The following is a 114,333-nucleotide window of genomic DNA, read 5'->3' on the forward strand; positions in this document are numbered from 1 at the left end:
GTTGATAGGCCAGATCTGGAAGCCCGGTAACGGGTGGAGGTGACTGGTACTAATAGGCCGAGGGCTTGTCCTCAGTTGCTCGCGTCCACTGTGTTGGTTCTGAAACCACGAACAACCCCACGTTTGTCACAGAGCGTGGTGCGGTTGACAGTTTCATAGTGTTTCGGTGGTCATAGCGTGAGGGAAACGCCCGGTTACATTCCGAACCCGGAAGCTAAGCCTCACAGCGCCGATGGTACTGCAGGGGGGACCCTGTGGGAGAGTAGGACGCCGCCGAACTATTTTTGAAGAAAACCCCCGTGACGGATGAGAATCCTGTTACGGGGGTTTTCTGCGTTTAAGGGGTTGGCCCCCTTTTCGGCCGGACCCTTTTCAGGGCCCGGCCGAATGCTGTGCGGAGGGGCGGTACGGTCAGGAATTCAGGCCGCGGAGGACGAGATCCGTGAGGGCCCTGAACTCCTCGTCGATGCCGGCCTTCTGCCACTCACCCGCGTACGCCGGATCGTGGAAGCGATTCGTCGCGTCGAATACCGCGCGGGCGGTCAGAGCGGGGTCGGGGTGAGGGAGGCTGAACTCCCCCCTGGCGATGCCGTCCTGAATGATGTGGTCGAGCTGCATGATCAGCTCACCGACGTGGAGTTCGACCACCCGGCTGTTCTCGCTGATCAGTACTTGGTAGGTGGCGAAAAGCTGCGGATCGTCGCCCGCCTTGCGGCGCTTGGCCGCGAACAGGGTCGCGAGCCATTGGCGCAGCATGGCGGGCGCCGTCAGCGAGCCGTTCGTCATGAGCAGTTGCAGTTCGTTCGTGGTGCGGTCGAGCCAGCGCTTCGTGACCGCCTCACGCAACTGTGCCTTCGTGCCGAAATGCCGGTAGACGCTGCCGTGACTGACGCCGAGCGCGCGGGCCACGTCGACGACGTTCGCCTTGGCGGGACCGTGCCGGCGCAGCACCTCCTCGGTCGCCTCGAGGATGCGCTCGGTGGTCAGGGTCTCGGTTGCCATGATGCCGACCGTACCGGGGCGCCGGTCAGCGCTCGCTGTCGAGGTGTGCCATCTGTGCCTCGGGATAGCGGTCACCCGCGGCGGCACCGGCCGGAACGGCCTCCTCGATGGCGGCGAGATCCGCCGAGTCCAGGATGACGTCGAGAGCGCCGAGCGCCTCCGTCAGCCGGTCCCTGCGACGGGCGCCGACCAGGGGCACGATGTCGTCGCCGCGGCTGAGGACCCAGGCGATGGCGACCTGCGCGACGCTGGCGCCCTTCTGCTCAGCGATCTTGCGCAGCGACTCGACGAGGTCCAGGTTGTGCTGCAGGTTCTCGCCCTGGAAGCGCGGGCTCATTCCGCGGAAGTCGTTCGCGGCGAGCTTGCGGTCCCGGCCGAAGTGCCCGGAGATCAGACCGCGCGAGAGGACTCCGTACGCCGTGACGCCGATGCCGAGCTCGCGGGCGACCGGCAGGATCGCGTCCTCGATGCCGCGGGAGATCAGCGAGTACTCGATCTGCAGATCGGAGATGGGGGCGGTGGCCGCGGCCCGCCGGATCGTGTCGGCGCCGACCTCGCTCAGGCCGATGTGCCTGACGTGTCCCTTCTCGACGAGCTCGGCGATGGCGCCGATGGTCTCCTCGATCGGTACGTCGGGGTCGACCCGGGCGATCCGGTACACGTCGATGTGGTCGACGTCGAGGCGCTGGAGCGAGTACGCCGCGAAGTTCTTCACTGCGGCCGGCCGGCCGTCGTAGCTGGACCAGCCACCGTCCGGGTCCCGGAGAGCGCCGAACTTCACGCTGGTCAGCGCCTTCTCGCGGTGGGCGGCGGGAGCGGTCCGCAGGGCCTCTCCGATGAGCATCTCGTTGTGCCCCATCGCGTAGAAATCCCCGGTGTCCAGCAAGGTGATGCCGGCGTCGAGGGCCGCGTGAATGGTGGCGATGGACTCGCCCCGGTCGGCCTCGCCGTAGAGCGCGGACATCCCCATGCAGCCGAGCCCGATGGCGGAGACCTGAGGGCCGGTGGAGCCTAGGGAGCGGGGGTTGAGGGTGGGGGAGGCGGGAGAGGTGGGGGGCATTGGGCGCTCCTTGGATCGGTGCTGTCAGTTCGACAGTTCGGTGTCTCCCTTTCAACGATGGCATGACAACTGACAGATTTCAATATCTGTCAGTTGTCATGCGTTACCTGATACCTGATACCTGATACCTGATACCTGTCCGCCGGGTGAGGCGTCATCTGCCATGCGAGGAGTGGGAGTGAGCGCCGGGTCGCGCTGGGTGCGCGGCCAGCTCCGGGCAGTGCTGCGCAGCCGCCTCAGCTCACCACTCGTGGCAGCCTCAGGCTCAGTGCCGTTGTCAGGGCGATGGCTGCCAGTTGTGCCAGCAGCGTCGTCACCAGTGCGTCTCGTGTGCCCAGGCTTGGGATCAGGGTGAGGAACAGGGAGCCGAGTGTGGCTACGCCGAGGGCCAGGGCTGACTGCTGGGTGGTGATCATGACGCCGCTTCCCACTCCCGCCCGCGACGCCGGTACCTCGGACAGGATGAGCCGGAACAGTATGGGGAGCTGGAGTGCTTGGCCCGCGCCCGCGAGTGCGGCGCCCGGCATCAGTTCCAGGACGCCTAGGTCGGGCCACGTTCGCCAGGCAGCGAGGGCGATCAGGGCGACGCCGGTCCCCTGGATGATGCCGCCCACGGTGACGATCCGGGTGCCGTAGCGGGCGATGAGGCGCGGGCCCGCGAGGGACACCGCGAAGAAGGCGACAGCCATGGGCGCGAGGGCCAGGCCCGCCGGTACGGGGCCGAGGTGTTCGCCCTGCTGGAGCGCCACCGCGATCACGAACATGAAGCCGCTGAACCCGATGGAGAACGGCACGATCATGATCAGGCCGCGGCGTAGTGAGACCAGCGCGAAGAGGCTGGGCGGGACCAGTGGGGTGCGGCCATGACGGTCCGCACGACGTTCCACCTGGTAGAAGGCGCACGCGAGGAAGGGGAAGGCCGCGAGCGAGAGCCACGTCCACAAGGGCCAGCCCGCCGCCCTGCCCTCGGTCAGGGGTGCGAGGAGCGTGAGCAGGGACGCGGCGAGGAGCACCGTGCCGGGGCCGTCGACCGGCTCGGGGCGCGGGGAGCGCGTCTCGGGGACGGCGCGGGCGGCCAGGAGGAGGCCGACGAGGACCACGGGAACGTTCACCAGGAACACCGACCGCCAGCCGGTCCCGAACACGTCCGCTGCGACGAGGACGCCGCCCAGGATCTGGCCGGCGACCATGGACAGGCCCGCCGTCGCCCCGTACAGGCCCATGGCCTTCGCCCGGCGCCGGCCCGTCGTCGTCGACTGGATGGTGGCGAGGACCTGCGGGAGCATCGCGGCCGATGCGGCGCCCTGCGCGACGCGCGCGGCCACGAGGGTCCAGGCGTCGGGGGCGAGGCCGCAGGCCAGCGAGGTCAGGCCGAAGGCGATCATGCCGCCGAGGAACAGCCTGCGCCGGCCGAAGAGGTCGCCGAGCCGTCCGCCGAGGACGAGCAGGACGGCGTACGCGAGTCCGTAGCCGGCGACGACGAGTTCGAGGAGCGCCTCGCCCGCGGCCAGGTCGTGGCCGATGGTGGGCAGGGCGACGTTCACGATGAAGAAGTCGATGAGAGGGAGCGCCGCGCCCAGGAGCACGGTGAAGAGCCCGAGTCCGCCGAGTGCCGGTGGGGCCGTGGCGGAGCGGGCTGTGGTGGCGACAGAGAGGGAACGGGTCCCGGTTCCGGTCATGGGTACCAGAGTCGTCCGGCGCTCAGACTGGTACCAGAGTGTCCTTATCCTGGTAGAAGGACTACCTGGCAACAGGCTCCGTGGCGCGGCAGGCTGGAGGCATGAACACGATGGCGCGGATCACTACGACGACTGCGGCAGAGGGACGGGCGCGGGCCGAGGCGGAGACGGAGGCCCCGGCTCGGGCGAAGGCCGGAGGGCCCGGGCAGGTGGCGTCCCCGATCGAGTCGCCCAAGCGCGAGTCCGAGATCCGGCGGCATGAGCTGGCCGACTTTCTGCGCAGCCGTCGCGCCCGCATCACCCCCGAGCAGGTCGGGCTGCCGCGCGGTCGGCGTCGGCGTACCCCCGGGCTGCGGCGTGAGGAGATCGCGCAGCTGTCCTCGGTCGGGGTCACCTGGTACACGTGGCTCGAGCAGGCGCGGGACATCCAGGTGTCGGTGCAGGTCCTGGACGCGCTGGCCCGCACGCTGCTCCTCGACGCGAGTGAGCGCGCGCATCTCTTCCAGCTCGCCGGGGCCGTCGATCCGTCGCCCGCGGCGATCTGTCAGACCGTCACGCCGGCGCTGCGGCTGATGCTGGAGAAGCTGGAGCCGCTTCCCGCGTGCGTCCAGAACAGCCGGTACGACATCCTCGCGTACAACCGCACGTACGGGCGGCTGTTGTGCGACCTGGACACGGTGGCGCCCGAGGACCGTAACTGCATGGTGCTGATCTGCACGAACGAGCAGTGGCGGAAGTCGTTCGTGTTCCTGGAGGACACCATCCGGCTGATGGCGGCCAAGTTCCGGGGGGCGATGGCCGGTCATCTGGGTGAGCCCGCCTGGGAGTTGCTGCTCAAGCGGCTGGAGGACGAGTCGCCGGAGTTCCGTGAGGCGTGGCAGCTGCACGAGGTGGTGGGCACGCGCAGCAAGACGAAGTACTTCCGCAACGCGCACGTCGGGCCGCTGTCCCTGGTCCACACCGATCTGTGGCTCGGCCCGGACCAGGGGGCCCGACTGGTGACGTACACGCCCGCCGACGAGGAGTCGCGGGAGCGGCTCGACCGGCTGCAGGAGCTGGCGCTCGCCGTGGCCTCCTGAGTGCTGTGGCCTCCTGAGTCTCCGGTTGTTCCGGCGAGGTGCCGGGCGGCCGGTGAGGAGGACGGCCTGGGAACGGGACCGCCGTGGCCGGTGGTGGTGGCTTCAGGAGCTGGCGCCCGCCGTGGCCTCCTGGATTTCCGGCTGCTCCAGGCAGCGGGCGGTGCGCTGTGCGGTGGCGCGGGCCCAGCGGCCGCTGGTGAGGAGGCCGATCAGGAGTACGGCGAGGCCGCAGCCCACGATGATCCACCAGCCGCCGCGGCTCGCGTCGACGAACGTGGCCGAGTACGCCGATGTGCCGACGGCCCCCGCGACGCCTGACGCGAGGACCGCGCCGATGACGGCGACGCCGAGGGTCTGGCCGATCTGCCGGCTGGTGGAGGCCACCGCGGCGGCGACGCCCGCCTGGGCGCGGGGCATGCCGGAGACGGCCGTGTTCGTGATGGGGGCGTTGACGAAGCCGAACCCGAGGCCGAACAGGACGTAGCCGATGAAGCGGGGCACGTTCGACGTCTCCGCCTCGAACGCGGCGAACAGGAGGCCGCTCGCCGTCATCGCGATGCCCGCGACGAGCAGCGGGATCCGCGGGCCGCGGTTTCCGACGATGCGGCCGGAGACCGGAGCGCACACCAGGGTCATGGCCGCCATCGGCAGCATCCACAGGCCGGCGTCCAGGGCGTTGAGGCCGCGTACGTTCTGCAGGTAGAGCGTCGACAGGAACAGGAAGCCGCCGAGCGAGGCGAACGCGCTGATCGCTATCACCGTGGCGCCGCTGAAGGGTGCCGAGCGGAAGAAGCGCAGGTCGATGAGGGGTTCGGTGCGGCGCGGCTCGTAGGCGATCAGTCCGACGAGGGCCGCGAGGGAGAGCAGCGCGAACGTCACGATGGTGGGAGACGTCAAGCCCGCTCCGGGGGCCTCGATGATCGCGTACGTGAGTGAGCCGAGGAGCACCATGACGAGGAGCTGCCCGATCGGGTCCGTGCGGCGCGGCTTGGGGGCACGGGACTCGGGGACGTAGCGCATGGTCAGCAGGAGGGCGGCGAGGCCCACCGGCAGGTTGATCCAGAAGATGGACCGCCAGCCGACCGAGTCGACGAGGACGCCGCCCACGATGGGGCCCGCGGCCATGGAGATGCCGACGACGCCGCCCCAGACGCCGATGGCCCGGGCGCGTTCGCGGGGCTCGGTGAAGGTGTTGGTGATGATCGACATGGCGACGGGGTTGAGCATCGAGCCGCCGACCGCCTGGACCATGCGGAACACGATGAGGGACTCCAGGTTCGGCGCCACCGAGCACAGCACCGAGCCCACGGTGAAGATCACCAGGCCGGCCTTGAAGACCCGGCGGCGCCCGATCCGGTCGGCCGTCGAGCCCGCCAGCATCAGGAGCGAAGCGAGGACCAGCGTGTACGCGTCGATGGTCCACTGCATGCCGGAGACGCTCGCGCCGAACTCCTTCTGCATGCTCGGCAGTGCGACGTTCAGGACGGTGTTGTCGAGGCTGACGATCAGCAGGCTCATGCAGCAGATCGCGAGGACGAGCATCCGCCGGCGGGGAGTCAGTGGGGCAGGCATGTATCCGACGGTAGCCCGACCGTGCGCGGGCGCGCCCGCCAGGTCGGGGACAACCCTGGGCGGGGGCGTCCGCCAGGTGGGGGACAACCCTGGGCGGGGCTGTCCGCCAGGTGGGGGACAATGGAGAACCGCCCCTGCCCACCGCCCCACGATTCCGGAGAGCCCGCCCGATGTCCCAGCAGCTCACCATCGGTCCGCACCTCGTGCAGCCGCCCGTGGTCCTCGCGCCCATGGCCGGGATCACGAACGCGCCTTTCCGTACCCTGTGCCGGGAGTACTCCGGCGGCAAGGGCCTCTTCGTGAGCGAGATGATCACGACGCGGGCGCTGGTCGAGCGCAACGAGAAGACCATGCAGCTGATTCGCTTCGACGCGAGTGAGCAGCCCCGGTCGATCCAGCTGTACGGCGTCGATCCGGCGACCGTCGGCAAGGCCGTCCGCATGATCGCCGAAGAGGATCTTGCCGATCACATCGACCTGAACTTCGGCTGCCCGGTCCCCAAGGTGACGCGCAAGGGCGGCGGCTCCGCGCTCCCGTACAAGCGGAATCTGCTGCGGGCCATCCTGAAGGAGGCCGTCAGCGGGGCCGGGGACCTGCCGGTCACGATGAAGATGCGCAAGGGCATCGACGACGACCACATCACCTTCCTCGACGCGGGCCGGATCGCCGTCGAGGAGGGCGTCACCGCGATCGCCCTGCACGGGCGGACCGCGGCGCAGCACTACGGCGGCACGGCCGACTGGGACGCCATCGCGCGCCTGAAGGAGCACGTCCCGGAGATTCCCGTCCTCGGCAACGGCGACATCTGGTGCGCCGACGACGCGGTGCGGATGATGCGCGAGACCGGCTGCGACGGTGTCGTGGTGGGGCGCGGCTGCCTGGGGCGGCCGTGGCTGTTCGGTGATCTCGTCGCCGCCTTCGAGGGCACGGGCGCGCCCGCCGCGCCCGACCTGCGCAAGGTCGCCGACGCGATGGTGCGGCACGCCGGGCTGCTCGGCGAGTGGATCGGCGACGAGGCACGCGGTGTCATCGACTTCCGTAAGCACGTGGCCTGGTATCTGAAGGGCTTCTCGGTCGGTTCCGAGATGCGCAAGCGGCTCGCCGTCACGTCGTCGCTCGACGAGCTGCGCGCGGGGCTCGACGAGCTGGACCTCGACCAGGCGTGGCCCGTGGGCGCGGACGGGCCTCGCGGCCGTACGTCCGGCAACAACCGGGTGGTGCTGCCGGACGGCTGGCTCAAGGACCCGTGGGACTGCGCGGGCGTCAGTGAGGACGCGGAGCTGGACACGTCCGGGGGGTGACCGGCGGCCGGGGGAGTTGTCGGACTCCCGGACTCCCGGGCTCCCGGTCGCTCAAGCGCCGCGACCGGCTGAAGGCCACGGCCCGCCGGCCGCCCCCGAGACCCCCGTCGCTAGAAGACCGCCGTGAGCAGCGCGAGCGGTGCCGCCGCCGACCGTGACTCGCGTTCGCACGCGTGCGGGTAGGGGACGGGCGCCGGGTACGACTCCCGCGCGTACCCGGCGAGCACCTCGGGCAACCGGTGGCCGGAGGCCGCTGCGGCCTCCACCAGCGCGTTCGCCACCGTCCGCGCCTCGTCGTGCAGCCCGTAGCGGGCGAGCCCGAGCGCGATCAGCGCGTTGTCGTGCGGCCACACCGAGCCCCGGTGGTACGAGAGCGGGTGGTAGGCGGCCTGACCGGCGGCGAGCGTGCGCACCCCCCAGCCGGAGAAGAAGTCGGGCTCCAGGAGACGCCGGCCGACCACTTCCCCGTACTCCTTGTCGAGCAGGCCCGACCACAGGAGGTGGCCCGCGTCGGACGCCAGCGCGTCGACGTGCCGCCCCTCGCCGTCCAGGGCGAGCGCGGGGAACGCGCGGTCCGCCATCCAGAAGTCCCGCTGGAACCGGTCCCGCAGATCCGTCGCCGCCTGCTCCAGAAGGTCCGCGTACACCGGGTCGTCCCAGGCCGTGCGAGCGAGCGCGGCCGTGCGGCGCAGCGCGTCGTACGCGTAGCCCTGGGCGCCCGCCGCCGTCACGGGTCCCGTGGGGCGGCTGCCGTCGGCCGAGCAGATGGCGCCCGGTGAGTCCTTCCAGTTCTGGTTGGCGAGGCCGCCGCGGTCGGCGCGGTAGACGAGGTAGCCGCGCGAGGTGAGTCCGCCGTGGTCGAGCATCCAGCTGACGGCGGCCCGCGCGTGCGGTTCGAGGCGGCGGGCCGTCGCCACGTCACCGGTCCGGTCCGTGTACGCGCCGAGCAGGACGAGGAAGAGGGGCGTCGCGTCGACAGAGCCGTAGTAGCGGGCGAAGGGGACCTGGCCGAAGTGCGCCAGCTCGCCGTGCCGCACCTCGTGGACGATCTTGCCGGGCTGGGCCACGGCGCCCTCGGTGGACTCCGTGGCCTGCGTCGCGGCGAGCACCGGCAGTGTCGCGGCGGCGAGCCCCGGCCGGTAAGGGAGGGCGAACAGGGAGGTCAGGAGCGCGTCACGGCCGAGGAGCGTGAGGAACCAGGGGACGCCCGCGCCCGGCACGCTCAGCCGCTCGCCGTCCGGGCCGGTGGCCGGGACCTGGAGCACGGCCAGGTCGGCCAGGCCCCTCGTGCACGCCGCGGCGAGTCCGGGCCAGGCGGCGGGCAGGGTGACGTCCCGGGTGAACTCCTCGGTGCGCGCGGCGAGTTCGGCCGCCGCGTCGGCGGGGGACGCGGGCACCGGGGTGTGGGGGGCGCCGTGCGGGCGGGCCGCGACGCGCAGGTTCAGGTCGGCCGTGCCGTGCCCGGCCAGTTCGAGGGACCAGACGAGGCGGCGGGCGCCGGTGCCGGTCTCCTCGACGGCGTCGGGCGCGGGCTCCGCGGTCACTGTGGTCGACGAGCGCCACTCGCCCCGCCGGTAGCCGAACCGGACGCCGTCCTCCAGGACCGACCGGGAGCGGACCGCGCCGGTCTTCGTGTAGGTGCGGTGGTCGGCGCGCAGCTCGAACTGGTCGGTGAAGTCGGCGTCGACGGTCAGCGCGAGCCGCACCGTCGTCGGCGCCGCGCGGTTGGAGACGACCTGCAGGGTCTCGACGAACGCGCCGTCCGCCACGGCCTGTTCGCGGAAGAGCGTGTACGCGGGCGGCTCCAGGCGGCCGCCGCGCGGCACCAGCGCGCAGCGTGCGACGCCCTCGACCGCGCCGGTTTGCCCGCCCGCGTTTCCGCCCGGCCGTCCGGCGGGCGTGAGCACCTCGGGTGCGGCGCCGTCCGCCGTGAGCTGCCAGCGGCTGAGGTGCCGGCCGTCGCGCACGAACAGGCCGTCGGGCGAGCCGGATCCGCGTACGCCGCTGATGTCGCCGCCGGGGCCGATCGCCGCGAACGTGGCTCCTCGCACGAGCAGTTGATGCTGTCGGTCCGTCATCCCCAGGTCCCTCCCTCGTGCCGCTCCCGCGGCTCCTGCAGCAGATCCAGGGCGAGCGCGGCGCTCCAGGCGAAGCCGCGCGCGCCGCAGCCGCGTCCCGTGTACGGATCCACGTATTCGGCGAAGGCCGTGTCGAGCGCCGTGCCGAGCAGCGCGGCGCGCAGGCGTTCGGCCTCCGCGTGCTCGCCGTGGAGGCGCAGGCCGCGCTCGATCAGCCAGTTCGTGTTGAACCAGGCCGGTCCGCGCCAGTAGCGGTGCGGGTCGAAGGCCGGTCCCGTCAGGTCGTAACTCGGCACGAGCCGCACCGCGGTGCCGAGGCCGAAGCGGGGGCCGCGGGCGATGCGCAGCAGTCCGGCGGTCACGTGCCGGGGGAGCGTCGGCAGGATGAGCGGGATCAGGCCCGAGACGCCGTACTCGGGGATCAGGGCGGGGGGTGCGGTCCGGGCGGCGGTTCGGGGTGTGCCGTGTCCCGGTGCGCGGGGCGCGTGCCGGCCGTCGGCCGTGCCGCGCAGGTCGCGGCAGAAGAACATGCCCGTCGCCGGGTCCCACAGGCGCTCGACCAGCGCTGCCGTGAGGCGTTCGGCGCGGTCGTGGCGGGCCGTGCCCGCGGCGCCGAGTTCGCAGGCGATGCGGGCGAGGGCGTGTTCGGAGGCGATCAGGAGGGCGTTGAAGGACGGGTCCTCCACGGCGAACTCGCCCTGTCCGTCGGCGTACTGGCCGTTCCGGTAGTCCGTCGCCAGGCGCACGTACCGGCCGTAGTCGAGGTCGGTGGGGCGGTCGTCGGGCGCGCCGTGCTCCAGGTCGGCGCGGTGGAACGCGCGCGCGGGCGCCGGGGCGATCCGGCCCAGCGGGGCGTCCCAGCACGGGCTGTTGTCCATGCCCTGCTCCCAGGGGTGGATCACGCTGGCGAGGCCGCCGCCGCCCAGGTCCCTGCGGTGCAGGAGATAGCGGTGCCAGGCCGCGAGCTTCGGATAGACGCGGGCCAGGAACGAGCGGGACCGGGACAGGCCCGGGTCGGCGCGGTGCACGAGCCAGGCCGCCAGCGCGTGCACCGGCGGCTGCACGATGCCGGAGGTCTGCACGGAGCGCGGCGCTCCCGCCGCCCGGCCCGAAGTGGAGGAGCGCCAGAAGTCGGGGCTGGGAAAGTAGGCGTCGAGAGGGACGGAGGGGTTGAACACGATGTGCGGCACCCGGCCGTCGCCCCACTGCGCGTCGAACAGCGTCTCCAGCTCCAACTGGGCGCGCAGCGGCGACACATGACGTGACCCGATGGCGACGAACGCGGAGTCCCATGACCACTGGTGCGGATAGAGGGTGCGGGAGGGGACCGTGGACGTGCCCGTCCAGTTCGTCTCCAGGACCCGTGCCGCCCGCTCGCGCAGCGCGGCCCGCTCGAGCGAGGGCGCGGCGACGGCGTCGGGGGCGCGGCGCACAGCCGCACCGGTCCGCCGGGTTGTGCGGTCCACACGAACTCCCACGGTCTGTCAGTTAAGCCGTATCCAGCATAGAGTTACGCCTACTTAACCAGCAAAACCCAATATGTAACGCGCAGTTGATGAACGCAAGGGGTGCGAATGGCCGGGGACCGGACGAGAGAGCGGCCGCGGAGCCAGGCGAGTGCCGGGGATCTGCTGCACCTCGTGCGCAGTGGCCGGGCGACCACGCGCGGTGCGCTCCAGGAGGCCACCGGGCTCTCCAGGGCCACCGTCGGCCAGCGCCTCGACCGGCTCTTCCGGGCGGGCTGGCTGCGGGAGGGCGCGGGCGGTCCCGCCGGGTCGCCGACGGGCGGGCGGCCCTCCCTGCGCCTGGAGTTCGACGACGCCCACGCGGTCGTGCTCGCCGTCTCCCTCGACACCCGGCACGCGCGCGCCGCCGTCCTCACCCTCACCGGCGAGCTGCTCGCCGAGCGCTCCGGCGCCCTGTCCGTCGACGAGGGGCCGGAGCGGGTGCTCGACGCACTCGGCGGCTGGTTCGCCGGGCTGCTGAAGGAGGCCGGGCGGACCGCGGACGCGGTGTGCGGCATCGGGCTCGGGGTCCCGGGTCCCGTGGACAGTGCCACGGGCCGCGTCGTGCAGCCGCCGATCATGCCGGGCTGGGACGGCTACGACATCAGGGGCCGCCTGGGCCGCGCCTTCGCCGAACAGACGGGCGGCGGTGGCGTGCGTGACGCGGGTGATGCAGACGGCGCAGGCGGCGTCCCCGTTCTCGTGGACAACGACGCCAACCTGATGGCCTACGGAGAGCAGCGCACCGGACACCCGGACTGCGCGGCCTTCGCCCTCGTCAAGGTGTCCACCGGCATCGGCGCCGGCGTCGTCGTCGGCGGCCGGATCTACCGGGGCATCGACGGGGGAGCGGGCGACATAGGGCACATCCGGGTGCCCGAGGGCGCGGGCGCGCTGTGCCGGTGCGGCTCGTACGGGTGCCTGGCCGCGGTGGCCAGCGGGCGCGCCGTTGCGCGCCGGCTCACCGAGGCCGGGGTGCCGGCGGAGTCGGGATCGGATGTGCGGGAGCTGCTCGCCGAGGGGCACCCCGAAGCGGTGCGTCTGGCACGGGAGGCCGGGCGCAGCGTGGGCGAGGTCCTGGCGACGGTGGTGACCCTGCTCAACCCGGGGGTCCTGATGATCGCCGGGGATCTGGCCGGAACTCCCTTCCTCACGGGCGTACGCGAACTGCTCTATCAGCGGGCCCTGCCGCGCTCCACCGCTCATCTGGACGTGGTGACCGCGCAGCTCGGTGAGCGGTCTGCCCTGGTGGGGGCGGGTGCGCTGGTCGTGGAGCACCTCTACGCGCCGGACCGGGCGGAGGAACGGCTCGCGGCGCTCGGCCTGTGAACGCCCGCCTCGCGTCCGGATACTGACATCGCGGGGCCCGGAAACGGCGTGATTCTCGCCACCCCTGATAGGGGTAGCGCTCAGATGAGCACCTTGAAGGCGACTGTACATTTCTAAGGCATGGCACTGAGTGCCATCGCTCGATCATTTACGACTTGAACTCACATGAGTGTTGAGCATGCTCACCTGAGCGATATTCGGGGTCTACGGGGGTTGTGTGTTCAAGAAATGAACGCAAGCTCTTGAGTGCCGCTATCCATTAGTTACTTTCGATCTAGCGGCGGACGGGTGGTTACGGCCGTATGACGCACAAGTGGACGTACCCAGATGCCTTCGATCTGGGTATGTTCCTCGCCGTCAGGGCAGCCACCGAGTCATCGAGGAGTCGAGACCCGTGTCGGAAAACAAGGATCCCCACGTAGTGAAGTTCGTTTACGACTTCACCGAGGGAAACAAGGACCTCAAGGACCTCCTGGGCGGGAAGGGCGCGAACCTCGCCGAGATGACCAATCTCGGTCTGCCGGTTCCTCCCGGCTTCGTCATCACCACGGAGGCCTGCAAGGTCTACCTCGACAGTGGCGAAGAGCCGGTGGCACTGCGTGACGAGGTGAGTGCGCACCTCGACGCCCTCGAGCAGAAGATGGGCAAGAAGCTCGGCCAGGCCGACAACCCCCTTCTGGTGTCGGTCCGTTCGGGCGCGAAGTTCTCCATGCCCGGCATGATGGACACCGTCCTCAACATCGGACTCTCCGACAAGTCCGTCCTCGGCCTCGTCAAGCAGTCCGGCGACGAGCGGTTCGCCTGGGACTCCTACCGGCGCCTCATCCAGATGTTCGGCAAGACCGTCCTGGACGTCGACGGAGAGCTCTTCGAGGACGCCCTCGACAAGGCCAAGGCCGCCAAGAAGGTCACGGTCGACACCGACCTCGACGCCTCCGACCTCAAGAAGCTGGTCACCCGCTTCAAGAAGATCGTGAAGACCGAGGCCGGCCGGGACTTCCCGCAGGACCCGCGCGAGCAGATGGACCTCGCCATCCACGCGGTCTTCGACTCCTGGAACACCGACCGCGCCAAGCTCTACCGCCGCCAGGAGCGCATCCCCGGCAACCTCGGCACCGCGGTCAACATCTGTTCCATGGTCTTCGGCAACCTCGGCCCCGACTCCGGCACCGGCGTCGCCTTCACCCGCGACCCCGCCTCCGGCCACCAGGGCGTGTACGGCGACTACCTCCAGAACGCGCAGGGCGAGGACGTCGTCGCGGGCATCCGCAACACCGTGCCGCTCGCCGAGCTCGAGTCGATCGACAAGAAGTCGTACGACCAGCTCATGGAGATCATGGAGACGCTCGAGACCCACTACCGGGATCTCTGCGACATCGAGTTCACGATCGAGCGCGGTCAGCTGTGGATGCTGCAGACCCGCGTCGGCAAGCGCACCGCCGGTGCCGCCTTCCGCATCGCGACGCAGCTCGTCGACCAGGGCCTCATCGACGAGGCCGAGGCGCTCCAGCGCGTCACGGGCGCCCAGCTCGCGCAGCTGATGTTCCCGCGCTTCGACGAGAACGCGAAGGTCCAGAAGATCGGCCGCGGCATCGCCGCTTCCCCGGGTGCCGCGGTCGGCAAGGCCGTCTTCGACTCGTACACCGCCGTCAAGTGGTCGCGTTCGGGCGAGAAGGTCATCCTGATCCGCCGCGAGACCAACCCCGACGACCTCGACGGCATGATCGCCGCCGAGGGCATCCTCACCTCGCGCGGCGGCAAGACGTCGCACGCCGCCGTCGTCGCCCGCGGCATGGGCAAGACCTGTGTCTGCGGCGCCGAGGACCTCGAGGTCGACACCAAGCGCCGCCGGATGACGGTCGGCGGGCAGGTCATCGAGGAGGGCGACGTCGTCTCCATCGACGGCTCCACGGGCAAGGTCTACCTCGGAGAGGTGCCGGTCGTCCCGTCCCCGGTCGTCGAGTACTTCGAGGGCCGCATGCACGCCGGCGCCGACGACGCCGACGAGCTCGTCGGCGCCGTGCACCGGATCATGGCGTACGCGGACCGCGTCCGCCGGCTGCGGGTGCGCGCCAACGCGGACAACGCCGAGGACGCGCTGCGCGCCCGCCGCTTCGGTGCGCAGGGCATCGGCCTGTGCCGCACCGAGCACATGTTCCTCGGTGAGCGCCGCGAGATGGTCGAGCACCTGATCCTCGCCGACACGGACGCGGAGCGCGAGGAGGCCCTGAAGGAGCTCCTTCCGCTCCAGAAGAAGGACTTCGTCGAGCTGTTCGAGGCGATGGACGGGCTTCCGGTGACGGTGCGCCTGCTCGACCCGCCGCTGCACGAGTTCCTGCCCGACATCACCGAGCTGTCGGTGCGCGTCGCGCTCGCCGAGTCCCGTCAGGACGCCAACGAGAACGACCTGCGCCTCCTGCAGGCCGTGCACCGCCTGCACGAGCAGAACCCGATGCTGGGCCTGCGCGGTGTCCGCCTCGGCCTCGTGATCCCGGGCCTGTTCGCCATGCAGGTACGGGCCATCGCCGAGGCCGCCGCGGAGCGCAAGAACGCCAAGGGCGACCCGCGCGCCGAGATCATGATTCCGCTCGTCGGCACCGTCCAGGAGCTGGAGATCGTCCGCGAGGAGGCCGAGCAGGTCATCGCCGAGGTGCAGGAGCAGACCGGCGTCGAGCTGAAGCTGGCGCTCGGCACGATGATCGAGCTGCCGCGCGCCGCGCTGACGGCCGGGCAGATCGCCGAGGCCGCGGAGTTCTTCTCCTTCGGCACGAACGACCTGACGCAGACCGTCTGGGGCTTCTCCCGCGACGACGTGGAGGCCTCTTTCTTCACGGCGTACCTGGAGAAGGGCATCTTCGGGGTCTCGCCGTTCGAGACCATCGACAAGGACGGCGTCGGCAGCCTCGTACGCAACGCCGTGGAGGCCGGCCGCGCCACGCGGCCCGACCTCAAGCTCGGCGTCTGCGGCGAGCACGGCGGTGACCCGGAGTCGGTCCACTTCTTCCACGAGGTCGGCCTGGACTACGTCTCCTGCTCGCCGTTCCGCATCCCGGTCGCCCGCCTCGAGGCCGGCCGTGCCGCGTCGACGTCGACGGGCAGCGACCACCGGTAGGAACCGGTCCGCAAAACTCCGGAGCCGTTGTCTGGGTGCCCGACCCTCACGAAAGGCGGCGGCTCCGGTGCACCGAAGGAGAGGGCGGTACCCCTTGTGCGGGGGGTGCCGCCCTTTCGTGCGGGCGGGAGCGGGAGCGGGCGCTCTTGGAAGCCGTGGGGGCGGGCGCTCTTGGGGGTTCTGTGATGTCCGTTCCCTTGTGAGGCCCGGAAGGCAAGTGGTGTAGTCCAATGCATGCCTCTGAGTAACGGTTCGACTTCACCGCGTCCGTCACGCCGCTCGTTCGTCATCGCCCTCGCGGTGACCTCGGCAGCCACCGCCCTGCCGCTCGGGCTCGGGTCCGCCGCCGCCCGGGCCGCCGGCGGGAACGCGGTCAACGAACGCCCCGTCGTCATCCCCGCCCTCCAGAACTGGGCCGGATCCACGGGCCGCTACCGGCTCGAAGCGGGCGTGCCGATCGTCGTGCAGGCCGCGAGAACGAGTGAACTCCACTCGCTCGCCCGGCAGTTCGCCGACGAGATCGAAGAGGTCGCCGGCATCAGGCCCGGCGCTCCCCGCGCCGGCCGCGGAGTGCGGGGCGGCCTGCGGCTCGTCCTCGACCCGGCCGACCGGCACGCGCCCGGCGGCGACCGGTACGCCGAGGAGGGTTACACCCTCACCGTCACCGCGGCCGCCGTCACGGTCACCGCACCGACCCGCACCGGCCTCTACTACGGCACCCGCTCGGTCCTGCAGATACTCCTGCGCTCCGACGAGCGCCGCGAACTGCCCACCGGTACCGCGCACGACTGGCCCGACTACCGGCTGCGCGGCTTCATGCTGGACGCGGGCCGCCGCTTCTTCACCCCGGGCTTCATCCGCGACCAGCTGCGTCTGATGGGCTGGTTCAAGCTCAACGACCTGCAACTGCATCTGAACGACAATGAGATCAGCCCGCCCGGCGGCGACTGGTCCAAGGCCTACGACGCGTTCCGGCTGCGCAGCGACAAGCCCGAATGGGCCGGGCTCGCCGCGCCCGACGGCTCGTACTCGCGGGAGGACTGGGACTCCTTCGAGGACACCGCGGCCGCCCACGGCGTCCAGCTCACCCCCGAGATCGACGCGCCCGCGCACGCCCGTTCCTTCGTGCGCTTTCGCCCCGAACTCGGCCTGAAGGGCGGCAACTCCGACCACCTCGACCTCGCCAAGCCGGAGGCGACGGCCTTCATGAAGAAGGTCTTCGACGAGTTCGCGCCCTGGTTCCGCAGCCCCGAGATCCACTACGGCGCCGACGAGTACACCGGCCCCGAGGAGCAGTACCGCGGCTACTTCAACGCGATGGCCGCCCACCTGCGCACCCTCGGCAAACACCCCCGCGCCTGGGGCAGCCTCTCCGAGATGGCGCCCTCCGGCACCTCCGGCTACGACCGCGACGTCACCATCCACAGCTGGAACAACGGCTGGTACGGGCCCAAGGCCGCCACCGCCGACGGCTACGAGATCGTCAACACGAACGACGGGCTCCTCTACATCGTCCCGTTCGCCACCTACTACCACCCGCGCGGACTCGACGGCCCCTACCTGTACGAGAGCTGGGCCCCGCACGTCTTCCCCGGCGACCAGAGCCTCCAGCCGTACGACCCGAAGCTGCGCGGCGCCATGTCCGCCGTGTGGAACGACCTCGTGCACGCCACGTACACCCAGCAGGCCGTCCACGGTCTGGTCGAGAAGACCTTCGGCACGCTCGCTCAGAAGATGTGGAGCGGATCCGGAGCGGGCCTGAGCTACCGCGACTTCACGGCCGAGCTGCGGCGTGGGATCGCCGGACCCGGGCTCACCACCATCACGCCCACCCTCGCCGAACCCGACCAGATCTCCCTGGACGCCCCCGCCACCGCCTCCTCCACGGCAGCGGGATCCCGCCCCGCGTACGCCACCGACGGCAGCCCGGTCACCCGGTGGACCAGCGGACCCGAGCGCGCTCCCTGGCTGGCCGTCGACCTCGGGCAGAGCCGGCCCGTACAGCGCGTGCGTGTCGAATGGGGGCAGGACCACGGCACCGCGTACGCCGTCGAGGTCTCCGACGACGGCGTCGCATGGCGCACCGTCGCCGAGCGCACCGGCCGCGACCGCGCGGGCCGGGACGAACTCGGCTTCCCGGCGACCACCGCGCGCCATGTGCGCCTGCGCGGCCGGGAGCGGGCGAGCGCGCGCTACTCGGTGTGGAGCCTCCAGGTGTACGACATCCCCGACCTGGCGCTCGGCCGCCCCACCACCGCGTCCTCCGCCGAGACGGCCACGCTCACCGCGCCCAACGCCACGGACGGAGACCCGGGCACCCGCTGGGCGTCGAAGTACACCGACGGCGAGTGGATCGAGGTGGACCTGGAGCAGACCCGGACGGTGCGGCGGATCGTCCTCGACTGGGAGACGGCCGCGGGACGGGACTACGACCTCCAGGTCTCCGCCGACGCCACCGGCTCGTCCTGGCGCACCGTCGCCGCGCGCCGCGACCGCACCACGCCCGGGGTGGACACGGTCGACCTCGACGCGGTGGAGGCGCGGCGGGTGCGGATGCTCGGGGTGAAGCGGCAGACGGCGTACGGGTACTCGCTCTACCGGTTCGAAGTGCGGGGCTGAGTACTCCGAGAGGGGAAACGGGGGTGCGGGGTTCCGCATCTACTGGCCGGTAAGTACAGTCGGCACCCCCGTATCCCCTCGTCCAGGGAGCACAGCCATGACCGGCTGGAACGCGAGCGACATCCCCGACCAGAGCGGCCGCACGGCCGTGGTGACCGGCGCCAACAGCGGCATCGGCTACATCACGGCACGCGAGCTGGCCCGCAAGGGCGCCCATGTCGTCCTCGCCTGCCGCAGCGAGGCGCGGGGCACGGCCGCCCTCGACCGGCTGCGCTCCGAAGTGCCGGGCGCACAGGCCGAGTTCGAGCAGCTCGACCTGGGTGACCTGTCGTCCGTGCGGAAGTTCGCCGGAGCGCACGGCAGCGGGGAGCGGCTCGACCTGCTGATCAACAACGCGGGCGTGATGGCGCTGCCCCTCGGGCGGACCGCCGACGGCTTCGAGACGCAGTTCGGCGTCAACCACCTCGGCCACTTCGCGCTGACCGGACTGCTCCTGCCCCGGCTCCTCGGCACACCCGAAGCCCGCGTCGTCAGCGTCTCCAGCATGGTCCATGCCCTCTCGGACATCGACATCGCGGACCTCAACAGCGAGCGCCGCTACCGGCGCTGGATCGCGTACGGCCGTTCCAAGACGGCGAACCTGCTGTTCGTCCACGAGCTGGCGCGCAAGCTGGCGGCGCGTGGGTCCGACGTCGTCGCGGCATCCGCGCACCCGGGGTACGCGTCCACGAACCTCGCGACGCAGGGCGTGCGCATGGAGGGCCGCAAGGCCGCCGAGCGGGTCGTCGAGCTGGGCAACCGGATCATCGCCCAGCCCGCCGAGGCAGGCGCACTGCCCACGCTGTACGCGGCGACGGCACCCGGTGTGCGCCCGGACTCGTTCACCGGGCCGTCCCTGATGATGTGGCGCGGGGCGCCCGCGAAGTCGTGGCGGGCCCGGCGGACCCTCGACGACGCGGCGGGGGAGCGGCTGTGGGCGGCGTCGGAACAGCTGACGGGCGTGACGTTCTAAAGGCGTTCCAGGGAGTGCTTCAAGCCACCGGAGCCTTCCGCCACAGGGCCTAGTCCAGCTCCGAGGCCTCGAACACCGCGCGGGCCGCGTCGCCGTCGATGCGGGCCGCGAGGCGGTCGACGACCGGGGAGCCGCAGCGGAGCAGCCCGTTCGCGCGGGCCCGGCGCACGCCCGTCTCCAGGCGGTGCCAGACGACGGGGTTGTCGGTGAGCACCTTCGGGTCCAGCTCGACACGCCCGCCGAGCGCGTCCCGCAGCACGAGCCGCGGCGTCACCCCTTCGCTGTGGCGCACCGACGTGAGCAGATCCGTGCAGACCCGCCGGGTGCCCCAGACGCCGCGCACGGCGAGCCAGCCGGGACCCGCGCTGACCAGCGGCGGATGCAGCACGGCGTGCAGCAGCGCCGAGAGCCCCGCCCACAGCCCGACCCGCGCCGCGCTGAGCGTGCCGTTGGCCGTGTCGATCACCAGGATCAGGCAGAACAGCGCGAGCGCGCAGAACACCGCCGCCCGCAGATCGGCGGCCCACCGCCGGTCCCGCACCACCGCGTCCTGCGAAGCCGGCGCCGCCGCCCGCCCGCGGGATCCCGCCCTCGTGTCTCGTCCCATGCAGCGCACCGTAAGCCCGTGTGGCGCCCCGGGTCAGCACTCTTGACGCGTCGCTGATCCGGCAGGCGCGCACGTTGACGCCGTGCTGACGGGAGGGCCGACATACGGCTGTAGTCCCTCTGTCGTAATCCGGCCGCATGGTTGATCGTTGGGCCGTCGGAATCCGTGGACGCCGATGGAAGCCGGCGTCCAAGAGCAGCGACATGCAGGGGGACGATCAATGACCATCAGCCGCAGGGGACTGCTCGGGACCGGCGCCGCGCTGGGGCTGCTCACCGCGTGCGGCTCCGACACCGGCCGGGACGACGGGGGCTCGGGCGGCGAGCCGGAGCTGGCGCAGTGGTACCACCAGTACGGCGAGCAGGGCACCGAGCAGGCCGTGAAGAAGTACGCCGCCGCGTACGGGAAGGCGCACGTCACCGTCCAGTGGCGGCCCGGCAACTACGACGAGCAGACCGCCGCCGCGCTCCTCACCGACTCGGGCCCCGACGTCTTCGAGGTCAACGGGCCCACCCTCGACCAGATCCAGGGCAAGCAGATCGCCGACCTCACCGGCCTGTTCGAGGGGGTCAAGGACGACTTCAACCCGTCGGTGCTCGCGCCGAAGACGTACGACGGCAGGATCTGGGCGATCCCGCAGGTCATCGACATGCAGATGCTCTACTACCGCAAGAGCCTGCTCGCCGACGCGGGCATCGAGCCGCCGAAGACGCTCGACGAGCTCGTGGACGCCGCGAGGAAACTCACCTCGAAGAAGACGAAGGGCCTCTTCCTCGGCAACGACGGCGGCGCGGGTGTCCTCGGCGGTACGCCTCTGTACGCGGCCGGCCTCGAACTCGTCACCGAGGACGGCAAGGTCGGCTTCGACGACCCGGCCGCCGCGCGAGCCCTAGGCAAGATCCACCAGCTGTACGCCGACAAGTCGCTGCTCCTGGGCGCGCCCTCCGACTGGTCCGACCCGTCGGCGTTCGTCCAGGGCCTGACCGCCATGCAGTGGTCGGGCCTGTGGGCGCTGCCCACCGTGCAGAAGGAACTCGGCGAAGACTTCGGCGTCCTGCCCTTCCCGAAGGACGGCGCGGGCAGGCCGTCGGTGCCGGTCGGCGCGTACGGCGCGGCGGTCTCCACCCGTGGCACGCACCAGCAGGCCGCGAAGGACTACCTCAGGTGGCTGTGGATCGACCGCACCGCATACCAGGAGGACTTCGCCCTCTCGTACGGCTTCCACATCCCGGCCCGTATCTCGCTGGCGAAGAAGGCCGCGAAGCTGCGGAAGGGCGCGGCGGCCGACGCCGTCCGCTTCACGACCGACCACGGCTACGCCCAGCCTCTGCGCTGGACACCCGCGTGCCAGGCCGCGTACCAGGACGCCCTCAGCCGCATCATCAAGGGCGGCGCGAGCCCGGACAGCGAGCTCAGGAGAGTCGTGCGGAAGGTGTCGGCCGAGCTCGACCGCGTGAAGAAGAAGTGAGCCTGCGGCAAGAGGGCCGCCGCCGGGCGATCCCTCGGCAGAGAGGCCGCGGGCAGGGCGGCACGGCACGGAGGTGGGCCGGCGTCCAGAACCGCACCCTCTGGTTCTGGATCTTCGTCGGGCCCTTCCTCCTCGGCCTCGGCGTCTTCACGTACATCCCGCTCGGCTGGAGCGTCTACCTCAGCTTCTTCGACGCGCACAACACCGTCACCCCGAGCGACTTCGTCGGCCTCGGCAACTACACGGCGATGCTGAAGAACGAGGCCTTCACCGACAGCCTGTGGACCTTCCTCGTCTTCTCGCTCTTCATCGTGCCCGCGACCTACGCGCTCTCGCTCGCCCTCGCCCTGATGGTGAACCGGCAGCGCCGCGCCCAGGCGTTCTTCCGCTCGGTCTTCTTCCTGCCCGCCGCCTGCTCCTATGTGGTGGCCGCCCTGATCTGGAAGATGTCGATCTTCAATGGGGTGCGGTTCGGGCTCGCCAACACCGTCCTCGGCTGGTTCGGCGGTGACCAGATCGCCTGGCTGTCGACGACCGACCCGCCCTGGTACTGGGCCGTCATCGTGACCGTACGGCTCTGGCTCCAGGCCGGCTTCTACATGGTGCTGTTCCTCGCGGGTCTCCAGCGCATCAGCCCCACCCTCTACGAGGCGGCGGCCGTCGACGGGGCCCGGCCCGGCTGGCAGGTCTTCCGGCACATCACGTTCCCGCAGCTGCGGGCCACCTCCGTGGCGGTCGTCCTGCTCCTCGTCATCAACGCCTTCCAGGCCTTCGACGAGTTCTACAACCTGCTCTCGGACGCCCGCGGCTACCCGCCGTACGCCAGGCCCCCGCTCGTCTACCTCTACTACACGGCGCTCGGCCAGGGGCAGAACCTCGGGCTCGGCAGCGCGGGCGCCGTGCTGCTCGCCCTGATCATCGCGGTGGTGACGGTAGGCCAGGCCAAGTGGTTCGGCCTGGGCCGGAAGGAGGCGCAGTGAGGGACGAATCCCGGGTCAGGGCGGGCCGCGCCGTGCGCCTCGCCCTGCTGATCGCGCTGGCGCTCCTGTTCCTGATCCCCTTCTACCTCCTGGTGCGCAACGGGCTTTCCGCCGAGAGCGACATCACCTCGCCCGAGTGGACGTTCTTCCCGTCCTCGCTGCGCTGGGGGAACGTGAGTGAACTCTTCGCCGACACGTCGGTCCCCTACGCCCGTTCCCTGCTCAACTCCGCGCTCATCGCCGTCGCGATGACGCTCGGCACTCTCCTCCTCGCCTCGCTCGCCGGCTACGGCCTGGCCCGCATCCCGTACCGGCACGCGAACAAGGTCTTCTACGCGATCCTCGGCACCCTGATGGTCCCGGCCGCGGTCACCTTCGTGCCGAGCTTCGTGCTCGTCTCGACACTGGGCTGGATCTCGACGCTGCGCGGCCTGATCGTCCCGACCCTGTTCTCCGCGTTCGCGTGCTTCGTCTTCCGCCAGTACTTCCTCGGTTTTCCGGGGGAGCTGGAGGACGCGGCACGCGTCGACGGGCTCGGTCACTGGCGTACGTACTGGCGGGTGGTCGTGCCCAACTCCCGGCCCGTCTTCGCGGCCGTCGGCACGATCGTCTTCATCGGCGCGTGGAACTCGTTCCTGTGGCCCCTGGTCATCGGCCAGGACCGCAACGCATGGACCGTCCAGGTGGCTCTCTCGTCCTTCACCACGTCCCAAGTGGTGCGGCTCCACGAGCTGTTCATCGCGGCGGCCGTGTCGATCGTGCCGCTGCTCGTGGTGTTCCTGTTCTTCCAGCGGTGGATCGTGGCGGGGGTGGAACGCTCGGGCATCGACGACTGACCCACCCCCGCCTCCCTCACGTCACGCCGACGCGCCGCCGTCGATCACCAGGTCGGCGCCGACCACGGACGGTCACGCGAGGCTCGGCGTCGTCTGTACGGCATAGGTGGCCACCGCGTACGTCTCGTCGTCGAGGCACGCGCCGCTCTCCAGGTCGAAGCGCTGCTTGAGCAGCGGTGACGCGACGAACGGGCGGCCCTGCGACGAGCCGATCAGGCCGCGGGAGAGGACCGCGGCGCCCGTGAACGGGTCACGGTTGCCGACCGCGTACAGGCGGCCCGAGCGGTCCAGGAACACGGCGGCCTGCCGGCCGTCGGGGAGCAGCGCCGCGACCCCGCGGCCCGGGGTCAGCCGGGCCAGCTCGCATACCGTGAACCAGGCGTCGCCCAGGTGGACTTGCACCATCACGGCGGTCTTCTCGGGAGCGACGGTCATGACGTCACCGATCCTTCCAGGGGGCGGGAGACGATGGAGAGCAGGGGCAGGTCGGGCTTGATCTGGCCGCGCTCCGGGACGAACCGCACCAGCGGGTCCGGGGCGTCGGGCGCGTTCACGAAGGACACGAAGCGCTCCAGGCGCTCCGGGTCGTCGAGGGTGTCGGCCCACTCGTCGCGGTAGTGCGCGACATGGTCGGCCATCAGGGCCTCCAGTTCGTCGCAGAGGCCGAGGGAGTCGTGCACGACGACGTCCCGCACGTGGTCGAGGCCGCCCTCGATCCGCTCCAGCCAGCCCGCCGTACGCTCCAGACGGTCGGCCGTGCGGATGTAGAACATCAGGAACCGGTCGATCAGCCGGATCAGCTCGGCGTCGGACAGGTCCTGCGCGAGGAGGTCCGCGTGGCGCGGGGTCGCGCCGCCGTTGCCGCCCACGTACAGGTTCCAGCCGTTGGCCGTGGCGATCACCCCGAAGTCCTTCGACTGGGCCTCCGCGCACTCGCGCCCGCAGCCCGACACCGCCGACTTCAGCTTGTGCGGCGCCCGCAGACCCCGGTAGCGCAGCTCCAGGTCGATCGCCATGCGCACGGAGTCCTGGACGCCGTAACGGCACCACGTCTGCCCCACGCACGACTTCACCGTCCGCAGCGCCTTGCCGTACGCGTGGCCCGACTCGAAGCCGGCGTCCACCAGTCGCGCCCAGATCAGTGGCAGTTGCTCGACCCGCGCGCCGAACAGGTCGATCCGCTGGCCCCCGGTGATCTTTGTGTAGAGGCCGAAGTCGCGCGCCACCTCACCGATCACGATCAGCTTCTCCGGGGTGACCTCGCCGCCGGGGATGCGGGGCACGACCGAATAGGAGCCGTTCTTCTGGAGGTTGGCGAGGAAGTGGTCGTTCGTGTCCTGGAGGGCCGCCTGCTCGCCGTCGAGGACATGGCCGTCGGCGCCGATCGTCGGGGCGAGCGAGGCGATGATCGAGCCGACCGCCGGCTTGCACACCTCGCACCCCTCGCCGCCGCGCGCGCCGTCCCGGCCGTGCGCGTCGAGCAGCTCCGCGTACGACGCGATCCGCCTGACCCGGACGATCTCGTACAGCTCGGCGCGGGTGTGCGGGAAGCAGCCGCACAGACCCTGGTCGCCGCTCTGCGGGAGGAGCTGGCCGATGAGCTTCACGCAACTGCCGCAGCCCGTACCGGCCTTGGTGCACTTCTTCACCTCGGGCAGCGTGGCGTGCGCCTGGATCGCTTCCTTGGTGACGTTGTGGCAGGAACAGATCACCGCGTCGCCGGGCAGCGCCTCCGGGCCGAGCGCCACCGGCGCCCCCGCCCCCGCGGGCAGCACCAGCTGCTCGGGCGCCACGGGCGGCACCGAACCGGTCAGCGCGCGCAGCGTCCCGTACGCCTCCGCGTCCCCGACCAGGATCCCGCCGAGCAGCTCCCCCTCCGGACCCACGACCAGCTTCTTGTACGTGCCCGAGCGCGAGTCCGAGTAGACGACGTCGAGGCAGCCGTCGGCCGTGCCGTGCGCGTCGCCGAACGACGCCACGTCCACGCCGAGCAGCTTCAGCTTCGTCGACAGGTCGGCACCGGTGAACCGCCCGTCCTCCGAGGCGATCGAGGCGGCCGCCGTCTGCGCCATCTCGTAGCCCGGCGCGACCAGGCCGTACACGCGGCCGTCCACGGCCTGCGCGCACTCGCCGATCGCGTACACCGCCGGGTCGCTGGTGCGGCAGCGCTCGTCGACGGTGATGCCGCCGCGCTCGCCGACCGTGAGGCCCATGTCGCGGGCGAGCTGGTCGCGCGGCCGTACGCCCGCCGAGAACACCACCAGGTCGGTCGCCAGTTCCGAGCCGTCCGACAGCTTCATGGCGCGCACCGCGCCGTCCTCGCCGCCGGTCACGATCTCCTGCGTGCCGACGCCCGTGTGGACGCTCAGGCCCATGCCCGTGATGGTGCGCAGGAGGGCCGCGCCGCCGCCCTCGTCGACCTGCACCGGCATCAGGCGCGGCGCGAACTCCACGACGTGCGTGTCCAGGCCGAGGCCGCGCAGGGCGCCCGCCGCCTCCAGGCCGAGCAGCCCGCCGCCCACCACGGCCCCGGTCGTGGCGTGCTTCTTCGCGTACTCCTCGATCGCGAGCAGGTCCTCGATCGTGCGGTACACGAAACAGCCCGTCGCGTCCTTGCCGGGCACGGGCGGCACGAACGGGTAGGAGCCGGTCGCGAGGACGAGGGCGTCGTACGTGACCTGGAGACCGGAGCGCGCCGTGACGGTCCGCGTACCGCGGTCGATGTGCTCGGCGGGGTCCCCGAGGTGCAGCTCGATGCCGTGCCGGGCGATGAACCCCGCGTCCGTGAGGGAGAGTTCGTCCGGGGTGCGGCCCGAGAAGTACGAGGTGAGCTGGACCCGGTCGTAGGCGGGGCGCGGCTCCTCGCACAGCACGACGACGCGGTGCGTGTCCGTGAGCCCGCGCTCGGCCAGGGCCTCCAGAAAGCGCTGGCCGACCATGCCGTGGCCGACGAGGACGAGTGTGGGCATGGTGGGCATCTCAGAGGCCTCCGTCGTGAGTGAGCAGGTGGAGCAGGGGTGCGCCGTCGTCGGGCAGCGGGTCGTCGGCCTCCCAGGCCCGGGCGAGCGCCCCGACCGTGCCGAGCTCGCCGACCAGCACCCCGCCGACGAGCCGGTCACCGCGGACGACGACCTTGCGGTACGTGCCGCGGGTCGCGTCGGCGAGCTGCACGACGTCGTCGCCGGGCAGCGCCTCGGGCTCCCCGAACGCGGCGAGGTCGAGCGGACCGGCCTCGTGCGGCAGGGTCAGCCGGGTGAGGGTGCGGGTGCCCGCGTAGGGGCGCCGCCGCCCGGAGAGCAGGTTCTCGGCGAGCGCGTCGGCCTGTTCGACGGCGGGGGTCGCGAGCCCGTAGACGCGGCCCGCGTGCTGGGCGCAGTCCCCGACCGCGCGGACGCGGGGGTCCGAGGTGCGCAGATCGTCGTCGACGACGATCCCTTCACGCACGTCGAGCCCCGCCGCCCGTGCGAGCCCCGTACGGGGACGCACCCCGCACGCGAGGACCGTCAGATCCGTGCCCAGTACATAGCCGTCGGCGAGCTCGACGCTGCGGACCGTCCCGTCGACGACGCCCACGCCCCGTACGCGGCACTGCGTGTGCACCTCGACGCCGAGCGCGGTGAGGTGCTCGTGCACGAGACGCGAGGACCGCGGGTCGAGCTGGCGCTCCATCAGGCGCTCGGACTGCTGCGTGAGCACCACCTGGGCGCCGCGCCGGGCGAGCGCACGGGCCGCGGACACCCCGAGGAGCCCGCCGCCGACGACGACCGCCCGCACCCCGGGGGCCACCGCCCGCGACAGGGCCAGGCAGTCGTCCATGGTGCGGAAGGCGTGCACCCCGCCCGGCAGCTCGGCCGCACCGGGCGCGAACAGGCCGCGCAGAGGAGGCAGGACCGGGTTCGACCCGGTGGCGAGCACGAGGGTGTCGTACGGGACGTCGGCGCCGTCCTCGCAGCGCACCACCTGCTCGTCGCGGTCGATACGGACGGCACGGGTCCGCAGGTGGGTTCCGGTGTGGCGGGGCAGCGCGATGACGTCGGCGCCGTAGCTGCCCGCGAGGACCTCGGCGAGCAGCACCCTGTTGTACGGGGCGTGCGCCTCCTCGCCGATGAGTACGGCGGCAGCGCCCAGGCGCCGGGCGAGCCGGGTACCGGCGAGGCCGGTGCCGATCACCACCACGCGCCCGGGGTCCGTCGAGAAGGTCATGCACGAAAGCCTGCGGGGCCGGTGTTACCCGGCCGCATCCCTCCCGTTTCCCACGGGGAACGCTGCGCTCAGCGCGCACGAGGGGGGAGTGTGAGGGCTCAGCTGCGGGGCGAGGGCTCAGCGGCTGCCCGTCAGATGCGCGAACACCACGACGTTCCCCCGGTAGCCGGTCTGCTTCGAGTAGCCGCCCCCGCAGGTGATGACGCGCAGCTCGGGCCGGTCGGCCGCGCCGTACACCTTCTTGTCGGGGAAGGCACGGGCGTCGTAGACCTCGACGGCGTCGACCGTGAACACGGCGACGGAACCGTCGCGGCGGTCGACCTCGATGGTGCGGCCCCTGGTCAGCGCGCCCAGGTCGTAGAAGACGGCGGGCCCCTCGGCGTTGTCGACGTGGCCGGCCACGACCGCTGTGCCGCGGACGCCGGGCGCGGTCCCGGCCTCGTACCAGCCGGCCAGGTTCTTCTGCTGCGGCGGCGGGACGTCCAGGCTGCCCTGCGGGGTCAGGTCGAGCCCCATGAGCGGTGCATCGACCCGTATCGAGGGGATGCGTATGCGGTCGGGGGGCGAGGAGGAGAGGGGGGCCGCGCCGGGCGGCTCGTGGCCGGTGCCGGGGAGCGTGGACCCGGCCTGCGCCGTGGACGGCTGCGGCGGTCCGTGTATCTCGGTGCCCTGGAGCAGCAGCCAGGCGCCCAGACACAGGGCGAGAGCGGTGACCGCGGCTATGAGTCCGCTGCTGACTCTGCGGCGGGGCGCCTGAGGCATCGGCTTCTCCAGGTAGAGATCGGTGGGGGGCCTTCCCCTCCCGGCCGCGCGAGGGGGGGAGCGGCCGGGAGGGGAGAGGACAAGCGGTACCAGGGAGCCGGAAGGGACAGCGGAGGTCGTCCGTCCGGCGTCCGTCAGATCCCTTCGCCTCTCGCCCGGCGATGCAGGAGCCAGGTACCGCCCGCGGCGGCGACGGCAAGCGCCGCCACTCCCGCCGCGGTCTTCACGGGGTCGGTGCCGAGCGCGCCGCCGACCCCCGTCTTCACATGGCCCTTCGGGGAGACCTGGTCCGTCGAGGAGGCGAGCGCGACCATCAGATCGCCCGTCACCTGCCCGCCGCCCGAGCACTTCGCGACGATCTCGTACGTCCCGGGCTGCGCCGACGGAGGCACCTGGAACCGCCCCACGGCGTCCTTCTCCTGCGAGCCCGGGGCGAGCATGAAGGTGCCCGCGCCGACCGCGCTCGCGTCCCCGGCGGCGACGCGGCTCGCGCCGCACGCGGTGGTGTTGACGGTGACCGTGGCGCCCGCGGTGGCGTTCGCCGGGTACACCTCGAGGCCGCCCGAGCCGACCTTGCCGGCGTACGAGGGCGCAGCGGTCAGTGCTGCGGCGGCCGCGGCGAGCGCGGCGGCGGTCAGCAGGCGGGATGTGCGCATCGTGCTCCTCCGAGGGGGCACGGCCCGCGGCACCCCCAAGTGCCGCTGCGTCGGTCACGCCCCTGCCCTACCGAGGTAAGTGGCACTCGCCCCGGAACGCCTCCTGATGCACCATCAGAAACTCGGTGAAAGGGCGTCATCTGACACCCCGGCAGGAACATTCCAGCAGGTCACCGGCGCGTCGAAGAAAAGAAGGCGAAGGGGGAGCGGACGCCGGTGAACGGGTGACCGGACCCGCGGGGCGCCCGCTTGACCTCAACCAAGCTTCAGGTATCAGGCTTGCGCCATGAACGCCACAGCGGTGCAGACCGCAGCCTCCGTCACCGTCCCCGTTTCCGCCCCCACCGAGGCACCCGTCCGGGTCGCCGTCGTCATCGGCAGCAACCGCGAGGGCCGCTTCGGCCCCGTCGTCGCCGACTGGCTCATGTCCCTGCTCGGGGAGCGCCCCGACCTCGCCGTCGACGTGATCGACGTAGCCGCCACCGACCTGCCCACCGCGCTCTCCCACGACCCGTCCGCCGAGGTACGGGCCGAGCTGGCCAAGGTCACCCCGAAGCTGGCCGCGGCCGACGCCTTCATCGTCCTCACCCCCGAGTACAACCACTCCTACCCGGCGTCCCTCAAGAGCGTCATCGACTGGCACCACGCCGAATGGCAGGCCAAGCCGGTCGGCTTCGTCTCCTACGGCGGCATCTCCGGCGGTCTGCGCGCGGTCGAGCACCTGCGCACCGTCTTCGCCGAGCTGCACGCCGTCACGGTCAGGGACACCGTCTCCTTCACCAACGCGGGCAGCCACTTCGACGCATCCGGCGCCCACCGTGACCCCGAGGCGCCCGCCGCAGCGGTGAAGGCGATGCTCGACCAGCTGGCGTGGTGGGCGAAGGCGCTGCGGGAGGCGAAGGAGGTACGTCCGTACGGCAGTTGAGACCGGGCAGCCGAAGGCCCCCGCAGCCGACGGCTGCGGGGGCCTTCCTCACTCCTGCGCGATGTCAGCCCACGGACACGGCGGACCAGGCCGCCGCCACGGCGGCGTACTCCGTGCTGCCGGCGCCGTACAGGTCCTTCGCCGCACTGAGGGTCGCCGTGCGGGCGCCCGCGTACTTCGTCGAGGACGTCATGTACACGGTCAGGGCCCGGTACCAGATCTTGCCGAGCTTGTCCTTGCCGATGCCGGTCGCCGTCGAGCCGTTGCACGTCGGGCTGTTGTGCTGGACGCCGCCGATGACCTTCGGCCCGCTGCCCTCGGCGAGCAGGTACGCGAAGTGGTTGGCGACCCCGGACGAGTAGTGCACGTCGAGGTTGCCGACCGACGAGCTCCAGCAGTCGGCGGAGTTGCCGTCCTTGCTGGGCTTGTCCATGAAGCGCAGCGCCGGCTGGCCGAAGCCGGGCTTCACGATCTTCTCGCCGATGAGCCAGTCGCCCGGGTCGGACGCGTTGTTCGCGTAGAACTCGACGAGCGTGCCGAAGATGTCGGACGTCGCCTCGTTCAGGCCGCCGGACTCGCCCGAGTAGGTGAGCCCCGCCGTCGACGACGTGACGCCGTGCGACATCTCGTGCCCGGCGACGTCGAGCGCCACGAGCGGCCCGAACGTCGAGCCGTCCCCGTCGCCGTACGTCATGCAGAAGCAGGTGTCGTCCCAGAAGGCGTTGTTGTAGTTGCTGCCGTAGTGGACGCGGTTGTACGAACCCTTGCCGTCGCCGCCGATGCCGTTACGACCGTGGACGTTCTTGTAGTAGTCCCAGGTCGTGTCGGTCCCGTACTGGGCGTCCACGGCGGCCGACGCGCGGTCGGAGTTCGCGCCGGTGCCCCAGTGGTTGTCGGCGTCGGTGAACAGCACCGCGGGGGCGCGGCTCCAGCAGATGCTCAGGATGCAGCTGTCGGTCTTGTTCTGCGCGTCACCCGAGTAGGTGCCGCCTCGCGTCGCGTCCTTGAGCTGGTACGTCGACCCGGACTGGGTCGTCTGCAGCGGGACCGTGCCGGAGTAGAGGGACTTCCCGTCGCCGGTCGCGGTCTCGATGCTGTCCCAGGCGTCGATCTGCTTGCCGGTGGTGGCGTCGGTGAGGACGACGCGGGCGACCGGGTTGCCGAGCGAGTCCTTGCCCGCGGTGTCCGTGCGCCACGCCAGCTTCGGCGCGCCGTGCAGCGCGTCCACGACGAGCGCGGGCTTGGCGACGACCTTGCGCAGGAGCTCGCCCGGATTGGCGGCGCGCAGCGCGGCGGTGGCGATGTCGGCGGCCTTCGGGGCGGGGAGCGCCGGCGTCACGCTCGGCACGGAGAGGTCGCCGAGGACCGCGCGGTTCGCGGAGCGGTAGCCGCCGTCACGGTTCAGATGGACGACGAAGTCACCGCCAAGAACGGGCAGGTGACGGTAGGTGCGGTTGTAGCGCACGTGCTGGGTGCCGTCGGAGTCGACGACGACGTCCCGCACGGAGGTGCCCTGCGCGCCGGTGATCCCGAGGCGGGAGGCCTCGGCGGTGAGCGCGGCCGTCGCGTGGCGTACGGCGTCGGCCCGGGTGGGTGGGGTGCGGTCGCCGGAGTCGGCACCCGCGGTGGGGGCGAGGGCGGCGGCCAGCAGGGTGGCGGCCGCCGTGGTTATCCCGGCGGTGGCGAGTCTCGATGTGGTCCGGGCAGGTCTCATCGGGCTCCTAGGGACGGGGCGCGAGCGCGCTGGAGGGGGGAACACACTGATGACGCCTCAGATTTAAGGGTCCATGACATGTCATGTCCATAGCGCCCCCGTGTTGGAGCTGTGAATAGGTGTTCACGGGCAGAATCAGGAGCGCACGGCCTGTGAAAGGAGCGGAGATGAACGCACTGGCTCTGACGGTCCTCACCACGACGGACGACGAAGGCAAGGCCCGCACCCTGGCGGCAGGCGCGGTCGAGGCCCGCCTCGCGGCCTGCGCACAGATCGCGGGCCCGGTCACGTCGGTCTACCGCTGGCAGGGCAACACGGCTACGGCCCAGGAGTGGCAGGTGCTCCTCAAGACCACGGCCGACGGCTACGAGGCCCTGGAGTCATGGCTGTTGGAGGCGCACGACTACGAGACGCCCGAGATCATCGCGACACCGGTGGTACGGGGGAGTGCCGGGTACCTGGCGTGGATCACAGGGGAGACGACCGGAGCCTGAGCGCGGGACCGAAGGGGCGCGTGGCCGGGATCCGGAAAAACCGACGGTCCGAGCGCTCCAGCACCCGGACCGTCACCCACTCACCGGTGCACGACGTCACCGATTCACGACCGACCTCACTTGCGCAGCACCAGCGTGATCCCCGCCACGACCAGACCGAGGGCCACGGCCGCGACCCCGTATCCGGGGCGGTGGGACCGAAGCCCCGGCAGAAAGCGGTCCAAGGCGATGCGCCCCGGGCCGGTCAGGGCGAGCGCCACCGCGCCGAGGGCGATCAGGAGCTCGTACTCGATGCCCTGCGGCGCGAAGAACCCGCCGCCCCACTTCACGGCGATGGCGTTGACCAGCGTGCCGGCCACGGCCGCGGCGGCCAGCGGGGTGAGCAGGCCGAGCACGAGGCCGAGCCCGCCGAGGGTCTCGCTGAGCCCGGCGACCACGGCGAGCGCCTTCGGCGACGGGTAGCCGGACGCGGCGAAGAACTGCCCGGTGCCGTCGATCCCGCCTCCGCCGAACCAGCCGAAGAGCTTCTGCGCACCATGTGCGGCCACGGTCAGGCCGAGGGCGAGGCGCAGTACGAGAAGTCCGAGGTCATAGGCGTGGGCGGGCGCGGCGGGGGCGGGGGTGCCGGGCGCGCGGAGCGGGCCGAGCTGGTTCGCGAGAGAGGTCACGTGGGGGTCTCCTGACTCGGAAATCGAGATGCTTGAACTTTCAAGCTACGACCCAAGCTAACCGCCCGCCCGCGATGTTTCAAACGTGAACGACACCGTCCGAGCGGTCACCGGAGCCGGAGGCGACACCGGCCGCCTCGACCCGTACCGCGCACACCTTGAACTCCGGCATCCGGGACGTCGGATCGAGAGCGGGGTTGGTCAGGCTATTGGCGCGCCCGGCGCCTGGCCAGTGAAACGGCATGAACACCGTGTCGGGCCGGATGCCCGCGGTGATCCGGGCGGGCGCCTCGGCCCGCCCGCGCCGGGAGACGACGGCGACCGGCTCGCCCTCCGCGACCCCGATCCGCGCGGCGAGCCGCGGATGCAGCTCCACGAAGGGGCCGGGCGCGGCGGCGTTGAGCTCGGCCACACGCCGGGTCTGCGCACCCGACTGGTACTGCGACACGACGCGCCCGGTCGTCAGATGGACCGGGAACTCGGCGTCCGGCTCCTCGGCGGCGGCCCGGTGCGAGACGGCGACGAACCGGGCCCGCCCGTCCTCGGTGGCGAACCGTTCCAGAAAGAGCCGGGGCGTCCCGGGATGTTCCTCTTCAGGACAGGGCCAGAACACCCCGTCCTCCTCGGCGAGCCGCCGGTAGGAGATCCCCGCATAGTCGGCAGGCCCCCCTCCCGACGCCAGCCTCAACTCCTCGAAAACCTCCTCAGGATCGGCCGGGAACCCCTTCTCCACCCCCAGCCGCCCGGCCAGCTCACGCAGCACCTCCAGATCGCTCCTCACCCCGTCCGGAGGCGAGAGCGCCCGACGCCGCAGCAGCACACGCCCCTCCAGGCTGGTCACGGTCCCCGTCTCCTCGGCCCACTGGGTGACGGGAAGCACCACATCGGCAAGAGCGGCGGTCTCGGACAGCACCACATCGGCCACGGCCAGAAAGTCGAGCGACCGCAGCCTGCCCTCCACATGGGCGGCACGAGGAGCCGACACCACCGGATTCGACCCCATGACCAGCAGAGCCCGTACGTCCCGCCCCAGCGCGTCGAGCAGTTCGTACGCCGAACGGCCGGGCCCGGGAAGGGAGTCGGGGTCGACGCCCCACACGCCGGCCACGTGCGCGCGCGCCGCAGCGTCGGTCAGCTTCCGGTACCCGGGCAGCTGGTCGGCCTTCTGCCCGTGCTCGCGCCCGCCCTGTCCGTTGCCCTGCCCCGTCAGGCACCCGTACCCGGAAAGGGGCCGCCCGGCGCGCCCGGTCGCGAGACACAGGTTGATCCAGGCGCCCACGGTGTCGGTGCCCTTGGACTGCTGCTCGGGCCCACGCGCGGTGAGCACCATCGCGGCCTCGGGCTCGCAGAACATCCGCACGGCCTCGCGCAGTTGAGGCACCGGAACGCCGGTCACCCGCTCCACGTACTCGGGCCAGTGCGCCATCACGGCGGCCCGCGCGTCCTCCCAGCCGCGTGTCCGCGTGCGCACGAACTCCTCGTCGACGCGCCCCTCGGTCACCACGAGGTGCAGCATGCCGAGGGCCAGGGCGAGATCGGTCCCGGGCCGGGGCGCGAGATGGAGGTCGGCGAGTTCGGCGGTACGCGTGCGGCGGGGGTCGATGACGACCAGAGTGCCGCCGTTCTCCCGCAGTTCGTTCAGATAGCGGACCGCGGGGGGCATGGTCTCGGCCATGTTCGACCCGACGAGGATCACGCATCCCGTACGCGGAATGTCCTCAAGGGGGAACGGCAGCCCGCGGTCGAGCCCGAACGCGGCGAGCTGCCCCGCCGCGGCGGACGACATGCAGAACCGACCGTTGTAGTCGATCTGGGAGGTCCCGAGCACGACCCGGGCGAACTTCCCGAGCCCGTACGCCTTCTCGTTGGTGAGCCCGCCCCCGCCGAAGACCCCGCACGCGTCCGGGCCATGAGCGGAACGCGTACGGGAGAGCCCCTCGGCGACACGATCGAGCGCCTCATCCCAAGAGGCGGCCTCGAGCGCTCCCCCTTTGCGAACAAGCGGCCCACTCAACCGCACCCCCGGCTCCAGCACGGCAGCGGCCGTACGCCCCTTCCCGCACAGGGCACCACGATTGACGGGAAATCCGGCACGCTCCGCGACCTCGACGCCGCCGGAGTCCGACGGGACGAGATTCATCCCGCACTGGAGGGAGCAGTAGGGGCAGTGGGTGGGCGTGACAGTGAGCATGGACCCACCCTGCGCGCACGCTGTTACGCGACAGCCCACGCCCGATTACACGCAGGACACGACGTCCTCATAGCGCCACCGGCGCCCCGGTGAGAACGACGGCGGACGAGCGGCAGGACCCCGCGAGGGGATGCCCGTACCAGCGGCCCGTAGAGAAGGTTGAGACGAACGACGGCGAATCAGCCGCAAAACCGTCGCGAGGGGATTCCGGTACCGGCGCCCCGATGCGAACGACGGCGGATCAGCCGCAAAACCGTCGCGAGGGGACGTGGGGGTGTGTCCGCCCGCAGCACGGAGGTGCGGGTGCCGGTCAAGGTACACAGGGCGGAGGCGCCGCGATGGCGAGGACGGACACACCCCCGCGGCCCCGCCCCACGTCACACGAGGCGAAAGACCGAAGCCCCACGCCGCCGCAGCGCACAGCAAAGCCCCACACGAGCCGCATCAGCGAAGCCGCACCCCCAGAGCGCTTCCTCAGCCACGCCCCACCCTCAAATCCCCTCACCCCCAGAGCACGCCCACCCCCAGAGCGACGCTCAGCGACGCCGCACCCCCAGAGCCTCCCGAACCCCGGGCTCTTTGTCCCCGAGGAACCGGGGATCGGGCCGGAACACGGAATCGACCACGGCCTTACCCGCGGCGAACACCTCACGGGCCCCGCCGTAATACCAGGTCACGTCGTGCCGGTCGTCGACGCCGACGCCGTACGAGGAGACGCCCGCCGCCTCGCACAGGGCGACCGCGCGCCGTATGTGGAACCCCTGGCTGATCAGCACGGCCCGGTCGACCCCGAAGATCTTCTTGGCCCGCACGCACGAGTCCCAGGTGTCGAACCCGGCGTAGTCGCTGACAACGGCCTTGTCCGGCACCCCGTGCCGGGTGAGATAGGCGCGCATGGCGTCGGGCTCGTCGTAGTCGTCGCGGCTGTTGTCGCCGGTCACCAGAACGACCCGGATCCGCCCGTCACGGTAGAGCTGGGCGGCCGCGTCGAGCCGGTGAGCGAGATAGGGCGAAGGCTCGCCCTCCCAGAGCCCGGCCCCGAACACCACGGCGACATCCGTGCGCGGCGCGTCGTCAACCGTGCGCAGCCGGTCCCCGGTCACCACGAACAGCCACGTGGCCGGCAACAGCGCCAGCACACACACGGCCACAGCACCCTGTACGAACAGCCGCCACCCCCGTCGCGTACGCGGCAACCGGATCCGTATCGGCATCCGCACCACTGCCCCCACCCCCACCCGTCCGAAAACGCCGTCGCACGACTGGACGCACGTTTCCGCAGGCCGGTTCACGCGGCAAGCGGGGGACCCCACCACCTCACATCCGTCCGAACACCCAGTGAGCCCAGGGGAAGCGACCCGTCACCGCCCCGCAACGACGCCGCAACCTCCCGCGGAAAGGATCGGTTCATGACGGCGTCGAAACATCAGCGCGACGAGCCCACCGGCACGGCCCACCTCGACAGTACGGCGCAACTCATGACCAGGATCACCAGTCAGCTCGGCACCCAGCTGAGCCACGTCCGCCTCGACGGCAGCCGCCGCACACCCCCGCAGGCCCCGCCCACCTCTCCGGCCTCGCCCACCCCGCCGGCCCTGGTGGTCGTGGCGCACGGCAGCCGCGACCCGAGGGCGCTCGCCACGGTCCACGCCCTGCTGGACAAGGTGCGCGAGGAACGCCCGGGACTCCCCGTCCACCTCGGCCACATCGAGCTGAACGAACCGCTCCTGACCGACACCCTCGCGGCCCTCGCCCCCGGCCGCGCCGTCCTGGCCCCGCTGCTCCTGTCCCGCGGCTACCACGTGAAGCAGGACATCCCGGCAGCCCTGGCCACGGCCGGGCACCTGACGGCCCGCGTCGCCCCGCCGCTGGGCCCCCACCCGCTCCTCGTGGAAACGCTGTACGCCCGCCTGGTGGAGGCCGGCTGGGACCCGCGCCCCGACGCCCGTACGCGCAGGACCAGCGGCGTGGTCCTCGCGGCGGCCGGCTCCCGCGACCCCGACTCGGCCGTCGACACGGCCCGCACGGCCGCGCTCCTGGCGAAGCGGCTCGGTGTCCCGGTGGTGCCCGCCTACGCGAGCGCTGCCGCGCCCACCGTCCCGGCCGCGCTGCGCGCGCTGGCCGTGCGAGGCAGGCACCGTGCCGCCGTCGCCGCGTACTTCACGGCGCCGGGCCGCTTCGCCACGCAGTGCGCGCAGGCCGCCCCCTGGATAGCCACCGCCCCGCTGGGCGCGCACACGGCGATGGCGCGCCTCCTGCTCCACCGCTACGACACGACGCTCGCGTCCCCGGCGCGACCCGCTCCCGTACAGCGGCAGCTCACGTCGGCCTGACCGTTTGTCACCGCGTGCCTTTACTGTCAGTCCATGGAAGGCACGCACGAGACACCCGCAGCGAAACTGGACCCGTCCGTCCCCACCACCCCCTCCCACTCCGTCGACCGTTCCGGCTACGACGCGGCGGCGGCGGAGCGCTGGGCCCCCGAGCCGGACAAGCGCCCCGGCCGCACCGCCTTCCAGCGCGACCGCGCCCGCGTCCTGCACTCCTCGGCGCTGCGCCGTCTCGCGGGCAAGACCCAGGTGGTCACCCCCGGCACGATGAACCGAGTCTGGGACGCCAGCCCCCGCACCCGGCTGACGCACTCCCTGGAATGCGCGCAGGTGGGCCGGGAGCTCGGCGCGGCGCTCGGCTGCGACCCGGACCTCGTGGAGACGGCCTGCCTCTCGCACGACATGGGCCACCCGCCCTTCGGCCACAACGGCGAACAGGCGCTGAACGAGGTGGCGCAGGACTGCGGCGGCTTCGAGGGGAACGCGCAGTCGCTGCGCCTGCTGACCCGTATCGAACCCAAGCGCTTCGTCCGCAGCGCCGACACGGACGAGCTGGTCAGCGTGGGCCTGAACCTCACGCGCGCCGCGCTGGACGCCGCGACGAAGTACCCGTGGCCCCGCGGCGGCCACCCCACCGACCCGGCCTCGCCCAAGTTCGGCGTGTACGAGGACGACCGCCCGGTCTTCGACTGGATCCGCAAGGAGTCGCCCGAGCGACGCACCTGCTTCGAGGCGCAGGTCATGGACTGGTCGGACGACGTCGCGTACTCGGTGCACGACCTGGAGGACGGCCTGCACGCCGGCCACCTGGACCCGAACATGCTGCACGCCGAGCCGGAGCGCCGTGACATCTACGCGGTCGCGATCGGCCGTTACGTACCGGCGGACACGGACCCCGAAGAGCTCGCGGCGGCGCTCGACCGGCTCCTCGACCAGGAGTGGTGGCCGCACGGATACGACGGTACGGCGGTCGCGCAGGCCCGTCTCAAGGATGCGACGAGCCAGCTCATCGGCCGCTTCTGCCTCGCGGCGGAGGGCGCCACGCGCGCCCGCTACGGCTCGGGCCGGCTCACGCGCTACGGGGCCGAGCTGGTGGTGCCGCGCGAGGCACGGCACGAGTGCGCGGTCCTCAAGGCGGTCGCCGACCGGTATGTGATGCAGCGTCCGCAGCAGGAGCGGCTCCGCGCCGACCAGCGCATCGTCGTGGCGGAGCTCGCCGAGGCGCTCACCCGGCGTGCCCCCGACGGCCTCGACCCGCAGTTCCACGCGCTGTTCGACGCGGCGGGCGACGACCGCTCCCGCAAGCGCGTGATCGTCGACCAGATCTCCTCCCTCACCGACGCCTCGGCCCGCGAGCTGCACGCGCGGCTCACAGGGCCCCGTCCATGAGGGCTTCGAGGGCGAGCGCCCGGGCCGGCCCGATCAGCTGACCCACCGGCAGGGCGGCCGCCCGGCCCGCACCTTCTCGTCCGATGGGCCCTCGGGGCCCGCACCACACCACACCACACCACTCCGCACCGCACCGTGCTGCGTCGCAGAGCGGGGTTCGTGCGGATCGCGCTCCGGTGCAGGGTCGTCGTCCTCGTCGCGAAACCGGCCACCGACCACTGGGCGTGACGGAAAGATGCCCTGTTCGGACCCTGCCCCCTTCCCGCATCACGCTCCGTGCGGGACGCTCGCATATGGCGCCATGGCAAAGAGGAGGCATCACGTGGTCGACGCGGATCAGACGTTCGTCATTGTCGGAGGCGGGCTCGCCGGAGCGAAAGCGGCCGAGACGCTGCGCTCCGAGGGCTTCAACGGCAGGGTGATCCTCATCGGGGACGAGAGGGATCATCCGTACGAACGCCCACCCCTGTCCAAGGGCTATCTCCAGGGCAAGGAGGAACGGGACAGCGTCTTCGTCCACGAACCGGCCTGGTACGCGCAGAACGACATCGAGCTGCACCTCGGCCAGACCGTCGTAGCGGTCGACCCGGCCGTGAAGAACGTCCGGCTCGGCGACGGCACGGTCGTCCACTACGACAAGCTGCTCCTGGTCACCGGCGCCGAGCCGCGCCGCATGGACATCCCGGGCACCGAACTGGCCGGCGTGCATCACCTGCGCCGCCTCGCCCACGCGGAGCGCCTGAAGGGTGTCCTCGCCTCCCTCGGCCGGGACAACGGCCACATCGTGATCGCGGGCGCGGGCTGGATCGGCCTGGAGGTCGCCGCGGCGGCCCGCGAGTACGGTGCCGAGGTCACCGTCGTCGAGCCCGAGGCGACCCCGCTGCACGCGGTTCTCGGCCCCGAAATCGGCCAGATCCTCGCCGACCTGCACACCGAGCACGGCGTCCGCTTCCACTTCGGGACCCGTCTCACCGGCATCACCGGCCAGGATGGCATGGTCCTCGCCGCCCTCACCGACGACGGCGAGGAGCACCCGGCCCATGACGTGCTGGCCGCGATCGGCGCCGCCCCACGCGTCTCGCTCGCCGAGTCCGCCGGGATCGAACTCGCCGACCGTTCGCACGGCGGCGGCATCGCCGTCGACGCCTCGCTGCGCACCTCCGACCCGGACATCTACGCGGCCGGTGACGTGGCGGCCGTGCAGCACCCCCTCTTCGGGACCCGGCTGCGCGTCGAGCACTGGGCCAACGCGCTCAACGGCGGCCCGGCCGCCGCCCGCGCCATGCTGGGCCAGGAGGTGACGTACGACCGCGTGCCGTACTTCTTCTCCGACCAGTACGACGTCGGCCTCGAGTACTCGGGCTGGGCGCCCCCGGGCAGTTACGACCAGGTGGTCATCCGGGGGGACGCGGGCAAGCGGCAGTTCATCGCGTTCTGGCTCAAGGACGGGCGGGTGCTCGCCGGGATGAACGTGAACGTGTGGGACGTCACGGAGACCATCCAGGCCCTCATCCGCTCCGGTGCCAGGCCCGGGACGGAACGCCTGGCGGATCCCTCCGTCGCGCTCACGGCGCTGCTCGAGGGGGAGGACGGGTGACGTGAGTGTCGGCGGGTCACCGTAGAATTCTTGCGTGGCAGGCAGGATCAATGACGAGGACGTGAAGGCGGTCCGGGACGCGGTCCCGATCGACGCCGTGGTGTCCGAGTACCTGCAACTGCGCAACGCGGGCGGCGGGAACCTCAAGGGCCTGTGCCCCTTCCACGACGAGAAGTCGCCGTCCTTCCAGGTCAGCCCCAGCAAGGGCTTCTTCCACTGCTTCGGCTGCCAGGAGGGCGGCGACACCATCACGTTCGTGATGAAGGTCGACCACCTCTCCTTCTCCGAGGCCGTGGAGCGCCTCGCCGGCCAGGCGGGCATCACCCTGCGGTACGAGGAGGGCGGCTACAACCCCTCGCACCAGCGCGGTGAGCGCATCCGTCTGGTCGAGGCGCACAAGGCGGCCGCCCAGTTCTACGTGGACCAGCTGGAGAGCGCCGAGGCGGAGATCGGCCGCAAGTTCCTCGCCGAGCGCGGCTTCGACCAGGCCGCCGCCGCGCACTTCGGCGTCGGCTACAGCCCGGCCGGCTGGGACCACCTCACGCGCTTCCTGCGCGGCAAGGGGTTCACCGACAAGGAGCTCATCACCTCCGGGATCGCCCAGGAGGGCCGCCGCGGCCCCATCGACCGCTTCCGCGGCCGCCTCATGTGGCCCATCCGCGACATCGGCGGCGAGGTCGTCGGCTTCGGCGCCCGCCGCCTGCGCGACGACGACAACGGTCCGAAGTACCTGAACACGCCCGAGACGCCGATCTACAAGAAGTCCCAGGTGCTCTACGGCATCGACCTCGCGAAGAAGGAGATCGCCAAGTCGAGCCGCGCGGTCGTCGTCGAGGGGTACACGGACGTGATGGCCTGCCATCTCGCCGGCATCACCACCGCCATCGCCACCTGCGGCACCGCCTTCGGCGGCGACCACATCAAGATCCTGCGCCGCCTCCTCATGGACAACGGAAGCGCCCGCGTGATCTTCACCTTCGACGGCGACTCGGCGGGCCAGAAGGCCGCCCTGCGCGCCTTCGAGGACGACCAGAAGTTCGCCGCCGAGACGTACATCGCCGTGGCCCCCGACGGCATGGACCCCTGCGACCTGCGCCTGGCCAAGGGTGACGAGGCGGTCGCCGACCTCGTCGAACCCCGCACCCCGCTCTTCGAGTTCGCCCTGCGCCACATCGTCTCCCGGTACGACCTGGAGACCCCCGCCGGCCGCGCCTCCGCGCTGGACGAGGCCGCCCCCGTCGTCGCCCGCATCAAGAACAGCGGCGCGCAGCACGAGGTGGCCGTCCAGCTCGCCGGCATGCTCGGCATCCTCGACACCCAGTTCGTCGTCAAGCGCGTCTCGCAGCTCGCCCGCTGGGCCCGCGACCGCGGTGGCCGCGGCCCCGCCCCGGCCCGCCCGCAGCAGTCCTACGAGGCCGTGGCGACGCGCGCCTCTGCCGCCGGTCCCGCCCTCACCCTGCGCAACCCCGTGTACGCCACGGAGCGCGAGCTGCTCAAACTCGCCCTCCAGCGGCCCGAGTTGGTCTCCCCGGCCTTCGACGCGTACGGCGTGGACGAGTTCACCGCCGCCCCGTACGCCGCGGTGCGCGAGGCGATCATCGAGGCGGGCGGCGCCGACCTCGGAACCCAGGACCCGCAGGCGTATCTCGTACGGGTGCGGGAGGCGGCCCCCGACGACACGGTGCGTGCCATGGTCACCGAGCTCGCCGTCGAGGCGATCCTGCGCAGATCCGTCGACGAGGTGTACGCGGGCCAGCAGCTCGTCGCCGTGCGCCGCCGCGCCGTCGACCGGCGCATCCGCGACGTACAGGGCTCCCTGACCCGCCTGGGCACGCACGGCGACCCGGCGCGCCTGTCCGCCGTCCAGGAGGAGCTGATGGTCCTCCAGCGCTACGACAGGGCGCTGCAGGACCTCGGCGCGCAGGCGCTCTGACCCGCCGCGCCCCGCGGGCCCGTGGCGAGGCCCGCCCGGCCGGTTTTCGGCCCGCCCGGCCGGTTTCGACCCGTCCGGGCGGGGGCAGGCGTCGTGCACGGTAACCGGGCGGTCACGCACCGGACTCAAAAAGTCGCCGCACGCCCCTCGTGGCGGCGTTGTGTCGTACAGCACACTGGGTCCGGTGCCTGAGTCCTCGGAGCGCGGCCGGAACCCCGACAACGGGTCCGACACCCCCGCGGTTCCGCCTATCGCGTACGGGACGGACAGCGGTGTGGCCGCCGTCGCCGATCCCGGTGTACCCCTGCCGCACGCCTCAGCAGCGATCACCTTGGAGGTCGCCCCCGTGCAGACCCAGACCCTCAGCCAGACCGGTGCCGCGCGTCAGAGCGCCCCCGCGCCGGACCCGGACGCGGACGCGGAGGCACTCCCGGCCGTCCCCCAGCAGAGGGGGCCGGAGAACCACCCGGACGCCGATCCGCCCGGCGGTCCCGCCGGCGCCCGGAAGCCGGCCGACACCGCCGAACTGCCGGAGCAGGAACCCGAGTCGGAGCCCGAGCCGGAGGCGGAGCCCGACGCGGAGACGGAGGCGCGGGAGGCCGGGTCCCGCCCGCCCGTCGCCCTCCTCCTCGACACGGTGGACGCCGAGACCCCCGAGCTCCCGCCCTCGCGCGGCCGCACCGACACCGGCGGCCCGTCCTCGGACCTGTTCCGCCAGTACCTGCGCGAGATCGGACGGATCCCGCTGCTCACGGCCGCGCAGGAGGTCGACCTGGCCCGCAAGGTCGAGGCCGGACTCTTCGCCGAGGAGAAGCTGACGGGCACCCCCGATCCCGACTCCCAGCTCGCCATCGACCTCGACAAACTCGTCGTCATGGGCCGGATGGCCAAGCGCCGCCTCATCGAGGCCAACCTCCGACTGGTCGTCTCGGTCGCCAAGCGCTACGTGGGCCGCGGCCTGACGATGCTGGACCTGGTCCAGGAGGGAAACCTCGGCCTGATCAGGGCGGTCGAGAAGTTCGACTACGCCCGCGGCTACAAGTTCTCGACGTACGCGACCTGGTGGATCCGGCAGGCCATGTCGAGGGCCCTCGCCGACCAGGCCCGCACGATCCGTGTCCCGGTGCACGTCGTCGAGCTGATCAACCGGGTCGTCCGCGTCCAGCGCCGCATGCTCCAGGAACGCGGCTACGAACCCACCCCCGAAGAGGTCGCCGCCCACCTCGAACTCGCGCCCGAGCGAGTCAGCGAAGTCCTGCGTCTGGCCCAGGAACCGGTGTCGCTGCACGCGCCGGTGGGCGAGGAGGACGATGTCGCGCTGGGCGACCTGATCGAGGACGGCGACGCGACGTCCCCCGTCGAATCGGCCGCGTTCCTCCTCCTGCGCGAACACCTGGAGGCGGTCCTCTCGACCCTCGGCGAACGCGAACGCAAGGTGGTCCAGCTCCGCTACGGCCTTGCGGACGGCCGCCCCCGCACGCTGGAGGAGATCGGCCGCATCTTCGGAGTGACCCGCGAACGCATCCGCCAGATCGAGTCCAAGACCCTGAACAAACTCAGGGACCACGCGTTCGCGGACCAGCTGAGGGGCTATTTGGACTGACGCGGGGGCAGCGCCCCGCAAGGGGCGCGGGGAGCTGCGCGCTCAGCCACGGACAACCCGTACGCACAGCCCCCGCGAACCCCTGTGGCGCCTACTCCACCTCAGCCACAGCCTGCGCGAACTGAGCCTCGTACAGCCGCTCGTACGCCCCACCCGCGGCGCGCAGCGCATCGTGCGTGCCCTGCTCCACGATGTCCCCGTTCTCCATCACGAGGATGGTGTCGGCATCGCGGATCGTGGACAGCCGGTGGGCGATGACAAAGCTGGTCCGTCCGTGCGCGAGCCGCGCCATCGCCTTCTGGATGAGCACCTCGGTTCGGGTGTCGACCGAGCTCGTCGCCTCGTCGAGGACGAGTATCACCGGGTCCGACAGGAACGCGCGCGCGATGGTGATGAGCTGCTTCTCACCGGCGCTGACCCCCGCCCCCTCGTCGTCGATCACGGTGTCGTAGCCCTCGGGCAGCGTCCGGATGAACCGGTCCGCGTGGGCGGCCCGTGCCGCCTCCTCTATCTGCTCCCGCGTGACGTCCTTCGCGGCGCCGTACGCGATGTTGTCCGCGATCGTGCCGCCGAACAGCCAGGTGTCCTGGAGCACCATGCCGATCCCGGAACGGAGTTCGTCGCGCGACATCTTCGCCACGTCGACCCCGTCGAGGGTGATGCGCCCGCCGGTCACCTCGTAGAACCGCAGCAGCAGGTTGACCAGCGTCGTCTTGCCGGCGCCGGTCGGGCCCACGATGGCGACGGTGTGACCCGGCTCCACGGCGAGCGACAGGTCCTCGATGAGCGGCTTGTCCTGCTCGTAGCGGAACGACACGTTCTCGAACTCGACGAGCCCGCGCAGCAGATCGGGCTTCTCGCCCGGCACCGGGTCGGCCTCCTGCTCGTCCGCGTCGAGCAGTTCGAAGATCCGCTCGGCCGACGCGACGCCCGACTGCACCAGGTTCGCCATCGAGGCGACCTGGGTCAGCGGCATGGAGAACTGCCGCGAGTACTGGATGAACGCCTGGACGTCACCGATCGACAGCGAACCCGAGGCGACCCGCAGGCCACCCACCACGGCGACGAGCACGTAGTTCAGGTTCGACACGAAGAACATCAGCGGCTGCATCATCCCGCTGTTGAACTGCGCCTTGAACCCGGCCTCGTAGAGCGCGTCGTTCTGCTCGGCGAACGCCTTCGCCGACTCCTCCTGACGCCCGAACACCTTCACCAGGGTGTGGCCGGTGTACATCTCCTCGATGTGCGCGTTCAGCTTGCCGGTGGTCTTCCACTGCTGCACGAACTGCGGCTGCGACCGCTTGCCGACCCGCGTCGCGATCAGGAACGACAGCGGCACCGTCACCAGCGCGACCAGCGCGAGCAGCGGCGAGATCCAGAACATCATCACCAGCACGCCGATGATGGTGAGCAGCGAGTTGATGAGCTGGCCCATCGTCTGCTGCAGCGTCTGGCCGATGTTGTCGATGTCGTTCGTGGCGCGGCTGAGGACCTCACCGCGCTGCCGCTTGTCGAAGTACGACAGCGGAAGGCGCGACAGCTTCGCCTGGATGTCCTCGCGCATCCGGAAGACGGTCTTGTTGAGCGCCCGGTTCGACAGCCGCGTCGCCACGGCCATCAGGAGACCGGCCCCCAGGAACGTACAGAGGGCGAGTCCCAGCACGGAGCCCACGGCGTCGAAGTCGATGCCCTGGCCGGGCGTGAAGTCGATCCCGGAGAGCATGTCGGCGATCCCGGAGTCACCCTTGGCCCGCATCCCCGCGATGACCTGCGCCTTGCTGCTCCCGGACGGCATCTCACGCCCGATGATGCCCGCGAAGACCAGGTCGGTCGCCCGGCCCAGGATCTTCGGGCCCAGCACCGACAGGCCCACACTCAGGACGGCGCACGCGACCATCGCGTACATCGTCGTCTTCTCGGGCTTGAACTGCCTGATGAGCCGCTTGCCCGAGCCCTTGAAGTCCATCGAACGCTGGTCGGGGCCGCCCCCGGCCATCATCCGCCCGCCTGGCCCCGCCATCAGGCCGCCTCCGCTTCCGTCAGCTGGGAGAGAACGATCTCCCGGTACGTCTCATTGCCGGCCATCAGTTCGTGATGGGTGCCCGTGCCCACGACATGACCCTCGTCGAGGACCACGATGCGGTCCGCGTCGCGGATGGTGGAGACCCGCTGGGCCACGATCACCACGGTCGCCTCGGCGGTCTCGTGCCCCAGCGCGGCCCGCAGCGCGGCGTCCGTCGCGTAGTCGAGCGCGGAGAACGAGTCGTCGAAGAGATAGATCTCGGGCCGCTGCACCAGCGTCCGCGCGATCGCGAGCCGCTGGCGCTGACCGCCGGACACATTGGTGCCGCCCTGCGCGATGGGGGAGTCGAGCCCGTTCTCCAGCTTCTCCACGAAGTCCTTGGCCTGCGCCACTTCCAGGGCGTGCCACAGGTCCTCGTCACTCGCGTTCGGATCGCCGTACCGCAGATTCGTCGCGACGGTCCCCGCGAAGAGGTACGGCTTCTGCGGCACGAGCCCGACGGTCCTGGCGAGGACCGCCGGCTCGATGGTGCGCACGTCGACGCCGTCCACCAGGACCTCGCCGTCGGTCGCGTCGAACAGCCGCGGCACCAGGCCGAGGAGGGTGGACTTGCCGCTGCCGGTCGAGCCGATGACGGCGGTCGTCTCACCGGGGCGCGCGGTGACCTGGATGGCCTTGAGCACGGGTTCCTCGGCACCCGGGTAGCGGAAGCCCGCGTCCCGGATCTCCAGATGACCGTGGCTGCGCAGCTCCCGCACCGGCGCGGACGGCGGCACGACGCTGGACTCGGTGGAGAGGACCTCCTGGATGCGCTCGGCACAGACCTCGGCGCGCGGCACCATCATGAACATGAAGGTGGCCATCATGACGCTCATCACGATCTGCATCAGATAGGCGAGGAACGCGGTGAGCGCGCCGATCTGCATGCCGCCGCTGTCGATGCGGTGCGCGCCGAACCAGACGACGGCGATCGACGAGATGTTCACCACGGTCATGACGATCGGGAACATCAGCGCGAGGAGCTTGCCGGTGCCGAGGGAGACCGCGGTCAGATCGGAGTTGGCCTCGCGGAAGCGCTCCTTCTCGTAGCCGTCGCGCACGAAGGCGCGGATGACGCGGTTACCCGTGATCTGCTCGCGCAGCACCCGGTTCACCGTGTCGAGCCGCACCTGCATGGTGCGGAACAGCGGGCGCAGGCGGCGCACGATCAGGCTGACGCTGATCCCGAGGACCGGCACCACGGCGAGCAGCACGCCCGACAGGGGAACGTCCTGGCCCAGTGCCATGACGATGCCGCCGACGCACATGATCGGCGCCGACACCATCAGCGTGAACGTCATGAGCGTGAGCATCTGGATCTGCTGCACGTCGTTCGTCGTGCGGGTGATCAGGGACGGCGCCCCGAACTGGCCCATCTCGCGCGCCGAGAAGGACTGCACGCGGTCGAACACGGAGGCCCGGACGTCCCGTCCGAGCGCGGACGCGGTGCGCGCGCCGTAGTACACGGCGCCGATGTTGCAGACCATCTGGACCACGGTGATCGCGATCATGATGGCGCCGAAGGCCAGGATGTAGCCCGTGTCCCCCTTCACGACACCGTTGTCAATGATGTCCGCGTTGAGGGTGGGCAGATAGAGCGAGGCGCAGGTCTGCAGAAACTGCAGCAGTACCAGCACGCCGATGGGTTTCTTGTACGGACCGAGGTAGGTCCGCAGGAGTCGTATGAGCACGCTCGGTCTCTCGAAGTCGGCCGTCATGAGGGGTCAGTGGTGCACGACCCCCATCGTCCGACACTCCACCCGCGTTACCTCAACCCATTTAGCCAAGAGCACGCCAAGAAACCCATGCGGAGCGGGACGAAACGCTCACGCCCCCACGGAATCGAACGCTCCGGGGTGGGTCTGCTCCCGTACGGCGGTGAACTGCTGGCGCACCGCCTGCCCGACGGGCAGCTCCTCGCCCGGCTCCAGAACCTGCGCGGCCGCGCCCTGCCACTGCGGCAGCTGACCGCTCAGCGCCCACGCCGCCTGCCGCGCCGCACCCAGCGCCGCGTAGTCCGCGGGCTGCGGCACCACGACCTGCGTCCCGAACAGCATCGGCGCCGCGGCCTGCACCGCCGGCAGCTCGGCCGCCGCCCCGAGCAGGAACACCCGCCGCACCTCGACCCCACGCGCCCGCAGGACGTCCATGGCGTCCGCGAGCCCGCACAGCATGCCCTCGAACGCGGCCCGCGCGAGATGCTCCGGCTTCATCGACTCCCGCCGCAGCCCGCTCAGGGTGCCCGCGGTGTGCGGCAGGTTCGGCGTCTTCTCGCCCTCCAGGTACGGCAGCATGACCAGCCCGTGCGAACCGGGGGTCGACTTCATCGCCAGGCCGGACAGCTCCTCGATCCCGGAGAGCCCGAGCATGTCGGCCGTACCGCGCAGGGTCCGCACCGCATTGAGCGTGTGGACGACGGGCAGATGCATGCCGGTCGCGTCGGCGAGCGAGGTGATCGTCCCGGACGGATCGACGAGCGCCTCGTGGTGCACCGCCATGACCGACCCCGAGGCGCCGAGTGACACCACGGCGTCGCCCTGCCGCACCCCGAGCCCGAACGCCGCGGCCATCGTCTCGCCCGTACCGGCAGAGATGATCAGCCCCTCCGGAGTGGTGCCCGCCGCGTCCCCGGGGCCGAGCACCTCCGGCAGCATCGCCTGGTGCCCGAGCGCCAGCTCGACCAGGTCGGGGCGGTACGAGCCGCTCGCCGCCGACCAGTAGCCGGTGCCCGAGGCGCCGCCCCGGTCGGTGGTGCGCCGCGAGGGCCGGCCGAGGAGCTGCCACACGAGCCAGTCGTGGGCCTGGAGCACGAGCGCGACCCGCTGCGCGGCCTCCGGCTCGTGCCTCGCCAGCCACCGCAGCTTCGTCACCGGATGGGCGGCTTGCGGCACACACCCGACGGCCTGCGCCCACGCCTCGCGTCCGCCCAGCCGGTCGATGAGATCCGCGGCCGAGGCCTGCGTCCGCTTGTCGCCCCCCGGCATCGCGGGCCGCACGGTGTTGCCGTGCGCGTCCAGCGGCACCAGCGCGTTCTGCTGCGTGGAGACCCCGATGGCCTGCACGCCTTCGAGCAGCCCGCCGCCCGCGGCCTCGCCGAGTGAGAGGAGCCACGCCTGTGGATCGACATCGGCGGGACGGCCGCCGCCCTCGGCGGATTCCAGCGGGTGCGGGGCATAGCCCTGCTTGAGCACGGCACCGGAGTCCGCGTCACAGACCACGATCCGAGTGAAATCGGGCGAACTGTCCAGCCCGGCGACTATCCCCATGACTGAATTCTGCCGCACTCCGCGCAGGCCCCGTCCCGCGGGCCGGGGCAGGGCCGAAGACCCGCATTCTCCGGGCCCCGGGGCTCAGGTGTTGCTGGTGCCCCAGTCGTCCTCGAGGCCGTCGCCGCCCTGGCCGCGCTCCCGCAGCGAGCGCACCCGGCCGGCCACCGAGTCGGGGACCCGGCTCTCGACCTTCTCGCCCACAGAGTGCATCGCCTTGCCCGCGAAGTGACGCGTCTGCTGGGCCGCCGACTCCGCCGTGTTCCGCACGGCGGGGTTCTGCGTGAACTCGCGGACGGACTTCTTCAGCTTCTCGTACCGCTCGCGTCCGGCCCGGGTCCCGAGCACGTATCCCAGGGCCAGACCGGCGACGAATGTGAGCCGGTAGCGCATGGCTGCCACCCTTCCCTTGTGATCACCGGGGGAACCGATTGGCGGAGCACCCCCCTGCTTGCGCTAATGTATGTGTCGCAGCGAGCGCACGCCCCCTGGCGAGTGCCCAGGTAGGTGCGTTCGATGCAACGAGACATTCCCCTGTAGCTCAATTGGCAGAGCAGCCGGCTGTTAACCGGCAGGTTACTGGTTCGAGTCCAGTCGGGGGAGCTCGATCTCCTGTAGCTCAATTGGCAGAGCAGCCGGCTGTTAACCGGCAGGTTACTGGTTCGAGTCCAGTCGGGAGAGCTGACGGACAAGACCCCCGGGGAACCCCCGGGGGTCTTCTCGTGTCGTGTTCTTCACCAGGTGGAACCGTCTGCGGGCGTGGCGAGGTCCTCTGCGGTGAGCAAGGCCGAGCATCCGGAGCAGGAGATCGTATGAGCGGCTATGCTGCGGCAGACGGCGCGCACACTTGTACGCGCCACGCCGTAACGGGGCGGTAGCTCAGCCGGTTAGAGCAGCGGACTCATAATCCGTCGGCCGTGGGTTCGAGTCCCACCCGCCCCACCAAGGTTTTCCGATGCAGGAACGTTTTAACCTGCGACACACCGGAGCATCCGTCGTTCGGCGGACGTGATTGCCCGTCAGGTAGACCGCCGGTCGCCGGTGCCGGCCCGAACGGCCGACGACCAAGCCGTTGGGCGCAACCTCCGTCGCCTGGCTCGGGGGGAAGCGCGAGCCGGTCGAGCGGGCCATCGATGACCGCGGCCCTCGGCGCCTCGAGCGCCGGGCAGGTGGGGCGCCCAGTGATCTGATTGCTCCGCCCCCTCGATCCCCCTCCGCTGCCTTTTCGACCCCCTTCGGCCCCGTCGGCCCGCGCGCAGGCCGGCCCGCTGCGTCGTGACTTCCCGGGCAACCCCGCAAGGGTTCGCTGCCGAGGCCCTGCACCTGCCCGGGAGGGGCGTCGCGCGCGGTAGGAGAGTGGCGGTAGGGGAGCGTCCGAAAGAACGGCGGGATCGGACGAGACGGCGCTCCCGCTCATCCACGGCGAGGGGCACCGTCGACGTCGAGGTCGCGGACGGCCGGGTCGCGAACGGCCCGGACACAGTAGACGTCGAGGTCGCGAACGGCCGGAGCGAACGGCCCGGCGTGCGTGGCGATGGCCGTGACCTCCGAAGGCACCCGGGACGCCAGGGGTGTGCTGGGGATCGCGAGGCCGCCGTCCTCGGGCGTGTCTGCCGGGCGTCGACGACCCTCGCCGCGACCGGCAGGGGGCGCGAGCGACTGCGCGACACGCGGGAATCTGCGACACGCCGTCGGAAGTCCGAGCAGTCGTCAGTGAGTCACCTGATAGGACTAACGAGATGTCAACTGCCCTGTGAATCAAGTCAGTTGAGAGTCGACGCGAGAGCCCCCGTCGACGGGCGCCGCCGCGGGCATACGGCCACTCGGATTATTTCTCGCATTTTCAGCACGTCTTATAAGCGACATATGGGGTGATCTCTGTATCTTCTTTCACAGAGCGGCTGTCCGGCCGATCTCTCCGAGAAGGAAGAAACTGACATGAGCAAGCGCTCCATTGCTGTCACCGCCGCCATTGCCGGCGCTGCAGCCCTCGCCGCCACCGGCATCAACTACGCCGCTGCTGCCGGCACGGAGGCCGCCCCGGCTGCTCCGGCTGTTCGTCAGGCGGCTGCTCCCGCGGCGGCGCCCCTCGGTGGCGACTCCGGCCAGGGCAAGGAGAAGGAAGACAACAACTACGGCGGCGGGGGCCGCCACTACGAGGGTCGGATCCAGTTCAACGAGCGGTCCTACTCGGCCCTCGGGGATGGCTGCATCACTGTGGTCAGCGGTCTGGGCTCGCGCAGCTTCAACGTCCGCAACGACAGCTGGAAGACTGTTGAGGTCTTCCGTGGTGCGACCTGCGACAACGGGTCTCCCATTGCCACGGTCGGACCGTGGAGCACCAGCAACAGCATCGTCCCCGCCCGCCACATCCGCGGCGGCGTGTTCGTCAAGAACGGCGTTGTGGGCAGCTTCCGTGTGGTCCACGACCGCCGCGGCGGCGGCTACGGCGGCGGCTACGGCAACGGCGGTGGCAAGGGCGGCTGGTAATACTGCCGCTGGTTAGTTGAGGCCCCGGCCCGCCGGAATCGGGCCGGGGCAATCAACAAAAGGTTATCCCAGCCGGGCACGCCGCGCCCGAGATGGCTGAATGTTCGTACGGATCACCTCACGTCCGTGCCTGCATCGCGGTGATCTCGGGCGCACCCATGGGCATGTCGCGCTTCGTCGACGGCATCCCGAGGTATGCCCGGTTCCTCGGGCTCGATCGAGCCCATTCCAAGTCGCGTCGGCTGTCGTCGGCCATGCTGCACATTCCGTATACGGACGGGGGTATACGAAACGGCGTCATGGCCGACCAGCCGAAAGAACCGCAATGGGTGGGATGCCGGCCGTGCACGGGCCGAGCGTTCACCAGGCCGCGGACCGCCTTGCTCCGTCGATCCGTGATGTCGAACCCGCCCCTTCGGACTTGAGGGATGCATGAAAATGCCGCAGAGATCGCTCACGAAAACGAAGACACCGGCCGCCGCAGCAATCTCGCAAAGACTTGAAGAGACCATCGAAAGCTCCGAGTACTGGGCAAGAAGGATGCCGCGCGAAGCCGTCCGCCTCGTGCGCAAGGAGCGCCTCTACGGCGTCGCCGCAGGAGGAGTCAGCCTCCTCACCGGCCTTCTGGCCTGGCCTGTGGTCGCCGAGTCCTCCGTGCTCACGGCGCAGGTTCTCATCTCCGGGCTGTCGGGCCTGGCGGCGCTGGCCATCGCCGCCCCCTACGCGAGCGGCCTGAGCGATCGTGGCGAGGACTCCGTCAAGCTGGGCAGCGCGTACGGGGAAATGCATCGCGAACTTCTGCGCGGCAGAGAGCAGATCGCCGCGGGATCCGCGGAGACCACGTCTCAACTGTCCGGGTTCTACCAACAGTTCGACTACATCGAGGAACGCAGAGATTCCCTCGGAATTCGGCCCATTCCTTCAAGGGTGAGCGTGTCCGGTGTTCCGTCGGCGGGCGAGGTCGGGGGTCGGGAGCGGGCCGTTCCGATCGCACAGAGCAGGTGCTCGAAGAGTTCGGAACCCGAGGCGCCGGTGGGTAGCGGTCGTACAGTGGTCGTGGATCAGGATGCGGTCGCCACGCTCATCTATCTCGTGGCGAATCAGTGGGCTTCGCAGAATCAGGATTCGGAAGCGGAGTTCGCTGGTCACCCGTCTTCGTCTCGGCCCGATATCTGCGGGCAGGGGTCTACGGGGCGCCTCGAAGAGCATTGGCAGCCCGCCTTGCCATTCGAATCCTCACGAGGTTCGGACCCCGGAAGGCCTGACGAAAGCCGCCTCACGGCAACGTCTCAAGCGCTTCTTTCGAAGCTGTCCGGTCCTGCGGGGCCGCTGCGACGATTCAGCCGTTCATGAAGGCGCGGCCGGGCACGCACGACGAGTGATGCGGGGGCCCGCGTGCGGCCGGCCAGGGGGGCCCGTCGCCGGATCAGGCCCCGCAGACGTCAGCCGATCGGCTGAGCGCAAGGGCCCGGCGAGCCCTTGCATCCGGCACACACAGGTGCTCGGCCCGGCTGAACCGAGCGGTGCGAGCGGCCTTGCGAGTCACCCTTTGACGAGGCAGTCCCGGGAGCTGTACCAGTAGGCGAACCCGCTTGGCGGGCAAGATACTTGGCGGCGTGCGGCCGGGACGGCCGGACGCCGCCGCACTCCGCCAGGCCTGCGGGCCGGCCGTTCCCCGACACCGGTCGGGGAACGGCCTCGGGCCACTGCCGATGTGTCCGGTCACGCGATCGGCGCAACGTTCCCGAGGGAGCCCACGGGCGGGATCGGCCGGCCCGTAGCACCGTTCGCCGTATGGACTCCACTCCGATAGTCGTGCACCCGCCCACCCCCACCGGGGGCCGACGGGTAGCAATCCAGGGGCACGTCGCCGGGATCGCCCGGAGTGATGCTGACCTCGTCGAACTCCTCTGTCAGGCCGGCGTGACGGTCCACAGCGCTCTCCTCGATGACGAGGCATGGGTGAAGTGGCGGGGAGGGCGAGCCCACCAGTACGCGGCGCGATGAACATCGTGGACTCGCCAAGAGCAAGCGGGTCTCCCCCGCCTCCTCAGTCATGCCTCTGCGCGCGTGCGGACGCGAGCCGCCCCATGCCGGAGAACGTAGGCTCCCGATGGTCTGCCTCGGCCGGCCTTCGCCGCCGAGCTCATCGGCGCCGGTCGGCGCACCCTGCTGATGGGTGCGTGGACTGCCCTGCGCGGGGACGTCCTTCGACGTTCGCGTGTCGCGGGGCCTCGGCCACGCCGGCCGTGCACAGCAGGAGTTGATCCCCCGAGGCGAAGTCGACCTGACGAGGGCGAGCCCGCCCGCCCGCGCACCGAGTCCCAGGGACGGTGCGCAGGTGGGCGGGCTCGCGTCGAACCCGGTCGCCGGAATCAGCCGGCCACCGGGGTGAGGGTCAGGGGCTGGACCTTGCCCTCCAGCATCGCGCCGAGGCCGAGGACCGCACAGATGTCAGGGCGTTCGGCGATATGGACCGGTACGCCCGTGGCGTCGCGCAGCATCTGGTCGAAACCGGGCAGCAGCGCGCTGCCGCCGACCATCATGATGCCGCGGTCGGCCAGGTCGGCCACCAGGTCGGGCGGGCAGTCCCGCAGGACCTTGCCGATGCCGTCGAGGACGGCGGTCAGCGGGGTGTGGATCGCGTGGCGCACGGCCGCCGTGTCGACCAGCACCGAGCGGGGCAGTCCCGTCGCCACGTCCCGGCCGTGGATCTCCGTCGACTCCGGGCCGTGCGGGGTGAGGCCATTGCCGCTGAGGGCGAGCTGCAGGGGACGTACGGACTGGGACGGGAGCATCAGTTCGTGGTGCTGGCGCAGGTGCTGGACCACCGCGTGGTCGATGGCGTCGCCGCCGACCGGGAGGCGCTCGGCGGTCACGATCGAGCCCAGGGAGAGGACGGCGATCTGCGTCGTGGCCGCACCGCACACGATGATCATCGTGGCTTCGGGGCGCTCCACGGGCAGGTCGCAGCCGACGGCGGCGGCGATGAGGGTGTCGACGAGTTCGACGCGGCGCGCCCCGAGCCCGACGAGGGTCTCGACGGCGGCGCGCTGCGCGAGCGGGTCGGCGTCGTGCGGGGTGCAGGCGGCGGCGCGCAGCCGGGGCTTGCGGCGCAGCGTGCGGCGCAGCTTCTCGCCGATGAGGTGGCGCAGCATGCGCTGGGCCATGTCGATGTCGACGACAGTGCCGCCGGAGACGGGGCGCATGACGCGGATGTAGTCGGGGGTGCGGCCCGTCATCTTCTCGGCGAGCTCACCGACCGCGATGAGTGCGCCGGTGCGGGTGTTGACGGCGGCGGCGCTCGGCTCGTCGACGACCAGGCCCGAGCCCTTCACGTACACCCGGGTCCGCGCGGCCCCCAGGTCGACGGCGAGATGGCAGCGGCGCAACTGCTCCAGACTGACGGTCATGGCAGATCCTCCCGAGAGCGCAGACCGTGACGGGTCGTCAAATGACGGCCCTCCTGAAATCCTGCGGCGGGGTGGCGCCGGGCGCGCGCTGGAATGAGCCGGGCGGGGTTCCGCCGGACGGGTGATCTTGCCGGGCGTTGTTAGCATCCCGTGTGACCAGCACCCCGTCCTCGCCGGACCAGGCAGACGCCCCCGAGACCCCTGCGATAACCGCTCCCGCACCGGTGAAGGGCGTCGCGCCGGGTGGTCGCCGCCGGATTCTCGCCGATCTCACCCCGCTGCGTATCTCCGTCGACTACCGGCGCCTGTGGGTCGGCAACACGGTGTCCTGGACGGGGCAGGCGATGACCGCGCTCGCGGTGTCCCTCCAGGTGTACGACATCACGCACTCCAGCTTCTCCGTGGGCCTGGTCGGCCTGTTCTCGCTGGTCCCGCTGATCGTCTTCGGCCTCTACGGGGGTGCCGTCGCGGACACGATGGACCGGCGCAAGCTCGGCCTCTACAGCGCGACCGGCTCGTGCGCGCTGTCCGTGGCCCTGGCCGTCGCGGCGCTCGCCGGCTACCACCGCGTCTGGCTGCTCTACGCGGTCGTGGCCCTCCAGGCGATGTGCGGGGCGCTCAACTCCCCGGCGCGCACCTCGATGATCCCTCGCCTCCTGCCGCCCGAGCACCTGCCGGCGGCGAACGCGCTCGGCTCCATGACGAGCACCGCCGGCAGCCTCATCGGCCCCATGCTGGGCGGCGTCGTGGTCGGCCTGTGGGGCTACCAGACGGCGTATCTGATCGACGCGGTCGCCTTCTCGGCGGCTCTGTACTCGATGTGGCGGTTGCCGGCGATGCTGCCGGACGTGCCGGAGGGCGAGCGGCGCAAGCGGGCGTCCGTGGTGGACGGCCTGCGGTTCCTGGCCGGGCGGCCCAACCTCCGGATGACCTTCTTCTCGGACATGTGCGCGATGGTCCTCGCGTATCCGCGGGCCCTGTACCCGGCCGTCGCGCTGCTCTGGTACGGCGGCGACGCGCGGACGACCGGCCTGCTCGTCGCTGCTCCGGCGGTGGGTGCGCTGCTGGGCGGGGTGTTCTCCGGCTGGCTGGGCCGCGTGCACCGCCACGGCCTGGCGATCGTCCTCGCCGTGTGCGCGTGGGGCCTCGCGATCGCCGCCTTCGGCCTCACCAGAAACCTCTGGCTCGGCCTCTTCTTCCTCGCGCTCGCCGGCTGCGCGGACACCGTCTCGATGGTGTTCCGCGGCACGATGCTCCAGGTCGCGGCCCCCGACGAGATGCGGGGCCGCCTCCAGGGCGTCTTCATCGTGGTCGTGGCGGGCGGCCCCCGCCTCGGCGACTTCGTCGCAGGCTCGACAGCCGACCTCGCGTCCCCCGCGGTGGCGATCACGGGCGGCGGCACGGCGTGCGCGGTGGCGGTCCTGCTGCTGGCCCTGAAGTGGCGCAAGTTCCTGAAGTACGACGCGAGGAAGCCGACGGCGTGAGGTCGGCCGGGGGCGGCCGAAGCGGCGGATCGCCGTCGCGGTGATGTGTGCCGGGCCGGTCTCGTGGGCGCGTCAGTGGTGGGTGGCGTCGAGCGGGTCCGTCAGGTGGTGGACCACGTGGCGGGTGCCGGCGTCGGGCGGGCGGCTGTGCGGCGGTTCGCGGCGTGCCCGATGAAGGGGAGGCCGGTCCTCCGGGCCGCCGTCGGTTCCGCGGGGGACGAGCCGATGAGTACGCCGTGCGGGGTGGGGGAGCCCGGCTGGTGCAGGGCGCGATGCAGGGCGTCCGGGTTCGGCATGGGGCGACGGGGGCCGTCGGGGCGGTTCACGCGTCGTCCGTGTCCGTGCGGTCCTTCGCCGACCAGGTGAGCTTCACCACCAGATGACCCTCGGCCGTGCCCTTGGCGATCACCGCGCCCGCTTCCGCGGACATCTTCACGCCGAACTCGATCTCCACGCCGTCCGGCTTGAGCGGCCCTTCGCGAAAGACCCGCAGCGCCGACTCGGCAGCCGAGCGTGCCCCGTCGAGCGCGGACTCGAACGTGCCGACCGCCTGCGCCGTGGGCAGGCCCCCGCGCGAGACGAGCCGCACCCCCGTCTCGTCGGACGCCTCGAAGACCACGGTCGTGTGGTCCTTGGTCTCGTACTCCACCAAACCGTCCATGCCGCCCCCGTGAAACCGGTCGAAACGTGTGGCACATGTCTGACGCCATTGTGGCCGAGGGGTGTTGACGCTGTCAGCCGCACGCGGACGCCGGCATCGGGACGACGTCAGGACCGTGTCCGGATCGCCCCCTGGCGGGAAGGTGCCAGGGCAGCTTCCCGCCAGGTCCCGTCAATGTCCCTGTAACAGTGCGCACTTCACACTCTTCGCAGCGCTCGGGTAACACCCCGACCCGAGGCTTACGAAGAGAGGCAACGATGACCATAGGACCAGCGAGACGGAGCGCGGCCCTGCTGTCGGCCGGGCTCGCGCTCGCGCTGCTTCCGGGCGGGCAGGCTGTCGCCGGTGACACCACCGCCCCGGCGGCCCGCGCCACCACGCCCGCCGCGCGCGCCGCGCACACAGTGACCCTGGTGACCGGCGACAAGGTGACCGTCACCGACCTCGGCGGCGAGAAGAAGGCCGTCACCGTCGACCGCGCGAAGGGCGCGACCGGGGCCGTCAGGACCCAGGTGAACGACGGGAACATCAGCGTCGTACCGGACGAGGCGCGCCCCTACCTGGCGGCCGGAACGCTGGACGCGCGGCTCTTCGACGTGAGTGAGCTGATACGTCAGGGGCTTGCCGACAACAAGGCCGATGCGACGCCGCTCATCGTGTCGTACGCGGGCAAGAGCGCCCGTTCCGCGGCGCGCACCCCGAAGGGCGCCGACCGGACCCGCGCTCTCGGCAGCATCGGCGGCGCCGCCCTGGACGCCGGCAAGGGCCGCACGTTCTGGAACGCCGTGACCGCCCCCGAGGGCAAGGACTTCGCCGACGGTATCGGCAAGATCTGGCTCGACGGCCGTGTCAAGGCCGACATGGCCGAGAGCAACGAGCAGATCGGTACCCCGAAGGCCTGGGAGGCCGGGCTCACCGGAAAGGGTGTCAAGGTCGCCGTCCTCGACACCGGGTACGACGCCACGCACCCCGACCTCGCGTCCCGCGTCACCGAGTCCAAGTCCTTCATCGAGGGCCAGGAGGTCGCGGACCGCAACGGCCACGGCACCCACGTGACCTCGACCGTGGGCGGCAGCGGCGCCGCCTCCGACGGCAAGGAGAAGGGCGTCGCCCCCGACGCGACCCTCGCCGTCGGCAAGGTCCTCAGCAACGAGGGCTCGGGCAGCGAGTCGCAGATCATCGCCGGTATGGAGTGGGCCGCCAAGGACATCCACGCCAAGGTCGTCTCCATGAGCCTCGGTTCGTCCGAGGCCAGCGACGGCACCGACCCGATGGCCGCCGCCGTGAACTCGCTGTCCGAGGAGACCGGCGCGCTCTTCGTCATCGCCGCGGGCAACTCCGGCGCCCCCGGCTCCATCGGCTCGCCGGGTGCCGCCGACTCCGCCCTCACCGTCGGCGCCGTCGACTCCGCCGACGAGGCCGCCTACTTCACCAGCAAGGGCCCCCGCTTCGGGGACAACGGGCTCAAGCCCGACCTGTCCGCGCCCGGCGTCGACATCCTCGCCGCCCGCTCCTCGCTGGTCTCCGGCAGCGGCCCCTACACCACCATGAGCGGTACGTCGATGGCGACGCCGCACGTCGCCGGTGTCGCCGCCCTGCTCGCCCAGAAGCACCCGGACTGGACGGGCGCGCAGCTCAAGGACGGGCTGATGTCGACGTCGAAGGAGCTCGCCGACTCCGCCTACGACCTGGGCTCGGGGCGCGTCAGCGTGCCCGACGCCGTGACCGCGGACATCACCGCGACCGGCAGCGCCGACCTCGGCTACTACAAGTGGCCGTACGAGAGCAACAAGCCGGTCACGAAGACGGTCACCTACAGCAACTCCTCCGACAGCGCGGTGGAGTTGACGCTGGCGGCGCAGGGCGCGCCCGACGGCGTCGTCTCGCTCGCCGACAGCAAGCTGACCGTCCCCGCGCACGGCACCGCCTCCACGACCGTGACCGGCGACGGCGCCAAGGCCGCGGTCGGGAACACCAGCGGGCACATCGTCGCGTCCGTGGCCGGCAAGCCCGTCGCGCACACCGCGTTCGGCCTGGTCAAGGAGGAGGAGCGGTACACGCTCACCGTCCATGTGAAGGACCGGGACGGCGCGGCGACGGCCGCGTATCTCGGCGTGCAGCAACTCGTCGGCAACACCGATCCGTTCCCCGCCACGGTCGGTGACTCCGGCACCCTCCAGCTGCGTCTGAAGCCCGGCTCGTACTACGTCGAGTCCTACCTCGACGTGCACGGCAGCCACGGCAAGGACTCCCTCGGGCTGGGCTACCTCGCGGACCCCGAGGTCAAGCTCGACCGGGACCGCGAGATCACCCTCGACGGGCGGCAGTTGAAGGAGATCAAGGCCGACGTCGGCCGGACCACCGAGACCCGCCACCTGCTCATGGAGGCCGACCGGAAGGCGGGCGGCGCCGACTACATGAGCGCGGTCCAGCTGCCCGTCAAGTACGACAGCATCTTCGCGGCCCCCACCCACAAGGTCACCGACGGGTCCTTCGAGTACCGCACCGTGTGGCGCCTCGGGAAGCCCTCGCTCCAGGTGGACGGCCTGCGTGAGGCGGTCGTCCAGCCCGGCGGCAGCCTCACCGAGGGCCGCAGCAGGCTCGCGCTCGTGGACGCCGGGGCCGGCGCGCCCGCCGACTACGCGGGCAGGGACGTGCGCGGCAAGGCCGTCCTCGTACGGCGCACCGACGCGCTCTCCCCGGCCGAGCTCGCCCAGGCCGCGCAGGACGCGGGCGCCAAGGCGCTGTTCGTCACCGACGACGCCGCGGGCCGGCTCAACGCCTGGTTCGGCACGGACGACGGCGACCGGCCGTTGCAGATCGCCACGGTCGACGCAGCGGACGGCGCGAAGCTCGCCGCGGACGCGAAGGCGGGCCGCAGCGTCACGATGACGGGCACCCGCAACACGCCCTGGGTGTACGACATCACCGACGAGCACAAGGGAGCCGTCCCGGGCGGCGACCTGACCTACCGGCCGGGCACGTCCGAACTCGCCGTCCTGGACGCCAAGTTCCACGCCGTGAAGCCCCAGGCCGGCGGCGAGTTCCGCTACTCGATCACCGACACCTTCCGTATCGGCCTCGGCTTCCTGGAGAAGATCGACTACCCGGCCGAGCGCACCGACTACGTCTCCACCGGCGCCGGCCAGAAGTGGCACGAGTCCGTCCAGACGGGCCCGACCGACCTGGAGCAGCGCAGCGGCCTGATCACGTACAAGGGCGGCACCCACAAGGAGCTCGACTGGTTCAAGCCGGTCTGGCACCCGTGGCTGGGCACCGGTCTCGGCTGGGGCCAGCAGCGCTCCGGCGACACCCTCCAGTTCAACGTGCCCGGCTGGGGCGACTCCGGTCCCGACCACACCGGGTTCGGCGACGTGTGGAGCGACAGCACCCAGACGCAGAACTCCGAGGTGTACGTCGACGGGGTGCTCAAGGACCGCAAGAAGAGCTCCGGCGTGTACGTGTGGGACGCCGACCCGGCCGAGCACACGTACAAGGTCGTCACCGACACGACGCTCGACCCCGAGCGCTGGAAGCTGGCCACGAAGGGCCACTCCGAGTGGACGTTCAAGTCCGCCGAGACCCCCGACGACCGGTGGACGTTCCTGCCGCTGCTCAACCTCGGCTTCGACGTCGACACCGACCTCGCGGGCAATGTCCGCGGCGGACACCGGGTCCCCGTCGGGATCAGCTCCGAGTACGTCAAGGGCGCCCCGGACACCGGGAGGATCGGCGGCGGCACCCTCGAGGTCTCGTACGACGACGGCAAGACCTGGACGAAGGTCACCCTCGACGGGCACGGCGCGTCCTGGAAGGGCACGCTGAAGGTGCCGGGCGACGCGGAGTACGTGTCGCTGCGCGCCTCGGCGAGCGACGACCGGGGCGGCAAGGTCACCCAGGAGATCATCCGCGCGGTGGGGGTCAAGTAGCCCTGTCTGCACGAGTGTTCTGACCTGTAGGGATGTACCGGCCGAAGGCCCGGTGCGGCAGCCTGCCGCACCGGGCCTTCGCATGCGCGCACCGGGCCTTCGCGAGCGTCTCAGCCGGTCCAGGCGTCCACTCCGTGATACGCATTGTCCGCGATGCGGGAACGCCCTTGTGGGCGCGCGGTGGCCGCGGGCAGGATGCGGGCATGGCTCCGGTACTCGTCTCGCGCCGCCACGTGGATCTTCTGCGTGTGTCGACGATGCTCTGTCCGGCCGCGCCCGGCGCCGACGCCCTTTCCTGAGGCCGCGCCCGGGAGGCGTCCCCTCGCCCGGCCCGCCCGCGTCCCGTGTCCTGAAGGCCGGTTCGATGCCGCAGTAGTCCACGCCCCGCGCGATTCCCGAGGTGTCGTCATGCCCGAGAACCATCCTCTGCTGCACTGGTACCTGCCGGCCCGCCGGCCGGCCGACATCGACTCGCTGGCTCCCACGGCCCTGGCCGCGGAGCGCGCCGGGTTCGACTCGCTCGCGATCCCGGCCGGCGGCCCCGACCCGTGGGCGCTCGCGTCCGGACTCTGTCGTCTCACCGAGCGGATCGGCTTCCTCGTCGCCCTGCCCGCAGGGAGCGCGGGCCCCACCGTCATCGCCCAACAGGCCGACGCCTTCCGCCGGTTCGCGGGCGGCCGCCTGAGGCTCGATGTCGGCGCGCACGGCGCCGGGCTGACCCACGACCAGCGCTACGGGCGCACCGACGAGGTGATGGCCGTCGTGCGCGACCTGCTCGACGGGCGGCGCATCGACTTCCAGGGGGAGCATGTGCAGGTCGAGGGCGCCCGGTTGAGCGACCCGGCCGTCGAGCATCCGGTGCCGCTCTACTTCGGGGGCGAGTCCCCGGACGCCGACGGCATCGCGGCCCGGCGGGCCGATGTGCGGCTGGTGAGGAGCGCGCCGCCCGCTGTCGTCGCGGAGCGCGTCGCCCGCTCGCGGGACAGGAATCCGCGGCTGCGGTACGGGCTCCGCCTGCGCCTGGTGGGCCGAAGCGAGGCGTCCGAGGCGCGGGACGCGGCGGACCGGATCCTGGACGACGGCCGGAGCGGGCCGGCGCAGGACGCGGTCGTCGGTACGTACGACGAGGTGGCGCGGCGGCTGTTCGCCTACCGGCGGCTCGGCATCGACGAGTTCGTCCTCCACGGCTGTCCGTCCCCCGGCGAGCCGGCCCGCGTCGCCGGTGAGATCCTTCCGCGGCTGCGTGCCCTCACGGACGCGGCCGAGGTCTGCGGAGCGTGACGCGCGGCGGCGCCGCCTCCCCGTGGGACCGGGGGAGACGGCGCCGCCGTGTCGACTCCGTGTGACCTGTGCGGGTCGGCGTCAGACGAGCCAGCCGACGAAGTGGACGAGGCCGGCGAGGATGTCGGTGATCAGGTTCATGGTGGCGCGTTCTCCTAGCGGTGTTGCCTGTGTGGGACCAACTCCCCGGCCACGCATGGGACATGGGCCGGGTTGGCAATCACGGTCTGCAGCCCGTTGCTTGCGCACCGTAAGCATCGTTGGTCACCGACGCCTCAGGCAATTCCTGGCGGAACGATCACCTGTTCAAGGGAACAACTGCTCCCCTGTTCGTATTTTCGAGACATCGCGAGGTCGCAGGGGTCGCTCAAGAGGCCCGCTCAAAGGGCCACTTGACGGGTCGCTCACGAAGCCGTCCCCGCGATCCCGCGCACCACGCCGAGCTCCACCAGGTCCTGCGGCCTGAGCTGGAGTTGGTCGGCCGTCGCGTCCGTCTCGTCCGGGTCGCGCTTGAGGATCGCGGTGGCGAGTTCGGGCGCGATCACGGAGAAGTAGCTGTCCGGCGTCGCCCAGGTGTTCTCCGGCGCCGCCAGGGCGAGTGCCCCGCCCGAGCCGCCCTCGCCCACGACCAGCGTGGTGACCGGGACCGGCGACGCGGCGAGCGCCGTGAACAGGTCCGCGATGGCGGCGCCCGCCCCCGACCGCTCCGCCTCCGCGTCGTTGGCCGCACCCGGCGTGTCCACCAGAGTCAGCACGGGCACACCGAGCCGCCCGGCCAGGCGCACCAGTCGCGCCGCCGTCCGGTAGCCGGCCGGCCGTGTCGCCGTACCCAGCTGTGCGGCGTACGCGACCGTCCTGCCGTCCCGCGCGCTCTCCCCGAACCCGCACAGCACACCGTCGTCGGTGCCGCCGCAGCGGTCGCCGCGGACCGTGACACGCGACGTGAAGTACGCGTCCAAGTACGCGTCGGCGCGTGGCCGTTCGGGGGCGCGGGCGCGGCGCACCGCGTCGCGGCCCGTGGCGGGCAGGTCGCCGCGGCCGAGGGCGTACGGGACCGGGGCGGGGTCGTCGGACGGGCGCGTGAGCAGGCGCAGCCACCCGGCGAGGGTCCCCGGCAGGTCGTCGGGGCGCACCACCGCGTCGACCGCGCCCGCGGCGAACTGGCCGCGTGCCGAGTACGCCGCCGGGTCCGCGTCCGCGGGTCTGACCCGCGAGCCCGCGAAGCCCACCTGCGCCGAGTCGAGCGCCAGGATCACATCGGCGCCCGCGCCGAGCGTCGCCCAGCCGCCGCCCGTCGTCGGGTCGCGCAGGACCGCCACCTGCGCAAGCCCGGCCTCCCGCGTGAGCGCCGACTGCCGTGCCACGCGCTGGAGCTGGACCAGCGCCCGCATGCCCTCCTGCATCCGGCTGCCGCCCGTCGCGACCAGCGGCACGACGGGGAGCCGGTGTGCGCGGGCGAAGGCGTACGCGGCCGCTATGCGGTCGCCGGTGCGCTCCCCGAGCGAGCCCCCGAGGAAACCGAACTCGAAGGAGACCACTACGGCCCTGGTCCCGCCGACCGACGCCGTCCCGCACACCACGGACTCGGCCTCGCCGGTGCGGGCGGTGGCCCGGGCCCGCGCCGCGTCGTAGCCCTCCCAGGAGAGCGGCCCGTCGGGCGCGTACGTGCCGTCGGGGGCGGGCAGCTCGGTGAAGGTGCCGGGGTCGGTGACGGCGGCGAGCGCCTCGCGGGCGGAGAGCCGCACGGCGTCAGCCACGGGGCAGCGCCCGCTTCATGATCTTGCCCATGTCGTTGCGCGGCATCGCCTCCAGGTAGCGCACCACGCGCGGGCGCTTGTGCGGGGCGAGCCGGTCGGCGACATGGGAGGCCAGCTCGTCGGCGGCCGGGGGCTGTTCGGCGTCGGCCGGGACGATCCAGGCCACGATGCGCTCGCCGAGGTCGTCGTCGGGCTCGCCGGTGACGGCGGCCTCGCTCACCCCGGGGTGTTCGAGCAGCGCGTTCTCGATCTCGCCCGCGCCGATCTTGTAGCCGCCGCTCTTGATGAGGTCGGTGGCCTTGCGGCCCACGATGCGGACATAGCCGTCCGGGTCGCGGACCGCCATGTCGCCGGTGCGGAACCAGCCGCCCTCGGCGAACGCGCCGGCCGTCGCGTCGGGCCGGTTCAGGTACTCCGTGAAGAGGTTGGGGCCCCTGACCTGGATCTCGCCGACCGCCTCCGGGTCGCCGGCCGGGATCTCCGTGACGCCGTCGTCCTCCACGAGCCGCACCGAGACTCCCGGCAGCGGCACGCCGACCGTGCCCGCCCGTGCCTCGCCGTCCGCGCGCACGCTCGTGTTCATCAGGGTCTCGGTCATCCCGTACCGCTCGATGACGCGGCGGCCCGCCGCGGCGGCGATCCGCTCGTGGTCGTGCACGGGCAGCGCCGCGGAACCGGACACCAGGAGCCGCGCCCCCGAAAGGGCCTTCGCCAGCTCCGGCTCGGCGGGCAGCGCCTCGGCGATGCGGTGGTACATCGTCGGCACCCCGAACAGCATGGTCGCCCCGCTGCCGAGTTCGCGCGCCACGCCCTCCGTGCTGAACCGGCCCAGGTGGCGCACCGATCCACCGCGGCGCAGCGGGCCGAGGATGCCCAGGATGAGGCCGTGCACATGGAACAGCGGCAGGCCGTGCACGAGGACGTCGTCGCCGGTCCACTCCCAGGCGTCCTGGAGCGCGTCCAGGGTCGAGGTGACCGCGCGGCGCGGCAGGACCGCGCCCTTGGGCGGGCCCGTGGTGCCGGAGGTGTAGACGACGAACGCGGGCGCCGAGGCGTCCGGCTCGGGCCGTTCGAGGGCCGGACCCGACGCGTCCACATCGATGCCGACGAACCTCAGGTCGCCGAGCGCGTCCGGGAGTTCGGTCCCCGGTGCGGCGAGCGCGACGTCCGGGGCGCTGTCGGCCACGATGTGCGCCAGCTCGCCGCCGCCCGACTTCGGGTTGAGCGGTACGGCGGGCACGCCCGCGAGCAGCGCCGCGACAACGCCGACGGCGGTTTCCAGGGTGGGCGTCGCCCACACGGCGGCCCGGCTCGCGCCGTCGAGGCGCGCGGCCAGGGCGCCGGCCGCCGAGGCCAGCTCCCCGTAGGTGAGGGAGCGGTCGCCGAAGCGCAGGGCGGGGCGGTCGGGGTCGTGGGCCAGGGCGGGGAAGAGCAGGGACACGGGTGGCGCTCCTAGCGGCGGTCGACAGTGACGGCAGTGGCCAAGTGGCTGAACCAATGTGGGGGTGGCGTCGCCCGTACGTCAAGGACGTGCCGAAAGATTGGTTCAGCCACTGGGCCATTTGTCGGGACCGCTGTTACGCTGCGGAACCCCAGGGAGGAGGGCCCCATGACCGACGCACTGCGGCCGATGACGGCCAGGCCGCGCCTGTACGAGCAGGTCCTCGACCGGCTGCGCGCCTACGTCGCCGAGGGCGGCCTGCGCGCCGGTGACCGACTCCCGCCAGAGCGCGACCTGGCCGCCCGCCTCGGCGTGAGCCGCGCCTCCGTGAAGCAGGCCATCACCGTCCTGGAGGTCCAGGGCCTGGTGGAGGCCCGGCACGGCGGCGGCACGTACCTCATGCGCGACAGCCTCGACGCGGAGCCCGTCGAGCACATGGTGGAGCGCAGACGCCGGCTGCCCGACGTCCTGGAGGCGCGCGAGGCGCTGGAGACCAAGCTCGCCGAGCTGGCCGCCGAACGCCGCACCGACGAGGACCTCGCGGCCCTGCACGCGGCGCTCGACCGCATGGCGGCCGACATCGAGGACGGCGGGCACGGCGTCGAGGGCGACCGGCTCTTCCACGCGGCCGTCACCGTGGCCGCCCACAGCGCGCTTCTCGCCGAGTTCATGCGGACCATCGCCGACCAGGTCACCGAGTCACGCACCGAGTCCCTGCGCCAGCCGCGCCGCCCGGCCCGCTCCCTCGCCCAGCACCGGGCGATCCTCGAAGCGATCGAGACGAGCCGGCCGGCACAGGCCGCGGCGGCGATGCGCCGCCACGTACGGACGGTGGCGAAGGTACGGCTCCTGGACTGGGACCCGGACGAGGGCGAGTAGCCGGCCCCGGCAAGGACGCCCGCAAGGACACCCGTAAGGCCCCCTGCAAAGACCCCCGCAATGGGGCTGCTGACCGGCCGGCGTCAGCCGGTGAGGGTCCAGCGCTGGAGCAGTCCGTAGGTGAACTCCGCTTTGACCTCCCGAAGCGTCCCCTCCGTGTCAGGCGCCGTGAAGGCGAGACCCCAGCGCGTGGGCGCCGAGCCCTCCAGCGGGCGGGCCGGAGGGAACGCCTGTGACACCTCGTCCACGGTGCAGGACCAGGGCACGAGGACGTCGAGGGTGCGGAGCGCGGGCGCGGGTGCGCCGGGGGCCCGCACCAGCCACTCGTTCCACACCGCGCCGTTCGGACCGGCCAGCGCCTCGAAGAGCAGACCGGGCCAGAGCGGCACGCTCCATTGCAGGGACTCGCACGTCAGGTCGCCGATGCGCCGGGTGACGGTGTGCTCGGGGGCGCCGAGGAGCGAGCGGTACAGGGACCGTGTGGCGAGCGGGCCTCTCACATGGCGCCTGGCCTGGTAGCGACGGTTCGCCTCCCGCATCTGTGCCACCGTCGCGCCGAGTTGCCGGCGCGCGTCCTCCACGAGGTCCGGGTTGTGGTCGGCCATGCGGCGCAGCAGGACCAGCTGGAAGTCGGTGACCGTGAAGGGCTCGCCGGTGGGGGCGGGCGTGCGTCGCGCTGCCATACGGTCCATGGTCGCGCACGGCGGCCGCGCCGTCAGGGCGACATCCGATCGAGCAGCCGCTCGTGCTCGTCCTCCGGGACCTGCTCGCCCGACGAGGGCAGGAGCTGGGGGATGCCGTCGACGATCGGGTAGCGGCGCCGCAGCCGGGGGTTGTAGAGCGCCTCACCCGGCAGAAGGGCGTCGTCATCGGGTGGGAGGAGGTGCAGCGGCCCCTTGTCGAGCGGGCAGGCCAGGATCCTCAGCAGCGGGTCATCGGGCTTCACGGTCGGTCAACTCCTTGGCGGGCGAGGGTGTTCGGGGCGGCGGGTCGTCGTGCTTCGGCATGAGGAGCAGTACGGACACGGCGAGGAGCGTGCCGGTCAGGCGCAGCGCGAGCGGCACCGGTTCGCGCGGCAGTGACTCACCGAACGCGAGCGTGCCGAGCACGGCCGTGAACAGGCACGTCACCGTCGAGCACACCGGCACGATCAGCGAGGCGCGGCACCGCTGGAGCGCCGCCTGCGACATGACGAGCCCGAACCCGCCCGTGCACAGCAGGAGATAGGGGTAGGGCGAGGTCAGCAGGTGCAGCACGGCGGTGCCGAGCCGGTCCGTGGTCAGATACCCGGCGACCCCCTTGATGGCCAGCGAGCTCACGCCGTAGAGCAGGCCCACCGCGACCCCGTACGCGACGCCGGCCGTCGGGAGGCGGTGCCGGCGGCGCGTCCTGCGCTCGGCGAGGCCGTACAGGAGCAGCCCCGCCGCGAGCGTCGGCACGCACACCCCGAGGATCAGCGCGGCGGGTGCGCCCTTGCCGACCGTGTCGCTGCCCTGGCGCAGTGACAGGACGACCATGAGGAGCGCGGCGAGGATCGCCCCGATCGCGTACCGCTCCCGGCCCGTCGTCCGCTCCCCGAGGAGCGCCGAGGACAGGAGCAGCAGGAGGACGAGGCCGGAGACGAAGACGGCCTGCGCGGCGGCGATGGGAAGCGTTCTGTAGACGGCGAGCTGAGCCCCGAAACCGGCTGCCAGGGCCAGGGAGCCGCCGAGCCAGAGGGGACTGCCGACGACGAGGCGCACCAGGCGGGCCGGGCGGCGCACGCTGAGCTGCGGCAGCGCGGCGAGCGCCCGTTTCTCCAGGACGAACCCGGTGCTGTAGAGGACGTTCGCGAGGAGCGCCGCGCCGACGCCCCACCACATGGCGGTCATCCCGCTCACGTCTTCCTGGCGTGCAGCAGGAGGATCGACGCGAGGGACGGCGCCGCGCAGGCGAGCCGGTCCAGGGGGCGCAGCGGGCGCGGCACTCCGTGGAAGGGCGCGCCCGTGACCCGTACGACGTCGAAGCCCGCCGCTGCCACGAACGAGCGCAGCGCGCGGGCCGTGTACAGCCGCAGATGGCCCACGACCTCGCTGCCCGGGCGGCCGTGCACCGCGCGCAGGCTGACCTCGGAGAAGACGGGCTGCACACCGGCGAGGAGCAGGGCGCGGTTGTACCAGGCGGCGAGGTTCGGCGTGGACAGCATGAGATGGCCGCCGGGGCGCAGGACCCGGCGGATCTCGTCGAGCGCGGCATCGGGGTCGACGAGGTGCTCGATCACCTCGCTGAACAGGACGGCGTCGGCGGAGCCCGCCGCGAACGGCAGCCCGCTCGCGGTGAGTTCACCGCGCACCACGTCCGGGATCCGGGCTCTGGCCCGCTTGAGGGCGTCCTGCGACCAGTCGACGCCGACGATGCGGTGGCCCGCGAGGAGCGGCGCCGCGGTGGCCGCGGCCTGCCCGTCGCCGCAGCCGATGTCGACGACCGTGGCGGGGAAGGGCGCGGGCCTGCCGAGCGCGGTGGCGAGCGCGCGGGCCTGGCGGTGGGAGCGCTGTTCGCCGGAGGCGACCGGGGTCGCCGGGTCCTCGTAGAAGTCCCGCAGCCCCGGCGGGGCGGACGTGGTGGTCATGGTGTCGCCTCCTGCGTCGCGTGCAGGTAGTGCTCGAACAGGTCGAGGAGACGCTCGCCGTCGTCCGGTCCGAGCAGGGCGCGCGACCAGCGCAGCGCGAGGTGCAGCCGGCCCGCCGTGGACGCGGTCGTCACGGTCAGGCCGCGCGGCATGCGCGCGGGGGCCGAGAACCAGACGGCGCGGGCGCGGCCCGCGTCACCGAAGTCGAGCGGGTAGGGGACGCGGCCGATGTTGCTGAGCAGCGTGGTCGACGTCCAGGGCGCGGCGGCCCTGCGCAGCCCGCGCGTGACCGCGGCGCGCCAGGCGACCGGGGCGAGCGGGGCGGTGAGGAGGGCGGCGCCGTGGCCGAGCTGGGGCCGGTCGAGGGCCTTGAGCGCGCGGGTGCGGACCGAGGTGCGGTGCAGCAGGAGCGGGATGCCCGTGGGCGCCAGCTCCTGTGGTTCGAAGGTGACGTCGACGAGCCGTGTGCCGTTGCCGATCGGCATGTCCGCGCCGCGGGGCCGGTCGTCCACCGGCATCGTGATGCGCAGGGGGCGCGGGCGCGCGCCGTGCTCCCTGTTCCAGTGCGTGATCATCAGGGCGGTGGCGGCCATGAGCTGGTCGTTGACGGTGTACGGGGCGCCGGCGGGCCGGTGCGGCACGGGCAGGTCCGCGACGAGGAGGCCGTTGCCGGGCGCGAGGGGCGACGAGGGATCGGGGGTGCCGGGGGCGACGCGGGCGGGCGGGGTCCACGGCGAGGGCCCGCGCAGGGCGGGCCCCGGCGCCCCGGGCGGCGCCCGGTGCGGCGCGGGCGTGCCGGGGGCGTCGTCGTGACCCCCGTAGATCTCGGCCGCCGTCGCGAGAACGCGCAGACAGGCCGGGCCGTCCAGTGCGGTGTGGTTGATGGTGAGGAAGAGGACCGCGGCGCCGTCCTCCCGCTCCCGCACGACCTCCAGACGGATCGGCGGCGACGCGGTCAGCGGCGGGGCGTGCGTCAACGCCCGCGCCCTCGCGTCCTTGAGCGCGTCCGGCCCCGGCGGCGGGAAGGCGACCACGTCCACATCGGGGCCACGGGTCAGCTCCCACTCGTAGCGCCGCCGGTACCAGGGCCCCGCGGCCTCCCGCATCAGGATGCGCGGATGGCGGCGCAGCGCCTCGGCGAACGCGGCCCTCAGGCGTACGGGGTCCGGAGCGCCCGGCAGGTGGACCTCGATGTGGACGGTCTCCGGCTCCTCGTCCTGGAGACAGTGCCGGGCGACCTCGTCGACCACGGGGAACGGGACGCGCCGCGGCGCGGGCGGGGCCGGAACGCTCATGCTTCGCCTTCCTGCGACGGGCCGGCCGCGGTGTCCGGCAGCCTGCGGGTGGTCGCCAGCGCGGCGAACAGGGCGACCAGCGCCAGGAGTTGGGCCACCGGGCCGAACGCGCCGGCGGACGACCGGGACGGCTCCCCGGCCCCCGCCGCGGCGGCGACGCCCGCGCCCGCCATCGCCAGGAACGCGATCGGGACGAGGAGTGCGTGCCGCCGCCACGCCACGAGCGCGAGCGCCGGGACGAGCAGCGCGAGCGGGCCGGCGATCACCGCGCCGACGAGGGTGAGCGCCACCGTGCCGAGCAGCAGCCCGGGCGGCGGGGCGGGCGGCGTCACGTCTGTGGTCGTCGCGCGCCGCCGGAACAGGGTGATCCCGGCGAGTGCGAGCACGCCCGCGGCCCCGCCGGACAGCCCCGCCTCGTACGTCCGCGCCGGCTCGTAGCTCAGCTTCACGGTGCCGCCCGCGCCCTGGGGAACGAGGAAGCCCTGCTGCCAGCCGTCCAGGCGCAACGGCGTCAGTTCCTTCCCGTCGAGGGTCGCCTTCCAGCCGTCGTTCACGTTCTCGTACGTCGTCAGGTAGGTGGCGGGGCCGGAGCCGACGGTCACCTCCTTGCGGTCGCCGAGCCAGTCGCGGACACGCAGAGCGCGGCCGGCGGGCGGGGTGGTGGAGGGCGCGTCGGTGCGAGTGAGGGTGGCGTCGGTGAGACGGAGGGGGCCCTTGTCCCGTGGTGTCTCCAGGGTGTGGGTGCCGGCCGGGAGATCGAGCGACGCGGGGGCCTTTCCGCACAGGGTGACGGTGATCGGGCGGCGCTCCACCAGGTCCCTGACCGATCCCCGCGCACGCGTCGCGTACCGCGTCCCGTCGACGGTGACCTCGGGTCCCTTGCCGCAGGACAGGCTGAACGTGCGGGTCGGGGAGGGCTGCGGGGTGCGGTACCCGTCGAGCGCCGGGAGGTACGCCTCCGTCAGCCCCACCGGCAGTTGCAGATCGGCGTCCGCCACCGGGTTGTGGACGGTGAGGGGGGCCGTCGCGGTGACGGTGATGTCCAGTCGGTCCGTGGTGATCGGGTCGAAGCGGGCCACGCCGTTCTCGTCGACGCCCGCCACCGCCGCCCCGTCCGGCGAGCTGATCTCGATCTTCTCGGGCCGGGTGGAGAGGCCGCCCGCGGCGGCGAGCACGACCTCTCCCACCGGCTGCTTGTCCGGCCAGCGCAGATGGATGGTGGGCCGGTCGCCCGCGATCCATGCCGTGGTCAGGTCGCCGTCCGTGAGATTGCGCGCCGACAGATCGCCGCCGAGCGCGGACGTGGAGTCCGCGGTGGCCGTGATGCGGCGGCGCTGACCGGGCGCCACGTCGTAGAGGAGCTTGTCGAACGCGTCGCCCGGAGCGGGCCGCGCGCTCGCCCTGAGGGTGTACGTGCCGCCTTCGGCGGTCGTGAACCGGCGCCCCAGGTCAGGCTCCTCGGTGGTCGTGTGGAAGCTGAACTGCTGTGCGTCCGTGGAGTCCTGGGGAAGTCGCAGCAGCCGGGTCACCCGGACTCCGGGGATGCCGACGTCGGAGAAGCCCGCGCCCGCGAGCCCCGTGCGCCCGGTCTGCGCGTCCAGGATCGTGATCCGCAGCCAGCTGCTGTCTCCCTCGGGCGCCTTGACGGCCTGGCGCTTGCCGTTCGCCTGAAGGGTCGAGGTGACAGAGCCGGTCTCCGTCTGTACGCGGATCCGGGTCGGCGCGGCCCGGACCCCCTCCTGAGGCAGGGGAGTCACGTGAAGCGTGCCGGGCACGGGTGTCTTCGCGGAGAACGCGATCCGCAGCCACTGCCCGTCGGGTGTGCCCGGTGTGCCCTCCGCCCACGCCGTGTCCGGGTCCCCGTCGAACGCGTTCACCGGGTCGTACTGCGGCAGGTGGAACAGCCAGTTCCCGCTCGACGACGCCGTGACCTGCGCGGCGCCGCGCAGCACGGCGGTCGTCTGATGGCGGATCCCCTCGCTCGGCAGGATCTGCCGCGGTCTCGCCCCCGGGTCCTGCGTGCTGCCCGGGGAGTTCCGCTCGGTCGGCGTGTACGTGTACGAAGTGTTGGAGCCGACCAGACCGAAGCGGGTGTCCGCGCGGCGGAGCCCGTCACCGGCCGTGCGCAGCGCGGGTGTGCCGATGCCCGGGTGGTTGTCGCCGGCCAGGACGGTGGGCCGGCCGCGCATCCCGGGGTCGGCGGACAGCGGCAGGAGCGCCTCGGGGCCGCCGCTGACCTCCGCCGTGCCGGACACCGGCAGCAGGGCAGCCTGCCCGGGGCGCCGCGCGGAGCCGGGCGCGTAGATCTCCACCGCGCGTCGGCGCGGATAGAGCCCCTCGACCTGGAGCGGGGTGCCCTCGGCGATGCGCCCGCCGGTCGTGACGGTCCCGAACCCGGTGACGCGCCGGTACCCGGACTCCTCCAGGGTGCGCGCGACGGTCGCGGTCGGTACGTAGCCCAGCTGGTCGGGGTCGAGGTCGTTGCGGACGACGACGTAGTGCAGGCCCGCCCTGCCCAAGTAGTCCTGGAGTCCCGGGACTGCACCTCCCGTGGTCAGGGCCTGTTCGACGGCGTCGAGGGCGCGGCGGTTGCCGGGTGTGCCGAACGGGACGTAGTCGCGCTGCGCCCAGCGCGAGTCGGCGAGGACGTCGAGGGGCTGGTCGATGGGGGAGCCCCAGGTGTAGATGCCGTGCGCGGTGGCGGGCACGACGAGGGCGCGCGAGTCGGGCGAGTTCTTCTTCAGCCAGTGCGCGGTCGTGTCCCAGTACGCGGGCAGGGAGCGGAACGAACCCGGTTGCAGGATCGAGCCGTTGAGGTAGGGCCAGGCGAGTCCCGGCAGGATGAGCACCGCCGCCACGAGGGGCGCGTGCCGGCGGTGGCGCAGGGGGCGGGCGCCGCGCGGCTCGGCCGCGACCGCCGTCACATGCATCAGCCCGAGGGCGAGGGCGAGCCCCAGGCCGGTCTGGAACTTGTAGATGTTGCGGAACGGGACCAGGCCCCCGTTCAGCCAGGACTGCACCGTGGAGTGGAAAGGCGCGCCGAGCGCACCGCCGTAGCCCGCGAGCGTGATCAGCGCGACCGTGAGGACCGTCAGGACGAGCCAGCGGCGTTCGGGCAGATCGCGGCGGGCGAGCCCCGCGAACCCGATGGCGGCCGCGAGCGCCGAGCCGACGACGGTCACGGCCGCCGTCGCGACCGTCCATCCGGCTGGCAGCCAGGCCTCGCCGAAGTGCAGATACGCCACCCAGTTCCCGGCGCCGCGCAGGGACTCGGCGGCCGACATGGTGCCCGTCGTGGTCTGCGAAGTCTCCACGTACGGGAGGAAGTTCTCGCCGTAGACGCCCAGGAGGAGGAGCGGCAGGATCCACCAGGCCGTCGCGAGGATCACCGACGGGGTCCACCACGCGATCAGCTTGCGGCGGCGCGGGCCCGGCGGGCGGGACAGGAGGTAGAGGCCCACCGGGAGGAGGGAGGCGAGCGTGGCCGCCGCGTTCACCCCGCCCATGAACGGGATGAGGAGCGCCGAGCGCGTCGCCGCGACGCGTGCGCTCGTGCGGTCGTTCGTGAGCGGCAGCAGCACCCACGGAAGGAACGCGCCCGGCAGTGCGGCGGCCGACGTCGAGCCGACGACGATCGTGAACGCCGGCCACAGCGCGTACGCCACCGCGCCGAGCAGCCGGGTGCGCGGGCTGCCGGTCTTCAGGCGTTCCGCGAGACGCAGGGCGCCCCAGAACGCCACGGTCACGATGACCGACAGCCACAGCCGCTCCGCCAGCCACACCGGCAGATGCGTCAGGCGCGCCAGCCCGTAGTAGGGCAGCATCGGGAACGAGTAGCCCACGTACTGGTCGAAGATCCCGCCGAAGCCCGCCCAGTCGTGCCACAGGTCGCCCAGGTCCGTGAGGAACTTCCACGGGTCGAGCGTGACGCCCAGCTTCGTGTCGAACGTCATGCGCCCGGGCGACACCGCCACGAACAGCACGAACACCGTGGCCCAGAAGGCCAGCAGCCAGCGCCGCGAGCGCGGCGCCCGTCCGTGTCCCGGCCGGGAGTGGGCGGGGCGGGCCGCTGCCGGGGGCGGCGCCTGGACCGTGCTCGTCATGGAGAACACCGCCGGAGGATGAGGAGGAGGTTCCAGGTGGCGAACTCGCGCACCCCCGGCACCTTCGCGACGGTCGCCGCGAGGAACGGCCAGTAGCGGGAGCGCGCGGAGACGACGGTGATGTCGTCACGGGCCCTGACCTGGCGCAGCGTCGGGCCGATGTGATGCGCGAAGAGGTTCTCGCCGAGCGTGTGCTTGGGCGGCCTGCCCGTGCGCCGCTGGTAGCGGGCGCGGGCCCGGTCGGCGCCCAGGTAGTGCCAGGGCGCCCACTCGTGACCGCCCCACGGGGAGAGCCAGTTGGTGAACGAGAGATAGACGATCCCGCCGGGCCGCGTCACGCGGACCAGCTCGCTGAGAAATGTCTGCGGGTCATCCACGTGTTCCAGGACGTTCGAGGAGAACGTGACGTCGGCCGCGCCCTCCGCGAGCGGCAGCAGATAGCCGTCCGCGACGACCGCGGGAGCGGACGGCCGCTCGCTCAGTTCCCTTGCGTCGGGCTCGAAGAGGAAGCCGTGAGCGCCGCGCCGCCGGAACTCCCGCGTGAAGTAGCCGGACCCGCCGCCCACATCGACGACGACTTTTCCGCGTACGTCGCCGCAGACCGCCTCGACCTGGTCGGCGGCGTCGCGGGCCAGCAGGGAGTAGCAGGTCTCGGGGTCCTGCTGTTCGCGAAGGAACGCGCGGAACAGGGCGAGCGAGCGGCGCAGCGACGGGTCGGGCGGGGACGTCCGTGTCGAGTGCGTCATGGCGCGGGGCTCCTCACCGCCTCGGCGGCCACGGCTCTGAACTGCCGCACCGTGTGCGCCCAGCGGAAGGCCGCGGCGCGTTCCTCGGCGGCCTTGCCCATCAGCCTCCGCCGCTGTCCCGACAGGGCCAGCGCGCACCAGGCCGCCGCGAACGACGACTCGCCGCGCGCGAGGAGACCCGTGACGCCGTCCTCCACCGAGTCGCGCAGGCCCGGCACGTCGAAGCCGATCGCCGGGGTCCCGCGCACGGCGGCCTCCGTGACGACCAGGCCCCATCCCTCCACGGCGGAGGGGTGCAGCAGCAGCCATGCCTCGCACAGCAGCCGGTTCTTCTCGGCCTCGGAGACATGGCCCCTGAACTCGACGTCGGGGCCCGCGAGTTGCCGGAGCCGTTCCCGCTCGGGCCCGTCGCCGACGATCAGGAGCCGGCCGCCGGTGACCGGCCGCACCCGCTCCCACAGCCGCAGCAGCAGATCGATCCGCTTGTACTCGACGAGCCGGCCCATCGCGAGGAAGAGCGGCTCACGGGAGCGGTCCGCGCGTGGGCCCGGCTCCTCGACCCCGTTGTGGACGACGCGGATGCGCTCCCGTTCGACGCCGAGCGCCCGCAGCGCGGCCGCCGTCGACGGCGAGACGGCCACCAGCAGACCGCGGCGCTCGGCGCCGGACAGCGCCCAGTGCTCCAGTCTCCGCCCGAGCCGCGCGGCCGGCGCGAGCGGCCCGCCGAAGCGCATGCGCCACAGATCGGTGTGGACGTGGTTGACCAGGCGCAGCGTCGGGTCGCGGTGCCAGAGCGGTGCCAGGTACGGCATGCCGTTGCACACCTCCACGAGCAGGTCGCAGTCGCCGACCTGGCGGGCGAAGGCGGAGCGCGCCCGCAGATAGTGGCCGAGGTCGCCGCCCGCCGACACGACTCGGTAGTCGCGGAACGCGGCGGGTCCGCCGCACAGGAGCGTCACCTCGTGTCCCAGGCGGGTCAGCCCGTCGGCCAGCCGGTCGACGAGGAGTTCGGAGCCGCCCGCGGCGGGATTGCCGAGGTCGCGGTGGGCGAGGAAGACGATCCGGCGCGGCGGTGGGGGAAGCGCCGGGTGGGGACGCGCGTCGCCCGGGTGGGGCGTGCGCAGGGGGGTGGGCACGTGCTGGGGCATGGGTGCTCCAACTCGTCTCGGGGTGCGGAACTGTGTGGGGGGACGTGCGCGGGGCGTTTCAGGAATGCCTGTACGGATGCCGTTGGGGATGCCTTCACGAGGCTGGCTCAGGCTGCGGAACGGGGTGCCGGGGCGGCGGTTACGGAGGAGCTGTGCCGGGGCTGTGCGGGGGCCGTGCCGGAACTGTGCGGGGGGTGGGGTGGGACAGTTTTCGCCGAGCTGTTCGATGCGGCTACTCACCGAGGTGACAAATTCTCAGCTTTCCGGAGCTGACGTCTCATCACATCGTGGAGGGTTCCAGTACTGTTGGGGACGAATCGGGATTCGACCGCCCCCTCCGGTCCGTACCACCCCGCCCGCCCCCGCCCCGTACGACGAACACGGCACCCAGTGCCGCGAGCGCCAGGCCGGCCGTGCCGGTCGTGAGCGGGAGCGTCGTGCCGAGGAGGTGGAGCCGGCCGCTGTCGTCGTCGGCGAGAGCGACCTGTTGGCGCTGCGTGGCCCCGGTGAACGCGATGCGCTCGCTGTCCAGAAGCACCACCGCGTCCTTCGCCGAACCGGGGGCGCGCAGCGTCTTGCGCGGGCCGATCGCCGCGTAGACGATCCGGCCCGTCCTCTGGTCCACGACCAGCTCGATGCCGTGGTTCGCGTACCACTCCTCGGCCAGCACCTGATTCCGCTTCGGCTGTCCCACGAGCGTCCCGGGCACCAGACGCGAGCCGGTCTTCGTGGCGGGGACCGTGCCGGTGAAGCGGTAGCCCTCGTAGCCCTGGACCTTCTTCGTGCCCCGGTAGGAGAGCGTGACCGTCGCGCCGAGCGTGTTGTCCCACCAGCGGTAGGCACGCTTGTGCACGTCGAAGGGGAATTTGAGGTAGGCCTCGCCCTCGAAGGACGGCTGCTCGCCGCAGCAGTGCACGGGTGCGTTGGTCCTGCGGTCGGTGACCCAGCGCTCCAGGGTCCACTGGAGCGCGTCGTGCGGGTCGGCCGCGGGCAGCGACGCGTCGGTGTCGACGGACGTGGACACGTCCCACACCGCCCGGCCGCTCTTCTCGGACGCGGCCACATCACCGCGCACCTGGCGCGTGACGGTGATCCTCCTGCCGTGCACGGTCTTCACCGCGCCGGTGTCGAAATAGCTTCCGGTTCCGGTGAACACGGTCGTCGTGTCGACGCCGACGGGGGTGCGTTCGGCGCGCGGCTCGACGTACCACGCGAGCAGCGGGGCCAGGGCGAGCAGGAACGCGCCGAGACCCAGTGCGAGCAGGGAGAAAGGTGAAGCTGTACGACGCATCCGGCACTCCTGGGGTGGGGGAGGGAGGTCTGGTGCGGGCGCAACGCGGCTTTGGGCCGGGAACCGTAGGCGCACCCTTGACGGAGTGTCAATGCATTGCCGACACTGGGCACTTGCCGGAACGGGGCCTGGCAGGGGACTGCGCACGGGATGGGGATTCGACCTCCGAACGAGAGGCTGACCCTGCGATGAACCGACTGCTCGCCGCCGCCCTGACCGTCGCGGCAGGCGCCGTGCTCGCCCTCGGCGCCTCCTTGGGCGTCGTCGCCCTCCTGAACGCCACCCCGGACCAGCCGAACGTGCCGCTCGTGACCTACGAGATGCCCGGCCGGGAGCGTTGAGGGGTGCCCCCCGTTCCGTCCGTCGGCCCCGCGACCCACCGTGCCGTGCGGCCCGAGCGCTCGGCCTGGCGCGATGTGCCACGACTCCAGGTGAAACGGTTCGCCGGGCTCGCCATGGCCGAGGCGCCCGCCCTCGCGGAGGACATCCTGCGGGAGATCCGCCGCGAATACCCCCACTTACCCCTCGTGCTCGACGAGTCCGGCGAGCCCATGGCCCTCGTCGGCATCCGCAGAGCCATCGAGGGCTTCGTGCAGCTCCAGCTCGCCGACGCGGAGGACCGGCCGCGCTCCCACCCGGCCGTCTTCCAGGAGTTCGGCCGCGGCCAGAGCCTGCACGGCCGCAGCCTCGACTCCCTCCAGGCCATGTACCGGCTCGGCGTCCGCCTGGCCTGGCGCCGCCTCGCCGAACTCGGCCAGCGGGCCCTCATCCCGCCGCCCGCCATGTACGAACTCGCCGAGTCGGGGTTCGAGTACCTCGACGGACTCGTCGACCAGTCCGTACGCGGCTACGCCGAGGCCGCCGCCCGGCAGGCGGGCGAACGCCTGCGCCTCCAGCGCAAACTCATCGACCTGCTCCTCACCGAGCCGAGCGAACACCCGGACCACGGCGAACGCGGCGGCGCCGCCCCGCCCGACCCCGCACGGGCCCTCGCCGAACGGGCCTCCCGGATCGGCTGGCCCCTGCCCGGCCGGGTCTCCGTCGGAGTCCTCCTGCGCCCCGCGCGCGAGGCGGTCGCGCCCGCCGTCGGGCAGGGCGTGCTCCTCGACATGGAGACCGAGCAGCCCCGCATGGTCGTGCCCGACCCCGACGCGGCGGGCCGCCCCGAACTCCTGCGCCGCGCCATGGCCGGCTGGTCGGGCGCGATCGGCCCGCCGGTGCCGCTGCCGGACGCGGCGAAGTCCCTGCGCTGGGCCGAGGCGGCTGTCCGGCTCGTGGAGCGCGGGCTGCTCCCGGCGGGCGAGGTGCTCCACTGCACCGAACACACCCAGGCCCTCGTGCTCCTGCAGCCCGAGGAGCTCATCGACGACCTGTCGCGCCGCGCGCTCGCCCCCCTCGCCCACTGCGGCCCCACTCACGCCCGCCGCCTGGCCGACACCCTCCTCGCCTGGCTGGAGACGCGCGGCGGCGCACCCGAGGTGGCCGCCCGGCTCGGTGTCCACCCGCAGACCGTCCGCTACCGGCTGCGCCAGATCCGCGAGCTGTGGGGCGACGAGATCGACGACCCGGACCGCCGCTTCGAGCTGGAACTGGTGTTGCGGGCACGGAGGCTGAGGGATCTGCCCGGCGGTCCGTGACCGGTCCGGCGGCCCTCCTGCTGCCGGAGGGCCGCCGCTCCTCCCGGTCGACCGCCCAGGGTCCGACACCGGGCCCAGGTGCCCGGGCCTTCGGGGTTGATCACCAAGCGGCGCCGTCACAAGGCCGCGAACCGGCGGCCGGGGCTGCCCCGGCCCATTGCCCCCTCAATGCGGCTGTGAGTAGCCTACGTTCGCGATACCGACCGACTGTTGAAATTTCGAACATAGAGAGGGGGCCGGCCGTGGGGCGTCTCGTACCCGCCGTGACCCGGGCTCTCGACATACTCGAGCTGTTCCTGGACGGGGACGGCACCCTGTCCGCCCCGGACATCGTCCGCAAGCTCCAGCTGCCGCGCACCACCGTGCACGAGCTGGTCACGACGCTGGCCGCCCGCTCCTACATCGTGACGGTGCCGGGCGAGCCGGGCCGCTACCGCCTCGGCGTGCGCCCCTACCAGCTCGGCAGCCGGTACGCGGAGCAGCTCGACCTCGCCGCCGAGGGGCAGCAGGTGGCCCGCGAGGTCGCCGAGACCTGCGACGAGACCGTGCACGTGGCGATCCTCGAAGGCACCGACGTCATCTACATCGCGAAGGTCGACAGCACCCACGCCGTGCGGATGGTCTCCGCCGCGGGGCGCCGGCTGCCCGCGCACTGCACCTCCGTCGGCAAGATGCTCCTCGCCTCCCTGCCGCAGCCCGAGCTGGCGGCCCGCGTCCCCGACGGCGCCGAGCTGATGGCGATGACGGAGAACAGCATCACCGATCCGGCCGCCCTGCGTGAGGCCCTCGCAGGCATCCGCGAGCGCGGTGTCGCCGTCGAGAGCCGCGAGTCCAATCCGGACGTCAGCTGCGTCGCCGCCCCCGTGCGCGACCGCTCCGGACGGGTCGTCGCCGCTCTCTCGGTGTCGGTGCCGATGATCCGCTGGAGCGAGTCGCGCGAGGACGAACTGGCGCAGCTCGCCGTGAAGGGCGCCGCCGACCTGTCGGAGCGGCTCGGGTACCGGGGGGCCGGCCGATGAGGCCGGAGGTGGCCGTCCGTGCGGAGGCCACGCTCGGGGAGGGGCCCACCTGGGACGCGGAGGCCGGCCGGCTGATCTGGGTCGACATCCTCGGCAGCCGGGTCCACGGTTACGAACCCGCGACGGGCCGCCGCACGGTCATGGTCACCGAGCAGCACGTGGGCGCCGCCAAACCGCGGGCCGGCGGCGCGGGACTCGTCGTCAACCTCCGTGACGGCATCGGCCTGTACGGGCCCGGGGGCAAGGACTTCCGCTGGCTGCACCGGGACCCCGTGCCGGGCCGGCGCGGCAACGACGCCGCCGTCGCGCCCGACGGCTCGCTCTGGGCGGGCAGCATGGCGTACGACGAGACGCCGGGCGGCGGCAATCTCCTGCGGATCGCGCCCGACGGGACCACCACCGAGATCCTCGGCGACGTCACGGTCAGCAACGGCACCGGCTGGAGCCCCGACGGCACGCTCATGTACTACGTCGACACCCCGACGCGGCGCATCGATGTTTTCGATGTGGACGGACAACGGGTCGTGGGCCGACGGCAGTTCGCGGTCGTCGAGGAGGGGGCGGGTCACCCCGACGGGCTCACCGTCGACGCCGAGGGCTGTGTGTGGGTCGCCCTCTGGGACGGCTCGGCGCTGCGCCGCTACACCCCGTCCGGAGCGCTCGACCGCATCGTGGAGCTCCCTGTGAAGCGCCCCACGGCCTGCGCCTTCGGCGGCGCGGACCTCACCGACCTGTACGTCACGTCGGCGCGCGTCGGCCTCGACGCCCCGTCCCCGTACGCCGGTTCGCTGCTCGTCCTGCGTGACATGGGCCGCGGTCTGGCCCAACCCGCGTTCGGGGGCTGAGCCCGGGCGAGTACCCCGAAGAGTGCGGGACCCCCACGCCGGTGGGGGTCCCGCACCTTTCTGTTGCGCAACCCATTGACGCCGCCGCGTCCCGAACCTACGGTCCCGTTCGAAGTTACGAGCACCATTCGGTATATCGAACAGTAAGGGCAGGGAATGGGACGACCTGGCCTGAACCGCAGGCAACTCCTGGCCGGACTCGGCGGGTTGACGGTGGCGGGCAGCTTCGGCTTTGCGGCACTGGGCACGGGCGCCGACGCGCTCGCCTCCAGCGCGAGCACGCGCGTGCGCTACTGGAACCTCTTCAGCGGCGGCGACGGCTACAACATGATCGCGATGCTGGACTCCTTCCGTAAGGAGCACCCGGACATCGACGTGAAGGACTCCACGCTCCAGTGGGGCAGCCCCTTCTACACCAAGCTCGCCATGGCCGCTGCGGGCAACCGCGCACCGGACCTCGGCGTGATGCACCTGGGCCGCGTCACCGGGTTCTCGCCCGGCCGCCTCCTCGACCCCTGGGACGTCGGCCTGCTCGCCAAATACGGCGTGAAGGAGGCCGACTTCAACCCGGCACTGTGGAAGCGCGCCGTCATCGACGGCAAGCTCTACGCCCTCCCGCTCGACATCCACGTCCAGCTCTGCTTCTACCGCAAGGACGTACTCAAGAAGGCCGGCCTGCTCGGCGACGACGGGCGGATCGTGCCGGTCACGTCCACCGACGAGTGGTTCGACGTGCTCAAGAAGGCGAAGAAGGCCACGAAGAAGGGGCTGCAGACCATCGGCCTGTGGGCCAACGACCAGAACTTCCAGTGGTGGTTCTTCGTCGCCTTCTACACCCAGCTCGGCGGCACCTGGTTCAACGCCGGCAACACCGAGGTCACCTTCGACACCGACAAGGCCACCCAGGTCCTGGAGTTCATGCGCCGGCACATCACCGACGGGTACTCCAACCCGGGCTTCGCGGGCGGCGCCGGCGCCGAACAGTTCATCAACGGCTCCCCGTTCTGCTGGGAGGGCAACTGGTCGGTGCCGGTGTTCTCCGGGGCGAAGGTCGAGTACGGCGCGACCCCGCTGCCGCCCGTCTTCGGCAAGCAGGCCACGCACGCCGAGTCGCACTCCTTCGTGCTGCCGCACCAGGCGGAGCGTGGTGGCGCCGCGAACGAGGGCGCCCACCAGCTCGCCGCGTACGTCGTCAAACACGCCCGGCAGTGGGCGGCCGGCGGACACATCCCCGCGTACACGCCGACGCTGTCCACGGCCGCGTACAAGAAGCTCAGCCCGCAGAACGAGTACGTCTCCGCGATGGATCACCAGGCGACCGAGCCGAAGGTGTGGTTCGCGGGCTCCACCGGCATCCTTGCCCAGCGTGTCGGCCCGATCGTCGTGTCCTCGATGCTGGGCTCCGCCAAGCCGGAGGCCGCCGCCCACCGCATGAAGGGCATGCTCACCGAGCTGCTCGCCTCGAAAAACCCCATGGACGGCAAGACCGCAGCGCAGGGAGGTGCGGTCGCATGACGACGACCAGCCCACAGACCGTCCTCGCGCCCACCCGCGCGAGAACCGCCGCCGACAGCGCCACGGCCCGCCGCAAGCAGGGCTTCCAGCACGGGGGCTGGTTCGTCGCCCCGTTCCTGGTCCTGTTCGCGCTCTTCGTGATCTGGCCGCTGCTGCGCGGCGTCTACCTCAGCTTCACGGACGCCAACATCTCCGGCGACGGCGCGGGCTTCATCGGCCTCGACAACTACCGCGAGGCCCTGCACGACCAGCTGATGTGGGACTCGCTCGGCCACAGCGCCTACTTCACGCTGCTCGTCGTGCCGTGCATCACGGTCCTCGCCTTCCTCCTCGCGATGCTCGCCCACCACATCGAGCGCGGGAAGTGGCTGTGGCGGCTGTGCTTCTTCATGCCGTTCCTGCTGCCGTCGACCGTCGCGGGCAACCTGTGGCAGTGGCTGTTCAACCCCGGTACCGGGATGGTCAATTACGTCTTCGGCCTCGAGACGCCGTGGCTGACCGACAAGTCGTACGCGATGCTCGCCGTCGTCATCACCACCCTGTGGTGGACGGTCGGCTTCAGCTTCCTGCTCTACCTCGCCGCGCTCCAGGGCATCCCCGCGCACCTCTACGAGGCCGCCAAGCTGGACGGCGCGAACGCCTGGCACCGCATGGTCCACATCACCCTGCCCATGCTGCGCAACATCACGGGTCTCGTGATCGCGCTCCAGATCCTCGCCTCGCTCCAGGTCTTCGACCAGGCCGTCACGATGATGGACTTCACCCCGGGCCCCGAGGGATCGACCCGCACCTTCGTGCAGTACACCCTCGAAGAGGGCTTCACCAGCTACCGCGTGGGCTACGCCTCCGCCATCTCCATCATCTTCTTCGTGATCATCGCGGCCGTCGCCCTCGCGCGGATGTGGCTGCTGCGCAACCGTGAGGAGGGCGGCCGATGACCACCGACGCCGCGCAGATACGCATCAAGTCCCGTACGCGCACCTCCTGGTCGCCGAGCCAGATCGTGCTCACCCTCATCGGTGCCGCCGTCTCCGCCGTCTTCCTTGCGCCGCTCGCCTGGGCCCTTTTCACCTCCCTCAAGTCGGAGACCGAGGCCGTCGAGGTGCCGACGCACTGGCTGCCGAAGGAGTGGACGGGCCAGGCGTGGAAGGCCCTCTTCGACACCGGCAACATCACCGACTGGTTCGTGAACTCGCTCGTCGTCTCGGTGTGTGTGACCGCCGTGGTGCTGCTCGTGAGCGCGCTCGCCGGATACGGCTTCGCCCGCACCGAGTTCAAGGGCAAGTCCGTCCTGATGGGCGTGGTGATGGCGGGCCTGATGGTCTCGCCCGCCGTCCTCGGCGTCCCCCTGTTCACCACCGTCCAGCAGATGGGGATGGTCGACACGTACTGGGGCATGATCCTGCCGCAGTGCGCGCCGGCCGCGATGGTCTACATCCTCTACAAGTTCTTCCAGGGCATCCCGAGGGAGCTGGAGGAGGCCGCGTTCATCGACGGCGCCGGACGCTGGCGGGTCTTCTTCACCATCGTCGTGCCGCTCGCCCGGCCCTCGCTCGCGGCGGTGGGCATCTTCACCTTCATCGCGTCGTGGAACAACTTCCTGTGGCCGTACATGGTCACCAACAACCCCGACCTGATGACCATGCCGAACGGCATCGCGACCGTCATGAACTCGTACGGCATCCAGTGGGCCCAGCTGATGGCCGGCGGCCTCATGGCAGGCCTTCCGCTGATCGTCGTCTTCGTCTTCTTCCAGCGGCAGATCGTGGCGGGCGTGGCCCACACGGGACTGGCGGGACAGTGACCGTGCGCACAGCGGGCAGACCCCTGGCGGCCGGAGCCCTCCTCGCCCTGCTCCCCACCATGGCGCAGGCCGACGCCGCCTCCCCGGAACCGCAGGCGATCACCGGCCGGCAGATCATCCACGACCCGACCGTCATCAAACTCACGTCAGGCCGGTACGTGGGCTCGGCCTCAATGAGCTGAGCTGGGGCAAGGACGGCCGGCCGAGCGTCCGCTGACTCGATCAATGTACGTAATCCCGAACCCTGAGGGAGACATGACCCGCACCGCACGCTTCGCCCTCGACCCCGCCTTCACCGTCGGCACGGTCGCCCCCCGGCTCTTCGGCTCCTTCGTGGAGCACCTGGGCCGCTGTGTCTACACCGGCATCTTCGAGCCGGACCACCCCACCGCCGATGAGGCGGGCCTGCGCCAGGACGTCCTGGGACTGGTCCGCGAGCTCGGCGTCACCGCCATCCGCTATCCCGGTGGCAATTTCGTCTCCGGCTACAAGTGGGAGGACTCGGTCGGCCCCGCCGAGGAGCGCCCGCGCCGCCTCGACCTGGCCTGGCGCACGACGGAGTCGAACCGCTTCGGCCTGTCCGAGTACATCGCGTTCCTGAAGAAGGTCGGCCCGCAGGCCGAGCCGATGATGGCGGTGAACCTCGGCACGCGCGGCGTGGCCGAGGCGATAGAGCTCCAGGAGTACGCCAACCACCCGTCCGGCACGGCCCTTTCGGACCTGCGCGTCGAGCACGGCGACAAGGACCCCTTCGGTATCCGCCTGTGGTGCCTGGGCAACGAGATGGACGGCCCCTGGCAGACCGGCCACAAGACGGCCGAGGAGTACGGGCGCCTCGCCGCCGAGACGGCCCGGGCGATGCGCCAGATGGACAAGAGCGTGGAGCTGGTCGCCTGCGGGAGCTCGGGCCGGTCGATGGACACGTTCGCGCAATGGGAGGCGACGGTCCTCCAGGAGACCTACGAGCTGGTCGACTACATCTCGCTCCACGCGTACTACGAGGAGCACGACGGCGACCGCGACTCCTTCCTGGCGTCGGCGGTCGACATGGAGTCGTTCATCGAGAACGTCGTCGCCACCTGTGACCACGTGGGCGCGCGCCTCAAGTCGTCGAAGAAGATCAACCTCTCCTTCGACGAGTGGAACGTCTGGTACATGTCGCGCACGGACGCCGAGGTCTCCGCGCTCGACTGGCCGGAGGCACCGCGCCTCCTGGAGGACGTCTACTCGGTGACGGACGCGGTCGTCTTCGGCTCGCTCCTCATCGCACTGCTGCGTCACGCCGACCGAGTCACGGTCGCCTGCCTCGCCCAGCTGGTCAACGTCATCGCCCCGATCATGACCGAGCCCGGCGGCGCGGCCTGGCGCCAGACGACGTTCTTCCCGTTCGCCCAGGCCGCCAGGTACGGGAGGGGCGAGGTCCTCGACGTCCGCGTGTCCGGTCCGACGTACGACACGCGGCGCCACGGCACCACGGACCTGCTGCACGCGACGGCGGTCCGCGCGGAGGACGGCACGGTCACCGTCTTCGCGGTCAACCGCAGTCAGACGGAGTCCCTGCCACTCGAAGTGGCCCTCCATGGCGTGGAGCTGGGTGAGGTCGTCGAACACTCGGTGCTCGCCGACGCCGACCCGGACGCCCGCAACACGCTTGCCGAGCCGGAGCGCGTCGCGCCGCACGCGGGTACGGGCACGACTCTTGAGGACGGCACGCTCAAGGCGGCTCTCGAGCCGCTGTCGTGGAATGTGATCCGGCTCGGCTGATCCACGGCGTCGGCCACTGAGCGGCCGGAGGGGATGTCGCCCTCCGGCCGCTCAGTGCCACTCAGGGGGTGGTCACACGCCCGGCGACGGAACCGCCCGCACTTCCACCCCGCCGGCCGCGCTCCCGAGGAGCTTGAGCTGTACGTCTCCCGGGCCCGCCGGGGTCGTGCCGTCGGCGAGGACGGCCAGGGCGAGGGTGTTGGCGCCGCGGGTGCGCAGGATGCCGTTCGGGACGGCGAACGTGTGCTGGGGGCCCACGTCGTTGATGTACTGGCCCATGTTCCAGCCGTTGACGTAGAGCTGAACGCGGTAGGCGTGGGCCGCGTCGTCCGTGAAGGTGAGGCCGATCGAGGCGTCCACGTCGTGGTCGACGGCGAGCCGGAACGTGGTGCGGTACCAGGAGACCCCCTGGCGTGCCGGGCCGTCGACCGGGAACGCGGCCCGCTCCCAGCCGCCGTCCGCGTCGAGATCGAGCCCCGGCAGGTGCCAGCCGTGCCGCTCCCCGTACAGGCCGCCCGTGTTGAGCGGGCCGCGCACCGGGTCCGTGCCCGCAGCGCCCTGGATGCGCCAGGTCACGGCCGGATCCGCGCCCGTGAACGCCACCTCGGTCAGGCCGTGCGCCGACTTGTGCGAGTCCCGGGCGCCGCCGTCCTCGTCGTGCTGCATGCGGCGGACGAGGACCGAGAGGACATGGCCGCCCGCGGTGCGCAGGCCGGCGGGCAGGGCGAAGGCCGCCGTCGCCGTCCACGTGCCCTGGGTGGACTGGTCCGACGTCGGCACCGGCATCCGGTGCGTGCCGAGGGGGCGGCCGTCGAGCCACGCCATCAGCAGGCCCTGGGTCCCGGTGGAGTACGCCAGGTTCACCGACTCGGCGCCGCTCGCGTCGTCGAACGAACCCCGGTACCAGACGTCGCCGTAGTGGAAGCCGTAGTCGTCGGCGAACAGGACGGGCCGGCCCGCGGGCACGGGCGTCGTCGAGTACGACGTCGTCTTGTCGGCGACGGTCCAGTCCGTGTCGTCGAAGTCCTGCTCCGACTCCGGGTTCTCGGGCCGTTGCCGCCAGTCGGTGAGCGCGGGCAGCTGTACCTCCGGAACGCCCGGGAGCGCCCGCTCGGCGGCGAAGCTGCCGGACGCGGTGGTGCGCACATGGACCGGCCCGTTGTTCCAGGTGATCAGCTGCACACCGCGCGGTGCCCACACCTCCAGGTCGGCGTCCTCGATCGTGTCGCCCGTCAGGTGGAGAGTGGCGCCGTGGAGTTCGGCCCGGCGCAGCAGCGCGGGACCGCGGACGAGGACCGGGCCCGAAGGGGTGTCGTGGCGCCACAGCCGCGCGGACGTCTCGTCGTCCGCGAACATGACGAGGAGCGTGCCGCCCACCAGTACCCGCACCAGGCCGCGCAGGTGGGTGGCGATGCGCAGGTTCCCGTCCTCGTACGTCACGGTTGCCGGCCCGTCGAGGACCGTGACCTCCGGCTCCTCCTCGTACGCGAAGGCCGCCTCGGCCGGCTCTCCCGACCGGCCCGCGAACACCGCGACGTCCCGGCGCCCCGCGCTGAGCTGGATCATCGGCTGGACCGTCGAGTACGCCAGCTCCCGATTCCCCAGAGCGGCCTCGGCCAGGACGAGCTTCGCGTCCTTCGCGCCGACCGTGACCTCCGCGCTCGCCGAGCCCAGTGGCAGCGTCGAGGTGATCGGCGCCGACGTGTCGTTGCGCAGGACGTAGACGTGCGCGCCCGTGTCGGGATTGGCCAGGTGGTAGACCTTCAGGGCCGGGTCGGCGGCCGCCGTGTCCTGCGCCCGGTCCAGCTTCGCCAGGTCCGGCACGGAACGGAGCAGTTGGCCGATCTGATGCATGGGCGTCAGCTTGGACGTGACGTTGCGCGCCTCGTCGAGGGCCGCCCCGTAGTCGTACGACGTGTAGACGACCGGCGCGGGGAGCCAGCCCCAGCTGGTGCCGCCGAACGTCATGTAGACGTTATGGATCTTGATGCCGTTGGCGAGGTTGGTGAGGTAGAAGCGCCGCTCGTACGCCGCGTCGCGGGTGCGCCGCGACTCCTCGTATCCCTTGCCGGCGAACACGGCGCCGCCCCACGGGTCGAACCAGCCGCCCCCGAACTCCGCCATCAGACCAGGGGTGTCGGGGCTCGCCGTCGACCCGCCCTTGGCGCCGCCCACGCCGAAGTAGCCCCAGTCCGGCGGGTTGCCCGACGGCGACGGGTAGCCGTCGAAGCCGTAGAGGTAGCGGCCGGACTCGCCACCCGTGCTGAACGAGCCCGGAGTCCAGTAGCCGTTGCGGCCCTTGTCGTTGTGGAACAGCGGGACGTCGATGCCGTCGGCGCGGACCTTCGCGTACAGGTGCGCCATGTAGTCCTTGCCGGCCGGGCTGTTCACGTTCGAGGCGTACTCGTTCTCCAGCTCGTAGAGGACGACTGTGCCCTTGCCGCGCGTGTACTGGTACCGGGCGACGATCTCGTTCACGGCCGTCAAGTACTCGTCCACATAACCCAGATAGGTGGGATCGGAGGTACGGGCCGTGCCCTTGGTGGCCGTCAGCCAGCCGGGGAATCCGCCCGCGTCGACCTCCGCGTTGATGTAGGGGCCGGGGCGCGCGATGACGTAGAGACCCTCCTCGGCGGCCGTCTCCAGGAAGCGGCCGAGGTCGCGCACGCCCGTGAAGTCGTAGGCGCCGGGGGCCGGGGAGTGGAAGTTCCACGCGACGTAGATGCTGATGGCGTTGTAACCGTGCGCGCGCAGCTTCTGCAGCACATCACGCCACAACGACGGGCTCGGCAGCCGGAACGGGTGCACCTCGCCCGACCACAGGACGACCCGGCTGCCGTCCACGAGCAGCGAGTACTTGTCGAAGGCGACGGTGTGCGTCCGCCCGTCGGCCTCGGGTACGGGGACGGGAGCGGTCGCGTCGTCGGGAGTGGCTGCGCCCGCCGCCGGCAGCCGCAGGGCGAGGCTCGCCGCGGTCGTGGCGGTGAGCGCCGTGAACGTACGTCTGCTGAGTTTCAACTGACGTTCTCCATGGGGTTCGGTGAAGTGAGTGCGAAGGGGTGGAGAAAAGACGCCGGCCTCGCCCGTGGTCGTCACGGGCGGGGCCGGGGGATGCGGGTGGGGGGTCGGTCAGGCGCTGAACGAGTGCACCGTCGTCGTCCGGTACGTCTCGCCCGGGCGCAGCACCGTCGACGGGAACGCCGGACGGTTCGGCGAGTCCGGGAAGTGCTGCGTCTCCAGGCACAGGCCGTCGCCCTGCCGGTAGGTGCGCCCGGAGGGGCCGGTGAGTGTGCCGTCGAGGAAGTTGCCCGAGTAGAACTGGACGCCCGGCTGATCCGTGGCGATCTCCAGAGTGCGGCCGGAGGACGGGTCGCGCAGCGTCGCGAAGTGCACGGGCCGCGCCGTGATCCCCTTGTCGAGGACCCAGTTGTGGTCGAAGCCCTTGGCCGTGACCAGCTGCGGGTGCGCGGTGCGGATGTCGCGGCCGATCGGCTTCGCGGAGCGGAAGTCGAACGGGGTGCCCGCGACCTTCGCCCGCTCACCGGTCGGGATGAGCCCCGAGTCGGTGGGCGTGTAACGGGAGGCGGCGAGGGTGAGCTCGTGGTCGTAGATGCCGCCGCTGCCCTCGCCCGCGAGGTTGTAGTACGTGTGGTTCGTCAGGTTCACGACGGTCGCCTTGTTCGTCGTCGCCTCGTAGTCGATGCGCCAGTCGCCGCTCGCCCCGAGGGTGTGGGTGACCGTCACCTTGAGCGTGCCCGGGTAGCCCATCTCGCCGTCGACCGACGTGTAGTGCAGCTTCAGGCCGACGTCGGAGCCGGAGGTGACGTCCTCCACGTCCCACACCCGCGTGTTGAAGCCCTTCGCCCCGCCGTGCAGGGAGTTGGCCCCGTCGTTCACGGAGAGCTGGTACGTCGTGCCGTCGAGGGTGAACCGGCCGTTCGCGATGCGGTTGCCGTAGCGGCCGATCGTGGCACCGAAGAACGTGGTCCCGGCGACGTAGGCCTCGATGGTGTCGTAGCCGAGGGAGACGTTCACGTACCGGCCGTGGCGGTCCGGTATCTCCAGGGACTGGATGATGCCGCCGTAGGAGAGGACCTTCAGGCGGGTGCCGCCGTTCTCCAGGGACCAGCGGTAGATCCTCGTGCCGTCGGCGAGCTTGCCGAAGAACTCCTTCACAGGCCGCCTGCTTCCCGGGGCGGAGCCTGAGGCATGGGCTGTTCCGCCCAGGGCGGTGGCTGCCGCACCGGTGGCGGCGGCCGATGCGAGGAGAGTGCGTCTGCTCAGTTCCATGTGCGGCTCCCTCGAAGGGTGGGCCCCGCCGGGCTCGGGCCGACGGGGCCGAGCTGACTTACGAACCGACCTTGCGCTTGTTCCACACGTCGAAGCCGACCGCCGCGAGCAGGACCAGGCCCTTGATGACCTGCTGCCAGTCGGTGCCGACGCCGACGAGGTTCATGCCGTTGTTCAGGACGCCGAGGACGGTGCCGCCGATGATCGCGCCGAGCACCGTGCCGACGCCGCCGCTCATCGACGCGCCGCCGATGAACGAGGCGGCGATCGCCTCGAGTTCGAAGTTGACGCCCGCCTTCGGCGACGCGGCGTTGAAGCGGGCCGCGAAGACCAGGCCCGCGAGCGCCGCCAGCATCCCCATGTTGAGGAAGACCGCGAAGGTGACCTTCTTGTCCCGGACGCCGGAGAGCTTCGCCGCCGGCAGGTTGCCGCCGATCGCGTACACATGGCGGCCGATCACCGCGTTGCGCATCACGTAGCCGAAGGCGACGAGGAGCACGGCCAGGACGATCAGCACCACGGGCGCGCCCTTGTAGCTGGCGAGCAGCAGGGTGAAGACGAGGACGGCGGCGACCAGCGCGGTGAGCTTCAGCGCGAACAGCTTCGCGGGCAGCACGTCGAGCGCGTACTCCTGCTGGCGCTTGCGGTCGCGCACCTCCTGCCACACGACGAGGGCGATGAGTCCCAGGCCGAGGAGCAGGGTGAGGTTGTGGTAGTTCGTGTCGGGGCCGACCTCGGGCAGGAAGCCGTTGGCGACCTTCTGCAGCCCGTCGGGGAACGGGCCGAGCGTCTGCCCCTTGAGGAAGATCTCCGTCAGACCGCGGAAGAGCAGCATGCCCGCCAGGGTCACGATGAACGACGGTATGCCGAGGTAGGCGATGAAGAAGCCCTGCATGGCCCCGGCGAGCGCGCCGACGGCGAGGACCGCGATGGCGGCCACCGGCCACGACCAGTGGTGCGTGACCATGAGCACCGCGGCGAGCGCCCCCGTGAACGCGGTGATGGAGCCCACCGACAGGTCGATGTGGCCCGCGATGATGACGATCATCATGCCGATCGCCAGGATCAGGATGTAGCTGTTCTGCAGCACCAGGTTCGAGACGTTGCGCGGCAGCAGCAGATCGCCGCCCGTCCAGACCTCGAAAAGGATCACGATCAGGCCGAGGGCGAAGAGCATCCCGTACTGCCGCATGTTGCGGCGCATGCCGTCGATGATCAGCCGGACGAGGCCGGCCGCGTGCCCGGTGTCTCCGGATTCCTTCGGGGCCGCGGCGCCGGCCGGTGACCCGGCCTTCAGGTTCGTGCTCATCGGTCCTACCTCTTGTCCTTGGTCATGTGCCGCATCAGCACTTCCTGGGTGGCCTCCGCTCGCGGGACCTCACCGGTGAGCCGTCCGGCCGACATCGTGTAGATCCGGTCGCACATGCCGAGCAGCTCGGGCAGTTCGGAGGAGATGAAGACAACGGCCTTGCCCTCGGCGGCCAGTTGGTCGATCACCGTGTAGATCTCGTACTTCGCGCCCACGTCGATGCCGCGGGTCGGTTCGTCGAGGATCAGCACATCGGGCCCCGCGAAGATCCACTTGCTGAGGACGACCTTCTGCTGGTTGCCGCCGGAGAGCCGGCCCACGGGTTCGGAGACGTTGGGCGCCTTGATGTCCATGGACTTCCGGAAGCCCTCGGAGACCTTCCGCTCCTCGTGCTCGTCGACGACCCCGCGCCGGGCGACCTTGCGCAGCGCGCTCAGCGAGATGTTGCGGTTGATGGAGTCGATGAGGTTGAGGCCGTAGTGCTTGCGGTCCTCGGTGACGTACGCGATGCCGTGCCCGACCGCCTCGGGAACGGTGCGGGTGCGGATCTCGGTGCCGTCCTTGAGGACGCTGCCCCCCGCGTACTTCCCGTAGGCCCGGCCGAACACGCTCATCGCCAGCTCCGTGCGGCCCGCGCCCATCAGCCCCGCGATGCCGACGATCTCCCCGCGGCGCACGTTCAGGGACACCGAGTCGACGACCTTGCGCTGCTGGTCGATGGGGTGGAAGACGGTCCAGTCGCGGATCTCGAGAGCCGGCGCCGCGGCGCCGTCCTGCGGGTGCGGGGTGCGCTCCGGGAAGCGGTGGTCGAGGTCGCGGCCGACCATGGCGCGGATGATCCGCTCCTCGGTCGTCTCCGCGGCCTTCACGTCGAGCGTCTCGATGGAGTGCCCGTCGCGGATGACCGTCACCGAGTCCGCGACCCTCGCGATCTCGTTGAGCTTGTGCGAGATGATGATCGAGGTGATGCCCTGGCCCTTCAACTCCAGGATCAGATCGAGGAGTTTGCCGCTGTCCTCGTCGTTGAGCGCGGCCGTCGGCTCGTCGAGGATGAGCAGCTTCACCTCCTTCGACAGGGCCTTGGCGATCTCGACCAGCTGCTGCTTCCCGACGCCGATGTCGGCGACGCGGGTCTGCGGGTGCTCGTTGAGACCGACCCGCCGCAGCAGGTCCGTGGCGTGCTTGAGGGTCTCGCCCCAGCTGATCACGCCCCGCGTGGCGTGCTCGTTGCCGAGGAAGATGTTCTCGGCGAGCGAGAGGTACGGCACCAGGGCGAGCTCCTGGTGGATGATCACGATGCCGCGCTTCTCGCTCGCCCCGATGTCCTTGAACCGGCACGGCTCGCCCTCGAAGAGGATCTCCCCCTCGTAACTGCCGTGCGGGTGAACGCCGCTGAGGACCTTCATCAGCGTCGACTTCCCGGCGCCGTTCTCCCCGCAGACGGCGTGGACCTCGCCCGCGCGGACGCTCAGAGAGACGTCCGCGAGCGCCTTGACGCCGGGAAAGGTCTTGACGATCGAGCGCATTTCCAGGACGGGTCCCGCCATGGTCGTGCCTTTCTGCTCCGTGTGAAGTGGTGTGGGCGGGCTACTTGAGGTCGCTCGCCTTGATGTAGCCGCTGTCGACGAGCACCTTCTGGTAGTTGCTCTTGTCGACGCTCACCGGCTGGAGCAGATAGGACGGCACGACCTTCTTGCCGTTGTTGTACGACGTGGTGTCGTTGACCTGCGGCTTCTTCCCCTTCAGTACCGCGTCGACCATGCTGGAGGCGACCTTGGCCAGCTCCCGGGTGTCCTTGTAGACGGTCTGGGTCTGCTGGCCCGCGACGATCGACTTCACCGAGGCGACCTCGGCGTCCTGCCCGGTGACGACGGGCAGCGGCTTGCTCGCGGAGCCGTAGTCGTCGGACTTGAGGGCGGACAGGATGCCGATCGAGATGCCGTCGTACGGCGAGAGGACGGCATCCACCTTGGCCGAGGAGTACGACGACGTGAGCAGGTCGTCCATGCGCTTCTGCGCGGTGCCGCCGTCCCAGCGCAGCGTCGTGACCTTGTTGAGCGCCGTCTGGCCGGACCTGACCACGAGCTGCTTCTTGTCGATGTAGGGCTGGAGCACCTTCATCGCGCCGTTGAAGAAGTACTTGGTGTTGTTGTCGTCGTTCGAGCCCGCGAACAGCTCGATGTTGAAGGGCCCCTTCTTGGAGCCGTCCTTCAGACCCAGCTTCTCGGTGATGTACGTGCCCTGGAGCCGGCCGACCTTCTCGTTGTCGAAGGAGGCGTAGTAGTCGACGTAGGGGGAGTTGAGCAGGAGGCGGTCGTAGGAGATGACGGGGATGTTCGCGTCATGCGCCTCCTTGAGCACGTTGGAGAGCGCGTCGCCGTTGATCGCTGCGATGACCAGCGCGTCCACACCCTGCGTGATCATGCCTTCGAGCTGCTGGACCTGCTGGTCGACGTCGTCCTCGCCGTACTGGAGGGTCGTCTTGTAGCCGGCCTTGTGCAGCGTGGTGACCATGTTCTTGCCGTCGGCTATCCAGCGCTCGGACGACTTGGTCGGCATGGCGATGCCGACGGTCATCTCCTTCTTGTCCTTCGCCTCCTTGCTGCCGCCCTCACTGCTCTGCCCGCAGGCGGTCAGGGCGAGGGCGAGAGCGGCGGCTCCCGCCACGGCGGAAACGGCACTTCTGCGGTTGCGCATGGTCATCAGTCCTTGTCGGTCGCGTCGTGAGGGGCTGGGACGGTGAGCGGGAAACGGTCGAGGGGGCCCGGCAGCCGCGCGCCGAGCGGTGACATGCCGCCGTCCGCGCCGTGCCTGGCCAGGAGGTCGAGGGCGAGCCGGCCGCGGCGCACGCGCTCACGGGCGGTGTCGAGCGTGACGTCGCGCAGGTGGGCGCCGTAGGGGTAGATGGCGGGGGCCTTCGCGAGCCCGAACTTCAGGTACAGGGGTGCCCCGCGGCGGATCAGCTCCGCGATCTCGTACATCCGCACATAGCCGCCGAGGTCGTCCGGCGCCTCGACGTACAGGTCCATGGGCGCGGCGGAGACCCGGCGGATCTCGGTGAGGTGAGCCGGCGTCAGGTCGCTCGGCACATTGAGAGAGTCGGCGCCGAGCCGCTCGAAGACGGCGTAGGAAGCCGGGTTGACCGGTCCGATGAGCGCGGAGACCTTGAGCGTGGTGTCACGGGGGATCACCCCCTGCTCGCGGGCCCGGTGCAGGGTCCACAGCACGCCCTCGTCGGCGACGAGCAGGCACTTCACGCCCAACTCCGTCGCCCGTACGGCGTCTTCCACGCAACCGGCGACGGCGTCGTGGCCGCGGGCGCGCAGGCCGGCGCCGTGCGAGTCGGTGCGCACGGAGGCGCCGGTGTCCCAGGTGCCGCGCGGCCCGGTGAACAGGCACAGCTCGATGTCCCGCTCGGCGGCCGACTCGACCATCTCGGTGATCTCGGCGTCGGTGAGCATCCACACGCCGCTGCCCTGGCTGATCCGGTGGACCGGCACGTCCAGGCGCGCGGCCTCCTTGAGTACGACGGCCAGCGCCTCGGGCCCCTCGACGGAGGGGATCTCGGTGCGCCAGGTGCCGCCGTCGGGGAAGGTGTGCGGGGAGGTGTCGGCGTCGGCGGTGGAGGGGGCGGACAGGCCCAGGGCCGCGAGGGCGGGTTCGCCGGGGCGGCGGGGAGAGGGGGAGTCGGTCACGGGCAGTCCTTCACGTTCGGTGTTGTTCGGTATTTCGAACCAAGTTCGGATCGGTGGGTGCGGGCATGCCCGGAAGGTGCCGGAGGGCTGGGTGCCGGCATGTCCGGAACATCCCGGTAGGCAGGAGCCAGGGCTTGCGAGGCCCTAGGGGAGCAGCAGCACCTTGCCCACCTCGGGGTCACCGGATCCCACCAGCTCGATGGCGTGCGGGAATTGATCCAGCGGCAGCTCGTGCGTCACCAGCGGCAACGGATCGAGCAGCCCCGCGCCGAAGACCCGCACGGCATGCGCCCAGGCGGCCGGCGGCGCCCCGAACACGGTCCGCACCTCCAGCTGCCGCACGACGAGTCCGGTCGGATCGAGCCCCGCCCCGCCGGACGCCGGGAGTCCGGTGAGGACGAGCCGTCCCCCACGCCGCAGCAGCGACGCCGCGGTACGCGCCGAGTCGGCGGATCCGGCGGTCTCGATCACCACATCGAAGTCGCCGGGCAGCTCCTGGGCGGGCGTGCGGAAGTCCGTCGCGCCGAACTTCTTCGCCGGGGCGGCCCGTTCGGGCCGGGTGTCGACGGCGAGGAGCTCGGCGGGGGAGTGCGCCGCGAGGAACTGCACGGCGAGCATGCCGAGGGTGCCCGCGCCGACGACGGCGACCCGTTCGCCGGGCCGCGCGTCCGCCTTGAGCGCCGCCGCGGCTACGCAGGCCGCGGGTTCGAGCAGCGCGGCCGCCGTCAGGTCGGCGTCGTCCGGCAGGACGTGCAGGAGACGGGCGGGCAGGGTGAGGGTGGCGGCCATGGCGCCGGGCCGCGTGAACCCGGTCTCCTCGTACCCGGCCGTGCACAGCGTGCTCTCGCCGGCGTGGCACCGGTCGCAGACCTGGCAGTTGCGGAAGCCCTCGCCGACGACCTTCCTGCCGACGAGTGACTCCGGGGCGCCCGGCCCGACGGCCTCGACGGTGCCGGACCACTCGTGCCCCGGAGTGAGCGGGTACCGCACGTACCCCTCGGGCCGGTTGCCCTGGTACACCTCGCGGTCGCTGCCGCAGATGCCCACGGCGTGGACGCGGACCAGCACCTCGCCGGCACCTGGCGGCGTCGGCTCGTGAGGGACGATCCGGTACGCGCCCGGCGCCTCGACGACGACCGCGACGCTCACCGCGTCCCCTCCGGCCGGCGCTGCTCCCAGCCCTCGGCCCACAGGTCGAACCGGGCCTGCTGCTGCGGGAATTCGGCCGCCGCGTCCACGTCCAGCTCGACCCCGAGCCCCGGCTCGTGCGACAGCTCGAAACATCCGGTCTCCGGGTCGACCTGCGGCGCGCCCTTCACGACCTTCTTGATGTCCGCGTCCGCGAAGTCGTTGAAGTGCTCGAGCACCTTGAAGTTCGGCGTGCTGAAGCCGACCTGGAGCGAGGCCGCGGTCAGCACCGGGCCGCCCACGTTGTGCGGCGCGACCAGCACATAGTGCGACTCCGCCGTCGCCGCCAGCTTCCGCGTCTCCCAGATGCCGCCGATGTGGCCGACGTCCGGCTGGATGATGTCCGCGGCCTGGCTCTCGAACAGCTCACGGAACTCGATCCGGTCATGGATCCGTTCACCCGTGGCGACCGGGATGTCCACCCTCGCGGCCACCTTCTCCAGCGCCTTGAGGTTCTCCGGCGGCACCGGCTCCTCCAGCCACGCGGGCTTGAAGGGAGCGAGATCGCGCGCCAGCCGGATCGCGGTCGCCGGCGAGAACCGGCCGTGCATCTCCAGCATCAGTTCGGCGTCGGGCCCGATCGCGTCGCGCACCGCCTCGATCAACGACACGGCGTACAGACTCTGTTCGTGGTCCAGCTCGTAGTGCCCCGTCCCGAACGGGTCGATCTTCAGCGCCTTGTACCCGCGCTCCATCACGGCCTGCGCCGCCTTGTGGTACGCCTCGGGGGTGCGCTCGGTGGTGTACCAGCCGTTCGCGTACGCCTTGACCCGGTCCGTCACCTTGCCGCCGAGCAGCTGCCACACCGGGACGCCCAGTGCCTTGCCCTTGATGTCCCAGCAGGCCATCTCGACGACCGCGATGCCGGACATCACGATCTCCCCGGCCCGCCCGTAGTCCCCGTACTTCATGCGTCGTACGAGGTCCTCGGTCGCGAAGGGGTCCGAGCCGAGGATGTGGTTGGCCTGAGCCTCCTTCAGATAGCCGACGAGCGCGTCGGTGTGGCCCAGCATCCGGGTCTCGCCGACCCCGGTGATCCCCTCGTCGGTGTGCACCTGGACGTAGGTCAGGTTGCGCCAAGGCGTCCCGACCACATGCGTGCTGATTCCCGTGATGCGCACGGCAGTTGCCCCCTGCGACGTTCGATATTTCGTCATGCGTTCGAAATCTTGGCGTGACAGTAAGGAGGTGCGCGCGGGGTGTCAATGGTTCGTGCACCCGATCGCGCGGTATGCCGTGTGCAGAAGCCGTATGGAGGGTCAATTCTGCGGAACACGCAGTTCCGCACAGAACATTCACAGCCCTGGCTTTTTCCGTTACCGGCGCGGCGCCTAGCCTCCATGCGTCATGGATTACTGCCACCCGTGCCGAAGGCACCTCAACGGCGCCCTCGCCTGCCCTGGGTGCGGCACGCCCGCCGAAGCGTGCCGCGCGCACGCGGAGGCGCTCGCTGCGCAGGAGTCGGCCGAGAGTGCCGGCGCCGCTCATGCCGACGAACCCACGCACACCCGCCGCTCCCGCAGGGAGCGCCGTGAGCGGGGGGCCCGCAGGGCCCACCGGCGCCGGCGCAACAAGATCGTGATCGCCGCCGCGGGGCTCGCCCTCGCCGCGGGCGGCCTCAGCTTCGCGGAACTCGGCACCGAGTCGTCGGCGGACGGCGACACGCAGGGCTCGTCCACGTCGGCCGAGGACACTGCCGACCAGGAGGCCCGGGCCGCCGCGTCCTCGGCGGCCGGCACCCCGACCGGCGCCGCAGCGGCCGAGGCGGACCCCCAGGCGTCGAGCGCCTCGGCGTCCCCCTCGCCGTCCGCGTCGGAGTCCGAGGACGCGAAGAAGGACAAGGAGACGGAGCGGGCGAAGGAGGGGACCGAGGGCCGCGCCACCCCCGTGCCCGCCGCCACCCCGACGCCGCGCACCCCGACCGGCCCCGGCACGCCCGCCCCCGGGCCCACCACGACACCGCCGCCCCCGCCGCAGCCCACCCCGACGCAGACGTGCGACCGCTTCCTGTGGTGGTGCACCTAGTTCCTGCGAGAAGGCGCGGCCGGTGTCAGGTCGTGGCGTCGTTCAGCTGAGGGCCGTCTCTCGCGGTCGGTATCAGGTCGTCACGTCGTTCACGTGAAGGTGGTCCCTCGCGGCCGGCGTCATCCCGTCACGTCGCCGTCCAGCATCATCTTGGCCAGGATCCTGCGCAGCGCCATCCGCTCGTCGTCGGTCAGTGAGGCGATGGCCCCGCGCGCGAAGCCCAGGTTCCCCTGTACGCCGCGCGCCATCCGCACACCCTCTGCCGTCGGCGCGGCCAGCTTCACGCGCCGGTCGGCCGGGTCGGGGCGGCGCTCGACGAGGCCGCGCGCCTCCAGCCGGTCGATGAGCCCGGTGATGTTCGACGGCTCGCAGTTCACCTGCTGGGCTATGCGCCGCATGGGCATCGGCTCGCGCGAGAGCAGATCGAGAACCCGCGCCTGCGCCGTGGTGAGGCCCTGGCCCGATGCGGCCTGCTCGTACTCCTTGTAGTGACGCGAGACGAGCGTGCCGATCAGGTCGACCAGATCGGCTGTCACCGGGTCCGCGGTCGCGGGACCGGCGGTCGCGAGGTCGTCTGTCACGGGTTTCGGGGCGGAGCTGCTGGCGGCCATGTACTCCAGAGTACCCATTTACTTGACACTATGAAATATCGAGGAGCATGGTTGTTTCAGTAAGTGAAGCAATCAGGAGGCCCCCGCCATGTCTGTCGACACCCCTCAGATCCCCGCCACGAGCCGTGAGTGGCAGCTGACCAGCCGCCCGGTCGGCTGGCCCAAGCCCGAGGACTTCCAGCTCAGCGAGGTGGAGATCGTCCAGCCCGGCCCCGGCCAGGTGCTCGTCAAGAACCTGTACGTGTCCGTGGACCCGTACATGCGCGGCCGCATGAGCGCCGCCAAGTCGTACGTCGCCCCGTACGAGCTCGGCAAGGCGATGCAGGGCGGTGCGGTCGGCGTGGTCGTCGCCTCGAACGACGAGGGTGTGGCCGTCGGTGACCACGTGCTGCACTTCAACGGCTGGCGCGAGTACGCCACCTTCGACGCCAAGCAGGCCGTGAAGGTCGACCCGGAGGCCGCGCCCCTGTCGGCGTACCTCGGTGTCCTCGGCATGACGGGCCTCACCGCGTACGCCGGCCTTCTGCGCACCCTGTCCTTCAAGGAGGGCGACACGGTCTTCGTCTCCGGTGCGGCCGGTGCCGTCGGCAGCCAGGTCGGCCAGATCGCCAAGCTCCTCGGCGCGGGCCGCGTCGTCGGCTCGGCGGGCTCGGCCGAGAAGGTCAAGCTCCTCGTCGAGGAGTACGGCTTCGACGCCGCCTTCAACTACAAGGACGGCTCCGTCTTCGAGCAGCTCAAGGAGGCGGCCCCCGACGGCATCGACGTCTACTTCGACAACGTCGGCGGCGACCACCTCGAAGCGGCGATCGGCCGGCTCAACCGCGACGGGCGCATCGCGATCTGCGGCGCGATCTCGGTCTACAACAGCACCGAGGCCGCCCCCGGTCCGCGCAACCTGTCCCGTCTGATCCAGACCCGCGGCCGGATCGAGGGCTTCCTGGTCGGCGACCACTACGACCTCCAGCCGCAGTTCGTGCAGCAGGTCGGCGCCTGGATCCGCTCCGGCGAGCTCAAGTACCGCGAGACCGTCGTCGAGGGCATCGAGAACAACCTGGAGGCGTTCCTCGGTGTTCTGCGCGGCGACAACATCGGAAAGATGATCGTCAAGCTGGGGGAGTGACCCCGGTCACGCTCGTTCCTTCCGGGATTCGGTAATCTCTTTCCGCCTACCGGATCGAATGAGGGAGTACGGGATGCCCATCCAGCAGTCGGACGTCGTCTACACCGCCGTGGCCACCGCGGAGAACGGCCGTGACGGCCGCGTCTCCACGGACGACGGCAAGCTCGACGTCGTCGTGAACCCGCCCAAGGAGCAGGGCGGCAGCGGCGCAGGCACCAACCCGGAGCAGCTGTTCGCCGCCGGCTACAGCGCCTGCTTCCAGGGAGCGCTCGCCGTGGTCGCCCGCCAGGAGAACGCCGACATCTCCGGCTCGACCGTCACCGCGCACGTGGGCATCGGCAAGAACGACGAGGGCTTCGGCCTCATCGTCGAGATCGCCGCCAAGATCCCGAACGTGGACGAGGCCACCGCCAAGTCCCTGATAGAGAAGGCCCACCAGGTGTGCCCGTACTCCAAGGCCACCCGCGGCAACATCACGGTCACGCTCTCCGTCTGAGCGGCGCGACCCGGCCCCGGCCCGTACCCCGCGCAAGGGGTGCGGGCCGGTCCCATAGGGTGGTGCCCATGCGTGATCTCGGGGCGGGCTTCGGCTACTTGATGAAGGGCCAGCGCTGGGTCTCCCAGCACGGCAAGCAGTTCGGCATGGGGCTCCTGCCCGGCCTGATCACCCTGGTCCTGTACGCGGCCGCGCTGGTCTGCCTGGCCCTGTGGGGCGACGACTTCGTCACCTGGGCGACCCCCTTCGCCGACGACTGGACGTCCCCGTGGGCCGGCCTGTTCCGCGGCTTCCTGACGGCCGTGCTCTTCGCCCTCGTCCTGCTGCTCGCCGTCGTCGCCTTCACCGCCGTCACCCTCCTGATCGGCCAGCCCTTCTACGAGTCCCTGTCGGAGCAGGTCGACCTCGCCGAGGGCGGCCACGCCCCTGAGTCGGGTCTCCCGCTCTGGCGCGAACTGTGGATCTCCGCCCGCGACAGCCTGCGGGTCCTGGTGCGCGCGGCGCTCTGGGGCGTCCTGCTCTTCGCCCTCGGATTCATCCCGTTCGCCGGCCAGAGCGTCGTCCCGGTGATCGGCTTCTTCGTCACCGGCTTCTTTCTCACGGAGGAGCTCACCGCGGTCGCGCTCCAGCGCCGCAGCGTCGAACTGCGCGAACGCCTCACCCTGTTGCGCTCCCGCAAGGGCCTCGCCTGGGGCTTCGGCACGCCGCTCGCGGTCGCGTTCCTGGTGCCGGTCGTCGCGGTGTTCCTGATGCCGGGAGCGGTGGCCGGCGCGACCCTGATGGCCCGGGACCTGCTCGGCGAGACGGCCCCGGAACCGGCGCCCGAGCCCGCCCCGCACCCCACCGGCGACCCGGCCGCGCACTGACCCGAGAGCCCGGTCCGATCCGGGCGGGACGCGCTAGCGTCGGGGCATGGAAAAGATCGCCTTCCTCGGCCTCGGTCACATGGGCGCGCCCATGGCCCGCCATCTCCTCGACGCCGGGCACCCGCTGACCGTCTGGAACCGCACCCCGGCGAAAGCCGCCCCGCTCGTCGAACGGGGCGCCGTCCTCGCCGACACCCCCGCCGACGCCGTGCGCGACGCCGACGTGGTCATCACGATGCTCGCCACCCCGGACGCCGTGTCCGAGGTCGCCGACGCCATCGCGCCCGAACTGCGGCCCGGCACGTACTGGGCGGAGATGTCGACCATCGGCCCCGACGCCGTACGGCAGCTGGCGGCGCGACTCGGTGACGGGGTGACCCTCGTCGACGCCCCGGTCATGGGCAGCACCGACAAGGCCGAGGCGGGCGAGCTCGGCATCCTCGCGGGCGGCGACGCGGACCGGATCGAAGGTGTGCTCGCCCACCTCGGCACGGTCACCCGCACCGGCGCGCCCGGCTCCGGCGCCGCTCTCAAACTCGTCGTCAACACCGCGGTCATCGGCGGCGTCGGCCTGGTCGCCGAGGCCATGGCGCTCGCGGACGCGCTCGGCCTGCCCGAGGACGTCGCGAAGGGCGCCCTCGCCGCGGGCCCCCTCGGCGGAGCCGTCGCCCGCGCCTTCGCGCAGGGCGTGCACTTCGGTTCGGACCTCGCCGTCAAGGACATCGCCCTGGCCACCGGGATCACCGAACTCCCGGCCATGGAGGCCGTGTTGGGCCACTTCAAGCAGGCCGCGGCGGACCCGTCCCTCGTCCACGAGGACATCGCGCGCGCCGTGACCCGTATCCGCGAGCGGTAGGCCGGGTCATACTGCGCCCATGAAGACGGCGAACCCGGGTGTGCTCTTCCTGATCGAACTGGCCGCACTCGGGGCCGTCGGGCGCTGGGGGTTCACCCGCGACGTCTCGGCCCCGCTCGCCTGGCTGCTCGGCCTCGGCGTCATCGCCGTGATGATCACCTTGTGGGCGCTGTTCGGATCCCAGAAGGCGTCGTACAAGACGCGGGGCGCGGGCCGGGTCGCCTTCGAGCTGGTGTGGTTCGGGGCGGGAGCGGCCGCGCTCCTGCTGGCCGGGTCCGTCGGCTGGGCCGTCGCCTACGTCCTGGTGTGCGGGGTGAGCAAGACGCTCGCGGTCGTCTGGCGCCAGTAGCCGCCGCCCGCACGGGAGTTCACCGGGGGCCCGCGTCGCCTCCGCCGCCCTCGATGAGCGCCATGAAGTCGCGGAACGCGCCCGGCATGTCCACCGACTCGGGGTCCAGCAGCCACTGGTACTGCAGCCCGTCCATCACCGCCACGAGCAGCGGCGCCGCCCGCTCGGGCGTGAGGCCGCCGGGCAGCCGCTCCCCGTATTCGGTGCGCAGCACCGCGGCCAGGCTCTCCCGCACGCTCCCGTACCGCTCGGTGAAGTAGGGCCGAGCCGGATGGTCCTCCGTGACGCTCTCGCCGAGCAGTGCGGAGAACGTCTGCACGATGCCGGGCCGCATCGCGTTGTACTCGACGAGCGAGGCCAGCAGGTCGAGCCGCCACCGGCCGTCCGGCACCGCGTCCCACTGGTCGCGCTCCGCCAGGACCGCGACGAGCAGGGCCTCCTTGGTGCGGAAGTAGTGCAGCAGTCCCTGCTGCGTGAGCCCGACACGCTCGGCCACCGCCCCCAGCGTGGCGCCGCGGTACCCGCGCTCGGCGATCACCTCCAGGGCGGCACGGAGGATCTCCGCGCGCCGTTCCTCGCTCCTGGCGGTTCTCGTACCCATGCCGTCACCGTACGACATCGTTTATAACGGCGACATAACGAAACCTACCGATCTACAGGTAACGGGTGCAGGATGGCGGCCAAGGGCCGGACTTCAACGAGGAGGCGCCGTCGTGGCGGAGACCCAGCAGGACCAGGCACGTGAGGCTGCCATCGAGGCAGCGCTCGGCAAGCTCGACCTCGACACCAAGGCGGATCTCCTCGCCGGGCAGGACATGTGGTCCCTGCCCGCCGTCCCCGGCATCGGCCTCGGTTCGCTGGTGATGTCGGACGGCCCGATCGGTGTCCGCGGCATCCGCTGGACCGCCGACGACCCCTCGATCGCCCTTCCGTCACCGACGGCGCTCGCCGCCACCTGGGACCCCGAACTCGCGAGCAGGGCCGGACAGTTGCTCGCCCAGGAGGCGCGGCGCAAGGGCGTGCACGTGCTGCTCGCCCCGACCGTCAACCTTCACCGCTCGCCGCTGGGCGGCCGGCACTTCGAGGCGTACAGCGAGGACCCGTACCTGACCGGCGCGATCGGCACCGGGTACGTGCGCGGCGTGCAGTCGGGCGGCGTCGGCACCACCGTCAAGCACTTCGTCGCGAACGACGCCGAGACCGACCGCTTCACCGTGGACAACGTGGTCAGCGCCCGCGCCCTGCGCGAGCTCTACCTCGCCCCCTTCGAGGCCATCGTCGCCAACGCCCACCCCTGGGGCATCATGACCGCCTACAACACGGTCAACGGCACGACGATGACCGAACACCGCTACCTCGTGAACGAGGTGCTGCGCGGCGAATGGGGCTTCGACGGCTTCAACGTCTCCGACTGGATGGCCGCCCGCTCCACCACCGGCGACATCGAGGGCGGCCTCGACGTCGCGATGCCCGGCCCGCGCACGGTCTACGGCCCTGCGCTCGCCGCCGCCGTCCGTGCCGGAGAGGTCGGGGAGTCCACCGTCGACGAGGCCGTGCGCAACGTGCTGCGCCTCGCCGCCCGCGTCGGCATCCTCGAAGGCGCCGAGCCTGTCGTCACCGAGGTCCCGGAAGAGATCGACGGCGAGGCACTCGCCCGCGAGATCGCCCGCCGCGCCTTCGTCCTCGTACGCAACTCCGGTGCGCTTCCCCTTCGTTCAGGCGGCAGCGTCGCCCTCATCGGCGCCGCCGCACGCGACGCCCGCGTCCTCGGCGGAGGCTCCGCCACCGTCTTCCCCGCCCATGTCGTCTCCCCGCTCGACGGGCTGACCGCCGCGCTCCCCGAGGGCGCGCTCACGTACGCCATCGGCGCCGACCCGAACGAGGAACTCGCCGCGGCGGGCGGCGGGTTCGAGCTGCGCGCCCGCTGCCTGGACGCCGCCGGTGACGTCATCGGCAGCGCGTCCGTGCCCGGCGGCCGTATTCAGTGGATCGGCGCCGACCTGCCCGCCGGCGTCACCCACGACACCCTGCACACCGTCGAGATCACCGGCGTCTTCACCCCGCGCACCTCCGGGCCGCACACCTTCGGCACCCAGGGCATCGGCGGTTTCACCCTCACCGTCGCCGGACAGACCGTCTTCGACGGGGAGCAGCCGCTCGCCTCCGCCGCCGACCCGTTCGAGGCGTTCTTCGGCAGCCCCGTCGGCCGCGGAGACGTCGACCTCGTCGCCGGCGAGCCCGTCGGCGTGGCCCTGCGCTACGTCGTCTTCAAGCCCGAGGGCGCCCCGCTCCAGGCCATCGCGTTCTCGCTGGTGCACCGCGAGCCGCAGCGCGACCCCGACGAGCTGATCGCCGAGGCCGTCGAGGCCGCGCGCGCCGCCGACACCGCGGTCGTCGTGGTGGCCACCACCGAGCGCGTCGAGTCCGAGGGCTTCGACCGCAAGGACCTGCGCCTGCCGGGCCGTCAGGACGACCTCGTCCGCGCCGTTGCCGCCGCCAACCCGAACACCGTCGTGGTCGTGAACTCCGGCTCCCCGGTGGAACTCCCGTGGCGCGAGGACGTCGCGGCCGTGCTCCTGAGCTGGTTCCCCGGCCAGGAGGGCGGCGACGCCCTCGCCGACGTCCTCACCGGAGCCGAGGAGCCCGGTGGCCGGCTGCCCACCACCTGGGGCGCGTTCGAGGACGCACCCGTCACCGAGGTCACCCCCACCGACGGCCGGCTGGCCTACACCGAGGGCGTGTTCATCGGCTACCGCGCCTGGGAGAGGTCGGGCGCCACCCCGTCGTACGCCTTCGGCCACGGCCTCGGCTACACCGACTGGACGTACGAGTCGATCGAGGTGCGCGACGCGGGCGCGACGGCCGTGGTCCGGGTGCGCAACACCGGTGAGCGGTCCGGTCGCGAGGTGGTCCAGGTCTATCTGGCGCCCGAACAGGCCGACCCCGCCCGCCCGGCCCGCTGGCTGGCCGGCTTCGCGGGAGCCGAGGCGGCACCCGGCGAGAGCGTCGAGGTCACCGTCCCGCTGCCGCGCCGCGCCTACGAGATCTGGGACGAGAACGCCAACGCGTGGGCGCGTCAGGCGGGCGCGTACGAGGTGGAAGCCGGCCGCTCGGTCATGGACCGGCGCGTGAGCACGCGGATCGAGGTCTGAGCGGCTTCGCAGGGTCCGGGTCCGGGTCCGGTCTGGGGGTCCGGGTCCGGGTCCGGGTCCGGTCTGGGGGCCCGGGCCCGGGGCCGCTGGTGGTAGGGGTTCCGGTTGCGGGGGTTCAGGCGCGGGTGCCGAACCCGTACACCGTCTCCGAACGGAACACCTGACCGGGCCTCAGTTCCGTCGACGGGAACTGGGGCCGATTGGGGGAGTCCGGGAAGTGCTGGGTCTCCAGGGCGATCCCGGCGCCGGGCGCGAACGGCAGCGTCGCGTCGAAGTGGTCGCCCGTGTACAGCTGGAGCCCCGGCTCGGTCGTCGCGACGGTCAGCGTCCGCCCCGACGCCGGGTCGTGCAGCTCGGCGACCTCCGCCGGCGCCTCGGTGACCCCCTTGTCGAGCACGTAATTGCGGTCGTGGCCGAGTCCCGGCTTCCGCGGCTTGCGGAAGTCGAAGGCCGTCCCCGCCACCTCGGTGAACTCACCGGTCGGGATCAGATCCCCGTCCGCCGTGGTGAACCGCGAGGCCGCGATGCGCACCTCGTGCCCGCCCGCCGCGTCACCGGAGCCCGCGCCGCCCAGGTTCCAGTACGAGTGGTTCGTCAGGTTCACGACGGTCGGCGCGTCGGTCACCGCCTCGTACGCGATCCGCAGCGCCCCGCCCTCGTCGAGCGTGTACGTCGCCGAGACCTCCATGCGCCCCGGGAAGCCCTCCTCGCCGTGCGGGCTCACCCGGTGCAGCCGCACGCCGTGCTCCAGCGGGTCCGCTTCCCACACGCGCTTGTCGAAGCCGCGCTCGCCGCCGTGCAGCGCGTTCGTCCCGTTGTTCTGCGCCAGGTGGTAGGTCCGGCCGTCGAGCGGGAAGCGGCCGCCCGCGATCCGGTTCGCGTACCGGCCGACCAGCGCGCCCAGGAACGGCCCCGGATGGGCGAGGTACCCGTCCAGAGAGGGAAAGCCGAGCGCCACGTCCGCCGAGGCACCGCTTCGGTCGGGAACCTCCGCCGACTGCACGATGCCGCCGTACGTCAGGACGCGCACCCGCACCCCGCCGCGTTCGAGAGTCCAGCGGTGGACGGGCGTGCCGTCGGGGAGCGTGCCGAAGAGTTCGCTGCGCATGATCGAGACCTTACGCCGGGAGCCCCCGGCTCAGGTGATCGGCTCCTTGGCCGTCACCCGTCGGTACGCCATCGCCGCGAGCCGCGACTGGCCGTCCTTGCTGGGGTGGAACCAGTCCCAGTGACTCAGCTGCTTCCCGTCGAACCGGTAGTCGAAGACCGCCCCGCCGTCGTACCGGCACCGCCGGTCCTTCGCGCACACGTCCTCGAGCACCTCGTTGTACGCCACCACCCGGTCCTGCACCGAGGCCCGGCGCTGCGTCGCCGCTGCCGCGAGGTCGTCCGGGTCGGCCAGCATCGACGAGCAGATGCCGAGCTTCCACACCTGCTTGCCCAGCGGATTCGTCCGGCCCTCCGACCACAGGCGCTTGAGGTCCGGCACGCTCGACACGTACACCTGCGCCTTGGGCACCTCGCGCCGCAGCGTGCGCATCGCCTCCTCGAAGTCGGCGCGGAACGTGTCGACCGGCGTCATCGAGGCGGGCGTCGGCCGGCAGGCGTCATTGGCTCCGGCCATCACCGTCACCAGGCCCGGCGACACCGCGGCCGCCTGCTCCATCTGCGCGGGAAGGTCAGCCATCCGTGCACCGGTGCGCGCGTAATTCCAACTGTGTGTGGCCGCCCGGTCCTTCCCCAGGAGCCGGACCGCGAGACTGCGCACCCCGGTGTCGGAACCGGTCGCCCACGACACCTCCGGGCAGTCCGTGAGGACCGAGCAGGCGTCGAAGCCCCGCGTGATGGAGTCGCCCACGGCGGCAACGGAGCGCGGGCTCGTGTCCCACCTGGGGGTGGGTTTCGGGGACGGCTTCGTGCCGGCCGTACTGCCCTTCGGTCCTGAGGAGTTGTCGCCGATCGCGTCGCATGCGGCGAGGCCCGCGGCGCCGAGCAGAACCGCCGTCACACCGGCGACAGCGGCCCGGACGGCAGCTGACCGGTGGCTTCGGATCCGCATCCCGTTGTCCTCTCTCACCGCTTCTGGCCGCCGCCGGCACCTCTGTCGTCGAACGTGACGCCGCGCACCCCGCCGCGGTTGAGTCCCCGCGGGTGAAAGGTCGGCGTTTGAGGGCGCCGGGACCGACGGTACGTCACACTCCTTGCGCCGCCACACGGTAGCCTCGCCCCGTGGCGGCCCGGCCATTGCTGTCGCGGCAGCGACAGGGCGGTCGGCCGCCCCGGTGAGGCCCCGCAATAAAGCTTCCGCTAAATTACATCACGTCACATCTGTCCCTTTTTTCCTGGTTCCCCTGGTTCAACTGCTCTTCGGGGAAAACTGCTCGGCACGGGCGCGAGGCCGCCGGGGAAGGCGAACCTCGTCCCACACTGGAGGTCCCGGTGACGACACGTGGAGTCCTGTACGTGCACTCCGCGCCGCGCGCGCTGTGCCCGCACGTCGAATGGGCAGTCGCGGGCGTGCTCGGCGCGCGTATCAACCTCGACTGGATCCGGCAGCCGGCGGCGCCGGGCACCTGGAGATCCGAGTTCTCCTGGCGCGGCGAGGCGGGCACCGCCTCCAAGCTGGCGTCCGCGCTGCGCGGCTGGCAGCTCCTGCGCTTCGAGGTGACCGCGGAACCCTGCGCGACGGCCGAGGGCGAGCGCTACAGCGCCACGCCCGAACTGGGCATCTTCCACGCCGTCACCGGAATCCACGGCGACATCCTCATCCCCGAGGACCGGCTGCGCGCCGCGCTCACCCGGTCCAAGAGCGGCGAGACGGATCTGGAAGCCGAACTCGCCAAGCTCCTGGGCAAGCCCTGGGACGACGAACTGGAACCCTTCCGCTACGCGGGCGAGGGCGCCCCGGTGCGGTGGCTGCACCAGGTGGTGTGAGGCGTTCCGCATGTTCTGTGCAGGCGTTCTGACAGGTAGTGCTTCGCAGTTGCCGAAGGGGCCCTCACCGTGATGGTGGGGGCCCCTTCGGCTACGTACGTGTACGCGGGGATCAGACCGAGCGGAACGCCAGCACGACGTTGTGTCCGCCGAAGCCGAACGAGTCGTTCAGCGCGGCGATGCGGCCCTCGACGGGCAGCTTGCGGGCCTCACCGCGGACGATGTCGGCGGCAGCCTCCGCCTCCGGGTCGAGGTTCTCGACGTTGATCGTCGGCGGAGCCACCCGGTGGTACAGGGCGAGCACCGACGCGACCGACTCGATACCGCCGGCGCCGCCGAGGAGGTGGCCCGTCATCGACTTGGTGGCGGAGACCGCCATGTGGTCGGTGTCGTCGCCGAAGACCTTGCGCAGCGCCTTGAGCTCGGCCACGTCACCGGCCGGCGTCGAGGTCGCGTGCGCGTTCACGTGCACGATCTCGGCCGGGTCCAGGTCGGTGTTGTCGAGCAGGTTCTGCAGGGCCTGAGAGATGCCACGGCCGCCCGGCTCCGGCTGGACGATGTCGTGGCTGTCGGCGGAGATGCCCTGGCCGACCGCCTCCGCGTAGACGCGGGCACCGCGCTTGGCGGCGTGCTCGGCGGACTCGAGGACCAGGACACCGGCGCCCTCACCGAGGACGAAGCCGTCCCGGCCGACGTCGTAGGGACGCGAGGCGCCCTGCGGGTCGTCGTTGTTCTTGGACATCGCCATCATGTTGCCGAAGGCGGCGATGGGCAGCGGGTGGATGGCCGCCTCGGTGCCACCGGCGACCACGACGTCCGCACGGCCCGTGCGGATCATCTCGATCGCGTAGCCGATGGCCTCGGCGCCGGACGCGCAGGCGGAGACCGGGGTGTGCACACCCGCACGGGCGTTCACGGCCAGGCCCACGTTGGCCGAGGGGCCGTTCGGCATGAGCATCGGGACGGTGTGCGGGGAGACGCGGCGTACGCCCTTCTCCTTCAGCACGTCGTACTGGTCGAGGAGCGTCGTCACGCCGCCGATGCCGGAGGCGATGACCGCGCCGAGCCGGTCGGGGGCGACGGCGGGGTCCTCACCGGCCTTGTCGGTGTAACCGGCGTCGGCCCAGGCCTCCTTGGCCGCGATCAGCGCGAACTGCGCCGAGCGGTCCAGGCGGCGGGCCTGCGGGCGCGGGATGACCTCACTCGGTTCCACGGCGATCTGCGCCGCGATACGGACCGCCTGGTCGGCGGCCCACTCCTGTTCGAGGGGACGGACACCGGAACGACCGGCGACCAGACCCTCCCAGGTGGACGTCGCGTCGCCACCCAGCGGTGTGGTTGCGCCGATACCGGTGACGACCACGGTGCGATTGGTCGGGCTCACAGGAATTCTTTCTCCAACGGATGCGAGGGATTCAGCGGCGCCACCGCCGGGTGGCGGAGCGGCAGCACTAGGCGAGCGGTTGATCAGGCCTGGTGCTTGACGATGTAGTCGGTGGCGTCACCGACGGTCTTGAGGTTCTTGACGTCGTCGTCCGGGATCTTGACGTCGAAGCGCTCTTCGGCGGCGACGACGACCTCGACCATGGACAGCGAGTCGACGTCCAGGTCGTCGGTGAAGGACTTGTCCAGCTGGACGTCCTCGACCGGGATGCCGGCGATCTCGTTCACGATCTCCGCGAGACCGGCGACGATCTCTTCCTGAGTGGCGGCCATGTTGGCGCTCCTTCTTACGTATCCAGAGGGTGTGGCGGCGTTGGTGCCCGGAGTGATCCGGGACGGTCTGCCTAGGGGAGGGTAACGACCGTGGCGGCGTAGACGAGACCCGCCCCGAAGCCGATGACGAGGGCGGTGTCGCCGCTCTTCGCCTTCCCGGTCGCCAGAAGCCGCTCCATCGCGAGCGGAATCGAGGCGGCCGAGGTGTTGCCGGTGGTCTCGATGTCACGGGCGACCGTGACATGCTCCGGCAGTTTCAGAGTCTTCACCATCGAGTCGATGATCCGCATGTTTGCCTGGTGCGGAATGAAGACGTCCAGGTCGTCCGCGCTGATCCCGGCCGCGTCCAGCGCCTGCTGGGCAACCTTCGCCATCTCGAACACGGCCCAGCGGAACACCGCCTGGCCCTCCTGCGTGATCGCAGGGAACTTGATGTCGCCCTTGCTGTCGAGCGGCAGCTTCGACACATCGCCGACGCGGAACTCGTCCCACGGCACGGTCTGCTTGATCGTCTCGGACTTGTCGCCCTCGGAACCCCAGACGGTGGGGCCGATGTGCGGCTCCTGCGAGGGGCCGACGACAACGGCGCCGGCGCCGTCACCGAACAGGAAGGCCGTAGCGCGGTCCTCCAGGTCGGTCAGGTCGCTCAGCCGCTCCACGCCGATCACCAGCACGTACTCGGCGCTGCCCTCGACGACCATGCCCTTGGCGAGGGTCAGGCCGTAGCCGAAGCCCGCGCACCCGGCGGAGATGTCGAACGCGGCAGCCTTGGCGGTGCCGAGCTTGTCCGCGATCTCGGTCGCGATGGCCGGGGTCTGCTTGAAGTGCGACACGGTCGACACGACCACGGCGCCGATCTGCTCCGCGCTGATCCCGGCGTCCGCGATGGCCTTGCCGGAAGCCTCGATCGACATCGCGGCCACGGTCTCCGCGTCGGAGGCCCAGTGGCGCGTCGCGATGCCCGAACGGGAGCGGATCCACTCGTCGGACGAGTCGATCTTCTCGAGGATCACCTCGTTCGGCACGACCCGCGTCGGCCGGTAACCGCCGACGCCCATGATGCGCGCGTACGGGGCGCCCTGACTGGGCTTGATCTTCGACATGCTCTCGGGGCTCCTTGTCAGGCCGTCTGCGTGTCCGCCGCGGCGGAGGTGTGCTCGGCGATCAGGGCGCGGGCTGCGTCGAGGTCGTCGGGGGTCTTGAGGGCGAGGGTCGCAACGCCCGGCAGGGCGCGCTTGGCAAGACCGGTGAGAGTGCCGCCCGGGCACACCTCGACGAGAGCGGTCACGCCGAGCTCCTTGAAGGTCTCCATGCACAGGTCCCAGCGCACCGGGTTGGCCACCTGGCCGACCAGACGCGAGACGACCTCGGCACCCGTGGCGACCGTCCGGCCGTCCTTGTTCGACACGTACGTGACCGTGGGGTCGGCCGGGGTGAGGGCCTGGGCGGCCTCTTCCAGCGTCGCCACCGCGGGAGCCATGTGGCGGGTGTGGAACGCGCCGGCCACCGTCAGCGGCACGACCCGGCGTACGCCCTCGGGCTTGTCGGCCTCGAGCGCGGCGAGCTCCTCGAGGGTGCCCGCGGCCACGATCTGGCCCGCGCCGTTCACATTCGCCGGGGTCAGGCCCAGCTTCTCCAGGTGCGCGGTGGTGACCTCCGGGTCGCCGCCGAGCAGGGCGGACATACCCGTCTTGGTCACGGCGGCCGCCTCGGCCATGGCCAGACCGCGCTTGCGCACGAGCTGGAGGGCGGCGGTGTCGTCGAGAACCCCGGCGAAGGCCGCCGCGGTGATCTCGCCGACGCTGTGGCCCGCGACGGCGTCGGGAGCGATGCCGCCAAGTGCCGCGGCAGACAGGAGTCCGGCCGCGACGAGCAGAGGCTGAGCGACGGCCGTGTCACGGATCGCGTCCGCGTCGGCCTGCGTGCCGTAGTGGGCAAGGTCGAGCCCGATGGCGTCCGACCACGCGGCGACGCGGTCTGCGGCACCGGGGAGGTCGAGCCAGGGAGTCAGGAAGCCGGGCGTCTGAGCGCCTTGGCCGGGAGCGACGAGTACGAGCACTCTCACACTCTCTCTTGTGGACGGCCACGGCCGCCCGTGGGGACAGGGACGAAGAACCGAAGGGGGAATTGTAGGCCCCCGACAAAAGGCTACGACTGAGGATCCGCGTCGGCCAGGCGCCCCAGGATCAGCGCGATTCGCAGCGTGAACGCCGACCTGACATCGGAGGGTGACCAGCCGGTGACGTCCGTCACACGTCGGAGCCGGTAGCGGACGGTGTTCGGGTGGACGAAGAGCATCCGGGCCGCCCCTTCGAGACTGCTCGCCTGTTCCAGATAGACGCTGAGCGTCTCCAGGAGAGCCGAACCGGCCTCCTCGAGTGGTCTGTAGATCTCCTCCACCAACTGCTCGCGCGCGGCAGGGTCGCTCGCGATCGCCCGCTCCGGAAGGAGATCATCCGCCAGAACGGGGCGCGGAGCGTCCTGCCACGCCCCGCACGCCTTGAGTCCGGCGGCCGCGGCCTGTGCCGACCTGGTCGCGGCGAGCAGGTCGGGAACCACGGGGCCGGCCACCACGGGACCCGCCGCGTACGGGCCGATCAGCGACTTCGCGACCTGCAGCGGATTGTTGTTGCCGCCGGCGATGACGACGAGGCGGTCGCCGAGTACCCCGGTCAGGACCTGGAGCTTGGCGTGCCGGGCGGCCCGGCGGATCGCCTCGACGGTCAGCTCGCTGTCCCCGTCGGGGGCGGTGCCGAGCACCACGCACACGTGCTCCGGCGAGTTCCACCCGAGCGCCGCGGCCCTGCTGACAGCGCCTTCGTCGGCCTCGCCCGAGAGAACCGCGTTGACCACCAGGGACTCGAGTCGGGCGTCCCACGCGCCGCGCGCCTCGGCCGCCTGCGCGTAGACCTGGGCGGTCGCGAAGGCGATCTCCCGTGCGTAGACGAGCAGCGCCTCACGCAGGATCGACTCGTCGCCGGGCGCCGCGACCTCGTCGATGGCGGACTCCATGACCTCGATGGTCGTGCGGACCATCTCCACGGTCTGGCGCAGCGTGATGGCACGGGTCAGCTCGCGGGGCGCGGTGCCGAAGACGTCGGTCGAGATCGCCTGGGGGGCGTCCGGGTGCCGGAACCACTCGGTGAAGGCCGCGATACCTGCCTGCGCGACCAGCCCGATCCAGGAGCGGTTCTCCGGTGGCATCGCCCGGTACCAAGGCAGCGTCTCGTCCATGCGCGTAATGGCCTGCGCGGCGAGGCTCCCGGACGACTTCTCCAGGCGCTTCAGGGTCGCGGAGTGCGGGTGGGGGTTCGCACGGCGGTCGCGATGGTCCGGGGCTTCGTTCGCTGAGGGTTCGGGCACGGGGACAAGACTGCCTTATCGGGACGGCTCAGCGGAGTGGAGGGTGCAAGGTGGCCGCGTGGACGTCCCCGTCCGGGTCTACCGTGTACGGCGTGATGGAAGTACGTCGCTCCGGCGACCGGTACCCCGGCGGCGAGCCGGACGCCGGAATCGAGTCGTTCCACGCCTTCTCCTTCGGGCCCCACTACGACCCCGACAACCTGCGCTTCGGATCGATCCTG

92 protein-coding genes, 3 tRNA genes and 1 rRNA gene (1 of these 96 only partly in view) are annotated in these 114,333 nt (G+C 71.5%); 45 read left to right on the forward strand and 51 right to left on the reverse strand.

Features of this window, described 5'->3' with window-relative positions; translation table 11 throughout:
- Window positions 1-162: 162 nt before the first annotated feature.
- Window positions 163-279 (forward strand): 5S ribosomal RNA (gene rrf / locus ACZ67T_RS03750).
- Between the two features lie 132 nt (window positions 280-411).
- Here the strand turns inward: rrf and ACZ67T_RS03755 are convergent.
- The 3 genes from ACZ67T_RS03755 to ACZ67T_RS03765 all read right to left on the reverse strand — a co-directional run bounded on the left by ACZ67T_RS03755 (window position 412) and on the right by ACZ67T_RS03765 (window position 3,741).
- On the reverse strand, window positions 412-1,002 hold the full coding sequence (locus ACZ67T_RS03755) for a TetR/AcrR family transcriptional regulator (RefSeq protein ID WP_469981391.1): 591 nt from the start codon (window positions 1,000-1,002) through the stop codon (window positions 412-414).
- A 25-nt stretch (window positions 1,003-1,027) separates the two neighbouring features.
- Entirely contained in the window at window positions 1,028-2,062 is a 1,035-nt protein-coding gene (locus ACZ67T_RS03760; RefSeq protein WP_469981392.1) for an aldo/keto reductase, read from the reverse strand.
- 236 nt (window positions 2,063-2,298) lie between these two features.
- Complete coding sequence (locus ACZ67T_RS03765) at window positions 2,299-3,741, reverse strand: MFS transporter (RefSeq protein WP_469981393.1); 1,443 nt, start codon at window positions 3,739-3,741, stop codon at window positions 2,299-2,301.
- Window positions 3,742-3,842: 101 nt separating this feature from the next.
- On the opposite strand from ACZ67T_RS03765, the gene ACZ67T_RS03770 reads away from it, so the two are divergent.
- Window positions 3,843-4,820 carry a helix-turn-helix transcriptional regulator gene (locus tag ACZ67T_RS03770; RefSeq protein ID WP_469981394.1) on the forward strand — a complete coding sequence of 326 codons (978 nt, stop codon included), beginning with the start codon at window positions 3,843-3,845 and terminating at the stop codon, window positions 4,818-4,820.
- A gap of 102 nt (window positions 4,821-4,922) precedes the next feature.
- Here ACZ67T_RS03770 and ACZ67T_RS03775 read toward each other — a convergent pair whose 3' ends face one another.
- Complete coding sequence (locus ACZ67T_RS03775) at window positions 4,923-6,392, reverse strand: MFS transporter (protein ID WP_469981395.1); 1,470 nt, start codon at window positions 6,390-6,392, stop codon at window positions 4,923-4,925.
- A gap of 170 nt (window positions 6,393-6,562) precedes the next feature.
- Here ACZ67T_RS03775 and dusB point away from each other — a divergent pair, with 170 nt between their 5' ends.
- Window positions 6,563-7,693: a tRNA dihydrouridine synthase DusB gene (gene dusB / locus ACZ67T_RS03780; RefSeq protein WP_469981396.1), complete on the forward strand. Its 1,131-nt coding sequence runs from the start codon at window positions 6,563-6,565 to the stop codon at window positions 7,691-7,693.
- Between the two features lie 110 nt (window positions 7,694-7,803).
- Here the strand turns inward: dusB and ACZ67T_RS03785 are convergent, their stop codons facing one another.
- Both ACZ67T_RS03785 and ACZ67T_RS03790 read right to left on the reverse strand, forming a co-directional pair.
- Window positions 7,804-9,771 (reverse strand): amylo-alpha-1,6-glucosidase, encoded by a 1,968-nt coding sequence (locus tag ACZ67T_RS03785; protein WP_469981397.1) that lies wholly within the window; start codon window positions 9,769-9,771, stop codon window positions 7,804-7,806.
- Window positions 9,768-11,237: an MGH1-like glycoside hydrolase domain-containing protein gene (locus ACZ67T_RS03790; protein ID WP_469981398.1), complete on the reverse strand. Its 1,470-nt coding sequence runs from the start codon at window positions 11,235-11,237 to the stop codon at window positions 9,768-9,770. The genes ACZ67T_RS03785 and ACZ67T_RS03790 overlap by 4 nt, the downstream gene beginning before the upstream one ends.
- 108 nt (window positions 11,238-11,345) lie before the next feature.
- Between ACZ67T_RS03790 and ACZ67T_RS03795 the strand changes: the two genes are divergently transcribed.
- The 4 genes from ACZ67T_RS03795 (at window position 11,346) to ACZ67T_RS03810 (ending at window position 19,348) form a co-directional block, all read left to right on the forward strand.
- Window positions 11,346-12,605, forward strand: coding sequence for an ROK family protein (locus ACZ67T_RS03795; protein WP_469981399.1), 1,260 nt, complete (start codon window positions 11,346-11,348; stop codon window positions 12,603-12,605).
- A gap of 394 nt (window positions 12,606-12,999) precedes the next feature.
- The gene (gene ppdK / locus ACZ67T_RS03800; RefSeq protein WP_469981400.1) at window positions 13,000-15,717 is read left to right on the forward strand and encodes a pyruvate, phosphate dikinase; all 2,718 of its coding nucleotides are present in this window, start codon (window positions 13,000-13,002) and stop codon (window positions 15,715-15,717) included.
- Window positions 15,718-15,951: 234 nt separating this feature from the next.
- On the forward strand, window positions 15,952-18,336 hold the full coding sequence (locus tag ACZ67T_RS03805; RefSeq protein ID WP_469981401.1) for a discoidin domain-containing protein: 2,385 nt from the start codon (window positions 15,952-15,954) through the stop codon (window positions 18,334-18,336).
- Window positions 18,337-18,433: 97 nt separating this feature from the next.
- Window positions 18,434-19,348: an oxidoreductase gene (locus ACZ67T_RS03810; protein WP_469981402.1), complete on the forward strand. Its 915-nt coding sequence runs from the start codon at window positions 18,434-18,436 to the stop codon at window positions 19,346-19,348.
- A gap of 49 nt (window positions 19,349-19,397) precedes the next feature.
- Here the strand turns inward: ACZ67T_RS03810 and ACZ67T_RS03815 are convergent, their stop codons facing one another.
- Window positions 19,398-19,955 carry a hypothetical protein gene (locus tag ACZ67T_RS03815; RefSeq protein WP_469981403.1) on the reverse strand — a complete coding sequence of 186 codons (558 nt, stop codon included), beginning with the start codon at window positions 19,953-19,955 and terminating at the stop codon, window positions 19,398-19,400.
- A 220-nt stretch (window positions 19,956-20,175) separates the two neighbouring features.
- On the opposite strand from ACZ67T_RS03815, the gene ACZ67T_RS03820 reads away from it, so the two are divergent.
- The 3 genes from ACZ67T_RS03820 to ACZ67T_RS03830 are packed head-to-tail and all read left to right on the forward strand — an operon-like array spanning window position 20,176 to window position 23,239.
- Window positions 20,176-21,423 (forward strand): ABC transporter substrate-binding protein, encoded by a 1,248-nt coding sequence (locus tag ACZ67T_RS03820; protein WP_469981404.1) that lies wholly within the window; start codon window positions 20,176-20,178, stop codon window positions 21,421-21,423.
- A gap of 29 nt (window positions 21,424-21,452) precedes the next feature.
- Window positions 21,453-22,403 (forward strand): carbohydrate ABC transporter permease, encoded by a 951-nt coding sequence (locus tag ACZ67T_RS03825; RefSeq protein ID WP_469982238.1) that lies wholly within the window; start codon window positions 21,453-21,455, stop codon window positions 22,401-22,403.
- Window positions 22,400-23,239 carry a carbohydrate ABC transporter permease gene (locus ACZ67T_RS03830; protein WP_469981405.1) on the forward strand — a complete coding sequence of 280 codons (840 nt, stop codon included), beginning with the start codon at window positions 22,400-22,402 and terminating at the stop codon, window positions 23,237-23,239. The genes ACZ67T_RS03825 and ACZ67T_RS03830 overlap by 4 nt, the downstream gene beginning before the upstream one ends.
- A 72-nt stretch (window positions 23,240-23,311) precedes the next feature.
- Here ACZ67T_RS03830 and nirD read toward each other — a convergent pair whose 3' ends face one another.
- From nirD to ACZ67T_RS03855, 5 genes are all read right to left on the reverse strand, one after another.
- A complete protein-coding gene (nirD, locus tag ACZ67T_RS03835) occupies window positions 23,312-23,674 on the reverse strand; it encodes a nitrite reductase small subunit NirD (protein ID WP_469981406.1) in 363 nt (120 codons plus the stop codon).
- The gene (gene nirB, locus ACZ67T_RS03840) at window positions 23,671-26,217 is read right to left on the reverse strand and encodes a nitrite reductase large subunit NirB (protein ID WP_469981407.1); all 2,547 of its coding nucleotides are present in this window, start codon (window positions 26,215-26,217) and stop codon (window positions 23,671-23,673) included. The genes nirD and nirB overlap by 4 nt, the downstream gene beginning before the upstream one ends.
- 1 nt (window position 26,218) lies before the next feature.
- Window positions 26,219-27,442 (reverse strand): NAD(P)/FAD-dependent oxidoreductase, encoded by a 1,224-nt coding sequence (locus ACZ67T_RS03845; RefSeq protein WP_469981408.1) that lies wholly within the window; start codon window positions 27,440-27,442, stop codon window positions 26,219-26,221.
- A 117-nt stretch (window positions 27,443-27,559) separates the two neighbouring features.
- Window positions 27,560-28,204, reverse strand: coding sequence for a class F sortase (locus ACZ67T_RS03850; RefSeq protein WP_469981409.1), 645 nt, complete (start codon window positions 28,202-28,204; stop codon window positions 27,560-27,562).
- A 134-nt stretch (window positions 28,205-28,338) separates the two neighbouring features.
- Window positions 28,339-28,860, reverse strand: coding sequence for a hypothetical protein (locus ACZ67T_RS03855; protein WP_469981410.1), 522 nt, complete (start codon window positions 28,858-28,860; stop codon window positions 28,339-28,341).
- Between the two features lie 286 nt (window positions 28,861-29,146).
- On the opposite strand from ACZ67T_RS03855, the gene ACZ67T_RS03860 reads away from it, so the two are divergent.
- Window positions 29,147-29,785: an NADPH-dependent FMN reductase gene (locus tag ACZ67T_RS03860; protein ID WP_469981411.1), complete on the forward strand. Its 639-nt coding sequence runs from the start codon at window positions 29,147-29,149 to the stop codon at window positions 29,783-29,785.
- 64 nt (window positions 29,786-29,849) lie between these two features.
- Here the strand turns inward: ACZ67T_RS03860 and ACZ67T_RS03865 are convergent, their stop codons facing one another.
- Entirely contained in the window at window positions 29,850-31,499 is a 1,650-nt protein-coding gene (locus ACZ67T_RS03865) for a M4 family metallopeptidase (RefSeq protein ID WP_469981412.1), read from the reverse strand.
- Window positions 31,500-31,666: 167 nt separating this feature from the next.
- Here ACZ67T_RS03865 and cutA point away from each other — a divergent pair, with 167 nt between their 5' ends.
- Window positions 31,667-31,993 (forward strand): divalent-cation tolerance protein CutA, encoded by a 327-nt coding sequence (gene cutA, locus ACZ67T_RS03870; protein WP_469981413.1) that lies wholly within the window; start codon window positions 31,667-31,669, stop codon window positions 31,991-31,993.
- A gap of 116 nt (window positions 31,994-32,109) precedes the next feature.
- Here cutA and ACZ67T_RS03875 read toward each other — a convergent pair whose 3' ends face one another.
- The 3 genes from ACZ67T_RS03875 to ACZ67T_RS03885 all read right to left on the reverse strand — a co-directional run bounded on the left by ACZ67T_RS03875 (window position 32,110) and on the right by ACZ67T_RS03885 (window position 36,066).
- Window positions 32,110-32,661: a DoxX family protein gene (locus tag ACZ67T_RS03875; protein WP_469981414.1), complete on the reverse strand. Its 552-nt coding sequence runs from the start codon at window positions 32,659-32,661 to the stop codon at window positions 32,110-32,112.
- 79 nt (window positions 32,662-32,740) lie between these two features.
- Window positions 32,741-34,852 carry a molybdopterin oxidoreductase family protein gene (locus ACZ67T_RS03880; RefSeq protein ID WP_469981415.1) on the reverse strand — a complete coding sequence of 704 codons (2,112 nt, stop codon included), beginning with the start codon at window positions 34,850-34,852 and terminating at the stop codon, window positions 32,741-32,743.
- A gap of 536 nt (window positions 34,853-35,388) precedes the next feature.
- The gene (locus ACZ67T_RS03885) at window positions 35,389-36,066 is read right to left on the reverse strand and encodes a SanA/YdcF family protein (protein ID WP_469981416.1); all 678 of its coding nucleotides are present in this window, start codon (window positions 36,064-36,066) and stop codon (window positions 35,389-35,391) included.
- A gap of 195 nt (window positions 36,067-36,261) precedes the next feature.
- Between ACZ67T_RS03885 and ACZ67T_RS03890 the strand changes: the two genes are divergently transcribed.
- From ACZ67T_RS03890 to ACZ67T_RS03910, 5 genes are all read left to right on the forward strand, one after another.
- Complete coding sequence (locus ACZ67T_RS03890; protein WP_469981417.1) at window positions 36,262-37,185, forward strand: sirohydrochlorin chelatase; 924 nt, start codon at window positions 36,262-36,264, stop codon at window positions 37,183-37,185.
- 33 nt (window positions 37,186-37,218) lie between these two features.
- Window positions 37,219-38,571 carry a deoxyguanosinetriphosphate triphosphohydrolase gene (locus tag ACZ67T_RS03895; protein WP_469981418.1) on the forward strand — a complete coding sequence of 451 codons (1,353 nt, stop codon included), beginning with the start codon at window positions 37,219-37,221 and terminating at the stop codon, window positions 38,569-38,571.
- A 322-nt stretch (window positions 38,572-38,893) separates the two neighbouring features.
- On the forward strand, window positions 38,894-40,168 hold the full coding sequence (locus ACZ67T_RS03900; RefSeq protein WP_469981419.1) for an NAD(P)/FAD-dependent oxidoreductase: 1,275 nt from the start codon (window positions 38,894-38,896) through the stop codon (window positions 40,166-40,168).
- Window positions 40,169-40,202: 34 nt separating this feature from the next.
- Window positions 40,203-42,101, forward strand: a complete 1,899-nt coding sequence (gene dnaG / locus ACZ67T_RS03905; protein ID WP_469981420.1) for a DNA primase — start codon at window positions 40,203-40,205, stop codon at window positions 42,099-42,101.
- 184 nt (window positions 42,102-42,285) lie between these two features.
- Window positions 42,286-43,704 carry an RNA polymerase sigma factor gene (locus tag ACZ67T_RS03910; RefSeq protein WP_469981421.1) on the forward strand — a complete coding sequence of 473 codons (1,419 nt, stop codon included), beginning with the start codon at window positions 42,286-42,288 and terminating at the stop codon, window positions 43,702-43,704.
- Window positions 43,705-43,795: 91 nt separating this feature from the next.
- Here ACZ67T_RS03910 and ACZ67T_RS03915 read toward each other — a convergent pair whose 3' ends face one another.
- The 4 genes from ACZ67T_RS03915 to ACZ67T_RS03930 form a co-directional block, all read right to left on the reverse strand.
- The gene (locus ACZ67T_RS03915; RefSeq protein WP_469981422.1) at window positions 43,796-45,724 is read right to left on the reverse strand and encodes an ABC transporter ATP-binding protein; all 1,929 of its coding nucleotides are present in this window, start codon (window positions 45,722-45,724) and stop codon (window positions 43,796-43,798) included.
- The gene (locus ACZ67T_RS03920; protein WP_469981423.1) at window positions 45,724-47,457 is read right to left on the reverse strand and encodes an ABC transporter ATP-binding protein; all 1,734 of its coding nucleotides are present in this window, start codon (window positions 47,455-47,457) and stop codon (window positions 45,724-45,726) included. The genes ACZ67T_RS03915 and ACZ67T_RS03920 overlap by 1 nt, the downstream gene beginning before the upstream one ends.
- Before the next feature lie 135 nt (window positions 47,458-47,592).
- Window positions 47,593-49,032: a xylulokinase gene (locus tag ACZ67T_RS03925; RefSeq protein ID WP_469981424.1), complete on the reverse strand. Its 1,440-nt coding sequence runs from the start codon at window positions 49,030-49,032 to the stop codon at window positions 47,593-47,595.
- Between the two features lie 84 nt (window positions 49,033-49,116).
- Window positions 49,117-49,425 carry a YtxH domain-containing protein gene (locus ACZ67T_RS03930; protein WP_469981425.1) on the reverse strand — a complete coding sequence of 103 codons (309 nt, stop codon included), beginning with the start codon at window positions 49,423-49,425 and terminating at the stop codon, window positions 49,117-49,119.
- A 137-nt stretch (window positions 49,426-49,562) separates the two neighbouring features.
- Between ACZ67T_RS03930 and ACZ67T_RS03935 the strand changes: the two genes are divergently transcribed.
- From ACZ67T_RS03935 to ACZ67T_RS03955, 5 genes are all read left to right on the forward strand, one after another.
- A tRNA-Asn gene (locus tag ACZ67T_RS03935) sits at window positions 49,563-49,635 on the forward strand.
- A 5-nt stretch (window positions 49,636-49,640) separates the two neighbouring features.
- Window positions 49,641-49,713: transfer RNA gene (locus ACZ67T_RS03940), tRNA-Asn, on the forward strand.
- Between the two features lie 187 nt (window positions 49,714-49,900).
- A tRNA-Ile gene (locus ACZ67T_RS03945) sits at window positions 49,901-49,977 on the forward strand.
- 993 nt (window positions 49,978-50,970) lie between these two features.
- On the forward strand, window positions 50,971-51,522 hold the full coding sequence (locus tag ACZ67T_RS03950; RefSeq protein ID WP_469981426.1) for a hypothetical protein: 552 nt from the start codon (window positions 50,971-50,973) through the stop codon (window positions 51,520-51,522).
- 438 nt (window positions 51,523-51,960) lie between these two features.
- Complete coding sequence (locus tag ACZ67T_RS03955; RefSeq protein WP_469981427.1) at window positions 51,961-52,875, forward strand: hypothetical protein; 915 nt, start codon at window positions 51,961-51,963, stop codon at window positions 52,873-52,875.
- 1,022 nt (window positions 52,876-53,897) lie between these two features.
- On the opposite strand, the gene mreB is transcribed toward ACZ67T_RS03955, so the two are convergent.
- On the reverse strand, window positions 53,898-54,935 hold the full coding sequence (gene mreB / locus ACZ67T_RS03960) for a rod shape-determining protein MreB (RefSeq protein WP_469981428.1): 1,038 nt from the start codon (window positions 54,933-54,935) through the stop codon (window positions 53,898-53,900).
- A gap of 206 nt (window positions 54,936-55,141) precedes the next feature.
- On the opposite strand from mreB, the gene ACZ67T_RS03965 reads away from it, so the two are divergent.
- Window positions 55,142-56,419 carry an MFS transporter gene (locus ACZ67T_RS03965; RefSeq protein WP_469982239.1) on the forward strand — a complete coding sequence of 426 codons (1,278 nt, stop codon included), beginning with the start codon at window positions 55,142-55,144 and terminating at the stop codon, window positions 56,417-56,419.
- A gap of 101 nt (window positions 56,420-56,520) precedes the next feature.
- Here ACZ67T_RS03965 and ACZ67T_RS03970 read toward each other — a convergent pair whose 3' ends face one another.
- Complete coding sequence (locus ACZ67T_RS03970; RefSeq protein WP_469981429.1) at window positions 56,521-56,745, reverse strand: hypothetical protein; 225 nt, start codon at window positions 56,743-56,745, stop codon at window positions 56,521-56,523.
- Window positions 56,742-57,080, reverse strand: a complete 339-nt coding sequence (locus tag ACZ67T_RS03975; RefSeq protein ID WP_469981430.1) for a CU044_2847 family protein — start codon at window positions 57,078-57,080, stop codon at window positions 56,742-56,744. Before ACZ67T_RS03975 ends, ACZ67T_RS03970 begins: the two co-directional genes overlap by 4 nt.
- A gap of 257 nt (window positions 57,081-57,337) precedes the next feature.
- On the opposite strand from ACZ67T_RS03975, the gene ACZ67T_RS03980 reads away from it, so the two are divergent.
- From ACZ67T_RS03980 to ACZ67T_RS03990, 3 genes are all read left to right on the forward strand, one after another.
- Entirely contained in the window at window positions 57,338-61,009 is a 3,672-nt protein-coding gene (locus tag ACZ67T_RS03980; protein WP_469981431.1) for a S8 family serine peptidase, read from the forward strand.
- Window positions 61,010-61,212: 203 nt separating this feature from the next.
- Window positions 61,213-61,308, forward strand: a complete 96-nt coding sequence (locus ACZ67T_RS03985) for a putative leader peptide (protein WP_469981432.1) — start codon at window positions 61,213-61,215, stop codon at window positions 61,306-61,308.
- Window positions 61,309-61,417: 109 nt separating this feature from the next.
- Entirely contained in the window at window positions 61,418-62,290 is an 873-nt protein-coding gene (locus ACZ67T_RS03990) for an LLM class flavin-dependent oxidoreductase (RefSeq protein ID WP_469981433.1), read from the forward strand.
- Between the two features lie 404 nt (window positions 62,291-62,694).
- On the opposite strand, the gene ACZ67T_RS03995 is transcribed toward ACZ67T_RS03990, so the two are convergent.
- Both ACZ67T_RS03995 and ACZ67T_RS04000 read right to left on the reverse strand, forming a co-directional pair.
- Window positions 62,695-64,047, reverse strand: coding sequence for a carboxyl transferase domain-containing protein (locus ACZ67T_RS03995; protein WP_469981434.1), 1,353 nt, complete (start codon window positions 64,045-64,047; stop codon window positions 62,695-62,697).
- Window positions 64,040-65,488: an acyl-CoA synthetase gene (locus ACZ67T_RS04000; RefSeq protein WP_469981435.1), complete on the reverse strand. Its 1,449-nt coding sequence runs from the start codon at window positions 65,486-65,488 to the stop codon at window positions 64,040-64,042. The genes ACZ67T_RS03995 and ACZ67T_RS04000 overlap by 8 nt, the downstream gene beginning before the upstream one ends.
- Before the next feature lie 168 nt (window positions 65,489-65,656).
- Between ACZ67T_RS04000 and ACZ67T_RS04005 the strand changes: the two genes are divergently transcribed.
- Complete coding sequence (locus ACZ67T_RS04005; RefSeq protein ID WP_469981436.1) at window positions 65,657-66,367, forward strand: FadR/GntR family transcriptional regulator; 711 nt, start codon at window positions 65,657-65,659, stop codon at window positions 66,365-66,367.
- Between the two features lie 83 nt (window positions 66,368-66,450).
- Here the strand turns inward: ACZ67T_RS04005 and ACZ67T_RS04010 are convergent, their stop codons facing one another.
- The 9 genes from ACZ67T_RS04010 to pgfA form a co-directional block, all read right to left on the reverse strand.
- Entirely contained in the window at window positions 66,451-67,059 is a 609-nt protein-coding gene (locus ACZ67T_RS04010; protein ID WP_469981437.1) for a hypothetical protein, read from the reverse strand.
- A 23-nt stretch (window positions 67,060-67,082) separates the two neighbouring features.
- Window positions 67,083-67,313, reverse strand: a complete 231-nt coding sequence (locus ACZ67T_RS04015; RefSeq protein WP_469981438.1) for a Trm112 family protein — start codon at window positions 67,311-67,313, stop codon at window positions 67,083-67,085.
- Window positions 67,300-68,229 (reverse strand): hypothetical protein, encoded by a 930-nt coding sequence (locus ACZ67T_RS04020; RefSeq protein ID WP_469982240.1) that lies wholly within the window; start codon window positions 68,227-68,229, stop codon window positions 67,300-67,302. Before ACZ67T_RS04020 ends, ACZ67T_RS04015 begins: the two co-directional genes overlap by 14 nt.
- Before the next feature lie 14 nt (window positions 68,230-68,243).
- Window positions 68,244-68,975 carry a class I SAM-dependent methyltransferase gene (locus tag ACZ67T_RS04025; protein WP_469981439.1) on the reverse strand — a complete coding sequence of 244 codons (732 nt, stop codon included), beginning with the start codon at window positions 68,973-68,975 and terminating at the stop codon, window positions 68,244-68,246.
- Window positions 68,972-70,270 (reverse strand): condensation protein, encoded by a 1,299-nt coding sequence (locus ACZ67T_RS04030; RefSeq protein WP_469981440.1) that lies wholly within the window; start codon window positions 70,268-70,270, stop codon window positions 68,972-68,974. Before ACZ67T_RS04030 ends, ACZ67T_RS04025 begins: the two co-directional genes overlap by 4 nt.
- On the reverse strand, window positions 70,267-74,373 hold the full coding sequence (locus tag ACZ67T_RS04035; RefSeq protein ID WP_469981441.1) for an alpha-(1->3)-arabinofuranosyltransferase domain-containing protein: 4,107 nt from the start codon (window positions 74,371-74,373) through the stop codon (window positions 70,267-70,269). The genes ACZ67T_RS04030 and ACZ67T_RS04035 overlap by 4 nt, the downstream gene beginning before the upstream one ends.
- Window positions 74,370-75,119 (reverse strand): class I SAM-dependent methyltransferase, encoded by a 750-nt coding sequence (locus ACZ67T_RS04040; RefSeq protein WP_469981442.1) that lies wholly within the window; start codon window positions 75,117-75,119, stop codon window positions 74,370-74,372. Before ACZ67T_RS04040 ends, ACZ67T_RS04035 begins: the two co-directional genes overlap by 4 nt.
- On the reverse strand, window positions 75,116-76,267 hold the full coding sequence (locus ACZ67T_RS04045; protein WP_469981443.1) for a glycosyltransferase family 4 protein: 1,152 nt from the start codon (window positions 76,265-76,267) through the stop codon (window positions 75,116-75,118). The genes ACZ67T_RS04040 and ACZ67T_RS04045 overlap by 4 nt, the downstream gene beginning before the upstream one ends.
- Window positions 76,268-76,547: 280 nt before the next feature.
- A complete protein-coding gene (pgfA, locus tag ACZ67T_RS04050; protein WP_469981444.1) occupies window positions 76,548-77,558 on the reverse strand; it encodes a cell envelope lipid trafficking protein PgfA in 1,011 nt (336 codons plus the stop codon).
- Window positions 77,559-77,746: 188 nt separating this feature from the next.
- Between pgfA and ACZ67T_RS04055 the strand changes: the two genes are divergently transcribed.
- The 9 genes from ACZ67T_RS04055 (at window position 77,747) to arfA (ending at window position 86,142) form a co-directional block, all read left to right on the forward strand.
- A complete protein-coding gene (locus tag ACZ67T_RS04055) occupies window positions 77,747-77,899 on the forward strand; it encodes a hypothetical protein (protein ID WP_469981445.1) in 153 nt (50 codons plus the stop codon).
- A 3-nt stretch (window positions 77,900-77,902) separates the two neighbouring features.
- Window positions 77,903-79,195, forward strand: coding sequence for a PucR-like N-terminal domain-containing protein (locus ACZ67T_RS04060; protein WP_469981446.1), 1,293 nt, complete (start codon window positions 77,903-77,905; stop codon window positions 79,193-79,195).
- Window positions 79,196-79,437: 242 nt separating this feature from the next.
- Complete coding sequence (locus ACZ67T_RS04065) at window positions 79,438-80,214, forward strand: IclR family transcriptional regulator (RefSeq protein WP_469981447.1); 777 nt, start codon at window positions 79,438-79,440, stop codon at window positions 80,212-80,214.
- On the forward strand, window positions 80,211-81,059 hold the full coding sequence (locus tag ACZ67T_RS04070; RefSeq protein ID WP_469981448.1) for an SMP-30/gluconolactonase/LRE family protein: 849 nt from the start codon (window positions 80,211-80,213) through the stop codon (window positions 81,057-81,059). Before ACZ67T_RS04065 ends, ACZ67T_RS04070 begins: the two co-directional genes overlap by 4 nt.
- A 156-nt stretch (window positions 81,060-81,215) precedes the next feature.
- Window positions 81,216-82,574, forward strand: a complete 1,359-nt coding sequence (locus ACZ67T_RS04075) for an extracellular solute-binding protein (RefSeq protein WP_469981449.1) — start codon at window positions 81,216-81,218, stop codon at window positions 82,572-82,574.
- On the forward strand, window positions 82,571-83,512 hold the full coding sequence (locus ACZ67T_RS04080) for a carbohydrate ABC transporter permease (RefSeq protein WP_469981450.1): 942 nt from the start codon (window positions 82,571-82,573) through the stop codon (window positions 83,510-83,512). Before ACZ67T_RS04075 ends, ACZ67T_RS04080 begins: the two co-directional genes overlap by 4 nt.
- Entirely contained in the window at window positions 83,509-84,378 is an 870-nt protein-coding gene (locus tag ACZ67T_RS04085) for a carbohydrate ABC transporter permease (RefSeq protein ID WP_469981451.1), read from the forward strand. The genes ACZ67T_RS04080 and ACZ67T_RS04085 overlap by 4 nt, the downstream gene beginning before the upstream one ends.
- On the forward strand, window positions 84,375-84,560 hold the full coding sequence (locus ACZ67T_RS04090; protein ID WP_469981452.1) for a hypothetical protein: 186 nt from the start codon (window positions 84,375-84,377) through the stop codon (window positions 84,558-84,560). The genes ACZ67T_RS04085 and ACZ67T_RS04090 overlap by 4 nt, the downstream gene beginning before the upstream one ends.
- Window positions 84,561-84,633: 73 nt before the next feature.
- Entirely contained in the window at window positions 84,634-86,142 is a 1,509-nt protein-coding gene (gene arfA / locus ACZ67T_RS04095; protein ID WP_469981453.1) for an arabinosylfuranosidase ArfA, read from the forward strand.
- Between the two features lie 72 nt (window positions 86,143-86,214).
- On the opposite strand, the gene ACZ67T_RS04100 is transcribed toward arfA, so the two are convergent.
- The 8 genes from ACZ67T_RS04100 to ACZ67T_RS04135 all read right to left on the reverse strand — a co-directional run bounded on the left by ACZ67T_RS04100 (window position 86,215) and on the right by ACZ67T_RS04135 (window position 97,745).
- Window positions 86,215-89,160, reverse strand: coding sequence for a beta-galactosidase (locus ACZ67T_RS04100; RefSeq protein ID WP_469981454.1), 2,946 nt, complete (start codon window positions 89,158-89,160; stop codon window positions 86,215-86,217).
- Window positions 89,161-89,271: 111 nt separating this feature from the next.
- Window positions 89,272-90,432 (reverse strand): aldose epimerase family protein, encoded by a 1,161-nt coding sequence (locus tag ACZ67T_RS04105; RefSeq protein ID WP_469981455.1) that lies wholly within the window; start codon window positions 90,430-90,432, stop codon window positions 89,272-89,274.
- Between the two features lie 58 nt (window positions 90,433-90,490).
- Window positions 90,491-91,741, reverse strand: coding sequence for a multiple monosaccharide ABC transporter permease (mmsB, locus tag ACZ67T_RS04110; protein WP_469981456.1), 1,251 nt, complete (start codon window positions 91,739-91,741; stop codon window positions 90,491-90,493).
- Window positions 91,742-91,746: 5 nt separating this feature from the next.
- The gene (gene mmsA / locus ACZ67T_RS04115; protein WP_469981457.1) at window positions 91,747-93,288 is read right to left on the reverse strand and encodes a multiple monosaccharide ABC transporter ATP-binding protein; all 1,542 of its coding nucleotides are present in this window, start codon (window positions 93,286-93,288) and stop codon (window positions 91,747-91,749) included.
- Window positions 93,289-93,328: 40 nt separating this feature from the next.
- On the reverse strand, window positions 93,329-94,438 hold the full coding sequence (gene chvE / locus ACZ67T_RS04120) for a multiple monosaccharide ABC transporter substrate-binding protein (RefSeq protein ID WP_469981458.1): 1,110 nt from the start codon (window positions 94,436-94,438) through the stop codon (window positions 93,329-93,331).
- A 5-nt stretch (window positions 94,439-94,443) separates the two neighbouring features.
- Window positions 94,444-95,436 carry a hypothetical protein gene (locus tag ACZ67T_RS04125; RefSeq protein WP_469981459.1) on the reverse strand — a complete coding sequence of 331 codons (993 nt, stop codon included), beginning with the start codon at window positions 95,434-95,436 and terminating at the stop codon, window positions 94,444-94,446.
- Between the two features lie 144 nt (window positions 95,437-95,580).
- Window positions 95,581-96,585 (reverse strand): zinc-dependent alcohol dehydrogenase, encoded by a 1,005-nt coding sequence (locus ACZ67T_RS04130; RefSeq protein WP_469981460.1) that lies wholly within the window; start codon window positions 96,583-96,585, stop codon window positions 95,581-95,583.
- Window positions 96,582-97,745: a mandelate racemase/muconate lactonizing enzyme family protein gene (locus ACZ67T_RS04135; protein WP_469981461.1), complete on the reverse strand. Its 1,164-nt coding sequence runs from the start codon at window positions 97,743-97,745 to the stop codon at window positions 96,582-96,584. The genes ACZ67T_RS04130 and ACZ67T_RS04135 overlap by 4 nt, the downstream gene beginning before the upstream one ends.
- A gap of 226 nt (window positions 97,746-97,971) precedes the next feature.
- On the opposite strand from ACZ67T_RS04135, the gene ACZ67T_RS04140 reads away from it, so the two are divergent.
- Window positions 97,972-98,649 carry an SCO2400 family protein gene (locus tag ACZ67T_RS04140; protein WP_469981462.1) on the forward strand — a complete coding sequence of 226 codons (678 nt, stop codon included), beginning with the start codon at window positions 97,972-97,974 and terminating at the stop codon, window positions 98,647-98,649.
- Window positions 98,650-98,768: 119 nt separating this feature from the next.
- On the opposite strand, the gene ACZ67T_RS04145 is transcribed toward ACZ67T_RS04140, so the two are convergent.
- Window positions 98,769-99,260: a MarR family winged helix-turn-helix transcriptional regulator gene (locus ACZ67T_RS04145; protein WP_469981463.1), complete on the reverse strand. Its 492-nt coding sequence runs from the start codon at window positions 99,258-99,260 to the stop codon at window positions 98,769-98,771.
- Between the two features lie 88 nt (window positions 99,261-99,348).
- On the opposite strand from ACZ67T_RS04145, the gene ACZ67T_RS04150 reads away from it, so the two are divergent.
- From ACZ67T_RS04150 to ACZ67T_RS04170, 5 genes are all read left to right on the forward strand, one after another.
- Complete coding sequence (locus tag ACZ67T_RS04150; protein ID WP_469981464.1) at window positions 99,349-100,380, forward strand: NADP-dependent oxidoreductase; 1,032 nt, start codon at window positions 99,349-99,351, stop codon at window positions 100,378-100,380.
- Window positions 100,381-100,453: 73 nt separating this feature from the next.
- Entirely contained in the window at window positions 100,454-100,876 is a 423-nt protein-coding gene (locus ACZ67T_RS04155; protein WP_266670216.1) for an organic hydroperoxide resistance protein, read from the forward strand.
- Between the two features lie 68 nt (window positions 100,877-100,944).
- The gene (locus ACZ67T_RS04160; RefSeq protein ID WP_469981465.1) at window positions 100,945-101,742 is read left to right on the forward strand and encodes an EI24 domain-containing protein; all 798 of its coding nucleotides are present in this window, start codon (window positions 100,945-100,947) and stop codon (window positions 101,740-101,742) included.
- 46 nt (window positions 101,743-101,788) lie between these two features.
- The gene (locus tag ACZ67T_RS04165) at window positions 101,789-102,598 is read left to right on the forward strand and encodes an NAD(P)-dependent oxidoreductase (protein ID WP_469981466.1); all 810 of its coding nucleotides are present in this window, start codon (window positions 101,789-101,791) and stop codon (window positions 102,596-102,598) included.
- Between the two features lie 19 nt (window positions 102,599-102,617).
- Complete coding sequence (locus ACZ67T_RS04170; protein WP_469981467.1) at window positions 102,618-102,947, forward strand: YrdB family protein; 330 nt, start codon at window positions 102,618-102,620, stop codon at window positions 102,945-102,947.
- 19 nt (window positions 102,948-102,966) lie between these two features.
- Here ACZ67T_RS04170 and ACZ67T_RS04175 read toward each other — a convergent pair whose 3' ends face one another.
- On the reverse strand, window positions 102,967-103,566 hold the full coding sequence (locus ACZ67T_RS04175) for a TetR/AcrR family transcriptional regulator (protein ID WP_469981468.1): 600 nt from the start codon (window positions 103,564-103,566) through the stop codon (window positions 102,967-102,969).
- A 94-nt stretch (window positions 103,567-103,660) separates the two neighbouring features.
- Between ACZ67T_RS04175 and ACZ67T_RS04180 the strand changes: the two genes are divergently transcribed.
- A complete protein-coding gene (locus tag ACZ67T_RS04180) occupies window positions 103,661-106,099 on the forward strand; it encodes a glycoside hydrolase family 3 protein (protein WP_469981469.1) in 2,439 nt (812 codons plus the stop codon).
- 115 nt (window positions 106,100-106,214) lie between these two features.
- Here the strand turns inward: ACZ67T_RS04180 and ACZ67T_RS04185 are convergent, their stop codons facing one another.
- The gene (locus ACZ67T_RS04185) at window positions 106,215-107,207 is read right to left on the reverse strand and encodes an aldose epimerase family protein (protein ID WP_469981470.1); all 993 of its coding nucleotides are present in this window, start codon (window positions 107,205-107,207) and stop codon (window positions 106,215-106,217) included.
- A 30-nt stretch (window positions 107,208-107,237) separates the two neighbouring features.
- The gene (locus ACZ67T_RS04190; RefSeq protein ID WP_469981471.1) at window positions 107,238-108,158 is read right to left on the reverse strand and encodes an SGNH/GDSL hydrolase family protein; all 921 of its coding nucleotides are present in this window, start codon (window positions 108,156-108,158) and stop codon (window positions 107,238-107,240) included.
- A 380-nt stretch (window positions 108,159-108,538) separates the two neighbouring features.
- On the opposite strand from ACZ67T_RS04190, the gene ACZ67T_RS04195 reads away from it, so the two are divergent.
- Entirely contained in the window at window positions 108,539-109,033 is a 495-nt protein-coding gene (locus ACZ67T_RS04195; protein ID WP_469981472.1) for a DUF3145 domain-containing protein, read from the forward strand.
- Window positions 109,034-109,145: 112 nt separating this feature from the next.
- Here the strand turns inward: ACZ67T_RS04195 and ACZ67T_RS04200 are convergent, their stop codons facing one another.
- The 5 genes from ACZ67T_RS04200 to ACZ67T_RS04220 form a co-directional block, all read right to left on the reverse strand.
- A complete protein-coding gene (locus ACZ67T_RS04200; protein ID WP_469981473.1) occupies window positions 109,146-110,417 on the reverse strand; it encodes a beta-ketoacyl-[acyl-carrier-protein] synthase family protein in 1,272 nt (423 codons plus the stop codon).
- Between the two features lie 83 nt (window positions 110,418-110,500).
- The gene (locus ACZ67T_RS04205; protein WP_100591921.1) at window positions 110,501-110,749 is read right to left on the reverse strand and encodes an acyl carrier protein; all 249 of its coding nucleotides are present in this window, start codon (window positions 110,747-110,749) and stop codon (window positions 110,501-110,503) included.
- A 71-nt stretch (window positions 110,750-110,820) separates the two neighbouring features.
- Window positions 110,821-111,852, reverse strand: a complete 1,032-nt coding sequence (locus tag ACZ67T_RS04210; protein WP_227294499.1) for a ketoacyl-ACP synthase III — start codon at window positions 111,850-111,852, stop codon at window positions 110,821-110,823.
- 17 nt (window positions 111,853-111,869) lie between these two features.
- The gene (locus ACZ67T_RS04215; protein ID WP_469981474.1) at window positions 111,870-112,808 is read right to left on the reverse strand and encodes an ACP S-malonyltransferase; all 939 of its coding nucleotides are present in this window, start codon (window positions 112,806-112,808) and stop codon (window positions 111,870-111,872) included.
- 89 nt (window positions 112,809-112,897) lie between these two features.
- Complete coding sequence (locus ACZ67T_RS04220) at window positions 112,898-114,112, reverse strand: PucR family transcriptional regulator (RefSeq protein WP_100591924.1); 1,215 nt, start codon at window positions 114,110-114,112, stop codon at window positions 112,898-112,900.
- 95 nt (window positions 114,113-114,207) lie between these two features.
- Between ACZ67T_RS04220 and ACZ67T_RS04225 the strand changes: the two genes are divergently transcribed.
- Window positions 114,208-114,333, forward strand: the 5' end (the start) of a protein-coding gene (locus ACZ67T_RS04225) for a pirin family protein (protein ID WP_469982241.1). 531 nt of this gene lie beyond the right edge of the window; only the first 126 of its 657 coding nucleotides appear in the window; its start codon is at window positions 114,208-114,210; its stop codon lies beyond the right edge, outside the window.

It is taken from the genome of Streptomyces sp. NPDC107517, assembly GCF_055582645.1.

What these genes read in the sequence shown, in the direction of transcription:
- ACZ67T_RS03775 (WP_469981395.1), bottom strand. Translation starts at nt 6,392, where the DNA reads ATGCCTGCCCCACTGACTCCCCGCCGGCGGATGCTCGTCCTCGCGATC.
- nirD (WP_469981406.1), bottom strand. Translation starts at nt 23,674, where the DNA reads ATGACCGTCGCTCCCGAGAAGACCGCCGTGATGGTGCAAGTCCACCTG.
- ACZ67T_RS03925 (WP_469981424.1), bottom strand. Translation starts at nt 49,032, where the DNA reads ATGGGGATAGTCGCCGGGCTGGACAGTTCGCCCGATTTCACTCGGATC.
- ACZ67T_RS03885 (WP_469981416.1), bottom strand. Translation starts at nt 36,066, where the DNA reads ATGCCGATACGGATCCGGTTGCCGCGTACGCGACGGGGGTGGCGGCTG.
- ACZ67T_RS04030 (WP_469981440.1), bottom strand. Translation starts at nt 70,270, where the DNA reads ATGAGCGTTCCGGCCCCGCCCGCGCCGCGGCGCGTCCCGTTCCCCGTG.
- ACZ67T_RS04140 (WP_469981462.1), top strand. Translation starts at nt 97,972, where the DNA reads ATGGATTACTGCCACCCGTGCCGAAGGCACCTCAACGGCGCCCTCGCC.
- ACZ67T_RS04040 (WP_469981442.1), bottom strand. Translation starts at nt 75,119, where the DNA reads ATGACGCACTCGACACGGACGTCCCCGCCCGACCCGTCGCTGCGCCGC.
- ACZ67T_RS04070 (WP_469981448.1), top strand. Translation starts at nt 80,211, where the DNA reads ATGAGGCCGGAGGTGGCCGTCCGTGCGGAGGCCACGCTCGGGGAGGGG.
- ACZ67T_RS03880 (WP_469981415.1), bottom strand. Translation starts at nt 34,852, where the DNA reads ATGCTCACTGTCACGCCCACCCACTGCCCCTACTGCTCCCTCCAGTGC.
- ACZ67T_RS03955 (WP_469981427.1), top strand. Translation starts at nt 51,961, where the DNA reads ATGCCGCAGAGATCGCTCACGAAAACGAAGACACCGGCCGCCGCAGCA.
- mmsB (WP_469981456.1), bottom strand. Translation starts at nt 91,741, where the DNA reads ATGAGCACGAACCTGAAGGCCGGGTCACCGGCCGGCGCCGCGGCCCCG.
- arfA (WP_469981453.1), top strand. Translation starts at nt 84,634, where the DNA reads ATGACCCGCACCGCACGCTTCGCCCTCGACCCCGCCTTCACCGTCGGC.
- ACZ67T_RS04080 (WP_469981450.1), top strand. Translation starts at nt 82,571, where the DNA reads ATGACGACGACCAGCCCACAGACCGTCCTCGCGCCCACCCGCGCGAGA.
- ACZ67T_RS03890 (WP_469981417.1), top strand. Translation starts at nt 36,262, where the DNA reads ATGACGGCGTCGAAACATCAGCGCGACGAGCCCACCGGCACGGCCCAC.
- ACZ67T_RS04210 (WP_227294499.1), bottom strand. Translation starts at nt 111,852, where the DNA reads ATGTCGAAGATCAAGCCCAGTCAGGGCGCCCCGTACGCGCGCATCATG.
- ACZ67T_RS03770 (WP_469981394.1), top strand. Translation starts at nt 3,843, where the DNA reads ATGAACACGATGGCGCGGATCACTACGACGACTGCGGCAGAGGGACGG.
- nirB (WP_469981407.1), bottom strand. Translation starts at nt 26,217, where the DNA reads ATGCCCACCATGCCCACACTCGTCCTCGTCGGCCACGGCATGGTCGGC.
- ACZ67T_RS04165 (WP_469981466.1), top strand. Translation starts at nt 101,789, where the DNA reads ATGGAAAAGATCGCCTTCCTCGGCCTCGGTCACATGGGCGCGCCCATG.
- ACZ67T_RS04155 (WP_266670216.1), top strand. Translation starts at nt 100,454, where the DNA reads ATGCCCATCCAGCAGTCGGACGTCGTCTACACCGCCGTGGCCACCGCG.
- ACZ67T_RS04150 (WP_469981464.1), top strand. Translation starts at nt 99,349, where the DNA reads ATGTCTGTCGACACCCCTCAGATCCCCGCCACGAGCCGTGAGTGGCAG.
- ACZ67T_RS03755 (WP_469981391.1), bottom strand. Translation starts at nt 1,002, where the DNA reads ATGGCAACCGAGACCCTGACCACCGAGCGCATCCTCGAGGCGACCGAG.
- ACZ67T_RS04190 (WP_469981471.1), bottom strand. Translation starts at nt 108,158, where the DNA reads ATGCGGATCCGAAGCCACCGGTCAGCTGCCGTCCGGGCCGCTGTCGCC.
- ACZ67T_RS03820 (WP_469981404.1), top strand. Translation starts at nt 20,176, where the DNA reads ATGACCATCAGCCGCAGGGGACTGCTCGGGACCGGCGCCGCGCTGGGG.
- ACZ67T_RS04205 (WP_100591921.1), bottom strand. Translation starts at nt 110,749, where the DNA reads ATGGCCGCCACTCAGGAAGAGATCGTCGCCGGTCTCGCGGAGATCGTG.
- ACZ67T_RS03845 (WP_469981408.1), bottom strand. Translation starts at nt 27,442, where the DNA reads ATGACCTTCTCGACGGACCCCGGGCGCGTGGTGGTGATCGGCACCGGC.
- ACZ67T_RS04085 (WP_469981451.1), top strand. Translation starts at nt 83,509, where the DNA reads ATGACCACCGACGCCGCGCAGATACGCATCAAGTCCCGTACGCGCACC.
- ACZ67T_RS03810 (WP_469981402.1), top strand. Translation starts at nt 18,434, where the DNA reads ATGACCGGCTGGAACGCGAGCGACATCCCCGACCAGAGCGGCCGCACG.
- ACZ67T_RS04010 (WP_469981437.1), bottom strand. Translation starts at nt 67,059, where the DNA reads ATGGACCGTATGGCAGCGCGACGCACGCCCGCCCCCACCGGCGAGCCC.
- ACZ67T_RS04020 (WP_469982240.1), bottom strand. Translation starts at nt 68,229, where the DNA reads ATGTGGTGGGGCGTCGGCGCGGCGCTCCTCGCGAACGTCCTCTACAGC.
- ACZ67T_RS03895 (WP_469981418.1), top strand. Translation starts at nt 37,219, where the DNA reads ATGGAAGGCACGCACGAGACACCCGCAGCGAAACTGGACCCGTCCGTC.
- ACZ67T_RS03855 (WP_469981410.1), bottom strand. Translation starts at nt 28,860, where the DNA reads ATGCGCACATCCCGCCTGCTGACCGCCGCCGCGCTCGCCGCGGCCGCC.
- ACZ67T_RS03760 (WP_469981392.1), bottom strand. Translation starts at nt 2,062, where the DNA reads ATGCCCCCCACCTCTCCCGCCTCCCCCACCCTCAACCCCCGCTCCCTA.
- ACZ67T_RS04170 (WP_469981467.1), top strand. Translation starts at nt 102,618, where the DNA reads ATGAAGACGGCGAACCCGGGTGTGCTCTTCCTGATCGAACTGGCCGCA.
- ACZ67T_RS03950 (WP_469981426.1), top strand. Translation starts at nt 50,971, where the DNA reads ATGAGCAAGCGCTCCATTGCTGTCACCGCCGCCATTGCCGGCGCTGCA.
- ACZ67T_RS03975 (WP_469981430.1), bottom strand. Translation starts at nt 57,080, where the DNA reads ATGGACGGTTTGGTGGAGTACGAGACCAAGGACCACACGACCGTGGTC.
- ACZ67T_RS04105 (WP_469981455.1), bottom strand. Translation starts at nt 90,432, where the DNA reads ATGGAACTGAGCAGACGCACTCTCCTCGCATCGGCCGCCGCCACCGGT.
- ACZ67T_RS03805 (WP_469981401.1), top strand. Translation starts at nt 15,952, where the DNA reads ATGCCTCTGAGTAACGGTTCGACTTCACCGCGTCCGTCACGCCGCTCG.
- ACZ67T_RS03860 (WP_469981411.1), top strand. Translation starts at nt 29,147, where the DNA reads ATGAACGCCACAGCGGTGCAGACCGCAGCCTCCGTCACCGTCCCCGTT.
- ACZ67T_RS03785 (WP_469981397.1), bottom strand. Translation starts at nt 9,771, where the DNA reads ATGACGGACCGACAGCATCAACTGCTCGTGCGAGGAGCCACGTTCGCG.
- ACZ67T_RS03990 (WP_469981433.1), top strand. Translation starts at nt 61,418, where the DNA reads ATGCCCGAGAACCATCCTCTGCTGCACTGGTACCTGCCGGCCCGCCGG.
- ACZ67T_RS04055 (WP_469981445.1), top strand. Translation starts at nt 77,747, where the DNA reads ATGAACCGACTGCTCGCCGCCGCCCTGACCGTCGCGGCAGGCGCCGTG.
- ACZ67T_RS03815 (WP_469981403.1), bottom strand. Translation starts at nt 19,955, where the DNA reads ATGGGACGAGACACGAGGGCGGGATCCCGCGGGCGGGCGGCGGCGCCG.
- ACZ67T_RS03985 (WP_469981432.1), top strand. Translation starts at nt 61,213, where the DNA reads ATGGCTCCGGTACTCGTCTCGCGCCGCCACGTGGATCTTCTGCGTGTG.
- ACZ67T_RS04045 (WP_469981443.1), bottom strand. Translation starts at nt 76,267, where the DNA reads ATGCCCCAGCACGTGCCCACCCCCCTGCGCACGCCCCACCCGGGCGAC.
- ACZ67T_RS04175 (WP_469981468.1), bottom strand. Translation starts at nt 103,566, where the DNA reads ATGTCGTACGGTGACGGCATGGGTACGAGAACCGCCAGGAGCGAGGAA.
- ACZ67T_RS03795 (WP_469981399.1), top strand. Translation starts at nt 11,346, where the DNA reads ATGGCCGGGGACCGGACGAGAGAGCGGCCGCGGAGCCAGGCGAGTGCC.
- ACZ67T_RS04025 (WP_469981439.1), bottom strand. Translation starts at nt 68,975, where the DNA reads ATGACCACCACGTCCGCCCCGCCGGGGCTGCGGGACTTCTACGAGGAC.
- ACZ67T_RS03850 (WP_469981409.1), bottom strand. Translation starts at nt 28,204, where the DNA reads ATGCCTCAGGCGCCCCGCCGCAGAGTCAGCAGCGGACTCATAGCCGCG.
- ACZ67T_RS04075 (WP_469981449.1), top strand. Translation starts at nt 81,216, where the DNA reads ATGGGACGACCTGGCCTGAACCGCAGGCAACTCCTGGCCGGACTCGGC.
- ACZ67T_RS03765 (WP_469981393.1), bottom strand. Translation starts at nt 3,741, where the DNA reads ATGACCGGAACCGGGACCCGTTCCCTCTCTGTCGCCACCACAGCCCGC.
- mreB (WP_469981428.1), bottom strand. Translation starts at nt 54,935, where the DNA reads ATGACCGTCAGTCTGGAGCAGTTGCGCCGCTGCCATCTCGCCGTCGAC.
- ACZ67T_RS03930 (WP_469981425.1), bottom strand. Translation starts at nt 49,425, where the DNA reads ATGCGCTACCGGCTCACATTCGTCGCCGGTCTGGCCCTGGGATACGTG.
- dusB (WP_469981396.1), top strand. Translation starts at nt 6,563, where the DNA reads ATGTCCCAGCAGCTCACCATCGGTCCGCACCTCGTGCAGCCGCCCGTG.
- ACZ67T_RS03980 (WP_469981431.1), top strand. Translation starts at nt 57,338, where the DNA reads ATGACCATAGGACCAGCGAGACGGAGCGCGGCCCTGCTGTCGGCCGGG.
- mmsA (WP_469981457.1), bottom strand. Translation starts at nt 93,288, where the DNA reads ATGGCGGGACCCGTCCTGGAAATGCGCTCGATCGTCAAGACCTTTCCC.
- ACZ67T_RS04185 (WP_469981470.1), bottom strand. Translation starts at nt 107,207, where the DNA reads ATGCGCAGCGAACTCTTCGGCACGCTCCCCGACGGCACGCCCGTCCAC.
- pgfA (WP_469981444.1), bottom strand. Translation starts at nt 77,558, where the DNA reads ATGCGTCGTACAGCTTCACCTTTCTCCCTGCTCGCACTGGGTCTCGGC.
- cutA (WP_469981413.1), top strand. Translation starts at nt 31,667, where the DNA reads ATGAACGCACTGGCTCTGACGGTCCTCACCACGACGGACGACGAAGGC.
- chvE (WP_469981458.1), bottom strand. Translation starts at nt 94,438, where the DNA reads ATGCGCAACCGCAGAAGTGCCGTTTCCGCCGTGGCGGGAGCCGCCGCT.
- ACZ67T_RS04160 (WP_469981465.1), top strand. Translation starts at nt 100,945, where the DNA reads ATGCGTGATCTCGGGGCGGGCTTCGGCTACTTGATGAAGGGCCAGCGC.
- ACZ67T_RS04035 (WP_469981441.1), bottom strand. Translation starts at nt 74,373, where the DNA reads ATGACGAGCACGGTCCAGGCGCCGCCCCCGGCAGCGGCCCGCCCCGCC.
- ACZ67T_RS03865 (WP_469981412.1), bottom strand. Translation starts at nt 31,499, where the DNA reads ATGAGACCTGCCCGGACCACATCGAGACTCGCCACCGCCGGGATAACC.
- ACZ67T_RS04005 (WP_469981436.1), top strand. Translation starts at nt 65,657, where the DNA reads ATGACCGACGCACTGCGGCCGATGACGGCCAGGCCGCGCCTGTACGAG.
- ACZ67T_RS03915 (WP_469981422.1), bottom strand. Translation starts at nt 45,724, where the DNA reads ATGGCGGGGCCAGGCGGGCGGATGATGGCCGGGGGCGGCCCCGACCAG.
- ACZ67T_RS04145 (WP_469981463.1), bottom strand. Translation starts at nt 99,260, where the DNA reads ATGGCCGCCAGCAGCTCCGCCCCGAAACCCGTGACAGACGACCTCGCG.